We start from the raw sequence: 115,343 nt of genomic DNA on the forward strand, positions 1-115,343 counted from the left end.
ACAGTTTTTAAAAGGATTCGTGCTTATTCGTGAAAACACATTTGTGAAATTCGTGTTTGAACTAAAACACAAATGGCACTGATTTTATCACAAATGCCACAGTTTTTAAAAGGATTCGTGCTTATTCGTGAAAACACATTTGTGAAATTCGTGTTTGAACTAAAACACAAATGGCGCTGATTTTATCACAAATGCCACAATTTTTAAAAAAATTCGCGTTTATTTGTGAAAGAATATTCGTGAAATTCGTGTTTAAAATTATCTGTCAATCGATCCTAAAACCTTCTGAGCAAAAGAATTTAAAGCATCTTTTTCGCTCATTCCGTTTTGTACGTTGGCGTGAACTTCCAGAGCTCCGCAGATATTCGTAATCAATTCTCCTGCAACGTTCATATCTTCTTCGGTAGTTCCTCGGAATTCTGTGAAGCTTTCTAAAACTTCTAACGTTTTTTCAAGATTTTCAGGAGTCTGGTTCTGATAAAACTGTCTGATGATCGGTAACTTCATGATTACAATTCGTTGAATAAATTAATTAAACTTTCTGCCTGATTAGACTGTACCTGATTCACCAACTCACCGTTTCTGAAGATTGCAAAAGTCGGAAGATTATCCACTGTTGCCAATTTTCTGCTTTCCGGTAATTTTTCTGCATCTACGTAAAGGAAAGGAATGCTTTCGTTCTCCGATGCTAGTTTTTTGAATTTCGGCTTCATGATTCTGCAGTTTCCGCACCATGTTGCACCGTATTGTACTACAACCTTTTCATTTTCGCTTACAATATTCTGAAGCTTATCTTCTGTTAATTCTGTATACATAATTTTAATTTGAAAATTTGGAAATTTATTAATTTGAAAATGCTGAAAAATAGAAAATGAGATAATTCTTAAATAATCAATGTGATCAATTTTCAAATTATCTCATTTTCAAATTATCTCATTATCTTAGTTTTTCGCTAAATACTCCGCAGTAGAAGTTCTGTCTGCTTTCATTGCTTCTTTTCCTTCTTCCCAGTTTGCAGGGCAAACTTCACCGTGCTTCTGTACGTGCGTATAAGCGTCGATTAATCTTAAATATTCTTTTACGTTTCTACCAAGAGGCATATCGTTTACAGACTCATGGAAAATTTTTCCGGTCTCGTCGATAAGGTAAGTTGCTCTGTAGGTAACGTTTGAACCTGTGAAAACTTCTTCACCTTCGTCATTGTATTCGAAATCCTGATCTACAATTCCTAAAATGTTAGCCAATTGTCTGTGAGTATCTGCTAAAAGTGGGTAAGTAACGCCTTCAATACCTCCGTTGTCTTTTGAAACATTTAACCATGCGAAGTGTACTTCGTTGGTATCGCAAGAAGCACCGATTACTTTAGTGTTTCTTTTTTCAAATTCTGGTAAAGCTTCCTGAAAAGCGTGAAGCTCAGTCGGGCAAACAAAAGTGAAATCTTTCGGGTACCAGAATAAAAGAACTTTCTGTTGGTTTTCTGTAGCTTCCTGGAAGATGTTGATTCTAAGATCATCACCCATTTCAGACATTGCATCTACTGTTACATTCGGGAATTTTTTTCCTACTAAAGACATAATTTTCCTGTTTTTTTATTTTAAATTTTCAGGTGCAAATATAGAAATATTTCGTCTATCGAACAATTTGATTTCGATAAATAAAATCTATAATTATTTTTGATCTGATAGAAATAAAAAAGCCCTGAATTTCAGGGCTTTTTTATTATTAATAACCAAAAATCTCAGTCAAATTCAATTTCTTCACTTCACCGAGTTTCTGCATATCGGCTTCACTTACTTTATCCTGCGAAGCAACGAGACAGTAGGTGTAGCTTTTACCTTTCATTTCCTTGTCGTGGAAACTGTTGATGTCTGCAAACGTCAGTTTTGGAGCCTGTTCGTAAGTATTCTTTCGGATATCCGTATTATTTCCAAGCTTTTGGGCTCTTAGATACGTAAAGATAATTCCGTCCTGCGTAATTCTTTCGGAGGCAATCGTTTTCTTCAGTCCGCTTTTTGCAGTTTCAAATAACTGATCAGATTTCGGAAGCGTTGTCAGAAGCTCATTCATCGCTGTGGTAGATTCATTGAATTTATCTGCCTGAGTTCCTACATAAGCCATAATCATATCTTTATCCTCTTTTTTGCCCGGAAGCGAGAAGTAAGAATAGGTAGAATAGGCCAAAGCTTTAGATTCCCTGATCGTCTGGAAAACCACAGAACCCATTCCGCCACCGAAATAATTATTGAACAAATTCACGGTCGGAGTAATGCTTACATTATAAGGATCGCTGTTTCTTACCCAGAAAATTTCCGCCTGTACCATATCGTAATGGGCAAACAATACTTTATTCTTATCCGTAGGAATCTGGGTAAATGTTTTAGACTTCGGCATATCTTTCAGCGAAGCCGGAACTTTATGGATCAGCGTTAAAGAAGAAGCAACTTCGTTGGCTGATTTCGGACCGTAATGAAGAATTTTATGCTTGAAGTTGAATAAATCATGCAATACATTCACTAAATCTTCTGCTTTTAAGGCATCCAGTTCGGCATCGCTTAACACATTATTAAATGGATTTTGAGGGCCGTATTGTGCATAGCTTCTCAATCCGCTCATGATGGAACCTTTGTTCTGTTTCGCATTGGCTCTTGATTTCTTCAGCCTCACTTTATAAGAATCCAAAGCTTTCTGATCAGCCACACAGTTTTTAATTAAATCTTCGAACAGAGCTGCAGTTTTATCAAAATTTTCATTTAGACCTTCCAGTGTAACGTAGGTTTCTTCATTTCCTGCGCTTACATTGAAACTTGAAGCCAGTTTGTAAAATTCTTTACTGATGTCTTCCGAAGATTTATTTTTTGTCCCTAAATATTGCAGATATTCTGCTGCTAAAGGAAGAATTTTGTTATTCCATTTTCCGGCATCGAAATAATAATATAATCTGAAAAGATCATTGTCTGTATTTTTTACAGAAAGTACATCCACCGATTTTACTTTGCTTTTGGCAATATCTTTTTCAAAATTCAGCCATACCGGAGAAATCGGAGCTTCCGGCATTTCGTCGATCTTTTTCAGGAACGGCGACTGGTCTTCTCTGTTTACGGAAACCGGAGTAATTGTAGGTTTGTCTACTTTTACGATATTTTTGTCTTCTCCTTTTCTTTTGTAAACCGCGATGTAATTATTATCTTTAAGATATTTAGATGCGAAATCCATGATATCTTTTTTCGTCAGTTTAGAAATTTCTTCAATATACTGAAGCTGGGTTTTATGGTCTACTTCGGAAGTAAATTCATCCATCAGAGATTCTGCTCTTGAGGTATATTTTTCATACTTCTGGATCACATTTTTCTTCTCATTATTCACGATCGACTGGATCAGATCATCAGAAAATTCTCCCTTTCTTAGCTTATCGATTTCCTGAAGCAATAAATTCTTCACATCATCCAAAGACTGTCCTTCCGTAGGATTTCCCTGTAACAAAAGCGCCGAATAATCTTTCAGAACATACGGAAACGCATAAGCACCCAGTAATTTCTGCTTTTTAACCAAATCAAGATCAATTAATCCCGCCTGTCCGTTGGTAAGCATACTTCCGATGAAATTCAGCATTCTTGCATCTTTTGTAGTAGCACCCGGAAAACGGAATCCGATCATAATATTTTCAGGATTCGGTCCGTAAACTTCCCGGGTAATCGGAGCCATAATCGGACTTTCCTGTCCCGGATTGTATGCCGGAACCGGTTTGTTTTTCATGTAAGAAAAAGCTTTGTCGATCTTGCCAATCATTTCATCAGGATTAAAATCTCCCGACATGATGATCCCCATATTATTCGGAACGTAATAATTGTTATAGTATTCTCTGATCGCTTTTAGTGAAGGATTTTTCAGGTGTTCAATCGTTCCGATGGTCGTTTGCTTTCCGTAATTGTTATTCGGGAACATCGCGGCAAACATAGATTCCAGAACCTTTCTTCCGTCATTATCCAGACCTCTGTTTTTTTCTTCATAAACTGCTTCCAATTCTGTATGGAAAAGTCTTAAAATCGGCTGTCTGAAACGTTCTGCCTGTAATGCTAAAAATTTATCCGTTACATTTGCAGGAATATCTTCCGTGTAAACTGTCTGTTCGTACGAAGTAAAAGCGTTGGTTCCGTCTGCGCCCATTCCCGACATCATTTTGTCGTATTCGTTCGCAATAGCATATTTTGCTGCTTCTCCCGAAACTTTATCGATTTCTTTATAAATTTCCTTTCTCTTTGCTTCGTCCGTTGTCGAATTATATTTTTCGTAAAGAGCATCAATCTGGTCAAGAAGCGGCTTTTCTTTTGCCCAGTCTTTAGATCCGAATTGATCCGTCCCTTTAAAAAGCATATGCTCCAGATAATGCGCCAAACCGGTATGATCCGCCGGATCGGTTTTACTTCCTGCTTTCGTTGCAATAAAAGTCTGGATTCTTGGATCTTTTTTCGTTGGGCTCAGAATAACGGTTAATCCGTTTTTCAGCGTGTAATATCTTGCTGAGGTAGGGTCGTTGGTTACATATTTATAGCTGTAGCCGTTCGACTGTGCTTCTTTCCACTGGAAATCCTGTCCGTAAGCGTATCCGCAGTAACTTGCTGCTGCAATACTGGTTACAATGGTGATTCTTTTTAAAAAATTCATGTTAATTGATGTTGGAATATGTTTGATTATTAAAATTGTTTAAACTATTTCAGGATTAACCACAAAGTCGCAAAAGCTAATATTAAAGTGAGTTTCTATAATAATTAAAGCACTCAAAAGAATAAAAATCAAAGATTTTTAAAACTATTGTGAACTTTTTTATGTATAATGATCAACTTTAAATAAAAGTTTAGTTCATCTTTTGTGGCTTTTGCGGTTAAATAAAAGTTTAAACAGACTTATTATTTAAAAAAATGCTTAAATTATTCTTAGTTAAATTTATCCAGTAAATCTTTAATTCTTTTCATGGCTTCTTTTAAATCTTCCTCCGAAGCCGCATAAGAGAATCTGATGCATTCAGGACTTCCGAAAGAAACTCCGCCAACACATCCTACATGAGCATTTTCGAGAAGGAACATCGCGAAATCATCAGAATCTTTAATTTCTGTTCCGTCTAATGTTTTTCCGATGTAATGCGATACGTCCGGGAAGAAATAAAAGGCAGCTTTAGGCAAAACCACTTTAAAACCGGGGATTTCTTTAATTAAATCATAAACCAAATCCCTTCTTTTTTTGAAAGCATCAATCATATATTTATACTCCGAAGGATCGGTCTGTAAAGCTGTGATAGACGCTCTCTGAGCCATTGTATTCGCTCCGCTCGTCATTTGTCCCTGAATTTTTTCACACGCTTTAGCCAGCCATTCCGGACACGCAGAATAACCGATTCTCCATCCTGTCATCGCGAACGCTTTAGACATTCCGTTAATAACGGCAGTCTGTTCGTAAACCTCTGGAAACTGAGCAATCGACGTTGTTTTCGTTTCGTAGTTGATGAATTCGTAGATTTCGTCTGAAATTACCGTTACATGAGGATATTTGGCAATCACTTTTGCCAGAGATTTCAGTTCATCATACGTGTAATATCCGCCAGAAGGGTTGCACGGTGAGCTGAACAGGACCGCCTTTGTTTTATCTGTAATGGCTTCTTCAAGCTGTTCCGCAGTGATTTTAAAATCTGTTACATATGAAGTCGGAAGCATCACAGAAACTCCGCCCATCATTTTTACCATTTCATCATAGCTTACCCAGTAAGGATTCGGAAGAATTACTTCATCTCCATCGTTAAGAAGAGCAGCCAGAACATTTAAAATTGCCTGTTTTGCACCGTTGGAAACGCAGATCTGCGTTGGTTTATATTCTAAATTATTATCTCGTTTTAATTTGTGAGCAATCGCTTCACGAAGTTCTAAAAATCCGGGAACAGGAGAGTAGTGACTGTAATTTTGGTTAATGGCATCAAAAGCAGCCTGTTTGATATTGTCCGGAACATCGAAATCGGGTTCCCCTAAAGTAAGGCTTATAACATCTATTCCGCTGGTTTTCATTTCTCTAGCCTTATTCGACATAACAAAAGTTTGTGAGTAACCAAGTCTTTGTACTCTATCTGAAAGTTTCTCCATGTAATTATTTCTATTTTAACAAATATAATAAAAAGTATTTCTTCAGAAATTAAAATACAGCCGGAGTAAGCTTTTTTGTCTGCGTCAGTGTTTTATCACTATATTTGTAGTTATTCAATGTAAAATTAAAACACCAGTCACCATTATGTACAAATTTCTGTTTCTTTTTATCGTTTCACTGGCTTCGGCTCAGAATTACCGCTTTGTGTACGAATACAGGATGAAGCCGGATCTCAATAAAAAAGATTCCATCATTACAGATTATATGAATCTGGATACGGATGGTAAGAAATCCTATTTTTATAACGCTGTGAAATACGAAAGAGATTCTGCTTATGCGGCTACAAAAAGTTATAAGGATTTGCTTTCGTCTAAAAACTATGACCAGAATCTCAGCTATATCATTGAAAAAGATTATGCTAAAAAAACAGCTAACTTTTATGATAAGTTTAAGACCGTCAGTCTGTTAATTCCGGATAATGAAGCTCCGAAATGGAAAATTGAAAAAGAATTTTTAAAAATTAATAATATAGATTGCCAGAAAGCTACGGCAAATTTTAAAGGAAGAAACTGGGAAGCGTGGTTCAGCAAAGATTATCCGGTTAACGACGGACCGTACAGATTTTCAGGACTTCCCGGACTGGTGGTAAGCCTTAAAGATTCTGAAAATGATCACGTTTTTAATTTAATTCAGATTAAAAAGATCAACGGAATTTTTTCGCTTGTCCCAAAATCTACAAAGCAGATGACTTTTGCAGAATATAAAAAGGCGATGGGAAGTTTTAGTTTCAGCAACGACGATGTGGAAAGTATAAGCATCAATAAACAGATAGGGAAAGTTGATATCCAATTGAAAGACGGTTACATAGCAAAGCTGGGAACCGAAGATATGAAATCCGGAAAACTGGATGAGAAAATTTCCAAATTACTGAAAAGAACGAACAATTATATCGAAAAAGAGGAGTAAAGAAATTTCTGAAAGGTAAATCTTGGTTTTGATAATTTGAATAAAGCTGATAAAAAACTTATTTTTGCCGTTTATAATAATTTATATGTCTACAACGTTACTACTAAAATACTTTCCGGATCTTACAGAGACACAGATCGATCAGTTCAATAAACTGGAGGTTTTATATCATGAATGGAACGAAAAAATCAATGTGATCTCAAGAAAAGATATGGAATCTCTGTACGAAAAGCATATTTTACATTCTTTGGGAATTGCAAAAGTGATGGAATTTGCTCCCGGAACAAAAGTTTTGGACATCGGAACAGGCGGTGGTTTTCCCGGAATTCCTCTGGCAATTTTGTTTCCCGAAACTCAATTTACTTTAATTGATTCTATCGGAAAGAAAATAACGGTGGTAAATGCTGTTGCAGAAGGAGCCGGATTAAAAAACGTAACCGCAATCCACGGAAGAGCGGAAAAATTAAAGGAAAAATTTCATTTTGTAGTAAGCCGTGCTGTAACACAGATGCCTGAATTTTTAAGATGGCTGAAAGGTAAATTCGAGAAAGAACAGTTCAATACAAAGCACAATGGTGTTCTGTATCTGAAAGGAGGGGATCTTGCTGAAGAATTAGCCGGACTGAAATGTGAAATTTTCAGCCTGAAAAGTTATTTTGACGAAGAATTTTATGATACAAAAAAAGTAGTGTATCTTTCTAAAGGTAATTTTAATTCTTAATTTTGTATTTAATGTTTAAACTAATTTTGAAAATTAACAGCAAAAGTCACAAAAGATCAGCACAATGCGACATTAAAATATTTAAAGCTCCCAAAAGAATAAAAATCAAAGATTTTTAAAAACTATTGTGATCTTTTTTATTTATAATTGTTAACTTTAAATAAAACGTTTAATGAATGTCCGTAATTTATTATCATTGAAAAACCTTTGAGTTCTTTGCTGAGTGAATAGTTTATGCTGAGTTTATCGAAGTACCTTTGCGAACTTAAAAGCAGTTGGTATATAAAAGAATCTTAGCGATTCTTTGCGTTAAAAAACAATATGATTAATATAACGGATAATCAAAAAGTTTAAACACATTTTGTTAAATAATAAATTCTGATATTTTTAATAATAATCTAAATTTTATAACTATGAAAAAGTTTCTCCATTTTGGGTTTTCTGCATTAGTTTTAGGATTATTTTTTACATCTTGTAACAATGATGATGACTATAACACCATAGAATCTGTTGATAAAATTAAAATTGACAGTGTGAGAATTGTTAACGATACGATGGATGTATTTTCAGTTCAGAGTATTAAGACTTATTCTACTTATCCTTCTCATTGTCAGGGTTTTTATGGATATGATTATGTGCATAACGATAATTTAACCAGAACCGTTACGGCTTATAAATACATTACGAACGGACCGTGTACGGAAAAAACATACACTTCTGCCAATCAGATCAATTTTAGTCCGCAACAGATTGGTACGTATACTTTTAAATTCTGGAATGGCGGTAACAACTGGATCACCAAAACAATAGTAGTTCAATAAAAATAAATGAAAGGAGTTTTTGTGGCTTGTTTTCTGATTTCCAATATTCTATTCGGTCAGAAAATAAAGTGGGAAGAGGGAAAAAAATTGAATTGGAGCAATTTTAAAAGCAAAGTCAATAACCAGCGTGGAGACAATGTCGTGGCTTATACGAACTGTGGATGGACGTATTCCTACGTAAAATCCTCCAATCCGAAAGCTCCGGTAAAAATTACGATTCAGACAATTTTTAACGAAAACCAATCGTGGAAAGACGTTAAAAGAATCAATGATTATGTGCTGCTTCATGAGCAGAAGCATTTTGATGTTGCAGAAGTTTTTGCCCGCAAACTGAGAAAAGAAGTGGCGGAAAAGATTAAAAACGGAGCTGATTTCGACAGGTATTTTAAAACCATTTACAATACAATCCTGAAAGAATATCAGGATTTCCAGAAAACTTATGACGGCGAAACAAGGAACGGAATGATAGAGGAAAAGCAGGCGGAATACAACCGAATCATTGCTGAACAACTGGAAAATTACAAAAACTATAAAACCTCTTGAAATTCCTCAATAAAATCATCAGTGAATTATTAAGCCAAAATTCCGATTTATCTGAATTTAACATCGTTCTGCCCGGAAAACGTCCTATTGTTTTCATTAGACGAATTCTTGAGGAAAATAATTACTCCGGATTTTTGCCGAACTTTTTTACAATTGAAGAACTGATTGATAAAATTGCCGACAAACAGCAGATTCAGGGAATTGCACTCTGGCTTTTCGCTTTCGATGTTTATAAAAGCTTAAATCTGATTCCGAATGACGATTTTGCAGAATTTCTGAAATGGTTTCCCACGTTGCAGAAAGACTGGGACGACATCCTGAAATTCTCCGAAAGTGATGAAGCCGTTTTACAGTATATGTTTGATGAAGAGCGGATTAAAGAATGGGCGCAGGATTTGGGAGAAGACGATGAAGGACCGCGAAAAAAATTCCTTAATTTCTGGAAAAACATGAATGTCTTTCTTCCCGTTCTCAAGAAAAAACTTAAGGAGAAAAACTGGGCAACTTCCGGAATGATCAACGAAACGGCAAAAGCAAAAATTGATGAGTTTGCCAAAAATACCGAAGAAAAATTTGTGTTCTGCGGCTTCAATGCCTTTACTCCGGCGGAAGAGAAGCTCGTAAGAAGTCTTCTGCAATGGGACAAAGGACAGTGCTTTTTTCAGGCAGATCATTATTATTTTGATGATGAAAGACAGGAAGCAGGAAAGTTTTTAAGAAACCATAAAACGTGGAAAGAATTTGATGATCACCGTCTTTTTCAATGGATTGAAGACGACTTTAATCAGCCTAAGAACATAAAAGTCTACGAAGTTTCGGGAAATATTACCCAGACGAAAATTTTACCGGAAATCTTCAAAGAAATAGAAAATAAAACATACTCCGATACTGCGGTCGTTTTGCTGGATGAAAATCTGCTTCCTGCAAGTCTGGATGTAATGCACGGCGTTCCCAATCTGAATATAACGATGGGTTTTCCTTTGAAAAACCTTTCTTTTTCGAATGCCGTAAAACAGCTTTTTTATCTTCAGAAACAACTCGAGAAAAACAAATCGTCGTACTATTACCGCGATATTTTCCCGATTCTGGAAGAGTTGCCGAAATCTGCTGAAGATGAACTGGTGATCAATAATTTTAAAGCGAAAATCGAAGAACGCAATATCGTTTACATTTCCAAAAAGCTTTTTCACGAATTGTTACATGAACTTTCGTACTATAATTTACTGAAAAAAGCAGACTCTACAACTGTTTATTTAGATTCTTTAATTGAATTCTGCAAGCAGATCAAATGGCTGGAAATTGATGATATTCAGTATGAAAACGTTTCTCATTTCGAAAATGCTTTCAGAATTATCAAAAACCAGTTGTCTCCTTATCAGTTTGAAATTAAAATGGAAACACTGGAAATTCTGATTAATCAGCATATTAATTCAGAAAGTATTGATTTTCAGGGGGAGCCTTTGAGGGGGTTGCAAATCATGGGACTTCTGGAAACCCGTCTCCTGAATTTCGAAAACGTGATTATGCTTTCTGTAAACGAAGGGAAATTACCGCTGGGAAATTCACAGAATACGTATATTCCTTTTGATATCAGAAGATTTTTTGATCTTCATACTTTTTTGGAAAACGACAGTATTTATGCTTATCATTTTTACAGATTGATTCAGGATTCTAAAAATGTACATTTACTTTTTAATGCCTTAAGTTCCGGAGTAAATACGGGAGAAAAAAGCCGTTTCATCACCCAGATCGAAATGGAAAGTTCTCACAATATCGAACATCTGATTATTGAAAATTCTTCCGAGCCGATTATTACGCAGCCTATCGAAATTTCAAAAACCGAAATTGTTCTTCAACGGCTGGAAAAATGGAAGGAAAAAGTTTCGGCTTCTCACCTTACAAGTTATCTGTACAATCCGATTGATTTTTACCTTTCCAAGATTTTAAAGACCTCGGAAAGTGATGAAATTGAAGAAGAACTGTCTGTAAAAAACTACGGAAATCTGGTGCATTATACTCTTCAAGAAATTTATGAAGTATTAAAAGGTAAAATATTAAAAGAAAACGATTTAAAAGAATCAGTTAAAGCAATAGATCAATATATAGAAGTAGCTATTGAAAAGCTGAAACATCAGCCGGAATTTTATGAAAAAGGAATGAATTTCATTCATAAAGCTATTGCTAAAAAAGTAATTGAAAATATTTTAAATCATGATCTTGAGCTGATAAAAAGCGGAAACGTACTGGAAATTTTAGACATCGAAAAACGTTTCGAAAATGTAGATTTTTATCTTGATGAAAAAGACAAAGTTTCCTTTTTCGGTTTCATCGACAGAATCGACCGGCTTAACGGAACGTTGAGAATTATCGATTATAAAACGGCAAAGATCAAAAATCTGATCGTAAAAATTGATGAATCCAATGTAGACGAATATTTCCATAACAGCGACCGAAAACAGGCTTTGCAGTTATGTATTTATCAGTATGTTGTGCAGAATCTTCCTGAGTTTTGGGGACTTCCGATTGAGACGGGAATCTGGAGTTTTGCCGAAGCTAAAAAAGGCGTTGTTTCTCTTCAGTTTGACAAAGGGGATATTGATGATGCCATGAAATCCATTAAAAGCCTGATCGAAGAAATTCTGAATCCGGATCTTGCATTTATCGAAAACATAAAACCTTATTCTGCATAAAAAGAATGCATCCGAAGCGGATGCACTCATGACGATGAAGGATTGTATGAAGAAAATTACTATAATTTCACTTTTTTATTGGAAGTTTTTCCGTCGTTCTGAATTACCTGAACCACATAAATTCCTGTTTTGATGGTATTTGATTTGAATTGAGAGCTGTTTACTTCCTGATTCTGGATTAAATCTCCTGAAATACTGTAAATACTGATATTTTTAATACCGTTTTTAGCTTTTACAATAATTTGATTATTCTGAGCAATAACTGAAACCGGATCTTCCGCTTTCAGTTCACTGATTTGTTTTTTAAACTGTAAATTATAAAAACGGGTGGCGATTTCTAAAGTAAGGTTTTGAGAATCAATAGTATTGAGATTTATTCCTCCGTCTTTAATATACTGTTCCTGAGAAATGGATTTGATAAGATTTTTATTGTCATCAAAAATATTGACCGCTAAAAGTTCTTCCTGATTGATTTTTAAATTCAGAATATTGTTGAGCTCAGATTTTACAATATCCTTTTCTTCTACCGTTTCCGGACTGTTTTTAATGTACGGAATGAGTTTTTCCGAATTATTTTCAGAGACTTTTAATAAATATACTCCATCTTGTAAGGATGCTAAATTATTGTTACTCACAGCTTTTCGTTCAGCTTTTTCTTTGTTAAAATCTGTGATTTCAAGAAGTTCCATATTCTGAAGATCAGGTTTTATCTGGGAAGTATAAAGAGCGCTGATTGCGGGCTGACTGTTTTGTGCTTGTTTAGAAGTCAGCATCGCCCATTCATTGAAAAGTCCGCCGCTTCTTAAAGTATTAAATTTGGCATTGGATGCCAGAACAAAAGGCACAATTCCTCCGATATGTCCTAAAGGTCCCCAATAAAATGCCTCCAGTTTGTATTTATTCAGATCCCACCACGAATAGTAACCTCTCTGAACCTCAATGGTTTTAGAAGTATTGTCCGGATGAATGGCGAGATCAATCGTAGAATGTCCTAAAGTCATGGGTGTTTTATTATACCAGTCGTATACGTCATTTGATTTCAGGCATTGTCTCAATTTGTTATTCTGGTTATTCGTAACATCATTTACGAAATTATTGGTAAAAAGTGTTCTCCACACCAAAGGACCCCAAAGCAGACCTCCGTTATCCTGAACAACATGATAATTGTAGCGATCCAGATATTCTGAAGAGATTACTTCCGAAATATTGCTGTTATACATTTGGTACCCTGTTTTATTGCAGGTATTAACAACATTGGCAATAAATGAAGTAAACGGATAAATCTGTTTTTCCAGAACGCCTTTCTGTAAAGTAACGCCTGAGAAATCATAAGGTCCGTCTCCCATATAAGCATATTTGAAGTTCAGGTTGTTGGGATTCGAAATGCTCAATTTCTTTAAAGTAGACATTGCTGCATGAGCGCCCTGCGAATAACCCGCTAAAAAATATTCGTCGTAGCGTTTTACATTTTGCTGGGCAAGAACTTTATTGGCTGCCGTTACAAAATCAATGGTCGCAGAAGCTTCGGTAGGATAGTGTACATAGGGATGAACTCCGTCTCCGCTTCCCATCCCTACATAATCGGGAGCCATTAAAATATATCCGTTCAGGACATAGGAAAGCTCCACTACAAATCCTGCATACAGAACTCCTTTAAGATTAGAAGGTACATTTTGGCGGCTGTCCGTGGTTCCGTGATCCGAAACTACCGTAGAAAGCTTGTAATTCGCTTTTGGATACATCAGAAGTCCGGTTGCCTTTACGAGATTATTTTTCTCGTTTTTTGTATAATATGTTATTTTATAGGCCTTTAATCCTACATTAAAACTGTTGAGATAATTTATAAAATCAGGAGAATTCTGTTCGCCAAGATTGTTTGAGATAAAACCCGCCACCGCTTGCGGAGTAAGATCAAGTTTTGGTTCAACACTGAAAATGTCTCCGGCTTGTTGTGCAAAATAAAAGGAAGCAGTAAGTCCCAGAAAAAGAGTAATTGATTTTTTCATTATTGTCAATTTTTATTGATGTTTAAGTTAGAATTTTAAAATAAAACAGTGGTAATTTTATCATATCAATAATTATTCAGTGAATATCAATTTTTTTTAAAAAGAAAAAGTCTGACCAAAAACTGGTCAGACTCTGTATATTTTATTACAAATTTTCTCTCTTAGAAGGCGTTAATTCCCGTAATATCAAGACCTGTAATCAATAAATGAACATCGTGCGTTCCTTCATAAGTAATTACAGATTCTAGGTTGGCTGCGTGGCGCATCATCGGGAATTCACCCATAATTCCCATTCCTCCAAGAATCTGACGTGATTCTCTTGCAATATCAATCGCCATTTTCACGTTGTTTCTTTTTGCCATGGAAATCTGGGCAGGAGTTGCTTTATGATCGTTTTTAAGATTTCCTAACTGTAAGCAAAGTAACTGAGCTTTAGTGATTTCCGTTAAAAATTCAGCTAATTTCTTCTGTTGCAACTGGTAAGATCCGATAGGTTTTCCAAACTGCTTTCTTTCTTTAGAATACTGAACAGCAGTGCAGTAGCAATCAATAGCCGCTCCGATTACGCCCCATGAAATACCATATCTCGCTGAATTTAGACAAGATAAAGGTCCTTTCAATCCTGTAACTCCCGGAAGAAGATTTTCTTTCGGAACTTTTACATCATTAAAGACCAATTCTCCTGTTTTTGAAGCTCTTAAGCTCCATTTATTGTGAGTTTCGGGCGTTGTAAAACCTTCCATTCCTCTTTCAACAATCAGTCCCTGAACTTTTCCTTCTTCATTTTTTGCCCACACTACGGCAATATCGCAAAGAGGAGAGTTGGTGATCCACATTTTAGCCCCATTCAGAAGATAATGATCTCCCATGTCTTTAAAATGTGTTTCCATGGAACCCGGATCGGAACCATGATTAGGTTCGGTTAAACCGAAAGAACCGATCATTTCTCCGGCAGCTAATTTGGGTAAATATTTTCTTTTCTGTTCTTCCGAACCGAATTCATTAATAGGAAACATCACCAGAGAACTCTGCACAGAGGCAGCAGAACGTACTGCAGAATCACCTCTTTCAAGCTCCTGCATAATCAGACCGTAAGAAATCTGATCCAGTCCGGAACCGCCATATTCAACAGGAATATAAGGTCCTAAAGCCCCGATTTGCCCCAATTCTTTCATTAAATTCGGGATGTCGGTGTGGTTTTGGGCAGCATGATCAATCTGTGGCATTACAAAACTTTCCACCCAGTCTCTTACAGACTGTCGGATAAGTTTATGTTCTTCAGTAAGTAAAGCATCGATCCCGTAATAATCGGGAATGCTCGTAAGGGAATAATATGACATTATATTTTAATTTTCCTAAAAATAAGACTTTTCACTATTTCAGAGAAATTTTTTTTAAATGACTTTTATCTTTTGATTTTTAGATATTTAAACTGAATTTTAAATACAAAACATCAAAAATTAATTTTCCTCTTCGTTGGAAATAGGGTACTGATTTGTCGGATTGTAGATCCTGGTTTTAAACTTGTACAAATACGGAGCTTTATTGGCAGAACCGTCATACAGTTTTTCCAGTCGGTCTAAAATATTAAGACTTAAAATTTTACGCTGAAAATTATTTCTTCTGAATTTTTCGCCCAAAATCGTTTCATAAAGACATTGCAGATCTTTCATGGTGAATTTTTCCGGAAGAAGATTACTCGCCGCTACTTCGGTATTGATGTTCATTCTGAGATATTCCAGTCCTGTTTCTATGATTCTGTCGTGGTCAAATGCCATTTTGGGCAGTTTGTCTACCTCAAACCATTCGCAGCTTTCATTAAAAGCATCCGGAAAGGTATTTGCCATCGAAAAATCAATCAGGCTGCAGTATCCTACTGTAATAAAACGCTGGAAGATCCAGTGATCTTTAGGCACTTCAACGCCTTTGTTTTTAAGCAGAATCTGGTGAACATTATTTTCTGTCCTGTCGATTCTTCCAAAAGTATGAAACTGTTTCAGGAAAATATTCTGGAGATGCGTTCTTTCATACAGAACACGTTCCGCCGCTTCGCGAAGATCTTCGTCATTAAAAACAAAACCTCCGGGAAGAGACCACAAATCCAGATCGTGGTATTTTAAGAGTAAAACTTTCAGGATGTTGTTATGAAAACCAAATATAGTACAGTCTACAGACACGTGTGCTACAAAGTCTTTTGTATCAATAAGTTCCTGAAGGGTTTCCTTACTCTTTTCGTTCTTGATTTTCATGGGATAAAAATAAAATTATTTTCTAAATTTTTTTATCTGCAAATCTAAAATAAATTAAACTAATTGTAAACAACAGAATAACAGCAGATAAAATATACACAGAATAGTAATTAAGAAGCTGATTTCCGAATAAAACCGACATGATGATGGAGCTAACCGAGCTTCCCAATGATGAAAAAATAACAATTAGTGACGTTAAAACGTTGGCTTTCGATTTGTCGATTGTGGCAATCATCTTAGAGTTGATGACCGGATAAAGCGGAGATAAGAACAATCCGATAACAGGAAAAAGAAACAGCAGAATTTTAGAATCGTCCCATCCGGAAAATTGGATTCCGATGATGATTAAAAGTACTGCAACAATGGATGATAAGCACAGAACATAATATTTCGACAAGGAAAATCTCTGGATCACATTAGCCGTAACAGTTCTTCCAACATAAGAAAACAGAGCTAAAAACGAAGATGCCTGAAGCGCAAAGAAAGAATTGACCTTTAAATGGTTTTTATAAAAAGAAGGCAGCCATGAATTAAAGCTTTGCTCTACAAAAACAATAGAAAAAACAACTGCTAAAAATATGATTAATAATGGATTGGCAATTCCGGCAACTTCTTTAAAAATATTTTCATTCTCCATGTTTTCAGGTTCTGAAACTGGTAGTTTTGAAAATAAAAAGATCGTTATTGCCGATAATACAGAGATGGATAAAAATCCGAATTTCCAGAATTCTGAAAACTGACTGGAAATGACCCATCCAAATCCGATATTCACAACAAATATTCCGATCATAAATGAAGCTTCTACACTATTCATGGTTTTGGCTAAAGATTTCTCATCCGAAATATTGTTTCTGATGATTCCGAAAACGCAGATTTTTCCGATCGCGAAACACGCTCCGATGATGGCAAACCATACTTTATAAAACCAGAATACTTCTACAAAAGGTAAAATAAGGGAACATATCCCAACAATTGTTAAAGCCAGAATCAGGGATTTTTTTGTTCCGGTTTTGCTGATAAAATTAACAGCAAAAAGTGAAATAAAAGCAATGGGAAGATCTTTAAAAGACTCTAAAAAACCAAGCTTATCATAGGTGATTTTGGCTTCCGAAAGCTGAAGAATTACAATGCCCATGCAGTTTAGAACCATGGAGAAAATTAGAAATGTAAGCCTGAGCGGAAGTGAAATTTTGGAGTGCTTGGTCGTCATTTTGGGGATTGATTTTATCTGTTTTTTTGAAATATTTATGGTTTTCGAAGAAAAATTTATGCCTTCAAATGCCCAAAAATACAGGAAATATTAAAATAGTTATTAATAAAATGTTAAATAATTAAAAAAAAATATATTTTTATTGTCTCAATTTGAGAATTAAAAAACTAACTGTATATGAATGTAAGAATATCTAGAAGTTTAGGCATGGTTGCGGTGCTGTATTTCACTGCTAATTTTAATGCCCAAAACACAAAGACCGACACCCTTCCAAAAGAACAGAAAATTGAGGAAGTAGTCATGATTGGTTATGGTACTCAGAAAAAGAGTAATGTGACGGGAGCCATCTCGAGTATCAAAGCAAGTGACATCGAAGCGATCCCTGCAGGAAAACCTGAGCAGGTTCTTCAGGGTAGAGCCGCAGGTGTTAACGTAATTTCCAACTCCGGTCAACCGGGATCCAGTGCAACAATTCGTGTAAGAGGGGTTACCAGTTATTCCTCTAATAATGATCCGCTTTGGGTTGTTGACGGGATTGTGGTAGACGGAATTGGATGGTTAAGCCAAAGCGATATTGAAAGTATTGAAGTATTGAAAGATGGTGCTTCTTCTGCTATTTATGGAGTTTCTGCTGCAAGAGGAGTTATTTTGGTGACTACCAAAAAGGGCAAAAAAGGAAAACTTACCTTATCCTACAACGGTTTCTTCGGGGTGAGCAATGCCGCAAGAAAATTAGATCTTTTAGATGCTACACAATATGCTACTGTTATTAATGAAGGTTTTGCAAATGACGGACAAGCTGTAAGATTTCAAAATCCTGCATCATTCGGAAAAGGAACCGACTGGCAGAATGAAATTTTCGGAACCGGAGCAAGACAGAACCACGAGGTAAGTATACAGGGAGGAAACGAAAAATCGACTTACTTTGCGTCATTTGGATATTACGATCAGACAGGTATCGTAATGAGCGATATTTCTTATTACAAAAGATTAACAGGACGTTTAAATTCAACTCATAAAGTAACAGACTGGCTTACTTTAGGACAAACTTTTGCTTATACTAACCAAAAAAACCAAGGGATTAATGCTAATGGTGAGTTTGGTGGTCCTCTAAGTTCTGCAGTGAATTTGGACCCCATTACTCCTGTTGTGGTAACGGATTGGTCACAGGTAAATCCTGCTTTATACACCAATCAATATATCGTAAGAGATGAAAATGGAAATCCATACGGAATTTCGCCTTATGTAAACCAGGAAATGTCTAATCCTAGAGCTTTCAGGTATACACAATTAGGAAACAATAACTGGTCAGACGATTTTATTGCTAATGTTTTTGCAGAAGTAAAATTTTTAAATCATTTTACATTTAAGTCTTCATTAAACGGTAAAAAAGCATATTGGGGAAGCCAGAATTTCACTCCACTTTTCTATTTAAGTGCAACATACAGTAATTTAGTTCTAAACAGCTTAAGCCGTACGACTCAAAAGAAATTTGAATGGAGTTTTGAAAATACATTGAATTACCAGAATAAATTTGGAGATCATAGCCTGAATGTACTTTTGGGAACAGGATATTATGACTATAATATTGGAAATGGACAAACCGTTACTCATAAGGGGCTTCCGATCAGCAGCTATGAAGAAGCTTCCTTCAACTTTGAAGTTCCTTTGGCAAACCAAACTTCTTCAGCATGGGATAATCAGGAATGGAACAAAGCTTCTTATTTCGGACGTTTAATTTATGATTTTAAAAATAAATACTTATTTACTGGTACATTAAGATATGATGGTTCTTCGTTGTTTGGGGCAAATCATCATTGGGGTGTATTCCCTTCATTCTCTTTAGGATGGAATGTGGATAAAGAAAACTTCTGGCCGGAAAATAATGTGGTAAATAGTTTAAAATTCCGTGGAGGCTACGGAACTTTAGGGAATGATGGTATTGAAGTTTACAAATTTTCAAAACTTTATATTCCTGGAGCAAACTATACCAGTGGATCAGGAGGCGTATTGATTGGGTATTTGCAAAATGGTCTTGAAAATAAAGATTTGAAATGGGAAACGACCACACAAACAAATATTGCAGCAGATTTACGACTTTTCAAAAACTTTACTTTAACAGTTGATGTTTATAACAAGAAAACGTCAGATATTCTTAGACCGGTTCAAATTCCGGGTTATGTAGGAGTTACAGGATCTTACGTTGCCAATATTGGAGACATGAGCAATAAGGGGGTTGAAGTAGAATTAGGCTACAAAAAAAGCTGGAATGATTTCACGGTTTCTGTAAATACTAATTTCGCTTACAATAAAAACGAAGTTTTATCGCTTGAACAGGGAACAAAATTTTTGGATGGAGCAGGTTTCCAATCTATGGGATCGATCCAAAGAATTGTAGTAGGTGATGCCTATAATTCTTTCTACGGCTTTAAAACTTTGGGTGTTTTCCAAAATCAGGCGCAGATTGATGCGTATGTAAATTCTAAAGGACAATTGCTTCAAACAGAGGCAAAACCCGGAGATTTTATTTGGGCAGATTCTAATGGCGATGGGGTAATCAATGATTTGGATAAAGTGAATTTGGGAAGTTCAATTCCTAAATATAATTATGGAGCTACTTTAAATGTAAGCTATAAAAACTGGGATTTTATGGTATTCGGACAGGGTGCGGGAGGAAACAAAATCTTTCAGGGTTTAAGAAGATTGGATATGTTAGATGCTAATTATCAGACAAAAATCTTAGATAGATGGACGGGAGAAGGTTCTACAAATGAAAATCCGAGACTAACACGAGCAGATGCAAATAAAAACTACTCAAGACTATCTGACTGGTATTTGCAAAAAGGAGATTATTTCAGAATTAAATTAATTCAGTTAGGCTACACGCTGCCTCAGAATGTTACCCAAAACTTTGGAGTTAACAAGCTAAGATTTTATGTAACTGCCGAAAACCTAGTTACTTTTACAAAATATACCGGGTACGATCCGGAAATTGCGGCAGGAGATTCTTTTGGAATAGACAGAGCATTTTATCCGCAGGCAAGAACTTTCATATTGGGAGCTAATATAACTTTCTAATTTTTAGTACAATGAAAAATAAATTTTTAAAAATATCAATAGCAGCTTCATTTTTAGTGAGTGTATCTACTCTTAATGTAGCCTGTAACAACGACACTTTAGAAGAAAAAGAATACAAAGGTGCATTCGCCGGAGATAACTTTTTCAGAAATGAGCAGGAATGTTTTTTTGGTCTTGTGGGGACGTACGATGTAATGAGAAAATATGCAGGCGGATTTGAAAATATGGTCACTTTTTTCAATGCAGCTTCAGATGATTTCTATGCAGGAGGTGGTAGTGCTACAGACGGAGCCGGTATTCAGGGTGCATCAAGTTTTCAGATTAACCCAACTACAATGCCTGCAAGTTATTGGAGAGATTATTATCAAGGTATTGCAAGAGCTAATGCCCTTATTTTAAATGCTCCCAATGCATCAATGGATGAAACTTTGAAACAACGTTTCATTTCGGAAGCAAAAACTCTTCGGGCAATGTATTATTTTGATTTGTTGAGGGTTTTCGGAAACATTCCCCTTATTTTAAAACCTTTTGAAGCAACAGACGATTTTTATAATGTTCCGCAAGTTGCACCTGCACAAGTTTATGCTCAAATAGAAAAAGATCTGACCGAAGCTTTGCCAAATCTTCCTATGACAGTAATTGGAGAGGAAAAAGGTAGATTAACGCAAGGCGCGGCAAAAGCTCTTTTAGGTAAAGTATATTTATATCAAAATAAAAAAGCTCAGGCTGCCGCACAATTTGCAGATGTAAACGGAACTCCGGGAGGAACCAGTCAATATGGATATAAACTGTTGGCAAGTTATGATGATCTTTGGAAAGCAGGAGTAGCACTTGGTGGTACTCCAGATCCTTATGAGTTTACGTCAGAATCTATTATTGAAGCATCCCATAGCGACCAGGGAAAATCCGACTGGGGCTTTTGGGGACAAGGCAAGGATGAAGGAAATTCTATCTGCGTTATGAGTGCACCAAGATCTTATAACAGAATTAGTCAGACAAATCCTGCTAATAATGCTCCGGATATCGTCTCAGGTTGGGCATTTAATACAGTTACAACAGATCTGTTTAACTTTATGCAGAGTGATCCGCGTGTAAATGCTACTATTCTAAATATGAATGCGTTAAAAGCGCAAGGTAAGGCAGATTATGCACCGGCTTATAAAGATACAGGATATTTTCTTAATAAATTTATGCCTACATCTGATAAAAAATCAACTTTAGGTGTTACCGAACTGAATTATCGTCAAAATTATATGGTGATAAGATTAGCAGATACCTATCTAATGGAAGCAGAGGCACTTAACGGTACAGGTTCAAGAGCACAAGCTTTGTTGGATGCGGTAAGAGCAAGAGTTGGTTTAGCTTCAGTTCCTGTTTCTATGCAGGCAATTAAAGACGAAAGAAGAAGAGAACTTGCAGGTGAAGGACATCGGTTTTTTGATCTTGTAAGATGGGGAGAAGCTTCTACAAAATTGGCTTCCAAAGGTTTTGTTGCAGGGAAAAATGAAATTATGCCGATACCTCTTGGTGAGCTTACGGGAACCATTTTGAAACAAAACCCTGGATATTAATTTAAACATTAACAACATGATAACTAAATATATTAATAAAAGCCTTTTATTAGCCTCGTCAGTTTTTTTCTTGGCAAGCTGTACACCGGATAGCGTAGATGGTGATGGAAACGGTATTTCTCAGGGAACTTTAGACGCTTCTTTTAAAGTTACAAAAACATCGGAGAATCATTACTTGTTGAAAAGAAATTACAATAATTATATTAATTCAAGTTGGAATATAGATGATGACGGTTATAATAATGGAAAAGGCGAACAGAATCTTTTCCTTCCGGATGCAGGAACTTATGTGGTTCAGCATCAGGCGGTAGGTATGGGTGGAGTTATTGGAGGTACAGCCAGTGAAACAATTGTTGTCCCTACTTCAGATCCTATTTCCGGAAATATGATTCAGGGAGGAAGATTCGATACACCTGATGAAGTTGCAAAATGGTCTGTTCACAAAATCAGCGCTTCAGGGGCTCAATGGGTTTTTGCTAACGGTAAAGCCACAATTGTTGCAAGTGGAAGCAGTCAGCAGGGTATTTATCAGGCTGTGAATGTTGTGGCAGGACAGAAATATTCCATCGATATGGTAGCTTCTTCAGATACACCTTTGGTAAATACATGGTTCGAGGTTTATGTTCTAAATGCGGCTCCGGTAACGGGACAGGATGTAAGCGGAACGGTTTACAGAAATATCAATACCTGGGACGGTTGCGGAACGGGCAAATTCAAAGGAAAAGTTTCGTCTGTTGGATGCAACGGATCGAAAAATGGCGGAATTTACACAGCTACAACAACAGGAACCGTTTATTTGGAAATTAAGTGTGGAGGAGGTACTGTTAATAGCTTAAGCATTGACAAAGTTGAATTCCGTAGAACTCAATAATCTTCACACAATTAAATTGATATGAAATTACAATATTCATATAGTTTCGTACTTAGAAGTGCTGCACTTTGCGGTGTAGCGCTTCTTTCTTTTTTAAACTGCAGCAGTACCTCTTCGGATTTATCCAATAATACAGATAATTCCGGAAACAACGGAAACGGAAGCGGAAACACTTCCGGAGATCCGGTACAGGTGTGGTTAACGAAAGGAGATCAGACAGTGAAACTACAACAGCAGGGAACCTCTTATTTTTCAGGAACTTCAGCAGCAGGAACCACCATTGAAGTAGACGGCTCGCAAATATTCCAGACGATAGATGGATTCGGATATACGCTTACAGGAGGAAGTGTACAGGTAATCAATCAACTGAGTGCGACAAAAAAACAGGAATTGTTAAATGATCTGTTCAGTGCTTCCGGAATTGGAGTAAGTTATTTAAGAATCAGTATTGGTGCTTCGGATCTCAACAGCGAAGTTTTTTCGTATGACGATATGCCGACCGGACAGACTGATCCTACATTGGCTCAATTCAGCTTAACCAAAGATCAGGCTTTGATCCAGATGCTGAAAGATATTCTGATGATTAATCCGAATATCAAAATTTTAGCAACACCTTGGTCGCCACCTGTCTGGATGAAAGACAACGGAAACACAATGGGGGGAAGTCTGAAACCTGAATATTATGCAGCGTATGCACAGTATTTCGTAAAATACATTCAGGCAATGCAGGCTCAGGGAATTAAAATTGATGCCATCACTCCACAAAATGAACCGTTACATCCCGGAAACAATCCGAGTATGTATATGTCAGCAGGAGATCAGGCAACTTTTATCAAAAATAATTTAGGTCCTGCTTTTCAGACGGCAAATATTAATACAAAGATCATAGCTTATGATCACAATTGCGACAATCCGGCGTATCCTTTGGCGGTATTAAATGATACAGCGGCAAATCCTTATGTAGACGGATCGGCTTTCCATTTGTATGCAGGAGATATTTCGGCTTTGGGAACAGTACATAATCTATTCCCGAATAAAAACGTCTATTTTACTGAACAGTGGACAAGTTCTACCGGTGCTTTTTCAGGAGATCTGGACTGGCACATGAAAAATGTTATCATCGGATCCATGAGAAACTGGAGCAGAAATGCTTTAGAGTGGAATGTAGCCAATGATGCTTCATTCGGACCACACACACCGGGAGGATGTACCCAATGCAAAGGGGCAATTACCGTAAACGGAAGTACGGGTTACGACAAAAATGTTGCCTATTATATTATTGCTCACGCTTCAAAATTTGTTCCGGCAAATTCTCAGAGAATTGCTTCTACACAGGCAGATAACCTTTCCACGGTAGCTTTTAAAACTCCGGCAGGAAAAACAGTATTAATTGTTCAGAACAGCAACTCTACAGATAAAGCATTCAACATAAAATATAATCAGAAGACAGCTTCGGTAAGTATGCCGGGAATTTCTACAGCGACTTATATTTTTTAAGACAAATATATCTGTTAAAATTTGTAATGATTGAAAACTTTTTGTTCTTTGTTAAATAAATTCATCCTGAACTTCAGGTTAAGAAGAAGTAGTACAAAAGGACAGATAATTAAAATTAGATTAAAATGAAGAGAGTTTATTTCTTATTGGCAGTTACAGCATTTGGAATCAATACATTCGCACAAAAGACAATTGATCAGAAAGTTTCAGAACTTTTGTCGAAAATGACGTTAGAAGAAAAAGTGGGACAGCTCGTTCAGTATTCAGGATTTGAATACGCAACAGGTCCGCAAAATTCCAATTCTGCAAGTGTTCTAAATGAAATAAAACAGGGAAAAGTAGGCTCAATGCTTAATGTGGCAGGAGCAGAAGAAACCAGAAAATTTCAGGAATTAGCTTTAAAATCGAGATTGAGAATTCCTTTATTATTCGGACAGGATGTCATTCACGGATACCGAACAACCTTTCCTGTAAATTTAGGTCAGGCAGCAAGTTGGGATTTAAAACTAATTGAAAAATCCGAAAGAATCGCAGCAACAGAAGCTTCAGCTTACGGAATTCACTGGACGTTTGCACCGATGGTCGACATCGCAAGAGATCCGAGATGGGGAAGAGTAATGGAAGGTTCTGGGGAAGATACCTATTTGGGAACCCAGATCGGTCTAGCCAGAATCCGTGGTTTTCAGGGAAAAGGTCTTGGAAATCTTGATGCCATCATGGCTTGTGCAAAACATTTTGCAGCCTATGGAGCAGCAGTGGGCGGAAGAGATTACAATTCTGTTGATATGAGTTTAAGACAATTGAACGAAACCTATCTTCCTCCTTTTAAAGCAGCGGCTGAAGCCGGAGTGGCAACATTCATGAACTCTTTTAATGACATCAACGGAATTCCGGCAACAGCAAACAAATACATTTTAAGAGACTTATTAAAAGGGAAATGGAATTATAAAGGTTTTGTGGTTTCAGATTGGGGCAGTATTGGCGAAATGGTTCCTCACGGGTACGCAAAAGACAATAAAGAAGCTGCAGAAAGAGCAATTATTGCAGGAAGCGACATGGATATGGAAAGCCGCGCTTACATGGCAGAACTTCCTAATCTGGTTAAAGAAGGAAAAGTAGATCCGAAGCTGATTGATGATGCCGCAAAAAGAATTTTGGTTAAAAAATTCGAGATGGGGTTGTTTGACGATCCTTACCGGTTCAGCAGTGAAAAAAGACAGCAGGAACAGACCAACAATCAGGAAAACAGAAAATTCGGAAGAGAATTTGGCTCAAAAAGCATTGTTTTGCTTAAAAATGAAAAAAATATTTTACCTCTTTCAAGATCTGTAAAAACGGTTGCTTTAATTGGTCCTTTCGGAAAGGAAACTTCTGCCAACCACGGATTTTGGTCGGTGGCTTTTAAAGATGATAACCAGAGAATTGTAACGCAGTTTGACGGAATTAAAAATCAATTGGATAAAAATTCAACATTACTTTATGCAAAAGGAGCAAATTTAGATGATCAGGACAGATCGATGTTTGCTGAAGCGGTGGAAACAGCAAAAAAAGCAGATGTCGTGATCATGACTTTAGGAGAAGGTCACGCGATGAGTGGTGAAGCAAAGAGCAGAAGCAATATCCATTTTTCCGGAGTTCAGGAAGATCTTTTGAAAGAAATTGCCAAAACAGGAAAGCCTATTGTTTTGATGATTAATGCAGGAAGACCTCTTGTCTTTGATTGGGCAGCAGACAATATTCCGGCAATCATGTATACTTGGTGGCTGGGAACGGAAGCCGGAAACTCCATTGCAGATGTTCTTTTCGGAACGGTAAATCCGGGCGGAAAACTTCCGATGACTTTTCCGAGAACGGAAGGTCAGATTCCGGTGTATTACAATCATTACAACACCGGAAGACCGGCAAAAAACAATATCGACAGAAACTACGTTTCAGCGTATATCGATTTGGATAATGATCCGAAATTTCCTTTTGGTTATGGTTTAAGTTATACCCAGTTTAAATATTCTGATATGAATTTAAGCTCAAATAGTCTTAAAAGAAATCAGACTTTAAATATTAGCGTAAATGTTACCAACAGTGGAAATTATGACGGGGAAGAAGTGGTGCAGTTATACATCAGAGATTTGTTCGGAAAAGTGGTAAGACCAGTAAAGGAACTGAAAGGTTTCCAGAAAGTTTTCATTAAAAAAGGAGAAACAAAAACCATCAGTTTTACGTTAACTCCCGAAAATCTTAAGTTCTATGACGATCAGCTCAATTACGACTGGGAAGGCGGAGAATTCGATATTATGGTCGGAACCGATTCTAAAAATGTTCAGACAAAAAGAATTAATTGGACAAAATAATATTATTTTTTACTTACTAAGAGCGGGATAAAACCCGCTTTTGGCGGTAGAAGGCTGAACAGTTTTTAGAAGTATATTAATTAAACACAATATTTGTCATTCCGAAAGAATCTAAATAATTTTTGCAGAGATGCTTCCAGCATGACAGACTTTGAAAATAATTAAATTAATTTTTAAACATATTGTTGTCATTCAGAACATAGACAGAAAGTCTACGAACGCAGTTCAGAAGCGGAGTGAAGAATCTAAATGACCAACATTTAAAATAGATTCTTCGTTCCTCAGAATAACAAGTATTGAGAATAAATTAAATAATAATTAAATCTTAATCTAGAATTTTTTAACGCAAAGATTAAGAAAACGAATTATTGATTTTAAGGAGGCAAAGAAGAATCAGCAAAGCTGATTTGATGAAGCTAACGTTTATGATAATACTTTATCAGCGACTGGTCGCAATCTTTGCTCATTAGCATTTTGTTTAATTAAATAAATCTTTGCGTTAAAATATAAACCTAAAACATTAAACTTTGAAAATAAAACTTCAACATATTTTTCATTTCATCATCGGAGGAACTTTGGTTTTTTCAACACTACATTGTGCTTCAAACAAACCCGATTCTAACAGAAAGCTAATCTGGAGCGATGAGTTTAATTACAAAGGCTTACCCGATTCTTCAAAATGGAACTATGATGTCGGCGGCGACGGTTATGGCAATAATGAAGCTCAGTTTTACACAAAAAACCGTCCGGAAAATGCAAGAGTGGAAAACGGAAATCTTATCATTGAAGCCAGAAAAGAAAACTGGGAAAAGAATAAATACACTTCCGCAAGATTACTGACAAGGGGTAAATTTTCCTTTCAGTACGGAACTGTTGAGGTTCGTGCCAAACTTCCTAAAGGTCGCGGAACGTGGCCTGCCATCTGGATGATGAGCGAAAATATGAAAAAATGGCCCGATGACGGAGAGCTGGATATCATGGAACATGTAGGATTTAATCAGGGATATATCCATGCTTCAGTTCATACCAAAAAGTATAACCACATCATCGGAACTCAGAAAACAGACACTTTGATTGTAAAAGATGCAAGTGAAAAGTTTCATATTTACAAAGCAGACTGGACGCCGGAGAAAATTGATGTTTATATTGATGATCAGAAATTTTTCACCTATGAAAACAAAGAAAAAACGTATGAAGCATGGCCTTTTGATCAGCCATATTTCATCATACTGAATCTTGCTGTCGGAGGTTTCTGGGGTGGAAAAGAAGGCATTGATGATACCATTTTTCCTCAGAAATATGAGATCGATTATGTAAGGGTTTACGAAAATAAATAGAATCACTTAAAATTCCCCTCCTTTGAAGCGGTGGATAAATTTTCAAAGAAAATTTAGACGGGGTGGTTTAATATAAAAAATAAGAAAAGATAATAATGAAGAGATTAATTGTAAGTTGCTTGGTTGTCGGTTTGGCTTTCAATGCAAATGCACAAAATTACTGGAAGAAAAATACAGGAAAAACGGCAAAAGTTTTTCTTACCAACTCGGCAACCAACGAAAAGATGGTGGACAAAGGCACCGTAAAATTCGAAAAATTTGGTCAGCCAAAAGAAACGGATGCGTGTATTTTTGTAGATCCGGATTTTAAATATCAGAAATTAATAGGAATCGGCGGTGCAATTACAGATGCTTCCGCAGAAACTTTTTATAAACTTCCGAAAGATAAGCAGAAAGAAATTATTGAAGCCTACTACGGAAAAAACGGTTTGGGATACACCGTTGTCCGTACCAATATGAATTCGTGTGATTTCTCAAGCGATTCTTACACTTATGTTCAGGAAAATGATAATTCGTTAAAATCATTTACTGTTGCACATGATGAAAAGTATAAGATTCCGATGATCAAAGAAGCACAAAAATTAATTGGAAAAGATTTTACCTTCTATTTCTCACCGTGGAGTCCGCCGGCTTGGATGAAATCAAACAAAAGTATGCTGAAAGGAGGAAGGCTGGAAAACGCGTTTTACCAGACATGGGCAGATTATTATATTAAATTCATTAAAGAATATGAAAAAAGAGGAATCAATGTTTGGGGACTTACCGTTCAGAACGAACCGATGGCAACGCAAACTTGGGAATCGTGTATTTATTCGGCGGAAGAAGAGGGGGAGTTCCTTAAAAATAATTTAGGTCCGACTCTTTGGAAAAATGGTTTCAAGGATAAAAAAGTGATGATCTGGGATCATAACCGTGATTTGATTTACCAGAGAGCAACCACCACACTCGGCGATCCTGAAACTTCTAAATATGCTTCAGGAATCGGCTATCACTGGTATGAAACATGGAACAACAAAACCCAGCTTTTTGATAATCTGACAGAAACTCAGAGAGCTTTTCCGGATAAGTTTTTAGCTTTTACCGAAGGCTGCAAAGAGCAGTTTGATATGTCTAAAATTTATGAAGTGAGTTTAGGCGAATTATACGGAAGGAATATGATTAACGATTTCAACAAAGGTACGGCTTTATGGACAGACTGGAATGTTCTTCTGGACGAAACAGGCGGGCCAAACCATGTGGGAAATTTCTGTTTTGCGCCAATCATTGCAGATACCAAAACCGGTGAAGTTCATTATACCTATGAATATTATTATGTAGGGCATGTTTCGAAATTCATTAAACCAAAAGCGGTTAGAATCGGAACTTCGTCAAATAGAGCTGCATTAACTTCAACCACTTTTATGAATGAAAATGGACAGTTGGTAACCGTAATCATGAATGATACGGATAACGATATGGATACAAATCTCTGGATCGAAGGTATGGCCGCAAAATTATCTGCTCCAGCACATTCTATACAGACTGTAATTTTATAGACTTCATATTAACATTTTTATTACGTTTCGGCGGAGCCAAAGGCTCCGCCGAAATTGTTTTATTCAAAAATATGTATTAATTGGCAGCAATTATAATCTACAAATTCTTTACATTGAAACATAAAAAAGCCGAATTCAATAATCCGGCTTAATTTATATAAGAATAATGATTTAAATTATTCAGTATCATATTTACTGATCACTCTCTGAGTAACCCCCGAACTGCTGAAACCTCCGTCATGGAAAAGATTCTGCATCGTTACTTTTTTCGTAAGATCAGAGAATAACGTTACACAGTAGTCTGCACATTCAAGAGCTGTAGCATTTCCTAATGGAGACATATCTTCTGCATATCCAAGGAAACCTCCGAAACCTTTCACGCCGCTTCCCGCCGTCGTCATTGTAGGAGACTGAGAAACCGTGTTTACACGTACTTTTCTTTCACCCCAGTAATTTCCGAAAGTTCTTGCAATGCTTTCAAGATAGGCTTTGTTATCAGACATATCATTATAATCCGGGAATGTTCTCTGTGCTGCAATATAGGTAAGTGCCAAAATACTTCCCCATTCGTTCATGCAGTCTTTTTCCCAAGCCACTCTCATTACTTTGTGGAAAGAAACCGCAGAGATATCCCAGCCTTTTTCTAACCAGTCGTAGTTCATTTCTGTATAATGTTTTCCTTTTCTCACGTTGATGGACATTCCGATAGAGTGAAGGATGAAATCGATTTTACCGAATTTGGCAACAGCAGCATCAAAAAGCTTTTCAAGATCCTCGATAGAAGTAGCATCTGCACCAATTACTTCAGATCCTGTTTTCTCTGCTAAACCGTTAAGTTCTCCCATTCTCAAAGCAATAGGAGCATTAGACAAAATAAATTCAGCACCTTCTTCATGACATCTTTCTGCAACTTTCCATGCGATCGATTGTTCATTAAGGGCTCCAAAAATAATTCCCTTTTTGCCTTTAAGTAAACCGTATGACATAATTTTTTAATGTTTATTATTATACAAATGTAGCAATATTTGTGTTTAGTACATAATAAAAAACGGAGCCTTCTGTAAAAAGACTCCGTTTTTCTTGAAAATATTTATATGACTGAAATTTTAATTCGTTTTCTTATTCCATTCTGCTTTTACATCTTCTGCTGCATCCTTCGTTTTTTCCCATGCATCATTGGCTTTATCTTTCACATCATCCCATGCATCGGCAAAATTATTTTTTACTCTGTCTAGCCAGTCTTCATGCTTTGCTTCCTCATCATTATTTCTTTTTTCATTAATATAATCTTTGGCTCTGTCTGCCAATTCCTCTACCTTCCATTTTGCATTATCTGCCGCATCCTTTAAAGAGTTTTTTGTGTTATCTACTGCGTTTTCTGCTTTGTTGTATTCTGAATTGTTCATAATGTGATATTTTGTTTGTGTGATTATGATTAAACAAGAACCATTCCTAAATTTTTTTCTGATTGTTAAAATTTTCATAAACTTTTATTTCGGAAGAGGAAAAGGTTTTAGAATTATTCTATAATATTTACAGTGTATATATTACACCAGATTTATATCTACTGAAATCATCATTTTAATGAGTAAAATGAAACTTTGAAAAACTTCTCTCATATTATCTAATATATTATCATAAATTTTTATTTTTAATAATTCAATGATTTGAGGTCCTTTTTTTTGTTATTAAGTTCATAAATAATTAATATTCATATTTTCTATTTTATTACAATTATTGTATTTTAACACGTTATACACCCCTGAAACCATCAATGTTTATATCTGTTTTTCTTCAATAAGCAGTGATAAATTGTGCTTTATTCATTTTTTCGTGATATTTTTTTTTGATAGGTAAATTTTTTAAAAAAGGATAAAATTATAAAAACACTGTTTTACTGTAATTTAAAGCCGATTTTGTATAGAATAAATTCTATGTTTTTGATCATTAAACAGTGATTAATAGGTGTATTTATTGCAAATTATTCACTTGTTGGTGTTAAATTGTAGAATTATTAAAAAAAATGAGGTTTTATTAAAAATTATTATATTTGCATTATCAAACTGATAGCTATTTAATAAACTAGAAATGCAAAAACAAACGAAACTTCAAATACTTATTACAGCTTTACTTTTTTCAGGCTTTACTTTTACATCAGCTCAGGTTGGGATAGGCACTTCATCGCCTAATCCTTCGGCTATGCTTGAAATTAATTCCGCTAATAAAGGAGTACTTTTTCCAAGTGTCTCTTTAGATTCCGAAACCGATAACATTACCATTCCTTCACCTGCCGAAGGATTAATAGTCTGGAACAACGGACAGGCAGGATTGGTAGAAACTGGATTCTTTTACTGGAACAATGCAAAATGGAATATGCTTTCCGTAGAAGGAAGTCAGGTAACCCCAGTTGTTCCCGGAGGAGGCGGAACTACTTCAGGCTGGAATGATTCCGCAACGAACAGTGGAACCAATGCAGGAGCGAATACTGCTCTCGCTTTAGGAACCAATACCTACGATGACCTTATTTTTAAAGTGAATTCTGTAAAAATGGGAAGACTGGGTGTAGACAATTCCGTAAGTTTAGGACCAATGGCAAACGCCGGACAGAACGGTATTTCAATCGGAACTTCAAGTTCTGCTTTTCAGGGAGTTTCTATCGGAAATGAAGCCTCTGTAGGCGCAAATGACGGTTTGGCAGTAGGAAACAAAGCAACAGCAGCGGCATTCAAATCAAATGCAATCGGCTATAATGCCAAAACCAATAAAAACGAATCCACAGCAATCGGGAATAATTCTTTAGCAGACGGATTTCAGTCTACCGCAATCGGATATAACTCAAAAACAACAGCCAACGAATCTTCCGCATTGGGAAACAATTCATTTGCGGCAGGATTTCAATCAGTAGCATTAGGTTACAATGCGAAAACAAATTCCAACAGTGAAACTGCGGTTGGATTCAATACGGTAACAAACGGACAGAATTCCACAGCGATAGGTTCCGGCGCTTCTGCAACAGGACAAAATTCCACAGCAATCGGTTACAACACGACGACAAGCCAGTATAATGCAATATCAATCGGAAACAGCAGTGCAAACGTAGGAATAGGAACAAGTACACCGAATACGACAGCAAGATTAGACGTTAACGGACAGTACAAATTGGGAAGCAAAGGAACGGTAAATAAAAACCAGATCAGTTTTGAGGTTTGGCCGGGTGTTTCTATTAATAATCTTCCTTCAGGAAAATCCACGACAATGGATATCGCGATTCCGGCAGCTATGGTTCCGACTTCAACGAAAGCGACGATTGTAGTAACTCCGGCTTCGGATTTTGCAGGTAATGCAACTTTCTCAATTTCGAATCCGAGAATGACTTCTACTTCAAATATTACCATCAATCTTACGAATATTTCAGGAAATGCAGAAAGTTTATACTCTGCGCATTTCTATGTAACTATTAATGAATTTTAATAGAATTGATAAAATAGTATAATGCGTCACTTCAGGACAGATTAATCAATCTTCAGGAAGTTTAATTTAATGGTTATAAAGAAAGGATCTCGCTTATGAGATCCTTTTGATTTATTAATGTTGAAAGTATAATTATTTAATGACTCTTTCTAAAACCCACTCGATAAGATTTTTTTCCGAAGCATGATGATCGGCGGAGAATTCTCCACGTCTTCTGTTGGCAATCACATTATTTACGGTAATGGCTTTATGTCCTAAAAGTTTAGACAACGCATAAATTGCGGATGTTTCCATTTCGAAATTGGTTACACCCAGATCGTTCAGAGTTTCTAGAAATTTATCGTCCACTGCTTTTAAACGCAACTGTCTTCCCTGTGGAGCATAAAAACCAGGGAAAGTAGCTGTGTTTCCGTGATATTTTGCATCCTTGTACAATTCTCCCAATTCTTCCGCCCAGTCTGCGAAATAAAGCATCGGCTTAATTTTCGGATAAGGGAATTTTTCCATGAAATTTCTTGAAAATTCATTTTCAAACGCATAATCCTGATAAAAATGCATTAAGCCGTCCAAGCCCACAACATTTTGTGTAACCAGCATATTGTCTACCTGAACCTCTGGATTCACACTTCCGCAGGTTCCCATTCTGAATAATTGTAAAGCAGAATGCTCCGTTTTAAATTCTTTATTTTTAAGATCGATATTTACCAGTGCATCAAGCTCGTTCATCACAATGTCAATATTCTCAGTCCCGATTCCGGTAGACATTACAGTGATTCTTTCGCCTCTTAACGTTCCTGTATGCGTGTAAAATTCTCTTTTATTTTTCTTTACTTCTACCTTGTCAAAATATTTTGAAACCTTCGCAACACGATCCGGATCGCCTACAAGAATAATTTTCTCAGCAATATCTTCCGGTAAAAGGTTCAGGTGATAAACACTTCCGTCTTCGTTCAGAACAAGTTCTGAAGCAGCAAGTTTATTCAGCATAAATTCGTTTTTATAGTTTAATACATTGAAATTGTGATTGGTTTCCGCCAATCTTTAAAAATCCTCTCCCAAGATCCTCATCATTATTTTCAGAATGTCAATATTGGAAATTGACCGCTCGGTAATGAATTTGATTTCGGGGTTTAAAATTAATAAAAAATACCCGAATAGAGATGTAAACATTATTTAATTCAGATTTAAAATTGTGGTAACGTCCGAATTGTGCGCTGTTAATAGATTTGCGCAAAAAATTTCATGAGATTTTATCCCTTTGCTGCGATCCTTTTTCTGCTTGTTTTTTCTGCAATGTCTTTCAATCCGGTTGATAAAGGAGTGAAAAGTGAAGATACATTCGTCAATCAAGGTTTGTCGGATTTCAAAAGTAAGCTTGAAAACTTAAAATCGGATGCCAAAAGTTTTTCGGAAGATAAAATTTCCCTTGAAGAACTTCAGCAGTCATTAAAAAATACCAGAAATTCTTTCAAGGAAATCGAGTTTTACGTCGCGTTTCACTATCCTGAATTTACAAAAACCCACCTCAATGCAGCACCGCTTTTTCATATTGAAGCAGCGGGAACTTCCGCTTATACACTTCCTCCGGAAGGATTACAGGTTTTGGACGGAATGATATTCTCGGATGAAGCACTTGAAAAAAAGGATGATATTAAAACAATTGCAGATTTTTTATACAACAGCTACGCGAGTTTTTATTTAAGTACCGTAAAAAACGGTTTAAGCAAAGGAAACAATAAAACATTACCGTTAAGAATTGAACTGATCAGAATCTACAGTTTAGGCGTTACAGGTTTCGATACTCCGGGTTCGCTGAATGTTTCCGATGAAACCGTTCATGCTTTTTCAGGGATGCAAAAATATCTTCATGATGATCTTTACTTTAAAAATTATAATATTCAGAAAGCCGATGCTATTTTAACAGACGGAATTAATTATCTCACAAAAAATACAGATTTTGAAACGTTCGACAGGATTGAGTTTTATAAAAAATACATTCAGCCTTTATACGAAGAATTCGGAAGCTGGGATGGAAGAACGGATGATCTGAAAGAATTTTCGGGTTGGAATGTGGGGAATAAAAACTTTTTCAGCAGCGATTTTCTGAATCCCTATTTTTATACATTATTAAAAAAAGACGAAGATAACGGAGATTTAAGAAAACTAGGAAAAGAAATTTTTTATGACCGGAATGTGAGTAACAGCGGAAAAATGAGCTGTGCAACCTGTCATTTACCGGAAAACGCATTCACCGATTTAAAAGCAAAATCTCCAAGTAATGTAGAAGGAAAAACTGTGCTGAGAAATTCTCCGTCTTTGTATAATGCGGTTTTTGCCAAAAGATTTTTCTATGATTTAAGGGCTTTTTACCTTGAACAGCAGGCAGAACACGTCATTTACAATAAAGATGAATTCAACACAAGCTATGAAAGCATCATTAAGAAATTAAAAACAAAACCGGAGTACAGAAAAGCTTTTAAAGCTGCCTTTAAAAATGGCGAAATCAATAAAGAAAATTTTTCCAAAGCTTTGAGTTCTTACGTAGCTTCATTATATTCTTATGAAAGCGATTTTGATCAATTTATGAGAAACGAAAAAGAAATTTCATCGGATGCGAAGAAAGGATTTAATCTTTTCATGGGAAAAGCAAACTGCGCGACCTGCCATTTTGCACCGAACTTTTCAGGTTTAGTTCCGCCGTTCTTTAATGAAAACGAATCTGAAGTTTTAGGAATTACCGCAAAACCAATCAGCCAGAATCCTTTGGAATTAGATGCAGATCAGGGAAGAATCAACAGTCCAGTGAAAAAGGAAAATTCATGGATCTATGAAAAGTCTTTTAAAACAGTAACGGTAAGAAATGCAGCTCTGACGAAACCTTATTTTCACAACGGTGCTTTTAATACTCTGGAAGAAGTTATGGATTTTTACAACGAAGGAGGAGGAGAAGGTCTTGGCTTACATGTGAAAAATCAGACGCTGGCTTCGGATAAGCTGAATTTAACCCAAACAGAGATTAAACAGATTATTGCATTTTTGAATTCTTTAACGGATGTAAGCCGGAAATAGTTAATGATCAATGAAATATTCAATAGTTTACGTACCACATTGATAAAATTTATAGATAAAGTTTTATTAAAATGACTATATTGCGCTGAGAATAAAACGTAAAACTTAGCTTTTCCATATCTGTAAAACAGGACAGATTATTTAAGCTAAAACAATACGATTAATAAAACTATTTACCTAAAAACTTAAATTTATATTCATGAAGTACGTTATCATTTTTGCAGCGATTCTTGCTGTGCTTATTATTTACACGGTAATTTCCAGCCGAAAAAGTTTAAAAAACGCTCCCGGAAGATTAATTAATGCCAGAAAATTGTATACTAACGGCGACTACAATGCCGCTTTAAAAGAATTAAGAGAAGCTTTTGTTCTTCCTTTCGGAGATAAAGTAACCTTAGAATACAGAACTCATGTTTTAGCTGTTTTAGATCTTTTAACAGAAATTTTAAACGGAATGAACGTTAAAGCCGATAAATTAACCGCCAAATTATACAAGCGACTGAATGAAGCTACGGGAACGATTCAGATTGAAGAATATTTGCTAAAACCGATCAATGATTTCTTCGAAAATACAGAATCTGATGAAAAACTGGCGGAATTTCTGAAAAAAGCAGCAATGTCGGGTGAGATTGGTGTTGTTTACAGTGATGATAATTCCGGACCGGATATCAGCAACAGAACCAATGAATTTATCAACCGCGGCGGGAAATTTTTAATGAAGGGAGAGTACCAGAACGCGATTGATGTTTATAATGAGGCACTCACCCAAAGTTGGGATCAGCAGGATGAAGCTTTTCTGTACGATCAGTTAGCATCATGTCATTTTATGAATAAAGATATAGTTTCGGCGGAAGCAAATTACCAGAAAAGTATTAGTATTAAACCGTACTACACCAATGTGTGGAACTATTGCGACTTTTTGATTTATAACAAGCGAAAAGCAGATGCGGAAACACAGATGTCTAATCTCGCTACACTGATTAAGACAAAATCAGATCAGAAAGAATACGATAGTCTGTTCAAAAAATGGTACAGCCTGTCTTAAAAACCTAACCCAATTGAATACAATTAAAAGTCATATATTTTATATGGCTTTTTTTGGTTCTTATAAGTTCTGACTTAACATAAAATTCATGTAATTAACATTCGGTTTTCCATTAGTTAATATTTTAGAATATTTATTTAAAATCCTATTAACAGGGACTTTGCTTCAATCCGGTAGTTTTGTACTGTTTAATAAATCGAAATTTTAAAATGAAAAGAAAACTACTAACAGTTGCAGCTCTTGCAATGGTCACGGGTTCGTTACTGAACGCACAGACTTTTATTTTTAACAAAAATTCTGCATGGAAATACAACGATAGCAATACTGCTTTGGCATCCCAATGGAAAACAGCAACTTATGATGTTTCCACATGGTCTCAGGGAAACGGACCTCTTGGTTATGGTGATCCTGTAACGACCACAACGGCTACAGGACTTATTACAGCATATTTTGCTAAAGATTTTACCGTAAACTTAAACGATCTTTCTTCCACTATGGAATTAGGAGTGATGAGAGATGACGGAATCGTAGTTTATCTTAATGGAGAAGAAGTCGTAAGAGACAATATGCCTTCCGGAACAATCGATTTCAATACACTCTCAAGTACAACAATCGATGGAGCGGCAGAAAGTGTTTACAATGTTTTTTCTATTCCAAAATCCAAATTCGTTAACGGAAACAACAGAATCTCCATCGAATTGCACAACCGAGGCGCTTCAAGTTCAGATTTAAGAATTGATGCTTATCTTAAAACAACTTCAACCGTAACTCCGGTTCCTTGTAACGCCAATCACATCAGTTGTTTTACTTCCATCGTTCCTACCGCACAGACAAATAAACTAATCATTCCAACAGAACATAAATATCAGCTTATTCTTAAAGAAGGTGACAATTATACAGAAGGTGGAGGTTTAGTAGGAGGACAGAACGATTTCACAGCTTATGTTCCGAAAAATGCAAGCAGTACCAACGGATATCTTTCTGTAAACCACGAAACAAATCCGGGAGGAGTTACCATGGCGGAAATCAATTATAATGCAACCACGAAACTTTGGCAGTTGTCCCGATCAAGAGCAGTGAGCTTTTCGGCTCCGAGTCTGGTTCAGACCATCAGAAACTGTTCGGGAGGCGTTACTCCGTGGGGAACGGTGGTAACTGCGGAAGAGCAGACTACTTCAAGCGACGTTAATGCAGACGGAATGAAAGATTACGGATGGCTGGTAGAAATAGATCCGGCAACCGCTCAGGTCATTTCCCAGAATACAGACGGATCTAAAGGAAAACTTTGGCAGATGGGAATCATGAATCACGAAAATGTAGTGATTAATAATACAGGAACAATTGCTTATTACGGTGAAGACGGCGGAACACACATGGTGTATAAATATGTGATGGATACTCCGAACAATCTTTCATCAGGAAATCTTTATGTGCTGAAACTGGATCAGGGATTAAGCGGAGGAGATCCTGTTGCAACAACCGGAACCTGGATTCAGGTTCCTAATAAAACAAAAGCAGACCAGAATAACACTACCGCTTTGGCACAGTCTCTTGGCGGAACGTCTTTCAACGGAATCGAAGATGTGGATATCAGTCCGCTTGACGGAAAAATCTATTTTACGGCAAAAGGTCTTAATAAAGTGTACCGATTAAAAGATGACGGAGCCACAGCTTCTCAGGTGGAAACTTTCGTAGGAGGTCTTACCACAAACTATTCTTTCGACACAGCGCAGGGAACAAAAACCGAAGCTTGGGGAGACGGAAACGACAACCTTACGTTCGATGAACTTGGAAATCTTTGGGTGCTTCAGGATGGTGGTAAAAACTACATCTGGGTAATCGCTCCGGATCATACTCAGGCAAATCCTAAAGTGAAACTATTCGCTTCCATGCCTGCAGGATCGGAACCGACCGGACTTACCTTTACGCCGGATCACAAATTCGGGTTCTTCTCCGTACAGCATCCGGATTCTACAATTTCAACTGATATTGATGCGACAGGAAATACGGTTGATTACAGAGGAAAATCGGCAACCGTTGTTATCGCTCTTAAAAACAATTTAGGAACTACAGGTTCATTAGGAACAATTGATGCTCAGACAGAAAATACAGTAACTGTTGCTCCGAACCCGACTTCAGGATTGGTGAAGATCAATTCTCCTAAAGGCTTGAAAAACATTATGGTAACAGCGTACAGTATCGATGGGAAGATTGTTTTCACCCAGAAATATTCAGGATTGAATAAAGTTTTAGACTTAGACTTTACAAAACAGCTTGAAGCTTCAAGAGTACTGGTTCTGAATATCGAAGCAGAAGGAGGATTTCAGCAGACGGTAAAATTGTTAAAAAAATAAATTATTAATATTTACATAACTGCCGGTGATTTTATATTGCCGGTAGTTTTTTATTTGTATGAAAAAGCTCTTTTTTTCTATTTCATTTTTAATACTTTCACAGGCAAAAGCACAGATTGATCCTGTAAAATATCCGACGTATACAAATGTGGATGACGCAATAAAAAGCGGACAAACCATTTACAGCATAAGTTTCAGAGGAAAAATCATGTACAATCTTCCGGTTGAAATCCAAAAGTTAACATCCATCTTTTTCCTGAATTTAATGGAAAACAGGTTTGAGAAAATGGATGAGTCGATTTTCAGGTTGAAAGAACTTACCATTTTAAACTTAAACGAAAACAGCATCAAATACATTCCGGACGAAATCGCAGAACTTCAGAAACTGGAAAGCTTTTCCATTAATTTAAATAGTTTAACGAAGATAAATCCGAATTTGGCAAAACTTCAGAAATTAAAGGTGATTCATCTTGATGCCAATAGTCTGAACGTTTTTCCGGAAGCTTTACTAAAAATTCCGAGTCTGGAGGAAATTAATTTACAGGGAAATCAAATCAGTTTTATTGCTAAAGATTTAGATCAGATTAAAAACCTGAAATCATTAAATCTGGCTTCCAATCAGATTAACGATTTGGGAGATTTAAAATTCCCTAAAGACATAAAATACATAGAATTACAGCAGAATTCAATTTCAAAACTTCCCGATGGATTATTTCAATCCGGAAATCTGGAGTTTTTAAATGTAAGCCAAAACCATATCAAAGAAATTTCGCCCAAAGTAAAAGGACTGAAAAATATAGTAAGCATGAATTTAGCAAACAATCAGCTAAAAGATCTTCCTTCCGAGTTTTCTCAACTGAAGAATCTTAAAACACTGATCTTAACAGGTAATCCGATGGAAAAATCAACCATCGAAAAGTTAAAAACCATGATGCCGCAAACACAGATTTATTTTTAAAAATCTTAAAATTATAACGTAACATTTGCAAGGCTTCCACTATCATTTGCTGAACGAAGTGCCGTTGCGAACGAGAATATTTTCAGGTAAGATTAGAAAACTTTCGCGGTCATAGCGTTTGAAGAATTTAAAATTAAAAACTATCCGCCAACTCTCTTGGTTTTATAGCCCATTTCTTTAAGGATATTCATAATCTTATCACGGTTATCTCCCTGAATGATAATTGTTCCATCCTTTTCAGAACCACCGATTCCCAGTGTGGTTTTTATCTTTTTTGAAATGTTTTTCAGGTCTTCTTCACTTCCTTCCCAACCTTCAACAATTGTCACGGGCTTTCCGTTTCTGCCTTTTTTCTCAAATTTACACACCAAAGGTTCCTTTTGTCTGAACTGTTCTTCAGGCATCTCAAAATCCTGCTCTTCATGATCAGGAAAAAGGTTTTTCAGTTGATCTCTTAAATCCATACAGCAAAATTAATAAAATATTTACTTTTTTGCTATTAACTAAAAAGTAAAATACGTTTATACTAAAAACAAATTTTAAACGAAATTTAAGTCCGTCAATTGTTGATTTCATTTCAAAATAAATAAATTTGTAGGACAAAAGTTTATAAAAATGTCGAAAAAAGCAATATTAGCGATCCTTGACGGATGGGGATTGGGAATGAATCCGGACGTTTCAGCCATTGATAAAGCAAACACTCCTTTTATAGATAACTGCCTTAAAAATTTTCCACATACAACACTCGAAGCGAGCGGTTTAGCCGTTGGACTTCCTGCAGGACAGATGGGAAATTCCGAAGTTGGGCATATGAACTTAGGAGCAGGTAGAGTAGTGTACCAAAATCTGGTTAAACTGAATATGGCGGTTGAAAACGGATCTTTAGGTCAGCAGAAAGTCATTCAGGATGCTTTTGATTATGCTAAAAAAGAAAACAAAAAAGTACATTTCATCGGTTTGGTTTCCAATGGAGGAGTACATTCACATATCAACCATTTAAAAGGACTTTTAACGGCAGCCCACGAATTCGGACTGAATGAAAATGTTTTCGTTCATGCCTTTACAGACGGGCGCGACTGCGATCCGCTTTCAGGAAAAGGGTTTATCGAAGAACTTCAGAATCACATGGAAAAAACGGTAGGAAAACTGGCAACCGTAGTCGGAAGATATTACGCAATGGATCGTGATAAAAGATGGGAGCGTGTAAAACTCGCTTATGATGCGATGGTAGAAGGAGTGGGAGAACAGTCTACGGATGCATTGGCTTCAATTCAGAAATCTTATGATAATCATGTGACGGATGAATTTATAAAGCCGATTATCATGATTGATTCCACGCAGACAGGAAATGTGGTTCCGATTGCTAAAATAACAGATCAGGATGTGGTGATCTGCTTCAATTTCCGTACAGACAGAGGTCGAGAGATCACTGAAGTACTTTCTCAGAAAGATTTCCCGGAGTTTTTTATGAGAAAACTGTCGCTTTACTATGTTACATTAACAAACTATGATAAAACGTTCCAGAACGTTCATGTAGTTTTCGATGAAGAAGTTTTGCACGAAACGATGGGCGAGATTTTAGAAAAAAATCATAAGACGCAGATCAGGATTGCGGAAACAGAAAAATATCCTCACGTTACCTTTTTCTTTTCAGGAGGGAGAGAAGCTGAATTTGTGGGCGAAAAAAGATTGCTTTGCCCAAGTCCGAAAGATGTTCCGACCTACGATTTAAAACCCGAAATGTCAGCATACGATATTACCAACGCGATTGTTCCCGAGCTGGAAAACGAAACCGCGGATTTTATCTGTCTGAATTTTGCAAACACAGACATGGTAGGTCATACCGGAGTTTTTGAAGCAGCCGTTAAAGCGGCTGAAACGGTGGATAAATGTATTGAAAGAGTAGCAACTACTGCTTACGAACATGGTTATGCCGTTTTCATTTTGGCAGACCACGGAAATTCTGATGTGATGATTAATCCGGACGGAACCCCAAATACACAGCATTCCATCAATCTGGTTCCTTTCATCGTAATGGACAAAGATCAGACATGGAATCTTAAGCCCGGAAAATTAGGCGATGTGGCACCTACGATCTTAAAAGTGATGGGAGTGGAAATTCCTGAGATTATGACAGGCGATATTTTAGTCAGCTAAAAGATAAAAGTTTTAAATCATTGTTAAATGCGACAGACTTTTCAAACTTAAAAAAGGACAGTAGAAAAAATCCTAACGAACTTTAATCTAAAATATTATTTAAAATTCAGAAATAATAAAGATAAAATGCCGTTATTATTTACATAGCGGTATTTTTTTATGACTAATATCAGAAATAATTAACAAAATATTATGTCCTAAATAATAAATAAAACTATAAATTTGCAGTTTAATCTAAATTCTAAAAATGTATCAAAAGCTTGTAAGGAAAGAAGTAATGGGAATTTTGGAAAAGGAGGTAGGTTCTTTTCTGAATAAATTTTTAACGCCAATCGAGAAAATCTGGCAGCCTTCCGATTATCTTCCGGATCCGTCGAGTGAAGATTTTAAACATGATTTAGAAGAAATACAGACTTTCGCACGCGAAATGCCTTACGATCTTTTCGTAACGCTTATCGGCGACTGTATCACAGAAGAAGCTCTGCCTTCTTACGAATCCTGGTTAATGGGAGTAGACGGAGTAGACCAGGAGCAGAAAGAAATTGGCTGGGCAAACTGGGTAAGAGCTTGGACTGCTGAAGAAAACAGACACGGAGATCTTTTAAGCAAATATCTTTACCTGTGCGGAAGAGTGAACATGAGAGAAGTTGAGGTTACCACTCAATATCTTATTAATGACGGTTTCGATCTGGGAACAAGCATGGATCCTTACAGAAACTTCATCTATACAAGTTTTCAGGAAACTGCGACCAACATTTCTCACCGAAGAGTAGGAACTCTCGCAAAACAGTCCGGAAACGGAAAATTAGCTAAAATGTGCGGAGTAATTGCGGCGGATGAAGCAAGACACGCGAAAGCTTACAAACATTTTGTAGAAAAAATCCTTGAGATCGATCCTTCGGAAATGATCCTTGCTTTTGAAGATATGATGCGTAAAAAAATCGTAATGCCGGCTCACATGATGAGACAGTCCGGACAAAAAGCAGGAGAGCTTTGGGGACATTTCTCAGACGCTGCGCAAAGATGCATGGTGTATACAGGACAGGATTACATCAATATCCTTAAAGACCTTCTGGACGAATGGAAAATCGAACACGTAAAAGGTCTTAATGAAAAAGCTGAAAAAGCACAGGAATATTTAATGAAACTTCCTGCAAGACTTCAGAAAATCACGGACAGAATTTCAACGCCGGATCTTCAGTTTCAGTTCAGTTGGGTGAAAAGTTAGTTCTATAATTGGATAAATTATAAAGTAGGAGTGCTAAGTGTTTTTAGCACTCTTTTTATTTTGTATCTTTGCATTTCTAAATCTTAAATATAATGATGAATAATAAGAAAATTGCTGTTGATTTCGACGGAACCATTGTAGACGATGCGTACCCAGGAATCGGCAAGGCAAAGGTTTTTGCTTTCGAGACACTTAGAAGACTTCAGGCAGAGGGGTTCAGATTGATTCTGTGGACATACAGACACGGAAAAACATTAGATGAAGCAGTAGAATTCTGCAGAAAAAACGGGATTGAATTTTATGCAGTCAATTCAAGTTTTGAAGGAGAAGTTTTCGATCCGGAAACACAATCCAGAAAGCTGGATGCAGATTGGTTTATTGATGACCGAAATCTGGGAGGTTTTCCGGGATGGGGCGAAATTTACAATATTATTCAGGAAAGGATAGAATTCCGTGTGGAAGGAAAAGAGGTTTTAGCCTATTCAAAACTAAAAAAAGAAAAGAAAAAAGGATTATTCTGGTAGAATTTAGAAATTAGAAGGCAGGTGTTAGAAATTAGTCTGAGATCACTTTTAATTATTTATCAGAAAAGTAAGATGTTTAGAATGAGAAAATTTATTCATTAAGTTGTAAATCTAATTTCTGGCATCTAATATCTAACATCTATATAAACAATGATTCAATTAAAAACAATAGACGAACTACGTCTTATGAAAGAAAGTGCCCGTTTGGTTTCCAGAACATTAGGAATGTTGGCGAAAGAAATCAAACCTGGGATTACCACTTTATATCTGGATAAATTAGCACACGATTTCATTAAGGATCACGGTGCTGAACCTGCATTTTTAGGATATGGAGGATTTCCGTACTCTTTGTGTATTTCTCCGAATGAGCAGGTGGTTCACGGTTTTCCGAGTAAAGAAGAAATTAAAGAAGGAGATGTGCTTTCGGTAGACTGTGGTGCAGTTCTGAACGGTTTTGTGGGAGATCATGCCTATACTTTTGAGATCGGGGAAGTAAAACCTGAAACCAAAAAACTTTTAAAAGTAGCTAAAGAATCTCTTTATAAAGGAATTGAGCAATGCGTAAGAGGAAAGAGAATCGGGGATATTTCCCACGCTATTCAGGCGCACTGTGAAAAAGAAGGATATGGTGTTGTAAGAGAATTGGTAGGTCATGGTGTCGGAAGACAGATGCACGAAGATCCGCAGGTTCCGAATTACGGAAGACAGGGCAGTGGAAAAGTAATTAAAGACGGATTAACGATTGCAATCGAACCCATGATTAATCTGGGAACTGAAAAAGTGAAGTTTCATAATGATGGATGGACGGTGACAACATTAGACAATCAGCCTTCTGCGCACTTCGAGCACGATGTTGCGGTAGTCAACGGTAAACCGGTGCTGCTTTCAACATTCCAGTACATTTATGAAGCTTTGGGAATTGTAAGCGATGAAGAAAAAGCCTTCCAATTGGATTTTTAATGAAAAAAGTAACTAAACTTTTACTGAATAAAATTCCGCGTCCGATGCTTATTAAAATGAGCATTTGGGCACGACCGCTTATCTATCAGTTTTTTAAAGGCGATACGTTTTTTGATCCTATTGACGGAAAATCTTACCGTAAATTTCTTCCTTACGGATACGGAAGTCAGCGTGAAAACGCCTTGTCTCCCGGAACGTTGAGTCTGGAAAGACATCGCCAGATGTGGCTTTACCTGCAAAATGAGACCGATTTTTTCATTAAAAATTACAAAGTTCTGCATATTGCTCCGGAGCAGGAATTCCTTCGAAAGTTTAAAAGAATGAAAAACTTAAACTACATTTCTGCCGATCTTTTTTCGCCGATTGTAGATGTAAAAGCAGACATTCTTGATCTTCCTTTTGAAAATGAAAGCTTTGATATTATTTTTTGCAACCACGTTCTGGAACATATTGAAGATGATGCAAAAGCGATGAGCGAACTATACCGTGTTTTAAGACCGGGAGGTTGGGGAATTCTTCAGGTTCCGATGAAAAATTCTCTGGAAAAAACGTACGAAGATTTTACGATTAAAGATCCGAAAGAACGTCAGAAGCATTTCGGGCAGTACGATCACGTTCGCTGGTACGGAATGGATTATTTCGACCGACTGAAAAAAGCTGGATTTGAAACGGATATTAATTTTTATTCTAAACAGTTTACCCAGGAGGAAATAAAAAAATACGGGCTCAGAGAAAATGAAATTCTGCCTTTGGTATATAAAAAATAACAAAAACGTCTTCATTGCGAAGACGTTTTTGCTGTATTAATGATAACAAACAATTTATTCTTTAATAAACTTCAAAGGTTTTTGTCCTTCAATCATTAAAATATATTGTCCTTTTTCAAAATTTTGAGTGTCAATTTTTACTTTTTTGTCGGATGTCTTACCTTCATACATCATTTGTCCAAGCATATTGAAAACCTTTACAGGAAGATCATTTTCCAGATTTATCACAATTAAATTATCCTTTACAGGATTTTGAAAAGAAAAGGTTGCTTTGAGGGTATTCTCTTTTGTAGATAAAATGGAACTGTTGTAATAGATTTTATTACCATTAGAAGGATTTGTTATGATTAAAGTCTTTCCTGAACCATTGGGAATCACCTGATAATTATAAACCTGACCAATTGCCGGATTAACGTAAAAATCACAGTTTTTTTGATCATATCCTTGTACAGCCGTCAAATTATTTCCCCAGTAATCTGCCAACGTACATCCTGCAGAATTGTTTTTAATAAAGGAATCATCTATCGTAGAAAAGGTAAGCGGTATTCCGGAAACATTAAAATACTTTGAAGTAAAAACGTTACTTCCGGATGAATTTGAAAATGTAGAAGGCTGAAGAGACTGATCCATAGTCGGCGTAACAATGGTCTGTCCGCTAATGGTCATTTGTGAAATATACCAGTTTGTATTAAACAGTTGGGAACTATTCTGTGCAAAGATAAGACTGCTTGTAAATAACAATAGTAAAGTTTTTTTCATGGTTGAAATTTTTTCAAAGATAATTAAAATTATAAACTTTCTGTAATAAAAAAACCGCTTTCAAATTCTGAAAACGGCTCTGCTATAAAGCATTTAACAAGATTATAAATTTTTCTTTAATTTTTTAATGTGCAGAAACAGCTTTCAGTCCAACCACAGATCCTATTAAAGTTACAATAAAGAAAATTCTCCAGAAGCTTACCGGATCTTTAAAAAAGAAAATTCCCATTAAAACAGTTCCTACCGCTCCAATTCCTGTCCAGACGGCATAAGCGGTTCCAATAGGTAAGGTTTGGGTGGCTTTAATCAGTAAAAGCATACTTACCGTTAAAGAGATCAGAAAACCTGCAAACCAAAAGTACATTGTTGTTCCGCTTGTTTCTTTTACTTTTCCCAAACATGAAGCAAAGGCAACTTCAAATAGTCCTGCAATAATCAAGATGATCCAATTCATTTTTCTGTAATTTTCAAATGCAAAGTTCCGTAATTTGGAAAGAATAAAATTTTACAATTGTTAAAAAATCTACTGTAAAGATTAAATTTCATCTATCCAAACCCTACAACCCTCACACTCTCTAACTCCTAAAATCTCAAACGCTCCAACCGTCCAACCCTAAAAACACTACAACTTAATCTCCGCCCTTATTCTACTTAAGCTTACTTGCGAAATCCCTAAATAAGAAGCAATATGCCCAAGCTGAACCCTTCTGATGAGATCTGGCTTATTTTTAATTAAATCTTTATATCTTTCCAGAGCCGTTTTATACTGCCTTGAAATAATCAGTTCTTCGGTTTTTACCAGTTCTCTTTCTGCAAACTTTCTTCCCCAATTCGCTATATGAATATCCTCGTTGAATAATTTTTTAAGATGCTCTGTTTCCAGTTTGTAGAATTCGCAGTTTTCCAGCAATTCAATATTTTCGTATCCGGGATTATTTTCCACATAACTTTTCATGGAAACCACAGGTTCGCCCTCACTTCCGAACCAGAAGGTGATGTCTCTGTCTTCTGTAGATGCATACGCACGAACAATTCCTTTTTTCAACAGATAGATATGAGAAATTACTTTTTCAGCTTCCATCAGACAAAAATTCTTGGGATAAGAAACTTCTGTAATGTATTGTTTCAGTTTTATTTTTGAGATTTCGGGAAGTAAATAAATGCGGTCGAGAATTTCGTCAATTTCCATAATTAAGTCGTGGATAATTTGTCTAAAATATTGGTTTTAACAACAGAAAACAAGAAAATTATTCTCCTGTGTTTTGAATTAAATTAAAAATTAAGTAAATTTAGAAGGTAAAACGTTTAACCAAAATAACAGTCAGGAAGTAAACGATGATTGATATTGAATTGATATACCAATAATTTAAATTTGAAATTAATTTTAATTAATTGATTTTTAATGTTTTGGATTTTATTTTATTTCGGTTTCGAAAAACTGCCAATCTACAATTATTTTCAAAACGACCAAAAAAATCGTCTATTGTTTTTTATATTTTTTATGAAATATTTTTGCACCAAAGTCAGAAAATTATGAAAAGAGCTTCTATTAAAGACATAGCAAGAATTGCAGAAGTTTCTGTGGCTACTGTTTCCTATGTTCTCAATAAAAAAGAAGGAAGCAGAATTAGTGAAGCGACCAAAACCAGAATTCTTGACGTTGCAAAAAGCATCAATTATACCCCGAATAAAATTGCCAAAAGTCTGAAAATGAATAAGACCAAGCTGATCGGGTTGATTGTTGCAGATATTTCAAACGACTTTTACTCCAACATCGCAAGAAATATTGAAGATGAAGCCATGAAATTGGGATATACACTTCTGATCGGAAGCTGCGATGAAAATCCTGAAAAATTTAAAAAATTAACAGAGCTTTTCTCAGAACAGCAGGTTGACGGAATGATTATCGCTCCGGTTGTGGATTCGGATGAAGCCATCAATAAGCTCATTCAGGAAGAATATCCGATTGTAACCATCGACCGTTATCTTAAAAATGTAAGTTTACCGGGAGTAATGATCAATAATTCAGAAATTTCAGAACAGATCTGCGATCATCTGGTGAAAAAAGACTTTGATGAAATTATTTATGTAGGTTACAATACGGAACTTCCTCATTTGCTGGACAGACAGGATGGTTTTGACCAGAGAATTGCAAAATCTGATATTTCGGCGAAAAGAATTTTAATCGGAATTCATAATATTACGGAAGAAGTGCATCAGAAAATGCAGGAAAATCTGGATCTTTCCAAAAAAACGGCCATTTATTTTTCAAGTAATAAACTGGGAATTGCAGGACTCAGATATTTAATCGATCATAGTATCAGTGTTCCGGAACAGGTTTCATTGGTGGCGTTCGACGAAACAGAAGCCTATTATCTTTTCCCGACGGAAGTTTCATTTGTACAGCAGCCATTGTATGATATGGCAAGAGAATCGGTGAAACTTCTAGACAATCAGATTAATGATTACACAACAAACGGAAAAAGAGTAACCTTCCATGCTAAATTTATGGAAAGAAGCTCCGTAAAATAATAAAAAATGATAATGACAGAAGATGTAATGACGACAGAAAAAAAGCCTTATATTGTATGTTTCGGTGAAGTTTTGTGGGATATTTTCCCGGAAGGTTCAAGAGCAGGAGGTGCACCTTTTAATGTTGCCTATAATGTTCATAAAATGGGCATTGATGTAAAAATGCTGAGCAAAACAGGAAAGGATGAACTGGGAGAAAAATTAACCGATAAAATTAAAAGTTGGGGAATTACCACAGATTTTATTCAGGTAGATGAAGTTTTTCCTACGAGTACAGTAATCGCTAAAATTGATGAACACAATGAAGCGAGCTACGAAATCGTAGAAAATGTAGCATGGGATTTTATAGATTTCCTTCCTGAACACAAAGATTTGGTTGCCAATGCGGAAGCTTTTGTATTCGGAAGCCTTTCTGCCAGAAATGAAAAGACCAGAGAAACATTACTTCAACTGCTTGAATTAGCAAAATTGAAAATTTTTGATGTTAATTTCAGACCGCCTTTCATCGATTTTGAATTCATTAAAATATTGTTGAATAAAGCCGATATTGTAAAGATGAACAAAGCGGAAATGAAGCAGATTCTTGAATTTATTGGGGAAGAATATAGAAGTGAAGAAGAAAGTGTTTCGTTTATTCAGAAAAAATTTAAGGTTAATGAAATTATTTTAACCAAAGGAAGCAAAGGCGCGGGTTATTTTGTGGGAGATCAAAATTACAGTTTTCCTGCCGTTCCCATCACCATTGCAGATACAGTGGGAAGCGGCGATTCTTTTCTTGCCGGTTTTATTTCCAAAAGGATTCAGAATCAGGAGCCTGAAGAAATCATTAAGGAAGGAATTGCTTTAGGAGCATTCATTACTTCAAAATCAGGCGCGTGTCCGGATTACAGGTACTCCGAATTTAAAAATTTTAAAGACTCAAAATTTTAATTTTACGATAAAACCAAAGACTTTTTCAGACCGGAAAAGTCTTTTTTTGTCGGTAAAAGTTTCCAATTAATTCCAAAGACCGATTAAGTTTAGTAACTTTGCAAATCCTAATATAATTTTTATGCACAAAGCAGGATTTGTAAATATAGTTGGAAAGCCCAATGCCGGAAAATCTACCTTGTTGAACCAACTGATGGGGGAGAAACTGGCAATTGTAACCCAGAAGGCTCAGACAACACGCCACAGAATTTTCGGAATTTATAATGAAGAAGACTTACAGATCGTATTTTCAGACACTCCCGGAGTTCTGGATCCGAAATACGGTTTACAGGAAAAAATGATGGATTTTGTAAAGGATTCTTTGCAGGATGCCGATGTTTTCCTTTTCATTGTAGATGTTACCGACAAAGCTGAACCTTCGGAATTTCTGATTGATAAGCTGAACAAAATTCCTGTGCCTGTTTTGCTTTTGCTGAATAAAGTAGACCAGACCAATCAGGAAGGTCTTGAAAAACTGGTTGAAACATGGCATGAGAGAATTCCGAAAGCGGAAATTCTGCCTATTTCTGCATTAAATGCTTTTAATACAGACATTATTTTACCGAAACTTAAATCTTTACTGCCGGAAAATCCGCCTTATTACGATAAAGATCAGTATACGGATAAGCCCGAAAGATTCTTTGTAAATGAAGCAATCCGTGAGAAAATCCTCTTGAATTACGAAAAAGAAATTCCATATTCTGTGGAAGTGGTTACGGAGCAGTTCAAGGAAAAGGAAGGAATTATCTTCATCGATTCTATTATTTACGTGGAAAGAGATACCCAGAAAGGAATTATCATCGGACATAAAGGAGAAGCGATCAAAAAAGTAGGGACAGAATCCAGACTGGATCTTGAAAAATTCTTCAATAAAAAAATTCACCTGAACCTTTTTGTTAAAGTAAAAAAAGACTGGAGAAAAAACGACAGAGATTTGAAAAATTTCGGGTACAGATAGACTAAAAACCATCTAAAAACCGTTCTATTAGAAGAATTTTCACTATCTTTAAATGTAAATTGCTTTTAATGAACTATTCGAACACAACAAATTCAGATTCTGTTTTAAAAGATGTTGCATTGCTTATCGTGCGGGTTTTCATTGGTTTTGCCATGCTCTCTCACGGTTTTCCCAAGCTTCAGATGCTTTTAGAAGGTAAGTCAGACTTTTTCGATTTTTTAGGATTAGGATCGCAAATCACTTTAGGCTTAACGGTTTTCGCAGAATTTGTCTGTTCAATTCTCCTTATTTTAGGACTGTTTTCAAGAATTTCATTAGGATTTCTGATGTTTACCATGATTATTGCAGGTTTCGTAGTTCATGGAGCAGATCCTTTTGAAAAACGGGAAATGAGCCTTATTTATCTTTCCATCTATCTTTTACTGATGGTTTTCGGAGCTGGAAAATTTTCTGTCGATTATATGATTGAGAAAAGGAAAAGAGCCAATGATTGGTAATGATTTTTACAATATAAATTAAAAAAGAGCAGTTGTTTTCAACCGCTCTTTTTTGTTTTTCTAAGGGTTGCAGGGAAGGTTGGACGGAATGCAGCTCCATTTCGGAAGTTCACTCGTTTCATCGATTTTCATGCAGGGTTTGTATCCTGAAGGACATTGCGGCGCATTTCCGCCATTCATGACGCGAAGTTCTTTTCGCTCTAATTTTCTTAGATTTTTCATAATGATTCTGAATTTGATGAATACTAAAGATAATATTATTTTGTTGAATCACGTAGAGGTGTTTTAATATATTCTTGCATATTCTCTAATTTTCATTAATTTCGTGGAAATTGAAATTATTATGAAGATAAAACTGACGATATGCCTTCTTGCGTTCCTCAATTTCTATGAAGCGCAGGAAAATATTACGTACCAAAAGCCGTCACCTGAAATCCTGAAACTTGCTGATTATGAAAGACCACCAAGTGTTTTGATGAACAGTAAAAAAGACTGGATTGTTTTTACCTACCGTCCGACTTATAAAACACTGGAAGATTTAAGTCAGCAGGAAATGAAACTGGGAGGATTAAGAATAAATCCGGTAACCAATATTTCAAGTTCAGCAACGTATGCGAATAACCTGAAAGTGAGAAAAATGAACGATAAAACGGAAGTTCAGGTTAAAAATTTACCTTCCAATCCAAAAATCACCAATACTTCATTCTCTCCGGACGAAAAAAAACTGGCGTTTACCAATACCACCAATAAAGGTGTGGAGCTTTGGATTGTAGACCTTGAAACCGCTACCGCAAAGAAAATAACTTCAGATAATTTAAATGCAAATTTGGGAAGTCCTTACATCTGGTACAAAGATTCTCAGAATTTATTGATCAAAACCCTTCCGCAAAACAGACCTGCTTTAATAGATTCGAGCAAAGATCTTCCGACAGGTCCCATTGTTTCTACGGCAGACGGAAAAGTTTCGCAGAACAGAACGTATCAGGATCTTCTGAAAAATCCGCAGGATGAAAAGAATTTTGAGGTTTTAACCGCTTCAGAAATTTATAATGTTGATCTGAACGGAACTTTAAAGAAAGTAAAAGATCAGGATATGTATTCCGGATTAAGCTTTTCGCCGGACGGAAATTATCTGATGGCAACAACCATTAAAAAACCGTTTTCTTACATTGTTCCACTAAGCAGATTTCCGATGACCACTACGGTGTATGACATGAACGGAAATGTAGTAAAAGTTGTAAACGAAACGCCTCTGAACGAAATTATGCCTAAAGGATTCTCTTCCGTAAGAACCGGGAAAAGAGATATGGGATGGAGAAGCGATATGCCTGCAACTTTGGTATATGCAGAAGCTCTGGACGGAGGAGATCAATATAAAAATGCCGAATTCAGAGATGAAATTTTTACATGGGAAGCTCCTTTCAGCAATGCTCCGAAATCTTTCTTTAAAACAAAGCAGAGATATTCTGATGTAAGCTGGACAAATGATCATTATGCCATTGTTTCCGAAGGTTGGTACGATACAAGAAATACAAAATCTTTCTTAGTTGATTTAAATAACGGAGAATCCAAAGTCATTGATGACAGAAATTATCAGGATGTGTACAGCGATCCCGGAAATTTCAACACCACAAAAAACCAGTACGGAAGATACGTTGTCGACATGAAAGGAGGAAAGTCTTACCTCATCGGAGCCGGATTTACAAAAGACGGACAGCATCCTTTCATTGATGAGATGGATGTGAAAACCATGAAAAAGAAAAGGCTGTATACTTCCAATCTTAAAAATGCAAAGGAAGAAATTATTGATATTTTAAATCCTGCCAAAGGAGAAGTTCTTACGATTCAGCAATCTTCCAGCCAATATCCGAACTATTTTAAAAAGAGCATTAAATCCAATAAAACAGAAGCGGTAACCAATTTTGCGAATCCTTTTGAAAGCATTAAAGATGTCTACAAAGAAGTAATTACGTATAAAAGAAACGACGGCGTTACACTTACCGGAACACTTTATCTTCCTGCCAATTACGACAGAAAGGCAAAAACAGAAAAATTACCGTTGCTGATCTGGGCTTATCCTACAGAATATAAAGATAAAAATACGGCAGGACAGAATACGCAGAATCCAAACGATTTCACTTTCCCTTACTACGGTTCTTTCGTGTATTGGACAACGAAAGGATATGCTGTTTTGGATGATGCTGCATTCCCGATCATCGGAGAAGGAAAAACAGAACCGAATGATACATTTATTCCTCAATTGGTAGCGAACGGAAGAGCTGCGATCGATGCGGTAGATCAATTAGGCTATATCGACAGAACGAAAGTAGCAGTTGGAGGACATTCTTACGGCGCTTTTATGACGGCAAACCTTTTGACCCATTCTAAAGATTATGCTTGCGGAATTGCTAGAAGCGGGGCTTACAACAGAACTCTGACGCCTTTTGGTTTTCAGAGCGAACAGAGAAATTACTGGGATGTTCCGGAAATCTATAACACCATGTCACCTTTCATGAATGCAGATAAGATGAAAACACCGCTTTTACTGGTTCATGGAGATGCAGACAACAATCCCGGAACGTTCACTTTACAGACAGAAAGATATTTTCAGGCGCTTAAAAATCTTGGCGCACCAGTAAAAATGGTTCTTCTGCCAAAAGAAGCTCATGGATATGCAGCGAAAGAGAATATTCTTCATTTGCTTTGGGAACAGGATCAGTTTCTGGAGAAATGTTTGAAAAAATAATAGTTTACATAAAAACTCGTTCAATTTTGGACGGGTTTTTATTTTCTTTGTCAAAAAATTCAAATGCCAATCTTAAGACGTTCAGAACAAAATCAACAGTCGCTTCAGGATTTTTACAGAGAATTTCTACCCAAACCAAGTGATACATTTGGAAATGCAGGAATTCCGATGCTTAAAATTTTGGATTTTATGAATGATACTTTTAAAGATACCTTCATTTATGGTTTGACTTCACATGCACATTTGCTTTTATTCAGTAATGATGAAGAGGATCGACATTATGTTGAAATTATAGGATTTAAATCAGAATCTCACGAGGTATTTTCGGTACAGTATTTCATTCCGGAACATAAAAGTCCGTGGAAAAATGCTGTTGTAAAAGGTGAAACGACACAATTTGAAGAGTTTAAAAAGATGATTATCATTTCTATGATGGAATCTGGTGGTTGGAAAGATAATTTAGAACTGATGAATTTTCAGAAAATCATCTAAAATTTGTTTTAAAAAACTGTTCCCATTTTGTATTAGATTTATTTCTCGCTGATTTTGCTGATAATGCAGATTTAATTCAATCGGAGAATATGTTAAGAAAAATAATGCTAAAAATTACAGACAATTAGATTAAGGAAGACTTTACCGGAACATCAAAAAACAATTTGATTAGTTACATTATTCATATTCTGTTTACTTTAGTTTTTGTAATTTTCAGCCCGCAAAATTCAGTAAAAAATAAAAAAAGGGGACATTGATTCCGAAAAGATATGTTACGAACCAATCAGACATTTTTAGACTACCTTGAAGGACTGTACAGCAGTGAAGAACATAAAGGAAATATTGTTTTAGAATCTTTTGAAAAAGGTGATAAAATATTAATTCAAAATCAGATCTCCACAAAGATCATGCTCGTTAAAAGCGGCATCACCAAATGCTATTTCGTGGAAGAAAACGGAAAAGAATATATTGTGGAATTTATGGGAAAAGGAGAGATCATCGGTGAAATCGAAGTCATTAAAAATGTTCCCTGCATCTGCAGTATTGAAGCGATTACGGAAGTTACCGTTTATTCGATGTCGATGCCCTATTTTCAGGCATTGATCAAAAAAGATCTTACCCTCAATAATTTATTGTTGGATGTTTTTGCAGAGCGTATTTTCAATACTTCAAGCCGCGCTTCTTATCAGCAGCTTCACAAGACAGAACATACACTTTCTCAATTGTTGGAAGTTAAGTCCAGAGAAATGGAAATTTCAAAAGAAGATATGGCAACCTATCTCGGAACTACCGTGGAAAGTCTGAACCGTGCTTTAGAAGAGCTTCAGGAGAATAATTCTGAAGAATAAACTCAACGAATTTAAACACTTCTTTTATCTTTGCAGAAATATACTGAAATCAATGGAAGAACTGAAATTCAGGAATGCTGAACTGAAAGATTTACCCAAAATTGTAGAAATTTACAACTCAACCATTCCTTCAAGAATGGTAACTGCCGATACAGAAAATATCTCTGTAGAAAGCAGAATCGAATGGTTTCATGACCACAATCCTGAAAAAAGACCACTCTGGATCATTGAAAATGAACAGAACGAAGTCTTAGGCTGGGTTAGTTTTTCATCATTTTACGGAAGACCGGCATACAACGGAACCGTGGAACTCAGCATTTACATGGACGAAAGTTCGCGCGGAAAAGGCTACGGAAAAAAAGTACTGCAATACTGCATTGATAACGCACCAAAATTTGAAGTAAAAACACTATTGGGATTCATCTTTTTACATAATGAACCCAGCCTGAAATTATTCCGACACTTTGGTTTTGAAGACTGGGGTGTTTTTCCGAATGTTGCTGTTTTGGACGGCGTTGAAAGAACTTTGGTGATTTTGGGAAAAAGAGTAGGGTAGCTTGTCATTCGAACCAAAATGTTTAATTTTTAGGAGCTGGTTCCCGCTTTCACTACTCGCTTTTTTAGTTTTCGGCGGCAGCGAAGCTGCCGCCGAAAACTAAAAAGAGCTCAAACACGCCGTTCAATCGGGGCTAGGATATTGAATATATACAATTTGATTTCTCCACGATTTCAAAATTTTACCAATCTGAAGTAAATCTCTTTCGTTATTTAAAATCTTGATTCCATTGTAAAGAGGATAATTATTAATTTCTAAAGAATATTTCTCAAAAATGGTATCATAATTTTTTGTTGTAGAAGTAAGATAATTTGCGAGAGCTGAAATTAAAATAATTTCTGATGAGAGGTCGTAAAACTGCTGAGGATTTTCATTCTCCTTACACAAGGAAATAGCGCTTGAAGTAATATAAGTTTCAAAAGCCAGAATAGCCAATCTGTAAATAGTTTCACATTCATGTTTTTCATCCATTGTACCGTACCAATCAATACATAATTCAGAATTATAAAGATGTTTAATGCCAGTATCTAAGCCTTCAAGAATATTTTCCAGTCTTGAAAAAGCAGGATCAAAAAATAATAAATGTCTTCTCAGGTCGCGGTTTGTCAATTCCATTTAAAATAATATTCTTAAAAACAAATTTAAATAAAAAAGCGATCCCAAAAGACCGCTTTCCTATTACAAATTCTGCTTAATTCTCTTTGCAGACATATTCATAAATCGTTTGACGAGCATTACAGCGGAAACCGTTAATCCCAAACCTAAAGCGATCCACATTCCGAAAGCTCCCATTTTCATGGTTACGCAAAGGAAATATCCTAAAGGAATTGTGATTACCCAATATGCAATGAAAGTATAAATAGAAGGAATTTTCACATCCTGCAATCCTCTCAGCATTCCTAAAGCTGTCACCTGAATTCCATCTGATAACTGGAACAACGCAGCGATAATCATTAATTTGGAAGCTAAAGCAATAACTTCAATCTCTTCTTTTTTGGTAAAGAATGTCGGAAGAATATTTCGTCCCAAAATGAAGACAATTCCGCAGATGCACATAAAAATAAACGCAATTTTCAGATTGTTGATTCCTACCTTTCTTAATTCAATAAAATTCTGTTCTCCCAGTTTTCTCCCGATCATCACCGTTGAAGCCACACTGAAACCGATGCATAAATTAAAGGTAAAAGATGCCATACTTAAGGCAATCTGGTGAGAAGCAATGTCGTGCGCCGAAATCAGTCCGCAGATAAAAGCGGCTCCCGCAAAAGCAGTCACTTCAAAGAACATCTGTAAAGCCGTCGGAAAACCGAGTCTGATCATCTTTTCAAACATTTTCTTTGAAAAAACTTCAACTTTTAATGAAAAATCTTTGATGTACTGTTTCGTTTTATTCTCATTCGAAAGCACAAAATACAGAAAAACCACCATAAAAATTCTGGCGATTAAACTTGCAAGGGCAGAACCTTTTACCCCCATTTCAGGAAAAATCCAAAGCCCTTTAATGAAAACATAATTTAAAACAATATTAATGACATTGGCAATAATGGTCGCTTTAGTAACTCCAATGGTGTAAGAAAGCCCTTCCGAAACTTCTCTCAGTGTCTGAAAAGCCATAAACGGAACAATGCTGATTGCCATAATCGTTAAAAAATCAACCGTATCCGGAATGATCTTCTCCGGCTGTCCGGATTTGTAAAGCAGCGGCATTCCCAGAAGTAAAATGGCCATCAGCAAAATCCCCACCGTCATATTAATCACAAAACCATGACTGAAAACGGAATTGATCGTTTTGTGGTCATGCTTCGAATGCGCCTCCGAAACCAAAGGCGGAATCGCAAAAGAAAATCCCAAAGCCAATACAAACATCGAGAAAAACACAGCATTTCCCAATGAAACTGAAGCCAGTGCATCGGCTCCCAGAAGATTTCCTACAATAATATTATCAAAAAGATTCACCGAAACCTGCCCAACCTGCGTCAACATCACAGGAAGAGCCAGAGTCAGGCATTCTTTCGTATAGTTTTTATTTAAAAAGTTCATAATTGTTTACAATTCATATAGTTTTATTCAAAAAAAATTGCAGTAACAAATGATACTGCAATTTTCATAATTTATTTTAAAGTAACCATTACATTATATTACTTCCTTACAAAACTTGCAACGTCTTCGGCAGAAACCGTGTTTCCTCCTAAAATAATCAATCTTTCCACAACGTTTCTTAATTCTCTGATATTTCCAGTCCATGAAAGCGCTTTTAAAGCATCAATCGCCTTATCATCGAATTTTTTTACAGCCGTACCGTGTTCATCAGCAATCATTCCGGAGAAATGCTCAACCAGTAATCTTATGTCTTCTTTTCTTTCATCCAATGGCGGAACATAGATTTCAATAACAGAAAGTCTGTGGTAAAGATCTTCCCTAAATCTTCCCGCCTCGATTTCCTTCTGCATATTTTTGTTGGTTGCTGCAAGAACTCTTACATCCACCTTAATCTCCTTATCGCTTCCTACAGGCGAAACTTTGCTTTCCTGTAATGCTCTCAACACTTTTGCCTGAGCAATTAAGCTCATATCTCCAATCTCGTCAAGGAAGATTGTTCCACCGTTTGCCTGCTCAAATTTTCCCTGCTTATCCTTAATAGCCCCTGTAAAAGATCCCTTTACGTGACCGAATAATTCAGATTCAATCAGTTCAGAAGGAATCGCCGCACAGTTAACTTCTACCATCGGACCTCTTGCTCTGTCACTTTGATTATGAATCGCATGTGCAACCAGCTCTTTTCCGGCTCCGTTTGGTCCTGTAATTAAAACCCTTGCATCAGAAACAGCCACCTTTTCGATCATATCCTGAATTTTCTTCAAGCCTGCCGATTCGCCGATCATCTGGTATTTTTTATTTACCTTTTTCTTCAGCGTTTTATTTTCTGTCTGAAGATTTTTATTTTCTTTTTTCAGCGTTTCTTTAGCTAAAGCATTTTTAACGCTGGTAATCAGTCTGTTGATGTCGATTGGCTTGGAAATAAAATCATAAGCACCGTCTCTAAGGCATGAAACCGCAGAATCGATGTCTGCGTGTCCTGAAATCATGATGAAGGTAGATTCCGGCTTCAGCGATAAACTTTGCTTTAAAAGTTCAGTTCCTGAAAGTTTAGGCATTTTGATATCGGAAATCACCAGTGCGAAATCTTCTTTTTCTACCTGTTTATAGCCTTCAAGTCCGTCTTCGGCGATTACAAATTCATAGTCGGTTAGTTCGTCAGAAAGAATACTGTGGAGTACTCCTGAGATTGCTTTTTCGTCTTCTACAATAAGGATTTTTTGCATAGTTGCAAATTTAGATTTTTTTGATTGAATTATTAGCAAAAACTATACCTAATCGTTTAGTTGGAATAATCTCTTCTCCCGAAAATGGCAGATCCCACTCTTACGGAATTGGCACCACATTCAATGGCAATCGGAAAATCATCACTCATTCCCATTGATAATGTTTCGAGCTTTTTTAATTGATTTAATTCATCAAAAAGATTTTTCAGGTTTAAAAATTCCTTTTTTACCTGATCTTTATCGTCCGTGAAAGTTGCCATTCCCATCAATCCGGTAATTTCGATATTCTGAAATTCTCCGCTGAGATACTGTTCAAATATATCTTTAGCTTCATTAATATCCAATCCGAATTTGCTTTCTTCTTCGGCAATTTTCACCTGAAGCAACACTTTGATGGTTCGGTTGTGCTTTGCTGCTTCTTTGTTGATCTCACGGATCAGCTTTTCAGAATCAACACTTTGGATCGTATCCACAAATTCAGCGATATATTTTACTTTATTCGTCTGAAGATGCCCGATCAGATGCCACTGAATATCTTTGGGAAGGAAAGGGTACTTTTCTGTGACTTCCTGCACTTTATTTTCACCAAAAACTCTCTGTCCAAGATCATAAACTTCCTGAATCGCCGAAACAGGATGTGTTTTTGAAACAGCAACCAACTGCACATCAGAAGGAAGCTGACTTTTAATATGATTATAATTTTCCTGAATACTCATAATGGCAAATTTCCGAATTTTAAAGACGAAAAGCTAATGAATATTGAAATTTTTAGACGTGAGATTTTTGTTTTGAGTTAAAAAAATGTGTTTGTCATTCTGATCGAAACGAAGTGGAGTGAAGAATCTCCAATACTATAACTTAGATTCTTCCTTCGTCAGAATGACAAACACAATGGTTAAAAATGTATATTAAATTTAATTCAAAACCTCATTAATTTTAGGATATTCTGAGATTTTTCTGAAAACAAAACGGTTGCTTTTCTGAAGTTTTTCAATAAAAAGATCGAGCTCATTTATGGAATCTGCATCGGTTAAATACTGGTCATGCGTAAGAAAAACCAGATGTCTTGAAGTTTTTTCAAGGTCGTTAAAGAAAATGCTGTCTACTTTTTTCAGCATTTCTTCATGTTTTCCTTTTAATGCCATTTTATTGGTCGGTTTCCACTCAAGATCCCAACCGATTACTTTGTAACCTGCCTGTTTTAGCTTATCTGCGGCTTCCGTTGAACTTTTAAGGTCGGTCACGGTAATGTTATTCAGTCTCCAGATGTTTCTTCCGGGAGTTCTCGCGATTTTATCATACAGTTTCAGACTGTCTTTTGCCGCATTGAAATCTTCAACAACACCCGCCGGATTTTTGTAAAAATCGGTGTATTTGTTGTGCGCGTGCGTGAAACTGTGATTCGCAAGTTCTATTAAATGATCTTTTCTTAACAGTTCCAGATCTTCCTGCTGCTTTTTGCTTCCATAAGCGTGTTTGCCCACAAGAAATGCGGTGGCGCAGATATTTCTTTTATGTAAAATTTTAAGGAGATTTTCTGTTCCCCGATTGGGACCGTCATCAAAGGTCAGATAAATTACTCTTTTATCTGTGGGAACATTTTCATCATCAAGTTTGGGGACAATTTTTGCGACGGGATGGTCTTTCGGAATCAGTTTTTCAGATTCTTTCTTGTCTTTTTTTTGATTACAGTTGTTGAATAAGATTGAAGTTGCACTCACCAATGCAAGCATCCCAAGAAAAGTCTTGTTTCTAGACTTTTCCGCAAAAGTTTTTGTCATAAAATTTAATGGAATTTTTTTGTTAAAAATTGTTAATTTTCCCAAATTATTCTTAACAAAAATTACGCCAAATTTTACTTAATTTTGACTTTTTAAGCTTATTTTAATAAAATATTTTTACTCGAGAATTCTCTTTAAATACAGCGAATTTTTAATGGCAGCATTTCCCCACGTATTATTGAAAAAGATAAATGATTTATGTTGTAAATTTTTAATCTTTTTGGCTAAATTTTCAAGGAATTCATTGCTGTATTCAGATTTGTAAAGCACAGGTTTTCCGTGAAGCCGATAATATAAAACTTCAGAATCGTTGATAATGACATCTTCCGGTAGATTTCCGGGAAAACTGACACCGGAAAAAATGACCTTATTTTCTTCCAAAATTTTAAATACCTCTTCATTCCACCACGATTCGTGACGGAATTCAATGAAATTCAGATAACTAAAATCAAGATTATTAAGGATTAAATCAATATTTTCCTGAGTATTTTTAAAAGATGGAGGAAACTGATACAGAAATCCGGAAAGTTTTTCCTTCAAATGAGATTCAATATGATGACAGAATTCCGCAATTTCTTCTATACAGTCTTTCAGTCGCTTTTCATGGGAAATGGTTTTCGGAATTTTAATAAAAAACTTAAAATCACTGGGCGTTTCGTCATACCATTTCAATAACGTTTTTGCAGTAGGTCTTCTGTAAAAAGTAGAATTAATTTCCACACAGTTAAACTCCTTTGAATAAAGGATTAGAAAATCTTTACTTTTCGCGTCTTCAGGATACAATGATCCTTTCCAGTCATTATTGTAGAATCCCGAACAGCCAATGTATAGATCTTCTTTTTTCATATTGTTACTTTTTTTACTCTCGCAGATTTAGTAGATGATTGTGCTGTAATCATTTACGTTTATTAATGAAACCTGTTTAAGCAAATTCAGATTTAACCGCAAAAGTTGCAAAAGACATTCATACAGCGATTATCAGAATTTTTAAAGTTCTCAAAACAATAAAAATCAAAGATTTTTAAAAGCTATTGTGAACTTTTTTGTTGATAATCAGTGATTTTAGTCTCCAAATCTGCGAGAAAAATTTACTCAATGTCCAGATCCACCGAATTCAGTCGCAGAGAGTTCAGAATAACGGAAAGAGAACTAAAACTCATCGCCGCTGCTGCAATCATCGGAGATAACAGGATTCCAAAAAACGGATACAATAATCCTGCCGCAACGGGAACTCCCAAAATATTGTATATAAAAGCAAAAAACAGATTTTCCTTAATATTTTTCAGTAATTTTTCACTTAACAATCTGGCTTTTGCAACGCCTAAAATATCACCTTTCAGCAAAGTAATTTCTGCACTTTCGATGGCAACATCGGTTCCTGTTCCCATCGCAATTCCTATATTTGCCTGAGCTAAAGCGGGAGAGTCGTTGATTCCGTCGCCGGTCATTGCAACAATTTTCCCTTGTTTCTGAAGTTTTTTTACTTCATTTAATTTATCTTCAGGAAGACAGTTTGCTTTAAAATGTCGGATTCCCAATTCGTCTGCAACGGCTTTTGCCGTGTTTTCATTGTCTCCGGTCATCATAATGACGTCAATTCCTTCATTTAATAACTGCTGAACCGCTTTTTTAGAACTTTTTTTAATTTTATCGGTAAAACTGATAAATCCTAAAACTTCGTTTTCCTGAGCGACATAAGAAATGGTATGTGCTTTCGCCTGGATTTCTTCTGCCTTTTGTTTTATATTTTGAGGAATAAAAATCTGATGTGAGGTTAAAAGACCTTCGTTTCCAAGGAAAATTGTTTTTCCGTTGATGTTTCCTTTGATTCCTTTTCCGGAAATATTTTCAAATTTTTCTACTTTTTCAGGAGTTATACTTTCAGCTTTTGCCTTTTTAATCACTGCATTTGAAAGCGGATGTTCCGAATTCTGATTTAATGAATAGGCTAATTTTAAAATGAATTTTTCGTCTTTATCAGCCGTTTCAATATGTTCTAAGGACGGTTTCCCTTCGGTTAAAGTTCCTGTTTTATCGGTAATCAGCACATTTACCTTATTCATCTGTTCAAGAGCTTCTGCATTTTTAATCAGAATTCCGTTTTTTGCACCTTTTCCGATTCCCACCATTAGAGACATTGGTGTTGCTAAACCTAATGCGCAAGGACAGGCAACAATTAAAACTGCCACCGCATTAACGAAGGCAAACAGCGTTTTCTGACCTTCCGGACCGAAAATTTGCCACAGAATAAAAGTTAAAACGGCTATTAAAATGACAGTCGGAACAAATATTTTAGAAACTTTATCTGTAAGTTTCTGAATCGGGGCTTTGCTTCGGCTTGCTTCATTTACCATCCTGATAACTTGGGAAAGCAGGGTTTCGTCGCCGACTTTTTCCGCTTTCATGATGAAAACCTGATTTCCGTTGATGGTTCCGGAAGAAACTTTATCATTAACGTTTTTCTCAACGGGAATTGGCTCTCCAGTAATCATACTTTCGTCAACTACAGAAATTCCTTCCGTTATTTTCCCGTCTACCGGAATTTTCTCCCCCGGTTTTACTTTTAATAAATCGCCGATTTTAATCTGTGAAAGCAGTACTTTTTTCTCTTCTCCGTTAACGATAAGATTGGCTTCATCGGGAGACAAGTTCATCAGTTCACGGATGGCGTTTCCTGTTTTTTTGTGCGCCGCAGCTTCCATTAACTGTCCCAAAATAACCAGCGTTAAAATAACACAGACTGCTTCGAAATATAATGGAGTTTCATGATGGCTGCCACGAATTTCATGCGGAATTATATCAGGAAAAATTAAGGCGACAATACTGAAAATAAATGCGGCTGCAACTCCCAGAACAATCAGGCTGAACATATTTAAGTTCCCTGTTTTGAAAGAAACAAATCCTCTTTTCATTAAAAACCACCCTGAATACAAGACAACAGGAAGCGTTAAAATCAATTCAAAAATTCCCTGAATTTGACGAGAAAAAGGAAAATCAAAAAACATCCCGCCCATCGAAAGAATGAAAACAGGAATGGTAAAAGCCAGTGAAATGATGAACTTATTTTTTAAGATGTTGTAGGTTTCATCTTCTTCTTCGTTTTTGTCGGGCATTCTTACGAGGTCCATTCCGCAGATGGGGCAGTCTCCTGGCTCATCACGAATGATTTCAGGATGCATCGGACAGGTGTATTTTGCCACTTTTTTCTCAGGATATTTTACGAGATCCATTCCGCAAACGGGGCATCCGACATTGCTGTCGTAGACTTTATCGCCTTCGCAATACATCGGACAATAGTATTTTCCAGCCATTGCATCGGTTACTTTCGGTGCTTCTTGATGATGGGTGTGATCTTGAGAATGTTGATGTGAATTTGAAGTGGAATTTTTAACTAAATCTTCTGTAATTTCTTCCAGATGCATATTACAGACAGGGCAGTCTCCCTTTTCAGGATAAATTTTATCGCTTTCGCAGAACATCGGACAGTAGTATTTTCCGATTTTGTCTTTGAAATTTTCAGGTAGACTTGTTTGGGAATAAGCAGGTTTAAAATTCGGATCTTTAGCGTGTTTTTCCTCAATTGGAACCAGATACATATTGCAAGTCGGACATCTTTTTCCTTGCTGAAAATAAACTTTTTCTCCTTCACATTCCATTGGGCAATAGTAAACCGAAGACGGAGAAACTCTGTCCTGTGGTTTAATGAAGGTTTTTTCAGGATTGTCCGGATCTTCCAGTTTGTAGTTGCCGATTTCTTCGAGTGCTTTATTTAAAGTATGCAGCTCAAATTCATTGTCGGAGATAATGATTGCTGTATTGTTTTCGAGATTTATATCAGCTTTTATGTTTTCTAAACTGTTCAGTTTCTCAGAAATTTTTTTCTGACATCCGGAACAGGTCATTCCGAGAATTTTATATTGCTTTTCCATGCTCCTTCTGATTTATGGTACAAATTTCTAAAAAGCAATCGGAAGCCTGTTATAAATTTAAGGATAATTTTTACAGAATTCTGTCTTATGAGTGGGAGGTTTTTTGTGTTTGAGGGTATTAGAGTTTTAGTGTAGAAGTGAGAATCCAAACGATTTTAAACTCAAAAAAACTCTCCAATTCTCAAACCCTCCAACTTAAATCTGGTCCAGCGGTTTTCTGTTGTGAATTTTCAGTTTTTTAAATTCAGTAGGAGTGAAGCCGGTGCTGTTTCGGAACTGGGAAGATAAATGCTGAACACTTTTATAGCCGAGTTTTCCCGCGATTTCTGTTAAAGTAAATTCATTATATAAAAGAAGTTCTTTTACTTTTTCAATTTTTTGAAGAATGAAAAACTGTTCAAGCGTGATGTTTTCGTTCTGAGAGAAGGTTTTTGAAAGAGAGCTATACTCTTTATGGAGTCTGGAGGTTAAAAATTCAGACAAAAGAAAATTTTCAGCGATATCCAGTTCGCTGATTTTTACAATAATTAAATTTTTAATTTTCTCAATTAACTGATGGGCAGAGTCTTTAATTCTTTCAAAGCCTGTTTTTAGGAGAAGATTTTCCAGTTTTTCCATATCATTAACTGAAATATCTTGCTGGGTTTCCACTTCTCCGAGAGTGATTGATGTTAAGGGAATACCTGCTTCAGCAAATATAGCTTCCACAGCAGAAATACATCTGCCGCAGACCATATTTTTTATGAAAATTTTCATAAGGAGCTTTGGTTGTTCAATCTGTCTTTCACAAATTCCACTTTCGTTTTTCCGTGAGGAGCAGGATTTCCGTTTTCGTCGAGATTTACCATCACGATTCTGTCGACGGTGATGATGGTTTGATGGGTCATTTTGTTTCGCACTTCACATCTTAAAGTAAGAGAAGTTGAGCCGAACGCCGAAACTTCGATCCCGATTTCAATGATATCGCCCTGTTTTGCAGAGCTTACGAAATTGATTTCTGAGATAAATTTGGTGACTACTTTTTTGTTTTCAAGCTGAATAACGGCATACAACGCAGCTTCTTCATCGATCCACTGCAACAGTCTTCCTCCGAAAAGAGACTGATTGGGATTAAGGTCTTCCGGTTTTACCCATTTTCTTGTGTGATAGTTCATATCTGAAATTTTACTGCACAAATTTAGCTTTTATAACCGGCTTTGTCAAAAGATTTAGATTCAGTAATCCGAAAAGAAATATTTATATTCTCAATTATTTCTTTGGGAGCGTATGGTTTTTACTTTTGAAATTCATGTTTTGGGTTTAAATTTATCCAAAGTAGAATGTCACGGTGTTCCGTTATTTTATAGATGTCACTCTTTTTAATGATTATTCATAAATATTTCATGATAAATTAATACTTTTTAACGAAATAATATTTTGATTGAAAAATTTATTGAAATAATTTCAAAAAAAGCTTTGATATGAAATTAATAATCGTATCTTGCACCTGTATTATATCTGGAATCAATATTTGTTCATTCTTTATGTTGTTTTTCTTTTATAAACCAAATCATTTTTAACTTATTTTAATTTTATTAATCAAGATGAACATTTTTGTTTCAAACATCAACTACGCAACTAAAGATTATGAGTTGCAGGATTTATTTTCAGAATTTGGAGAAGTTTCTTCTGTAAAAATCATTACAGATAAAGAAACTGGTCGTTCTAGAGGTTTCGGATTTGTCGAAATGGAGGACGCAGAAGGACAACAGGCTATTGAAGCTCTTAACCAGAAAGAATTCAACGGAAAAGAACTTAACGTTTCGGAAGCTAAACCAAGAGAAGAAAAGCCAAGAAGAACTTTCAGCAACAATGGTGGAGGTAACAGAGGTGGCGGTTACGGAGGTAACAACAGAGGTGGCGGTGGCTACGGTGGCGGTAACAGAAGCGGTGGCGGTGGCTACGGTGGAGGAGATCGCGGCGGAAACGGCGGTGGAAAACGTTGGTAAAAAATATAAGCGGTTCTTTTGGAACCGCTTTTTTTATGATCTTTTTTAAAGGAATTATTCTTTTTCCTTCTTTTTTTTCTTTTTCCTGTCTTTGTCTTTTTCCTTATCCTTATCCTTGTTTTTCTTTTTCTCCTTTTTAGGATTCAGAATTTCATTGGCATACTCAAATTCTTCTTTTACTTTCAGAGGTTTTATCTCTATTGCAGGATTAAGTTCCTTCAGATCTTCCTGAGAAATTAATTTTTCCTGAAGCAGAAGATTTAAAATTTCCTTACCCGAATTATCAAAAAAATTATGCGAAAGTTCTTTTAATAAAAATTTACGGTAATCTTCCAAAGGTACGATCACGGAGTATTTAAAGATCCTTCCTTCCTTTTCTGTAGAAAGGTATCCTTTTTCAACTAATATTTTAAGGTAAGTGGAAACGGTATTCTGATGGGGTTTGGGTTCAGAATGCTGTTCCATAATATCCTTTAAATAAAATGATTCCAGCTTCCAGAACAGCTTCATTAAATTTTCTTCCGCAGATGTAAGATGATTGATTTTCATATAAATTCTTAATGTTGAAACTGAATATTGCAATAAAGGTAAAGAAAAGATACTATAAAAGCAATTCCGGCTCCCATGAACACTTCTTTTGGAGTATGTCGCTTCAGAATTATTCTTGTAATTCCTACGATTGCCGCAATGCCTAACCAAATGATTCCCATTGTAGTATTCAATGCAAAAAATAAAGCAGCAACAAATATATTGAATGCAGTATGCATCGAACTTTTGATGAAATAATTGCTGATCTGTAATGCAAAAAGCAATATCAGAATAAAGAGCATTACCCAATCGATCTGCCCGTTTCTGAAATAATTAAAGCCGATATACGATATCACAGAAGCTGCAATAAAAATATATAAAGTTTTTCGCTGTACCCTGTTGGATACATCCATATTGGTATATCTTCCCGTTTTTACATTCCAGACCAGCCAGATGATGACAGGAGCAATGACTATTATTAATATAGGGAGAAATGAGGTAATGGCTTCTTTCAGAGAGTATTTTAGAAAACTCATGTAAACGAAAAATATAAACAGAGAGAGCAGAGGATTGAAAAAATCTGATATAATTCTTGATATTTTATGTAATAATGAAGGCTGTTTTTCTTCCATATAAAGGTTTAATGATGTAAATATAATACTATAACCAAAAAAACAATAGGTAGGTATACAATAAAAATGAAGTTTTTTTTATAATTTTGCTCAACTATTTCATAATAAATTAGCAAGAGCTCAACACATGAAAGAATTTTCTAAAGAGGTATACCTGAAGTGGTATGAAGATATGACAATGTGGAGAAGGTTTGAAGACAAATGCCGTTCTCTTTATCTAAAACAAAAAATCAGAGGTTTTTTACATTTGTATAACGGTCAGGAAGCGATCCCTGCAGGTTTTACGCATGCAATGGATTTAACTAAAGATAGTATGATCACTGCTTACAGATGCCACATCCATCCGATGGCGATGGGAGTAGATCCTAAAAGAATCATGGCAGAACTTTGTGGTAAAGCTACAGGTACTTCCGGAGGTATGGGTGGATCTATGCACATTTTCAGCAAAGAGCACAGATTTTACGGAGGTCACGGTATCGTAGGAGGACAGATTCCTTTGGGAGCAGGTATTGCTTTTGCAGATCAGTATTTCGACAGAAAAGCGGTAAATATCTGTTTCTTCGGAGACGGAGCGGCTAGACAGGGTTCATTACATGAAACGTTTAACATGGCGATGAACTGGAAGCTTCCTGTAATTTTTGTTGTAGAGAACAACCAATATGCAATGGGAACTTCTGTTAAAAGAACAGCCAACCACGAAGATATCTATAAATTAGGTTTAGGATATGAAATGCCTTGTCTTGCAGTAGATGCAATGGATCCTGAAAAAGTGGCTGAAGCAGCTTATGAAGCGATTGAAAGAGCAAGAAGAGGAGACGGACCTACTTTTATTGAAGCAAGAACTTACCGTTACAGAGGACACTCTATGTCTGATGCAGAACCATACAGATCTAAAGACGAAGTGGCTCTTCATAAAAATGATGACCCTATCGAGCTGATCAAACAAAGAATTTTGGCTAACAATTGGGCAACAGAAGAAGAACTGGAAGCGATGGATAACAAATCGAGAGATTTTGTGGAAGAGTGTATCGAATTCATGGAAAACTCTCCTTATCCGGATGCAGAGAAGATCTACGAGTATGTATATGCTCAGGAAGACTATCCGTTCTTAGACAAATTAGAAAACTAAAAGATAATAAATCGGTTTGAAAGTTTGAAAATTTGAAAATGATTTATTATCATATCTTTTTTAATTTTCAAATTCATAAAATCCCAAATTTTCAAATTATAAAAAATTATGGCAGAAGTAATTACAATGCCGCGTCTTTCCGATACAATGACGGAAGGAAAAGTGGCAAAATGGCATAAAAAAGTAGGTGATAAAGTAAAGGAAGGCGATATCTTAGCTGAAATCGAAACAGATAAGGCGGTTCAGGATTTTGAATCTGAAATGGAAGGAACTCTTTTATATGTTGGTGTGGAAGAAGGTAATGCAGCAGCGGTAGATTCTGTTCTGGCAATTATCGGTAATGAAGGAGAAGATATTTCAGGACTTACTGGTGGTGCAGCAGCTCCGGCTCAAGGTGGTTCTGAAGAGAAAAAAACAGAAGAAGAATCTAAAACTGAAAACAGTTCTACCACTGTGGAACAGACTTCTGCGGAAGTTCCTGCAGGGGTGGAAGTAATTACCATGCCAAGACTTTCGGATACAATGACGGAAGGTAAGGTTGCGAAATGGCACAAAAACGTTGGAGATACCGTAAAAGAAGGAGATCTTCTTGCTGAAATCGAAACAGATAAAGCCGTTCAGGATTTCGAATCTGAATTCAACGGAGTGTTGTTGAAACAAGGCGTTGAAGAAGGAGGAGCAGCTCCGGTAGATTCGGTTTTGGCAATTATAGGACCAGAAGGGACAGATGTTTCAGGAGTTGGCGCTCCGAAAGCGGCTGCTTCATCATCAGAAAAACCTGCTGAACAAAAAACAGAAGCTAAAGCAGAAGAAAAAGCGGCACCGGCTGCAGATCATTCATCTACAGACAGGGTTGCCATTTCTCCGTTAGCGAAAAAAATGGCTCAGGATAAAGGCGTAGACATCAACAGTATTCAGGGTTCAGGAGAAAACGGAAGAATCGTTAAAAAAGATATTGAAAATTATCAGCCTTCTGCTGCTAAACCAGCGGCTTCAGCTCCATCTGCAAGTCCTGCGGCGGCTCAGGTTGCATTAAGCTTCGTACAGGGTGAAGATACGGAAACTCCGAACTCACAGGTAAGAAACGTAATTGCAAAACGTCTTTCTGAAAGTAAGTTCTCTGCGCCTCACTATTATCTGATGGTGGAAATCAACATGGATAAAGCGATCGAGGCAAGAAAAGAGATCAATTCTTTACCGGATACCAAAATTTCTTTCAACGATATGATTATTAAGGCGACTGCTGTTGCTTTAAGAAAACATCCACAGGTAAATTCAAGCTGGGCAGGAGATAAGATCATTCACAGAGGAAACATCAACATTGGGGTAGCAGTTGCAATTCCTGACGGATTGGTAGTTCCTGTTCTTAAGAATACAGACCAGATGAATTACACGCAGATTTCTGCTGCGGTAAAAGATATGGCCTCAAGAGCGAAAAACAAAGGTCTTAAAGCGAACGAAATGGAAGGTTCTACCTTCTCTATCTCAAACTTAGGGATGTTCGGAATCGAAACATTTACAAGTATCATCAATCAGCCAAACGCTGCGATCCTTTCAGTAGGAGCCATCATCGAGAAACCTGTTGTGAAAAACGGACAAATCGTGGTTGGAAATATCATGAAGCTTTCATTGGCTTGTGATCACAGAGTAGTAGACGGTGCTACAGGAGCACAGTTCTTACAGACTTTAAAAACATATCTGGAAAGTCCTTTAACATTGTTACTGTAATTTTCTGTTTAGATATACAATTTAAGGTTTACCGGAAGAAATTCGGTAGACCTTTTTTGCTTTTAAGATAATTTTAAGGTGATTTTAATATGGTCACAAAGATTTTAGAATGATCCTTGCTACTTTTAAAAAATGAAATTGAGCAGAATAAAATTAGACAAACAAAATATTTTTCTTTTATTGCTGATCGTAATGGTTGCAGCAGGCAAACTGATTCCTTTCAGAAGCGAATACAATCAGTATTTTAATCTATCAGCATTTATAGACTGGGGAATTGCTGCAATCTTTCTTCTGTATGGATTAAAGCTGAATATCAAAGAAATCATCAAAGATATTTCCAACTGGAAACTGCATCTTCTGGTTCAGGCAGGAACATTTATTATTTTTCCGCTGCTCGTCTTTTTGTTTTATGGTTTTGTAAAAGATACCGAATTTTTTGTGACGTGGCTTTCCATATTTTTTCTGGCAAGTCTGCCTTCAACAGTCTCTTCTTCAGTCGTTATGGTTTCTATCGCGAAAGGAAACGTAACTTCGGCTATTTTCAATGCCTCCATTTCAGGAAGTATCGGAATTGTAATGACTCCTTTACTGATGAGTTTTTTTATACAGCCCGATCAGGAAAACATTAATAATGCAGAAATTATCCAGCAGCTTTTACTTAAAGTTTTACTGCCGATTATTCTAGGATTAATTTTAAACCCGTTATTGAAAAACTGGGTGACAAAGTATGCGAAAATTATTGCGGAATTTGATAAAATGATTATTTTACTCATCGTCTACGAAAGTTTTTCCGAAGCTTTTTCACAAAATGTGTTTGCCTCAGTTCCTTCTTCGGTATTCCTGATTATTGCAATCAGCGTCACTACTTTATTTTTCTCGGTATACGGAATTTTAAAATTAATTTCCGGAAAGCTTCATTTTAAAAGAGAAGATATGATTACAGCCACTTTCTGCGGATCTAAAAAATCTCTGGTTCACGGAAGTCTTTTTATTATGGTTTTGGGGATTCCCGAAGATCAGAAAGTGCTTTTTCTGCTTCCTGTAATGATTTATCACAGTTTTCAGTTGTTTTATGTGAGCTGGCTTGCCAATAAAATTGAGAAAAAATATCGACTGGAAAATGGATAGTCGCTGTAAATTATATTTTTATTGCTTTTCAGATTTAAATCAATTCACTATTTTTGAATCATGATTAAAGCAAGGAATATCCATAAATTTTATGGGAATTTAGAAGTACTGAAAGGTGTTGATATTCACATCAAAACAGGAGAGGTGGTTTCAATTGTGGGAGAATCCGGAGCAGGAAAGTCTACACTTTTGCAGATTTTAGGAACACTGGATCAGCCAACGACTTCCAATAAGTTTGATACGGAAATTGAAATTGCCGGAAAATCTTTCATCAATATGAATGATAAGCAGCTTTCTAAATTCAGAAATCAGAATATCGGTTTTGTATTTCAGTTCCATCAATTATTGCCGGAATTTACAGCTTTAGAAAATGTTCTGTTGCCGACAAAAATCGCAGGTGCCAACGAAAAAGAAGCTATAGAAAAGGCATATGCTCTGTTTGAAGACTTAAAAATTGAACAACGATTGCATCATAAGCCCAACCAGCTTTCAGGTGGTGAAGCGCAAAGAGTAGCGGTGGCAAGAGCTTTAATCAACTCACCGAAAATCATTTTTGCTGATGAACCAACGGGAAATTTAGATTCGAAAAATGCGGATGATCTTCACAGATTGTTTTTTGATCTGAGAGATAAATACAATCAGACTTTTGTGATCGTTACGCATAACCCGAATTTAGCGGAAATTACAGACCGAAAGCTCGTGATGAAAGACGGAATGATTATCGAATAAAACTTCCGCAAATGATGAAACCCTTTATTTTTTTATTTCTTTTCCTTATTTCGTACACCAAATTTGATTCTCAGGCTTCAAATACTGTTGAAGATTTGCCTAAATCTAAAATTTTGGAAGTAAAGAATTTTATTAAAGGAAAAAATTATAATCAGAACCTTGCTGTTTTTATTAATTTTAAAATTCATTCAGGGAAGTACCGTTATTTTGTTTACGATCTGAAGAATAATAAAATTTTGCAGAAAGCAATTGTTTCTCATGGTGACGGATCTGTTGTGAAAAATTCCTCTGCTTTGAAATTCAGCAATATTGATGGTTCTCACCAGTCTTCTTTAGGAAAATACGAAATCCGGGAAAGTTATTCCGGAAAATTCGGAAAAGCCTATCGACTGGATGGTCTGGACGAAACGAACAGCAATGCAAGAGCCAGAGCAATTGTACTGCATTCTTATTATTGTATTCCCGACAAAGAATCTGCAAATCCTGCCTGTTTAAGTTTTGGATGTCCTATGCTTTCTAAAAGTGCATTCAACGAAACTTCAAAATTTATTGACGGTTCAAATAAAACCATTATTTTGTATGCTTTTTACTAATTTTATTTTCAAAACTTAACAAATGCCTATTAAATTTCTTGCCGAAGACGACAGACCGAGAGAAAAATTTTTACGGAAAGGTAAAAGTTCGCTTTCTGATTCTGAACTGCTTGCCATTATTATGGGAAGCGGAAGCAGGGACGAAACGGCAATTGAACTGGCAAGAAAAATTTTAGCATCTGTTAATAACAACTGGCATCAGTTAAGCCTGTTGTCTTTAAAAGATTTAATGAAGTTTAAAGGAGTGGGAGTGGTAAAAGCTATTTCCATTATTACGGCTTTGGAGATCGGGAGAAGAAGAGCAAGTCAGGAAATTCCTGAGAAACCTGTGATTTCAGGAAGCGATGGAGCGTATCAGATTTTCAGAAATCATTTGTCGGATCTTCGGACTGAAGCATTTTGGGCAATTTTTCTGAATCAGAGCAATAGAGTCATTCATCTTGCTCAGCTTACACAGGGAGGAATTAATCAATCAATTGTGGATGTAAGAGTCTTGTTTAAAACAGCATTAGATCATTTTTCAACAGGAATTATCGTGGCACACAATCATCCTTCGGGAAATCTGAAGCCAAGCAGAGAAGATATAGAAATCACTCAAAAAATAAAGGAAGCAGGAAAAATGTTAGGAATTCAGCTCCTGGATCATCTTATTGTGACACAGAATTCATACTTTAGTTTCTCAGACGACGGATTATTATGATTAGAAGATTGAAATACAATGAAATAGATTTTGAGAAATATTCTAAGTGTCTCGAGAATTCTGCACAACGGAAATATTCGGCTACCAAAGATTTTTTAGATATTACTTCTGGAAAACAGTGGGAATTGCTTGTTTATAATGACTATGAAGCAGTAATGCCTGTTCCTTTTGTAAAAAAAATAGGATTTAAAATTGTAATTAATCCTAAACTTTGTCAGCAATTAGGTATTTTTTCGCATATCGATGATGTTAAAATTAACGATCTTTTTTTAAGTTTTTTAGAAAAAAAATATAATATCTGGTATTATGGTTTTAATGATAAAAATACCTTTAGTAAATTATTAAAAAGGAGAAAAAATTTTCTTATTTATCCGGATAATTATGAAATTGTAAGACAGAAATACTCTCCTAAGAGAAAGAGAAAATTAAGGCTTGATGATGATATTTTACAAAAATCTGAAGTAAGAGAGGTTTCTATATTTAATGCTTGGGAATTTATTTCAAAAAATCTGATTGGTGCAAAAAATGGAAAGGATAAAAATAGCTTTCTGCAAATTTTTACAGATCTGGAAAAAGCAGGCTACTTAAAGTTAAAAGCATTTTTTTATGATACTGAGATTATTAATCTTATAGCTGTCTTTACTGATCATAAGACTGTTGTCTTATTAGGTACATTTAATGATAAAGATTATATTAAATTATCAGGTTCCTCATTTATTATAGACAAAGTAATTTGTGAAAATATACAGACTAAAATCTTTGATTTTGAAGGAAGTGATATTCCCGCTATTGAAGAGTTTTTCAGCGGTTTTCGTCCGGAATTGAAGAGCTATCCTGTTATCTTTAACTCAAAAAAGCAAGTTATAAAGAGTTTTTTCAGGCAGTAAAAAAATCGCTTCAAATTCAAGAAGCGATCTTTCTGTTTATAAAATTATATTTTTATTCCTTAACGAATTTTTTGAAATACTTTAACTTAGAATTATCATTAGTAATATCAATAAAATAAGTGCCTTTTAATAATTTTGAGATATCTATTGAAGCAGTATTTATAATAGAAATATTGCTTTCAAACACTAATCTGTTACTCATATCAAATATTTTAATCGTGCTATTTTTCAATTCTTTATTAGCTTTAATGAATAGATTATCCTTAGCCGGGATTGGATAAAGTGTAATATCTTCATTCTTAATTTCGATTATGCTAGAAGAATTATTTTTTGATACATTTGCTCCCGAATTAACAGATTTATTTTGATTAGGATTAAAATTAAAACAAGTGTTTGTATCTTCTATATAGAAATAATGACTTTTTCCATTTCCTGGCTCCAAAAGTGTATTTGTATCTAAAATTATACTTTTTTTAGCTTTAAATTTAACATTTGCATTCTCTGTAAAACTTTCGTTTTGAATTCTTATAGATTCGGGTGAATTTGTAAGCTCAAAGTCCCATTTTTCAAAGTTTCTATTCTTTATTAATACTTCACCTCCGTTTGCAGGATTCATTTGCCATGCAATTTTTGTAGCTTCACCCGCATCAATTCTTCCTGCACCAAGTTTTCCTAGGTATGGTTGATTCTCCTGAATGTTATCTAGTCGGGCTGAGGTAAGTTTTAAGATTGTTTCAACCTCTTCAGTATTTAAACAACTATTTGCAGTTAACATCAAACTAACGACTCCTGAAACTTGTGGTGCTGCAATTGATGTTCCGTAAATATGGGTATATTTTGTTCCTTGATTATTGTAATTGGGATCAAACAGTGAAACCACATCATAACCTGGAGCTCTCAAATCTACCATATCGTTTGTTTGATGTCTGTCATTGTTCACACCTGGGCCAATTCCTACACGATCTTCCCAATTGAAAGGGAGTCCTGCACCAGGTCCACAACAGGCAACATTTCCGACTTTTGCAAAACCTACCGATGAAACACTTATCACATGATTGTAACTTGCAGGATAAACGTAATTATCAGGACCTCCACAGGTTCCTCCATTTCCGGCCGCGACAACGATAACTGTTCCATTCTGATGAACTTCATCAATAACAAGTTGGTCTATTGAGCTGTAAGAACATGAGTTATACCAACTTGCATTTACTACTCTTGCTCCATTTTGTGATAAAACAAGTAATGTATTCATCATAGCACCATCGTACATATATTTGAATAACACTTTTGAATTAAAGCCAATTCCAGCCATACCAACATTGTTATCAGTTGCAGCAGCTGCAATTCCTGCAACCGAAGTTCCATGCCAATCGCTTACATTTGTAAGCATCGTTACTTTACTTTGTAAGTCTTCATGTGCAGTATTAATTCCGCTATCAGAAATCCCAATATTAAAATTTGGATCCCCGGTACTATAATCCCATGCTGTTCTGAGATTAATCAAATCAAAATTTCTATGATGATAAACAGGATCTATCAAATCATAGTCATTGGGTGTATAAAGTAAGGTTTCTCCTTTATAAGTTTCTTCAGTGTAAGGAAAATATTGTTTATACTTATTTAAGTCACTAATTAAATCTGTACTTTTAGTTTCTAATAAATAGATAGTTCTTAGATAAGGCATTTTTGATGTAGGGAAAGCCTTCTCTAAATTGATGACTCCATGTTTGGAAAGCATATCTCTTACTTGTATATCATTATGTGATATAAACGTTTTTCCATCAATTGTTGTTATTTTTGGAACATTGTTTTCATCAGGTATTTCAACATAATAAAGTTTATTCTGTCCAAATAAAAACGATGTTGCAAATAATAATATTGGAAGTACTTTATTTTTCATCATTTTTAACAGTATTTTTAAGTTTTTGAATCTCCTTTTGTTGCTGTATTACATAAAGAGTTAATTCTTCTACTTTTTTTAACAAAAGAATGTTCATTTCTTTTAATTCAATACCATTTTTTATTGCTTCATCAGTTGATGGAACTTCTGGAAGATGTTTATTGGTTTTAATATAATCTTCTAAACTGTTTAAATCCATTAATTTATAAGTGTCATCAAAAACATAATCTGCCCATCCATTTGATGATGCTATATCTACTTTTACTTTTTCGGTTCTAATTCCATCTTTTACAAAAAGACGATAATCATTACAATCTGTACAAGAACTATTTGGATTAGTACCCAAGAAAAGTTTTCCGTTTGCTCTTAATGACATGATCCATCCATATGCTGCAGAAGTTCCCCATCCTGCTACGTCAATAATTCCTGGATTATTTGGCTGATATTGTGTGTATCGAAGAAAAACAAGAGAATTTCCATTATCATGATTCGCACCTTCATTTCCCACATAAAAGGTATCGCTTAAAATATTAGTTAAAACTTGGGTTCGCCCCGATACTTTTAGGGCAATATCGTTTGCAGGAGCTCCGGCTAATCCAATATTTCCGCTAGAGTTTATTCTTAATCTTTCTTGATTGTTGGTTTTTAATACGAAATCCTGATTGTCAGAAGTTCCAATGTAGTTTGTTCCAGGTGTAGTTCCAGAGTTACCATTTAAATTCCAAGATTGAGCTGTGAAGATTCCATTAACTGCAAGAGCAATTAAAATAATTGTTTTTTTCATGATTAAAAGATTATTTTTTTATTTTGTTATAGTTTTGTAAATCTATAAAAATTAAATTACTAAACAAAAGTAAAATGTTAATTAAAAATAATAAAATCATTAAATTTCTACTATCACTTTATTTATGTTTAATGACATATTATCTCTATACTCATCAATATTACAATTCAGATATTGAAGCTTACATGGGATTAGTATATAAAACTAATTTCCCTGATATGAAAATTGAAGAGATCCATAAAAAAGTTTATAGTGAACTTAGAGAAAAAGATCCAGATGTAGGTAAGGTAAATATGGAAAGGAAAGAGGAAGCCATCGGAGATAACAGTTATTATAAGAATTTATCTGAAAATCCTAAAATGTATGAGGAAGAACTTCAGTTATTTACAGTAAAACCGTTTTACAATTTAATAAACTCAGTCTTTTTTAAATTTGGATTTTCTGCTTCAACATCTACTTTTCTTATTACTATTATTTCCTATGTCTTAATCGTCATTCTGATTTTTAGTTTTTTAATAAAAATACTTAGAAATAATTATCTGGCTTTTATTTTAACCATTTTAATCTCAATATTCAAACCTCTCTTAGATACCTCAAGACATGCTACTCCGGATGGCTTTTCTACATTACTTTTATTACTTAGTTTTTATTTTGCAATAATGAAAAGAAATCTTTTTGTTTCTACAATATTTGGAATTTTATGTATTCTTACAAGACCTGAATATTTTATTTTTTATGCATTTTTATCTTTACTAGTATACTTTTTCAGAAAGGATTTTAAATTTCAAACTAAAGAAATTTTATTTTCATTTGGCTATTTTACATTAACTTTCGCAATCATACAGTATTTTAACCAGATCCCGTGGTCTGTTTTGTTTATGAACCAATTTACAAAAGTGCAGTTGTTCCCGATTTCAAATCCCGATGAATTTAATTTTCGCGAATATGTAAACTGTGTGAAAGGAAAAATATTGTTTGAATGGAATACATCTTACTTTCCATTACTATTAATTTTTATCATTATTATTTTAGATTATAGATTAATCATCAGTAAGAACAGAAAAAGCTTAATTTTTTTAGGTCTGTATGTTGTTGTTTATCTTACTGTATCATTACGTTTTATAATGTTTCCTACATTAGTAAACAGAATGATGGTTGGGTTTTACTTAATTATAATTTTGTCGTTAATTGCGTATCAGAATTCGAAAAAGCAAATATTAGCTCATACTATAGAAAAATAGCCAAATAATTACTAATTTTGCTACCTCAAATTATGACAAGTTTTTCAGGATATTTACCCTATGCTTTTGCATTGATTATTGCAATACCTTTTTTGGTTTTGCTGAGACAGTTTGTATTTACTTACATTAAACTTAAAGAACAGGAAATCAGATTACTTTCTGTAAAGTCCAATTCCGAAAATAAAACCCAGTCTTACGAAAGAATGACGCTTTTTATGGAAAGATTAAAACCTTCCAATCTTATCCAGAGATTTGATAAAGGTCTTGCAGCCCATGAATTTATTTTTCTGACTGAAAAAGCGATCAATGAAGAATTTGACTATAATGCTTCCCAGCAATTGTACATCACCAAAAATTCATGGAAAAACATTGTCGATTCCAAAAACGCAGTTATAGAACTTCTTCACAGAACCTACGAAGGAATCAACGGAAACGCAAACCTTGATGAATTCAAAACTATTTTTCTGATGAACTATATGGAAGGAGAAGATTATATTTCTATGACCATTGAAGATTTAAGAAAAGAAATTTTAATAATAGCTTAACTAAAAAAATAAATTTTAAATAATGATTCCAAATTTTAAAGCACATCCATGGCACGGAATTTCTGCAGGAGAAGATGCGCCAAATGTTGTAAATGTTTTCGTGGAGATCGTTCCTTCAGACACTATTAAATACGAAGTAGATAAAGAAACAGGATTTTTAAAGGTAGACAGGCCTCAGAAATTCTCAAATATTATTCCGGCATTATACGGTTTTGTTCCAAGAACCTATTGCGACAGCGCAGTAATGAATTTAGCAGTTGAAAGAGGAGCTACAGACGTTACGATGGGAGATCATGATCCATTAGACATCTGCGTTTTAAGTTCTCACAACATTCACGCAGGAGGTTTGTTAATGGAAGCTATTCCAATCGGAGGTTTCAAAATGATCGACGGAGGAGAAGCAGACGATAAAATTGTTGCCGTAATGATCGGAGATCACGCATTCGGACATTTCAGAGATATTTCAGAACTGCCGGAAGCAGAAGTGAAACGATTAATGCACTACTTCCTTACTTACAAGAACTTACCGGATGAGCCTGCAAAATGCAGAATTCAGGAAGTTTACGGAGCAGAACATGCTAAGAAAGTAATCAAAGCTTCTCAGGAAGATTATTCAAACAAATACGGAGGATAGATAAATTCTCTTTATTTCGGATAAATTAAAGGATAGACGGTTTTCGTTTATCCTTTTTCTTTTTGATCGTTTTTTATTTTTACTGAAAATTCCGCAATCACTACTTTCGATAATAATAAAGAGAGTGATATTGTCAATTTTTAATTTTTTTAGGAGCTGTTTCCTGCTTTCCACTGTATCTTTTTTGTTACGGGCTCCTGAACTACGTTCGTAAACCTCCAGTTTATGCTTCGCCCGCAACAAAAAAGGATGTCGTTCCAATCAGGGCTAGTAATTGCCACTCTTAATAGATTGCTAACCAAAACCTCAGAGATTTTCATTCCATCAAAAATTTTTGTAACATTGTTCTTTTGATTTCTCTAATCAGCCATATATTTTACATCAGTTGCTTCAAGCATATTAAATTCAATCCGTTTAATCGTTTAACTGCTAATTTTGAAACACTTATAAAGATTTTAACATAATCCATAGAAATTATTCGTTATATTTAATAATCTATTACCAAAAAAATATTAAACTATGGATCTATTTGTGTTAGTACCAATTTTTGGTGTCATTGCTTTACTGTATACTTTTTTTCAAAGTAACTGGGTAAGTAAGCAGGATGCCGGAAATGAAAAAATGAAAATTATCAGCGGACATATTGCTGACGGTGCAATGGCTTTCCTGAAAGCTGAGTACAAGATTTTAACCTATTTCGTAGTCGTGGTAGCGATTCTTTTAGCAGTGATGGGGATGAGCAATGCCAACTCCCACTGGAGTATCGGGATTGCCTTTGTAGTCGGAGCAATATTTTCCGCATCTGCGGGTTTCATTGGGATGAAAATCGCTACAAAAGCCAACGTAAGAACCGCACAGGCTGCCAAAACATCACTTTCAAAAGCTTTAAAAGTTTCTTTTACCGGAGGTTCCGTTATGGGAATGGGCGTTGCCGGTTTGGCTGTTTTAGGATTGGGAGCTTTATTTTTAATCATCAAACAGATTTTTGCACCCGACGCAACCGTGGATTCCCACGAAATGGAAAGGACGATTGAGATTCTTACAGGATTTTCTCTGGGAGCTGAATCCATTGCCCTTTTTGCAAGAGTGGGTGGCGGAATTTATACCAAAGCAGCAGATGTAGGTGCCGATCTGGTAGGAAAAGTAGAAGCCGGAATTCCCGAGGACGATCCTCGAAATCCTGCAACTATCGCAGATAACGTAGGAGACAACGTAGGAGATGTTGCCGGAATGGGAGCCGATTTATTCGGTTCTTACGTAGCAACAGTTTTAGCAACCATGGTTTTGGGAAGAGAAACCATTTCTGAAGATTCTTTCGGTGGTTTTGCCCCGATTCTTCTCCCAATGCTGATTGCCGGAACAGGAATTATTTTTTCAATAATAGGAACCCTGTTTGTAAGAATTAATGATAATGAAGACTCTTCCACTTCAAGCGTACAGAATGCTTTAAACCTTGGAAACTGGGGAAGCATTGTAATTACGGCAATAGCTTCTTATTTTTTGGTAAATTATATTCTACCGGACAAGATGGTTCTCCGAGGACATGAATTCTCTAAAATGGGTGTTTTTGGGGCGATTATGGTAGGACTGGTTGTCGGTACTTTAATGAGCATCATCACAGAATATTATACCGCAATGGGTAAAAGACCGGTTTCGAGCATCGTTAGACAATCTTCAACAGGTCATGCCACCAATATTATCGGAGGTCTTTCTGTAGGAATGGAATCTACATTGCTTCCGATTATTGTTTTGGCAGGAGGAATTTATGGTTCATATCTTTGCGCCGGATTGTACGGCGTTGCCATCGCAGCGGCCGGAATGATGGCGACAACAGCAATGCAACTCGCTATTGACGCCTTCGGGCCGATTGCAGACAACGCAGGAGGAATTGCCGAAATGAGCGAACTTCCAAAAGAAGTACGTGAAAAAACAGATATTTTGGATGCAGTAGGCAATACAACGGCAGCCACAGGAAAAGGTTTTGCGATTGCTTCTGCTGCTTTAACGGCTTTAGCTTTATTCGCGGCTTTTGTTGGGATTGCAGGAATCGACGGAATTGATATTTACAGAGCCGATGTTCTTGCCGGATTATTTGTCGGCGGAATGATACCTTTTATCTTTTCATCTCTGGCAATCACTGCGGTTGGACAGGCTGCAATGGCAATGGTAGAAGAAGTTAGAAGACAATTTCGCGAAATTCCGGGAATTCTGGAAGGAAAAGCGCAACCGGAATACGAAAAATGTGTAGCTATTTCAACCGATGCTTCCATCAGAAAAATGATGCTTCCCGGAGCTATTGCCATCGTTTCCCCTTTGCTCATCGGGTTTATTTTCGGACCTGAAGTTTTGGGAGGTTTTCTTGCCGGAGCTACAGTAAGCGGTGTTTTAATGGGAATGTTCCAGAATAATGCAGGCGGAGCTTGGGACAATGCTAAAAAATCTTTCGAAAAAGGAGTAGATATCAACGGAAAGACTTATTACAAAGGTTCTGAACCCCATAAAGCTTCCGTAACGGGAGATACGGTGGGAGATCCGTTCAAAGATACTTCAGGACCTTCAATGAATATTCTGATCAAACTGATGTCTATTGTTTCTCTCGTAATTGCTCCTACATTGGCAGTAATGCATAAAGACAAAATTGAGGCTAACAGAAAAGCTAAAATTGAAGCTTTAACAGGAGTTTCAGCAGTTTCATTAACTAATCAGACAGGATCAACAGCCGTTGTTCCGCAGGAAATAAAAGGCTATGTTAATGAAAGCGGAGATTTTGTTTATGACACAGGAAATATTCAGGAGATAGAACTAAAAGGCGGAAAAAAAATAAAAATAGGAGAACGAAGCCAGTTGTATCAGATGTACAATTCGGTTAAAAATAAAGATCAGGGAATTTTGGATCCGAATAAATGGTTTACGATAGAAAATCTTTACTTTGAGACAGGTTCCAGTGATTTAAAAGCGGGTTCTGAAGTCCAGCTATTAAATTTAGTTGAAATTATGAATGCCTATCCAACTTTAAAAATTAAATTGGGAGGCTATACCGATAATTCAGGAAATGAAGAGAGCAACCAGAAGCTTTCCAATCTGAGAGCTCAGACTGCAAAACTGAAACTGCTTGAATTGGGAATTTCCGGAGACAGGGTAGAAGCAGAAGGATACGGTTCTCAGCATCCTGTTTGCGCAGCCAACGATACGGACGAATGTATGGCAAAAAACAGAAGAATTGATGTGAGAGTATTATCTCTTTAAAAAATCAACCTTAAATATAGAAAGCACTGCGTAATGCGGTGCTTTTGTTTTAAATATCATTTAAATTTTCCTGCCAAGAAATCTGTTCAATCAACAAAATAAAATATTTCCTGATGTCATTTTGACAAAGGAGAAATCTAAAAATAAAGAAATGAAGATCTTTACACTGACAGTAATTTTAAAGATTCTTTTTCAAATACTCAAGCGCATTAGTAATCAGATCATCATTTTTAGCAAAACTGAAACGGATATAATCTGAATTCTGTCTGGAATTGTAAAATGCGGATAAAGGCAGACATGCGACTTTCTTTTCGATGGTCAGCCATTTTGAGAATTCTACATCCGTCATTGTTTTCGAAACGGTTCTGAAATTCACGATTTGAAAAACGGCACCTTCTGCTTTTTGTTCCACAGTGAAAGGTGTTTCTTTAATCAGTTCATTAAAAAGATCACGCTTTTTTTGCATTACAGTATGATTTTCCGAAGCATCAAAAACTTCCAGATATTTGGCTATTGCGTACTGACAGGGCGCATTTGCGCTATAAGAAATGTATTGCTGATGACAGCGGAATTTTGCCGTTAATTCTTCAGGTGCTAAAAGATAGCCGACTTTCCATCCGGTAGAATGAAACATTTTTCCAAAAGAAAAAATACAGAAAGTTCTTTTTTTCAGTTCAGGATGAAGAAACGAACTGTAATGTTCCTTTCCGTCAAAACAATACGTATCGTAAATTTCTTCTGAAATCAGATAAATTTCCTGATGTTTAATAATGCTGTATAATTGATTCCAATCCTGTTCAGACCATATTTTTCCGGTTGGATTTTGTGGAGAATTTACAATAATGGCTTTTGTTTTTTCAGAAATACAATTTTTCAGTTTTTCCCAATTTACCGAAAAATTATTATCAAGATCATAATAAACAGGAATGCCTCCATTCAGGAAAATGGATGGACCATACGTATAATAAGAAGGCTGAATGACAATAACTTCATCTCCCTGATTCAGAATAGATTTAAGGGAAGTATATAAAGCAAAGGTTGCACAGGGGACAACGGTTACTTCATTTTCCTGTAATCGGATGCTGTTTTTTCTGTTAAGATTAAAAGAGATTATATTTTTTATCAACAGCGGATTTCCTGCAAGTGGTTCATAATGATGAATATTGAGATCAGCAGCTTCTTTAAGGTATTCTCTCAGACGGTAATCAATATCAAAATCCGGCAAGCCCAAAGACAGGTCAAAGCTATTGTTTTTCACAGCAAGTTCAGACATTTCGGTAAAAAAAGAGTAATGATTGAATCCGTAGATATTCTCCATGCTTTTTGCATTTATTTCAAATATAAGAAAAATAGCAATCCGTAAAAGATTAAATATTTTTTGTTATTTTTAGGCAAATTATTCCATAATGAGAAAATTATTCATTCCACTATTTTCACTTGCTGTACTGGTAAGCTGCGGAACGGCAAAAAATGCAGCCGATGCAGGAGCAGTCCAGACTTCATCTTCATCCAAAGGTGATAAAGCTTTTCTATCTGCCTATAAGGAAATTAAAGCAGAAGATCTAAAGAAAAACTTATACGTTATTGCTTCCGATGAAATGGAGGGAAGAGATACGGGAAGTCCGGGACAGAAAAGAGCAGGAGAATACATGGTGAATTACTATAAAGGCTTGGGAATTTCTTATCCTAAAGCTTTGGGATCTTACTATCAAAAGGTTCCGGCAGATTTTATGAAGAAAAGAGGTGGCGGAAATCTTCCTGACTCCGAAAATATTTTAGCCTTTATCGAAGGATCTGAAAAACCAGAAGAAATTGTGGTGATCTCCGGTCATTATGATCACGTGGGAACGAGAAACGGAGTGGTTTACAACGGAGCAGATGATGACGGAAGCGGAACGGTAGCTGTAATGGAGATTGCAAAGGCTTTTCAGGCAGCTAAAAAAGCAGGAAACGGTCCTAAAAGATCCATTTTATTCCTTCATGTAACAGGAGAGGAGCATGGTTTATTTGGTTCTGAATTTTATACTGACAATCCGGTTTTTCCTCTGGCAAATACGGTTGTAGATTTGAATATTGATATGATCGGTCGTGATGATCCGGAAAACAGAGGAAAACAGTATGTTTACGTTATTGGTTCTGAAATGCTGAGTTCTCAGTTAAAAGTAATTAATGAAGCGGCAAACAAAAAGACCAACAATCTTGAGCTGAATTATAAGTATGACGATCCGAATGATACGGAAAGACTGTATTACAGATCAGATCACTATAATTTTGCTAAAAATAATGTTCCGGTAGCATTTTTCTTTGATGGCATCCACGAAGATTACCACAAACCAACGGATGATGTAGAGAAAATAGATTATAATCTGCTGGCAAAAAGAACTCAGTTAGTTTTCACAACCGCTTGGGAAATTGCCAACAGACCAGAAAGAATCGTTGTTGATAAGAAATAATTGAATCAAAAAATACAGAACAAAAGGCAAATTAGCAGATCAGCGGTTTGCCTTTTTAGTTAAATTAAAATTTACATGAAAATCCGTGAAGCTGAGTGGAAAGATATTCCGCAGATCCAGATCGTAAGAAATTCGGTTAAAGAAAACATTTTATCTGATCCCAACCTTGTGACAGATCAGGATTGTGAGGATTTTCTCTTTAACAGAGGAAAAGGCTGGGTTTGTGAAGATAACGACAGAATTGTGGGATTCGGAATTGTAGATATGAAAGAGAAAAGCATCTGGGCGCTTTTTGTTCATCCGGAATTTGAAAACAGAGGAATCGGAAGAAAACTTCATGATACGATGCTGAACTGGTATTTTGACCAGACGAATGATAAAATCTGGCTGGGAACTTCTCCAGATACAAGAGCTGAAACATTTTACAGAAAATCCGGATGGACAGCAAACGGAGTTCACGGAAAGAATGAAATAAAATTTGAAATGACTTATAATTACTGGAAAAACAGATAATATGAAACAGAATATAAAATCAATGCGTCCTTTTATAGGCTCTGAAAACTTTGAAACCAGCAGGCGTTTTTACCGTGATCTGGGTTTTGAAGAAGTGATTCTGAATGCTAAAATGTCTCTGTTTAAATGGAATGAGACTGCTTTTTATCTTCAGGATGCCTATGTAAAAGACTGGATTGATAATACCATGCTTTTTGTGGAAGTTGAAAATACAGACGAATTTTATCAGGAACTTATCAGTTTAAATCTTCAGGAGAAATACGAAAAAGTAAAAATAGTTCCTGTGAGAACGATGGATTGGGGCAAAGAATGTTTTGTTTATGATCCTTGCGGAGTTTTGTGGCATTTCGGAGAATTTTTTTAATCAATTGTAACTAAGAGAAAAATACATTACCATCATTTAAAAACAATTAATCAACGACAAAACGAAAAATGATTTACGCTTTCGATACCTATTATTACGACGATTATGCCCATACAGTCTGTTTAGTCTTTCAGGATTGGAATTCTGAACAGGAAGCAGAAATTTTTACAGAAAAAACATCAATTACTTCCGATTACGAAAGCGGAGCCTTTTACAAGAGAGAATTGCCGTGTATTCTCAGTCTTTTAAATAAAATTCAACTTCAGCAAGGCGATGTTATCATTATTGATGGCTACGTAACTTTGGATGAAGAAGGAAAAATAGGACTTGGAGGGCATCTTTACGAAGCTTTAGACCAAAAATTTACGGTGGTCGGAATTGCAAAGAACGGTTTTAATACACCAGATTCACGGAGAAGAACAGTTTATCGCGGAGAAAGTAAAACACCTTTATTCGTCACTGCAAAAGGAGCAGATGTAGATGAAATAAAACAAAAAGTTGAACAAATGCACGGAAATTTCAGAATTCCGACCTTGCTTAAAAAATTAGATCAGCTTTCCCGAAGTTAAAATCATTTAATTTCCAACGCCTAAGTTTCTTTTAGACTTTTTTGATTGCAAATTTCTTTAAAGTGACAAATGTCATTCAAATATTATTTTTATTAAGTCTAAATAAATATAAATTTGTTTCAATTAAAAAGTTAAGTACTAAAACACATATCAATCATATCCATATCAATTTTTGTTTTTTCAACCGGCAAAATCTATTTGTCGGTTTTTTGATATAGAGACTTTCGGTACTCAATTCCCCATTTGGCAATCTCATCAATAATCGGCTCAATGGTTTTTCCGTATTCTGTGATTTCATATTCCACAGTTACAGGTTTTGTGTCTAAAACAGTACGTTTGATGAGATGATTGATTTCCATATCCTGAAGTTCTTTTGAAAGCATTTTGGCAGCAATTCCGTCAATTTCTCTTAAAAGATCCATAAAACGCATTTTTTCGCTTTGCATTAAAGTTCCCAGAATATGAAACTTCCATTTTCCCGATAAAATTTCCATTGAATCTTTGATGGCATTCATACGGTTTTTGCAGATAGGAGTGATGTTCAGGTTAGCTTCTTTTTTCATGATTTTAAAATAAATTATATTCCTGTAAAGATAATAAAAAAACAGTAAGGTAGTTTCCTCGAGGAAACCAGTTTCTAAAAGGAAATCAATTACAAAAGTATGATGATTAAATATTAGATTTGTGGTAACATTAAAAAGTGTGAAACCTTTATCATCACAAAAAATGATAAATAATAAAATACTAACATTTGTGTTCCTCACGGCGGCTTTAAGCAGTTGTAACGGACAAAGTGATAAAAGTAAAAAAATGGAAAACAGATCTGCAAATCCGCTATTATGCGATCCGGCAACAGGAGTTTGTGAAGTTCCCGGAGAGAAATTTGATATTGGGAATATTGATGTAAAAACTGACGAAAAATCTGTAAAAGTTATTTATTTTACAGACCCTATCTGTTCTTCTTGCTGGGGAATTGAACCTCAACTCAGAAAACTAAAACTGGAATACGGAGATAATGTAGATATAGAATACAGAATGGGAGGTCTTCTTCCGGACTGGAGCTATAACAGCGGAGGAATAAGCAAACCTTCGGACGTAGCACATCATTGGGATGAAGTAAGCTTGTACTACGATATGCCGATTGACGGAGATATATGGTTACAGGATCCGCTGGATTCTTCTTATCCGCCTTCCATTGCCTTTAAAGCAGCACAGATGCAGGACATAGAAAAAGCACTGGATTTCATGAGAGAACTTCGTGAAATGGTGTTTTTAAAGAAGAAAAATATTGCAAAATGGGAACATATTGCAACAGCTGCCCAAAAAGTAGGATTAAATACAGATCAGTTGAAAAAAGACTTTGAAGGAAGAGGAAAAGAGCTTTTTCAGGAAGATCTGAAACTGGCAAGAGAAATGGGGGTTCGTGGATTTCCTACGATGTTTTTTACCAATAATGCCGGAAAGAGAGAGATTGTTTACGGCTCAAAACCGTATGCATTCTACGAAACTGCTGTTCTGAGAGTAAATTCTGACACCAAGAAATCTGAATATTACAAAAACTGGGAAAGTCTTTTTGCAAAGTATAATTCGCTTACCGCAAAAGAATTTTCAGAATTATCGGGAACGCCGAGAAAAGAAAGCGAAAGATTATTAAATGAGCTTTCCGACAAAGGAACGCTTGAAAAGCTTACCACCAAAAATGGTTCAATCTGGACCCTGAAATCGTAATTAATTTCATTAATATTTAGCAAGTTTTTTTAACAACCGGAAATTCATTGAATTTCCGGTTTTTTATTTTTATGGTGCTTTTGAAAACCAGATTAAAAATAAAAGAATCTGCTCTTTAGGAGCAGATCCAGTAGATAAATACATCTCATTTTTTTAATTAGACAACAATAAAAAAGCACAGCCGACAATGCTGTGCTTAAATTTTTATAAATTTAATTGCGATTTCAGAGTTGAAAAAAGCAAAATATGTTTCCACTTCAGTTGTATTTCATAGTAAATGTAGGAATAAATTTTATGCCAAACAATACACTTAATGTTAAAATTTACAACTGTGTGTTATCTTTGTGTTAATAAATCTCAAGGTTATTTTTCACGCAAAAATTGTTCGATAAAAAGATTTAAAGTTGCTTTTTCATTGTCATTTGCCTTATCATCCATTTTTCCATGATTAATCGTGGTTGCCTGAACCGTAATATGAAATTTTTTTTGCTCTTCCATTGTGGGTAAAACGCCTTCATCGGCAGGATAGTAGTTTGAGCGTAAAGTATAAATTTTCGGAATCAAAGTTTTTGGCAGATACATTCTGCGATTATCCATTGTGATGATTTTATATACAAAATTAGGATACTTATTGGCGAAAAGAGCCGTTATATCTCCGCCGTTCGAATGTCCTATTAAAGTAAGATGTTTATAATCAAGCTCCGGTTGTATCTTTTTAAGCTCATTCAAAACAAACAGAATATTTTCTGCACCACGTTTCCAGAAAGGCATTCTTACGATTTGAGGTTTTCCTTCTGAAGGAATGAGCTGATCTGTTGGAAGCTCATGCTGAATGCTTACCACAAAATATCCTTTTGAAGCCATATTCTTTGTTAAGTAGGAATACTTTAAATAATCTCCCCCAGTATTGGCACCATAACCGTGACTGAAAATGACAATCTGTTGTTTTGAAATTTTTTCTGATGTTTTGGGACTGAAATAAGCGACCGGAATTTTCCTGTTTCTTGATTTATCAAACATAGTCAGAGTATCTAATTTTATAGGATAAATGCTGTTCGGATTTGTATTTTTTTTCGTTGAACAGCTCAGCATTATCTAACCAGTTAAAAATAAAAAAAAGGAATTATATTTCATGGTAAAGTTAAATGTGTGAAGTTGTTTTTAAAGTAAGAATTTTTGCTCCTTCAAAAGCAGAAGAAACAAGAAATGATATCTATATTACGATAAATAAGCTAAAGATAGCGTTCCTACGGAACGCCAAACGTCATCATTATATGTTGTTTACACAGATAAAACTCCATAGAGCTTTCTGATATTTTATTTTAAACAATTAAAGTTGTTTAAAATAATTTCAGAATTAACCACAAAAGGCACAAAAGACAATGTTAAAGCGAATTTCATTAATAATCAAAGCGCTCAAAAGAATAAAAATCAAAGATTTTTAAAAACTATTGTGAACTTTTTCATTGATAATGATCAAATTTAAATAAAAGTTTAGTCATCTTTTGTGACTTTTGTGGTTAAATAAAAAGTTTAAACAGACTCAATTTTAATATATAAAACAGAGAGCAATTGTACTCGCTGTTTTTATTTAGTTTTCCAGCTTTTCTTTAATATACTTCGCTGTATGAGATTTCTTATTTTTTGCCAGTTCTTCGGGAGTTCCGGTGAAGACAACCTCACCGCCGTGTTTTCCGGCTTCAGGACCGATGTCGATGATGTAATCTGCGGATTTAATGATATCGGGTTGATGTTCAATCACGATTACAGAATGTCCCAGATCAATCAAAGCCTGTAAAGACTTCAGCAATTTCTGAATATCATGGAAATGAAGTCCCGTTGAAGGTTCGTCAAAAATAAATAACGTCTTATCTGTTGTAACCCCTTTTACAAGGAAGGATGCCAGTTTTACACGCTGTGCTTCACCACCGGAAAGGGTAGAAGAGCTCTGTCCCAACTGCAAATATCCTAAACCTACATCCTGTAAAGGTTTTAATTTGGTTGCGATCTTTTCTTCCTTATTATCTTTGAAAAATTCCAAAGCTTCATCCACGGTCATGTGAAGAATATCTGAAATGTTTTTTTCATCGTACTTTACTTCCAGAATTTCGCTTTTGAAGCGGGTTCCTTTACAAACTTCACATTCAAGCTCAATATCTGCCATAAACTGCATGGAAACGTTGATGACACCTTCTCCTTTACATTCATCACATCTTCCGCCATCTACGTTGAAGGAAAAATGTTTCGGTTTGTAGCCCATCATTTTTGCCACTTTCTGCTTGGCGAAAAGATCTCGGATGTCGTCGTATGCTTTCAGATACGTTACAGGATTGGATCTTGAAGACTTTCCGATAGGATTCTGGTCGATGAGTTCAATATGCTGGATCAGTTTTTTGGGAAATTCAACAGAATCATAATCTCCTTTTTTACCGCCCATTCCAAGCTGAATCTGGATATCATTGGTAAGAATTTCCTTCATTAAAGTTGATTTTCCGCTTCCTGAAACCCCCGAAATTACAACAAGATTTTCCAGAGGAACATCAACATCAATATTCTTAAGATTATTTTGTCTTGCTCCTTTTATGTGAATCCATTCTTTACCTTTTCTCCGCTTTTTGGGAACTTCAATTTCCAGTCTTCCGGTAAGATATTTTGAAGTTAACGTATCTGCATCTTTCAGCTCTTTGTAATCTCCTGCGAAAACCAATTCTCCGCCAAGATAACCTGCTTCAGGACCAATATCAATAATGTAATCCGCTGCTTTCATCACGTCTTCGTCATGTTCCACAACGATTACCGTATTGCCAAGGTCACGCAGATTCTGTAAAACTTCAATTAAATTTTCCGTATCTCTTGAGTGAAGTCCGATTGAAGGCTCATCCAGAATATAAATGGAACCCACCAAAGAACTTCCTAAACTTGTTGCAAGATTAATTCTCTGACTTTCACCACCGGAAAGTGTATTGGATGTTCTGTTTAAGGTTAAATAGCCTAAACCAACTTTTAACAAGAACTCCAGTCGGGTTGTAATTTCGTACAATAATCTTTTGGCAACTTCCTGATCGTGTTCGGATAATTTTAAACTTTTAATTAAAGGGAAAAGCTCATCCAGAGGAAGCTCGATCATCGATTGGATATTGTGTCCGTCGATTTTCACCCAGCTCGTTTCTTCACGAAGTCTCAAACCTTCGCAAGTCGGGCAGAGTGTTTTTCCGCGATAACGGGAAAGCATTACACGATACTGAATTTTATAGAGGTTTTCCTCAAGCATTTTAAAGAAATTGTCAATCGATGGGAACGTGCTTTTTCCGTCTCCTTTCCAAAGATATTTTTTCTGTTCTTTGGTTAACTGATGATAAGGCTTATGAATCGGGAAATCTTTTGCTTTTTTAATGAAATCTTTTTTCCATTCGCTCATGCTTTCGCCTTTCCATGAAGCAACCGCATCTTCGAAAACGGACAATGTTTTGTTGGGAATTACAAGATCTTCATCAATTCCGATGACTTTTCCGTATCCTTCACAAGTCGGACAGGCTCCGTAAGGATTGTTAAAACTGAAAAAATGGACATTCGGCTCTAAAAATTCGATTCCATCCAATTCAAATTTATTTGAAAATTCTTTGATCTTTCCGGTATCTACGTTTTTCAATGAACAATATCCGCGACCTTCATAGAAAGCCATCTGAATAGAATCTGCCAAACGCTGAAGAAAACTTTCATCTTCCTCGTAAGTAAAACGGTCGATAACCAGATTGATTTCCATTCCTTTTTCGGGAGTAAAACCAAAACTTTCGAGATCTTCAATTCCTGCAACATTGCCATTGATTTCGAGTCTTGTAAAACCAGCTAATTTCAGAACGTTTAAATTTTCACCAAAATTTGCAGCATCGTAATCATAAGGAGCCGTTAATAAAAACGAAGTTTCTTTTTTTGAAGATTTGATAAAATCCACGACATCGGAAACTGAATCTTTTTTCACCTCTTCACCTGAAACCGGAGAAAATGTTTTCCCGATTCTTGCGAAAAGAAGCTTCATGTAATCGTAGATCTCCGTAGAAGTTCCTACCGTAGATCTGGGATTCGAAGAAATTACTTTCTGCTGAATGGCAATAGAAGGTGCCAAACCTTTGATATCGTCAACTTTAGGTTTTTCTAATTTTCCTAAAAACTGACGTGCGTAAGAGCTTAAACTCTCTACATATCTTCGCTGTCCTTCCGCGTAAATGGTATCAAACGCTAATGAAGATTTTCCGCTTCCGGAAACTCCTGTAATAACAATGAGTTTGTTTTTCGGGATAAGAACATCTATGTGTTTCAGATTATTAAGATGTGCATTCTTAACGAAAATCTGTTTTTTAATATCTATATCTGTTGTATAAGCCATAGTAAAATTAAGACTAACAAAATTACGAATTTTTGGCGGATTACAGGCTGATATAATTTTTGGTAATTACTTACGTTTTTACACTATAAAGGGAAAAATATAAAAAAATGTTAATTTTTCTCTTATGAGTGAACCATTACTAAATAGATTGCATCTTTCATAATGTAAACTTAATATTTACTATACCATGATAAACACTAATATAAAGTCTGTACTTGAATTGCTGCAGACTTTTTCAACGGAGGAAAAATGTATCGATTATCTTGAACAGATGAGATGGGGAGGAATAATAGAGAGTCCTTTCGATTCTGAATCTCAAGTATATAAATGTAGTAAAAATCGATATAAATGTAAAAATACAGGAAAATATTTCAATGCCAAAACCGGCTCTATGTTTGAAAATTCCAAAATTAGCCTACAGAAGTGGTTTCTGGCGATCTGGCTGATAACTTCCCACAAAAAAGGAATAAGTTCTCTACAGCTTGCAAAAGATATTGATGTAACACAAAAAACAGCCTGGTTTATGCTGCAAAGAATACGCGCCTGCTTTGGAATTGAAAATCATAATGAATTGGAAGGAACTGTAGAGTGTGATGAAACTTTTATCGGTGGAAAAAATAAAAACAGACATAAAAATAAAAAAGTAAAAAATTCGCAGGGAAGAAATTATAAAGACAAAGTGCCGGTAATGGGAATGTTGCAGAGAGGAGGCAAAATGAATGCTTTTGTAGTAGATGATACCAAGAAACTGAGTATTCAGCCCCTGATTTATAAATTTATAATTCCTGAAAATACCAGACTAATCAGTGATGAATGGTGGGGTTATAGCAGATTATGTAAGACGTACGATCATAAAATAGTGGATCACTCTAAAAAAGAATATGTAAATTCTGCAGACAGTAGTATTCATACCAATACTATTGAAGGTTCGTGGAAAATTTTAAAAAATTCTCTGAACGGAACTTATAACCATGTTTCTAAAAAGCATCTTCAGAAGTATGTAGACGAATTCGTATATAAATTTAATTTAAGGGAAATATCAGATGGTGATAAATTCAGGTATTTTCTTACAAACAGTGAAGTGAGGACGAAATATAAAGATTTAGTTCAGGATAAAAACTAATTTATTTACTACGTTATATTGTTTTTTAGTTTAAATATTTAATTATTTGAGTAATAAATAATAATATATATTTGAATCATAAATTAATAATATAATTTTTTTCATTTTTGTAGTTAATGGCTAAAGCTATGTGATAAAAAAGTTTTAATTTAATATAGCCGATAATATCTAATAACTAAAAAAATGACACCAAAACAATTAAAACACAAAAATGTTAAAAATATAACCGATAAAGGAAGTATCTATTTTGATATAGCAGATATAAAAGAAAATCATCCGGACTTAAAGGTTGATACAGAGAAAATAATATCAATACATGATGTAAAAGTTATCAAAGCGAAGTATATTTCAGAATGTACAGACTTTGATAAGAGTATAAAAGGAATCTTTAAAAAGGAATAATAAAGTCACTTAGTGTAGAATTGTATATACTTACCTAAGCTAATAACCACCGTAATAAGTATTTAACAGTCTGGTGAATTTTTTAAGTATTTTTAAGTTCAAAGTATTGTTTTTTATTTTAAAATTTGTTAAAATTGTACCCATAAATATGTAATATAGAAATGAGAAAGCTGTTCAGAGATCTTATTACACATTTAATGAGAAAAAGATAACGAAATTACTTCCCAAGATGCGATTTTTCAGTCGCATCTTTTTTTATGACAACTATCATTTGTCTTTCTTCATGATCTCCAGTACTTTTGCGCTCACGAAACTAACTGAGAATAAAAACTGATTATGATTAAAAGAATACTTCCTGTTTTTCTTGTAGGAACTTTCTGCTTTACGCACGCACAGGAAAAATCTACCGATATTGAAACAATTGAGGTTCAGGGAAAACTTATTTCAACCCCTTACAAAACGGCAAACCAGAATATTACCATCATTACAAGAGAAGAAATCATCAATTCTCCTGCAAAAAGCATCGATGAAATTCTTCAGCAGGTTCCGGGAATGGATATCAGAAGGAGAGGAGCCAATGGAGTACAGAGTGATATCGGTTTTCGGGGAAGTTCTTTTGAGCAGGTTCTGCTTCTTCTTAACGGAATCAGAGTGAATGATTCTCAAACCGGGCATAACTCCATGAATCTTCCGGTAGATCTTGATGATGTGGAGAGAATTGAAGTAATCAAAGGTCCTGCAGCAAGACGATTCGGGCAGAACGCCTATGCCGGAGTAATTAATGTGATCACCAAAACGAATCCCGGAAAAAGAGTAAAAATAAGTGCAGAAGGCGGAGATTATGAAACGTATGGCTTTGGTGTAAACGCTCAGCTTGGAAATGAAAAATTCTCCAATTCTTTACAGGCAAATTCTGCCGGTTCACAGGGATATATGTACAATACAGATTATGAGATCAGGAATGTATTTTATCAGAGTAAACTGAATATAAAAGACGGTGACATCAGACTTCAGGCCGGTTTTTCTGAGAAAAAATTCGGGGCAAACGGTTTTTATGCATCGAAAGCAGCTACGGAACAGTATGAAGAAACGCAGGCTTCAATTGTAAGTTTAGCACATCAGCAAAGATTTGGCAAGATGAAGCTCAGTTCAAATGTATATTGGAGAAGAGGGCAGGATATGTATCTTTTCAACAGACAGAAGCCAGAAATTTACCGAAATATGCACATCGGGAACAATGTAGGAGGAGAAGTTAATTCTACTTACGAATGGGGATTGGGAACAACAGGAATAGGGGTAGAGCTTCGAAAAGAATTTCTGGTAAGCAACAATTTAGGAGAAAGAAACCGTTTTGTTTCACAGGTTTTCTTTGAACATCATTTTTCTTTACTGGATAAAAAGTTAAATATCACTCCCGGAATTTCCTGGGCAAATTATTCCAAAGAAGGAAACTTTTTCTATCCCGGTTTAGATGTAGGATTTACCTTTAATCAAAACAATAAAATCTACGGAAATATTGCAAAAGTTCACAGGGTTCCTACCTTCACAGATCTGTATTATGTAAGCAAAACCGAGGTTGGAAACCCTAATCTTAAACCTGAAAGTGCGGTTTATGCAGAAGTAGGATACCAATATCAGACAAAAAATATTCTGGCGAAAGTGAGCGGATTCCTTCGTGATTCGGGGGATGCGATCGACTGGACAAAAATTAAACCGAATGATGCAGTCTGGTATGCGCAGAACATTGGAGATACCACTATAAAAGGAATTGAAGCTGAGGTGAATCATAGGCTGAACGAATGGCTGAAATATACAGTAGGCTATACTTATCTGGATAATAAACTGAATCAGCCGGGTAATTTCGTAGCGAGATATGTACTGGATAATTTAAAACATCAGTTCATTGCAAAACTGGAAACAAAGTTCCTGAAAAACTTTACCAATGAAGTCGTTTACCGTTACAACGAAAGACTGAATAACGGAAGCTATAATCTTCTGGATGAAAAATTAAGTTTTACCAAAAAAGATTTTTCAGTGTACATTTTGATCAATAATTTAACAAATACTTCATATACAGAAACTTTTGGAGTTCCAATGCCGCAAAGATGGTTCCATATTGGTTTATCGTATACTATTAATATTAAGTAAATGTTAATTAATGATGAATTAAAGTTAATATTACGAAATTGTTAATTCATTTACATTTGCAAAAATTTTTTTAGATGAAACTATTTGTGAGTTTGGGTTTACTTTTAGGGGTTACATTTTTTAAAGCACAGGAACATATTTCCAGCTTCAACGCACTCACCATCACTTATAAATTTCATCCTAAATTTTTCCTTTATCTGGAAGGACAGTCAAGAGGAATTGAAGAATATACATACCCCGATTACTACGAAATTAAAGGAGGATTGGGGTATAATCTTACCAAAAATCATAAACCTTTTATCGGTTTGGGAAGATATGCGACTTATAAAGATCGCTCTATCAACAAAGAAGAGTTCCGGGTATGGTTACAGGACGTAATCGATTTTAAAAAAGGAATTGTAAAGTTCGAAAACAGAATCCGTGCAGAAAAATCATGGTTTTACGAACCTCAGTCTGACAAAAATTCCGAAAGAATGCGTTACCGTTACCGTCTGAATGTAAGTGTTCCCCTTAATGCAAAAGAAGTAAAGAAAGGAACTGTGTTTGCCAATGCATACGATGAGGTTTTCTTTGTAAGTCCTATGAAACCGACTTTTGCAAGAAACAGAGTGTACGTTGGCGGTGGTTATCAGATCGATAATAGTGTGGGAGTTGTTGCAGGATATCTTTGGCAGAGAGAATTCAATGCTTCCTCAAACCAGAATTTTCATTTCCTGTATGTTGCTTTAAACATTAATATCGACGGAACGAAACATCCTGTTAAAACATTTGAATATCCCGGAGCGGATTAATAAGCTTTCTCTAACCTTTTCTGATATTCAATAAGCTCTTCTTTAAAATCGGTATAGATTTTATTGATTGTGATCTGATATTCATTAATCAAAGAAAATAAAACATCCACTTCCTTCTGAATATATTTGTCATGATTGAAATAAATATATTCAGAACTGATGAAATCTTTCATAAGCTGTTTATTTTCAATCGTTAAAAAGTCTTTGTATGCAGATTCTTCCGTAAAATGTGTCAGGATATCTTTAAACGGTTTTTCATTCTTTAGTAAAACAGCTCTGTGCTTACGAATTTCTTCCAATGGCAAAGTTACCATCATAAATTCCAGATGAGGAGTGAAATTATTGATAGAATTTTGAAAGACATCAAATTCTGTATCCAGTAAAGCAAATTTTCTGTATTTATCGGCTAAAATTTCTTTTTCGTGATCATCGGCGAGACTGTAAAAGTATCTGAAGACAAGAATGTCATTTTCGAGTAGCTGCTTTTTAAGGATTTCAAGTTCTTCTTTAATTTTCGGAATTAAAAATCCGGCTTCTTTTGATTTGTATAATCTTCCTTTGTAGGTAAAGGTTTTAATAGCTTTCGGATTGGCAACCAGATAATCCAATGTATACAGATCGCTTTCTGCTCCTGCTTTTTCATAAACCAAAGTAACTTTTTTATCACTGAAAAAATCCCGCTTTTCTGTACCTTCAGTATCATTTATAAGCTCATCAATATTTTCCAGAACGGGATTATGACTTTCGTAATATCCGTTGAACCCAGAACTTATCAGCCTGTAAGGGTATTTTTCATTGTAAAGCTGAAGAAATAGATCATTATCATCAATTATCTTACCCGTATTTTTGATATTGTATAAAGTCAGATATTTACTCGTTAAAATTTTGCATATTTCTGAATATCCGCGAATGATATTTTTTGCCAGATTATTGTTTTCCGCAATATTTTTTGTTTCATTTTTCCGGATCATTTCAATTCGTTTATCCGTTTCAGGATGATATGACCACTGATCTTCAATTTTTACGGGTTATATCTTCAAGATCAACTTTCGGAAGACCGTGTTCAAAAAGATGATTATTTCTTTCGCTGAAAACCTTCATCAGCAAAGTCTGGTTTTCAAATAAATTTTCAGGCAAATATTGGTTGTTACTGTCTGCATAAAACATAAATGCATTGTTGAACGCAGCATTGCTTAGTTCCAGTCTTAATAATGAAGAAGCCTGTTCTTTGGGATTGGTAACGTACGTCGCCACTGCATCGGCATGAAATTCCATTTCTCTTCGTAAAGAAGCATTGTTTTTAAACAGAAAATCTGAAAACATCTTTAATATATACTGAAAGACGTTTATAAATCCTACCGAAATAACTCCTGTGATCTGAAATGCCCAATGTCCTGAACCGTGCTTAATAGAATTTTCAAAATCTTTATTGTTATAAACCGTATCAAAAATAATTTTTTCAGCCTGATTCACGTATCCTCCAATTTTCATGCTTCGCTGCGAGAAATGTCCGAACTCATGCGCAAGAACGGTTTTAAGCTCACCAACCGTTAAAGAATTTACCAGTCCGATGCCGATGGTAAGATTTTTTTTAACGGGTAAAAACATACTCCAGAACGGAGAGCTGTAACTTACACTTGCGTTAACTTCCGGCGACAAAAAAACTTTTCCGGGTGTGCTTACTTTTGTCTCACGGATAATTTCATCAATGATGCCAAACAGTTCCGGCTGACTCTTTCTGTCGATTTCTATTAAATGTCTTGTGGTATACGTATTTTTTTTGAAAATAAATTTAATGAGGAAATAAAAAACAATAAATCCTATACTTATAAGTCCCAAAGCAATAATGACTGTAAAATAATTTGCATATAATGCGACAAGCCTTATCGCTCCATAGCCCAGCAGAAAAATCATCAGCAGAGAGATAAGAATCAGGATAAGGTATATAACAAAGAATAAAGATACCGAAATAACAGCAGAAATCAACTTAGAACGGTAAGTTGATGAAATAGGAGGAAGGTTATTAGTCATTGTGTGTTTTTTATGTTTTTCTAATATTTTTCAATCAGATAATGATAGGCTTTCAGGTATTTGTTAAATCTCTTGATGTCTTTTGGAGTAAGTTCCCGGTTTACCCTTCTCAGATCCATATTATCGCGCAGATCGTTTAATTTTACGGCAACCGCAAGAGGAGAACGTTCGGTTCTTCTTACGAAATCATCATAATCTTCATCAGGATCAAATTTTGTGAGGCAGCTTATCGCAAAAATAATATACTCCGGAAATCCCTGATCTCTTAAATAATCAAGGCTGAATTCCTGAGGATGATCTTCAACAACATCGTGTAAAACGCCTACAATTTTTTCGTCCATTGTTTTTCCGTATTCCATTACCCGCATAACGTGTGCAATGTATGGAGCGTGATATTTGTCGGTTTGTCCTTTATGTGCCTTATCGGCTATTTTTATTGCCCGGTGGAGCATTTCTTCTTTTGTCATTTTTTGTAAAGTAGATTACAAAAATAAAAAATGCCTCAAAACTATGAGACATTTTACAAAAATTATTTTAGGATATCTTTTTAATCGAGTTCTTCTTCCACGGAGGCGTTTGGCGCATTGTTTTTTACAGATTCAATGCCTTTTTCCATGCCGTTGTCAGATTCATACATCTGGCTGCTTCCGATAACCTGCCCGTTGGTAGCTTTCAGATTAAAATAAAAACGATCGTCTTTTGCGGTAAGTCTTTCAAATTTAGAGTCGTCCTGAGAGTTTTTTCTTACCGACTCAACACCATTCTGGCATCCTGCTTTAGAACTGTAACCTTCGCTGGAAAGAATTACCTGTCCGTTTGCCGCCTTTAAATTAAATTGAAACTCACCGTTTTTTCTTGTAGAAATAATAAATTTTCCCATGTGTATAATAATTTTTTAAAATTTGTTTATTTGGATGTTGAAGGAAGCTCTTTCTCCTCTTTTTTTGGTGCTTCCGGAGCAATAGAATTCAGCATTTTATAATCGTGATGATCTGTTTTGTTGTTTTTAAGACCAGAATACGCTGTTCCTTCTTTCGGTTTTGCAGAAGGCATTTTATACAAGTTTCTTTGATCCGATTTCTGCGGCGGTTGAATTTTCTTGAAATCCATTTTATAAATCCCGACAGAATCTGTTCTCGGAATTAAAGGTTTTCTGATTTTTTGCTGTGCTGAAAGTGAAGCTGAAAACAGCAGAATGGCTAATAATGTTATTCTCATTTTTTGTATTTACGTTAAAAGTATAAAAAATAATTGAATTTAAAAAAAGGTTAAATGTAATATTTCAAAGACAATTGAATTTTCTTTTTTATTACATCTGAAAAATTTTAATTGAAAAATCATTACTTTTGAAAACAACAAAAAAATTATAACTATGAAATGGTACTTAAAAGTATTAAAACAGTACGCTGATTTTAACGGAAGAGCAAGAAGAACTGAATATTGGATGTATCTTTTATTTAATCTGATTTTTGCAGTTATTGCTGCGGTATTAGATAATATTCTTGGTTTGAAATTTACACCTGAAATTCCTTATGGATACCTTTATTTATTGTATGCACTGGTAACTTTTCTTCCGGGGTTGGCTGTTTCTGTAAGGAGATTGCATGATGTGGATAAAAGCGGGTGGTTCCTGTTTATTTCCTTAATTCCAATTATCGGGGGAATATGGCTTTTAGTGTTGTATGCGACTGAAGGAACACAAGGTAGAAATCAATATGGAGATGATCCTAAAGGAAACTATAACGAAATAAACGAAATTGGACAAAAACAATTTTAATAAAAAAAATCCCGAAAGTAATTTCGGGATTTTCTATTATATTCAAACTATTTTAATAGTGTCCTTTCTCAATAAAATGAGCTGCCACTTTTTCTGTTAGTGCAACCACATTAGGATGATTGGTATACTTCGTGAATCTTCTTAATCCGGAAAGCATCATTCTCTGCTCGTCACCTTCTGCAAAAGAAACAATTCCTTCTTTTGCTGCAACGATGATTTTTTCAACTGCTTTGTATAGGTTTAACTGAGCCATTGCTGCTTCCACAGAATCAGGAGAGAAATGTTTTTCAACTCTTAAAACTGCAGATTCTGCCATATAAATCTGGTTAAGAATTTCTGAAGCGTTTAACAGTAAATGCTGCTGTTTTTCAATATCCATCATGTATTTCTGAAGCGCTGCTCCGGAAACCATTAAGAATACTTTTTTAAGATTCGCAATAATGGCTTTTTCTTCGCTCATGAAAGCTGAATAATCCGGAACTTCGAATGAAGGAATTCCCATCAGTTCTTTGCTGATTGCCATTGCCGGAGATAATAAATCCAATTCTCCTTTCATCGCTTTCTTGATAAGCATTCCAACTGCTAATAATCTGTTGATTTCATTGGTTCCTTCATAAATTCTTGAGATTCTTGAATCTCTCCACGCCGCTTCCATCGGAGTATCTTCAGAGAATCCCATTCCTCCGTACACCTGAATTCCTTCATCTGCTGAATGCTGAGATAAATCTGAAACGAAAACTTTAAGAATTGAACATTCTACAGCGAATTCTTCAACTCCTTTCAATTCAGCAGCCTGATGATCCAGTCCTCCTGCAACAAGTTCTTCGATTTTGTCTTCAATATTTTTTGCTGCTCTGTAAGATCCTGCTTCACTTACGAAAACTCCGGTTGCCATTTCAGCCAGTTTCTTTCTTATTGCTCCGAAAGTCGAAATAGAAACTCCGAATTGTTTTCTCTCGTTAGAATATTGAATAGAGTGGTTTAAAATTCTTCTCTGCGCATCCAGACAAGCCGCCGCTAATTTGATACGGCCAACATTCAGCGCGTTTAAAGCGATTTTAAATCCGTTGTTTCTTTCTCCTAATAGGTTTTCAACAGGAATTTTCATGTCATTAAAGAAAACCTGACGCGTAGAAGAGGCACGAATACCCAATTTGTGTTCTTCTTCACCAAAAGTAAGGCTTTCAGGATTTTCCAGTTCTGAACGGTTGATCACGAAACCTGTGATGTTTTTATCATCATCAATTTTGGCAAACAAAGTAAAAGTATCGGCAAATCCTGCATTGGAAATCCACATTTTCTGTCCGTTGATGATGTAATGTTTTCCGTCTTCAGACAATTTTGCTCTTGTTTTCCCTGAATTGGCATCAGAACCTGCATCCGGTTCAGTCAAGCAATAAGCACCGAATTTTGTTCCGGCTGCTAAATCCGGAAGATATTTTTGTTTCTGAGCTTCTGTTCCGTAAAGAACGATCGGAAGGGTACCGATTCCGGTATGCGCTCCGTAAGCTGTTGCCAATGAACCTGTAACTCCGGAAATGTAATCGCAGGCAAGCATGGTTGTTACGAATCCCATTCCAAGACCTCCGTAATTCTCAGGAACAGCAATTCCCAATAGTCCCATTTCTCCAAGTTTACGCATTACTTCTTCGGTAAATGCATAATCTTTTTTTTCGAAACGTTCTTTTTGCGGAACTACTTCTCTGTCTATAAATTCTTTCGCAGAATCGCGAAGCATTTTTTGTTCTTCATTCAGTTCTTCAAGACTGAAAATTTCGTTTGCAGGAATTTCTTTAATTAAGAATTCTCCTCCTTTTACTATATTGCTCATTGTTGTTTATTTTAAATTTTAGATTATAAATTTTAAATTAGATTTCAGTTATAAATTTTCAGATGAAGTTTTAATGATCTTCGTTAAAATATTAATGATACTTTCAATTTCTTTTAAATAGGAATCAATTTCGATTTGAACTAAATTTGAAGACTGATAAAGTCTCAGCCAATATCTGGTTTCCCGTGCTTCTTTGTTTGCAATTGAAAGTTTGGAAATAAAGTCTTTTTTAGATTGAGCAGCAATTCCTTCTTCAACATTGGCTCCAATTGACGTTCCGCAACGAAGAATTTGTTTTGATAAAATAAATTCATTCTGAGCTTTGCATTCGATATAAAACTTGATAATTTTCAATGCAAATTCAAATGTTTTAATCTGAATCAAATTGTCTTCCTTAAAACTCATTTCATCTAAAATTTATAATTTAAAATCTATAATTAATTAAAGAAGTTCAAAGATTGAAGCTGCTCCCTGTCCTGTTCCAATGCACATTGAAACCAAACCATATTTATTTCCGCGTTTTCTCATTTCGTCAAGAAGCTGAACCGTTAATTTTGTTCCGGTACATCCAAGAGGGTGACCTAAAGCAATCGCACCTCCGTTTACATTTAAAATATCCGGATTTAAGCCTAATTCCTTTTTGATCGCTACCGATTGAGAGGCAAATGCTTCGTTCAGTTCGATAAGCTCAATATCTTTTAATTCCAGACCTGCCTGTTTTAAAGCTTTCGGGATTGCATAAATTGGTCCCATTCCCATAATTCTTGGTTCCAATCCTGCTGCGGCATAAGCAACAAGTCTTGCTTCAGGTTCAAGTCCCAATTCTTTTACCATTTCTTCGCTCATGACCATTACGAAAGCTGCTCCGTCGCTCATCTGGGATGAGTTTCCGGCAGTTACACTTCCTCCGTTGGCAAATACAGGTCTTAATTTCGCAAGACCTTCAAGTGATGTATCCGCTCTTGGACCTTCGTCTATTGAAAAATCAAACTTTTTAGTCTGCATTTTCTGGTTTTCATCCAAAAAATTATATTCAACAGGGATTGGAACAATCTGATTTTTAAATTTTCCTTCCTGATTTGCTTTTAAAGCTTTCAAGTGAGATTCAAATGCAAACTGATCCTGTTCTTCTCTTGTAATTTTATATTGTTTGGCAACTTCTTCCGCCGTGTAACCCATTCCCCAGTAATAATCAGGGTTTGTTTTGGCAATCTGAGTTTCAGGAACCGGTTTGTAACCCCCCATCGGAATGTAAGACATCGATTCCGTACCTCCTGCAATAATGCAGTCTGCCATTCCTGCCTGAATTTTTGCAGAAGCAATTGCAATAGCCTCACTTCCGGAAGCGCAATATCTGTTTACCGTAACTCCGGGAACTTTGTCAGTGTTAAGCCCCATTAAAGAAATCAGACGTGCCACATTTAAGCCCTGTTCAGCTTCCGGCATTGCATTTCCAACGATAAGGTCATCGATTCTGTTTTTGTCTAATTGCGGAAGTTCAGCCATTAATTTTTCAATTACGGTTGCCGCCATGACATCGGGTCTTGTGAATCTTAAACTTCCTTTTGGAGCTTTTCCAACGGCAGTTCTGAACCCTTTTACTATATATGCTGTTTTCATATGTTTTATTTAATTAAATTTTTTTGAGAATTTTTTGCCTCATAGAGGTAAACTGTTAATAGTTGTTGTTTTTGCTTTGCGGAGCTCCGTAGGAGCGACCTGTTAAATTTCAATCCATTCAAATAAATATTCAGGATCATATTTAATTTCAAATTTTTCCATAAAATCCAGATATTCTTCTTTGAATGTTTTCTTTTTATGATGTTCTTCTTGGTTTAAAATATATTTCACAACTGAATCTATACTGCTTTTAGAGTAGGAAAAAGCTCCGTATCCTTCCTGCCAGTTAAATTTTCCATTCATCCATCCTTTCTCATTAATCAATTTTGATGAACCTGCTTTAATATCTCTTACCAAATCTGAAATTGTAATCGTAGGACTTATACTTACAAGAATGTGTATATGATCCGGCATTGCAAAAACTGCGAATAATTTTTGATTTCTGTTGGAAACAATACCTGTAATAAATTTATGTAATTCTTCTCTGTTTTCTTTTGGAATCAGATTTTGTCTTCCTTTAACCGCAAAAACAATTTGAATATAAATTTGGGTATACGTGTTTGCCATAAAACTAACAGGCCGCCTCTACGAGGCTCAATGTCTTTCTAAAATTATTCTGCTATTATCAGTTCGCTCCTACGGAGCTCCCTATTAATTTCTCAACGGTTTACCATTCTGTAACATATACTGAATTCTCTCCAGTGTTTTTCTTTCCCCGCAAAGCTGTAAAAACGTTTCTCTTTCAAGATTCAATAGATACTGCTCCGTTACAACCGTTGGTTCAGAAAGATTTCCGCCCACCATTACGTTGGCTAACTTATCTGCAATTTTCTTATCGTGCTCAGAAATATAATTTCCGGTTAACATCTGGTCTGTTCCTACGTAGAACATTCCTAAAGCGTCTTTACCTAAAACTTTTACTTTTTGCTCGATAGGCTGTGTGTAACCGTGTTCTGCTAAGCTTTTTGCCAGCATTTTAGCGGTTTTAATCTGGGTTCTCTTATCTACGGAAACAATATCTTTACCATGTTCCAAAATTCCCATATCGTAGGCTTCGTAAGCCGAAGTTGCCACTTTACCCATCGCAATATTCATGAAAGCCTCACGAAGTCTGTTGTTTTTAACGTCGTCGCTGTGGAATTCTCTTGAAGTTCTTAAAGTTAATTCCTTGGTTCCTCCACCGCCTGGAATTACTCCCACTCCGGTTTCTACCAATCCGATATACGTTTCTGCTGCGGCAACCACTCTGTCGGCGTGCATTGTCATTTCGCAACCTCCACCAAGTGTCATTCCGTGAGGAGCAACCACCACAGGAATAGAGGAGTAACGAACTCTCATCATTGATTTCTGGAAATACGCAATTGCCATATTCAGATCATCCCAGTCCTGTTCGATAGCCATCATTAAAATCATCGCTAAATTCGCTCCGACAGAGAAATTCGTACCCTGATTTCCGACAACCAGTCCGTCATATTCTTTTTCAGCTAAATCAATCGCTCTGTTTAAGCCATCCAGAACTTCCCCTCCTAAAGAATTCATTTTGGAACGGATTTCAAAGTTGATAATTCCGTCGCCTAAATCTTCGATGGCAGAACCGGAGTTGCTCCAAAGCGTTTTATTTTTTCTGATATTATCCAGAATAATGAAAGAGTCCTGTCCCGGAATGGTATTGTATGATCCTGAGTTTTTGTCCACATAAATACTTTGTCCTTCTTCATTCACTTTATAGAAAGTCTCAACATTTTTCACCCAGTCCGAAACTTCATAACCTGCTTCTTTTGCCAGTTCGATACCTTTTTGAACGCCTACAGCATCCCAGATTTCAAACGGACCGTTTTCCCAGCCGAAACCGGCTCTCATCGCATCGTCGATTTTGTAAACCTCATCGGAAATCTCAGGAACTTTGTGAGAAACGTAAGCGAATAATGCACCCAAAGATTTTCTGTACAATTCTCCCGCTTTATCTTTTCCACCAATTAACACTTTAAATCTGTCAATCGGCTTGTCGATATTTTTAGTTAATTCTAAAGTTGCAAAAGAAGATTTTCCCTGAAGTTCGTATTCTAAAGTATCAAGGTTTAATCCGTGAATTTCAGATTTTCCTTCTGCATTTTTCACTTTTTTATAGAAACCTCCATCTGTTTTGGATCCTAACCATTTGTTATCAACCATTTTCTGGATGTAATCCGGAAGGGCAAAAACATCATTGAAATTATTGGCTTCAGCTCCGCTTTGGCGAACACCGTTTGCCACCATTACCAATGTATCAAGACCTACAACATCCGCTGTTCTGAAGGTCGCAGATTTCGGACGCCCAATTACCGGACCTGTTAATTTATCAACTTCAGAAACGGTTAATCCTAATTTCTGAACATTGTGAAGCAGATCCATCATAGAGAAAACGCCGATTCTGTTGGCGATAAATGCTGGAGTATCTTTTGCTAAAACGGTTGTTTTTCCTAAGAATTTTGCTCCGTAATTCATGTAGAAGTCTATAACTTCAGGAGCCGTATCGTTTGTCGGAATGATCTCTAAAAGAGGAAGATATCTTACAGGATTAAAGAAGTGTGTTCCTGCAAAATAATGTTTGAAATCCTCGCTTCTTCCTTCTGTTAAAAGATGAATCGGAATTCCGGAAGTATTGGAAGAAATCAATGTTCCCGGTTTTCTGAACTGCTCGATTTTTTCGTAAACGGATTTTTTGATGTCCAGTCTTTCAACCACAACCTCAATAATCCAGTCTGTATTTTTTATTTTTGGTAAATCATCATCAAAGTTTCCAACCTTTATTCTGTCTGCAAATTTTGGAGAATAGAGCAGTGCCGGACTTGCTTTTTTGAGTTTTTCAAAGTTTTCCGAAGCGATTCTGTTTCTTACCGCTTTGTCTTCTTTGGTCAAACCTTTTTTCTGTTCTGCTTCAGAAAGTTCAAAAGGAACAATATCCAGCAACGAAACTTCTACACCAATATTGGCAAAGTGTGCTGCAATACCGCTTCCCATAATTCCTGAACCAAGAACTGTAACGTGTTTGATTCTTCTTTTCATTTGATTTATTATTTGTAATTGTATTAATTATTTTGTTTGGTCATTCTAAATGATATGAATAGATTCTTTCTTCGTCAGAATGACATCTTGCAGATTTTATTTTTTGTTGTTTAAGTCGGTTGCAATTTTCATGATTTCGCTCATCACTTCCTTGAAGGTATCAAGCTTTTCAGGAGAGATTTTTTCCATCACTCTCTTGTTGAAATTTACCACAACTTCCTTGGAAAGATTTCTGGAGTTCAGACCTTTATCTGTAAGCTTTATAATGACTTCTCTTTTATCAGTTGTTGTTTTTTCCTTATAGATATATCCGTTATCTTCCAGAAGTTTAATAATTCTTGTAAGGGAAGTAGGTTCAATTGCCATTTTCGGACCCAGATTTGTACTTCTTGTACCTTCTTTAGGATCAATTTTTAGAAGAGTAAGCGCCTGAACCGCCGTCGAATCGTGCTCCTGAGCTAATTCGGTGTACATTTTAGAAACAGCTAACCATGTCTGTTTTAAAATAAGATCTACGTTTTCTATTTTTTCTTTATTGTTATCCATCATTTTATCCGAATGGTTATAATCCAAATTTAGTAAATATTATGCATGCATAATATTTATTTACGTTAAATTTTGTTAAATAAATGGAAATCAGAAAGTTAAATTATATGATAAGCATAATACTATGCATGCATAGTATATTGTTTATATAAGGAAAACGCGGTATTAATGAATGGTTTTCACTAAATTAACGATTTCTTCAAAAGATTCGCATTTGAAGTTTTGTAAACCGTCATTGATGTGCCAAAAATTGTCCTGAAACTCAAATTTCAGAGAAGAAAGATCTTTTTGAAAGTTTTTTTGCAGCAAAGAATACAGCATTTCTTTGCAAGCGTCCGAAGCGATGATTTTAGGTGCCACAAATTTTTCATTGATCTGAAACAATGAAGGATTGATCAGTTCATCATGCTGAAGCAGGACATCCTCTACGATTCCCGAGAATAGATTACCATCTTTTACATACCAGATTTTGTCTGCAAATTCCTTGGCAAGACGCCAGTCGTGAGATGAAAAAAGAATTAATTTGTTCTGTTCTTTTGCTAATTTCCGGAGTGTTTTGAGAATGATAATTTTATTTTTTTCATCCAGATGAGTCGTGGGTTCATCCAGAATAATGATGGGAGCATTCTGTGTAATGGCCCTTCCGATAAATGCTTTCTGAAGATTTCCGTCCGACAGATTTTTAAGCAGCGTGTTTTTGTACTGCCCAAGATCAAGTTCTTGAATAATATGTGCAACTTCTTCTCTGTCTTCTTTTTTCAGCTCAAAATAAAAAGGATAATAAATGTATTTCCCCAACGAAATTAGATCTTCCACCGTATAATTCTGCGGAATTACCGAACTGGAGAAAACAATCGCAATCTGTTCTGCAATTTCCTTTACGGAAAGATTTTTCACATTCCTGTTATTGATGAAAATTTCACCTCTTAAAACAGGGATCTGATGCAAAATAGATTTAATAAGAGTAGTTTTCCCGACACCATTATTTCCAATCAAAAGGCAGACTTCGCCTAATTTCAGATGAGCTGTTGCATTTGAAATTAAGGTTTTATGATAGCCAATGTTTGCTTGTTTGATCTGTAGGTGCATTTTTTTAAAGAGAAATAAATATTATTAATAAGATAAGAGGAATTAAACTGGAAATAAAATATAAAAATTTATGCTCTTTAGTTATCCACAAGCTATAAAATCCTAAGATTAACGATCCAAAAAATGTTAATGGTACTGCGATTGTTATCCACCAGCTGTGTCCGGATGAATATATCCAATGCTTTTCCCTACTCATTCTAAACATTTTCGAATACTCTAAGAATAAATAACTTAATGCAAACATGACTATGTTCGCAATTATTAATTGTTTTTGTGTTATTCTTATATTCATATTTTATTTATAGATCTGTTATGCTGAAACTTTTAGATTCGATGGAATCAAAGCATCTCTACAAAGTTAGTTAGATTCGTTATTGATAAAAATTATAATGCATTGTTATTTGCTCCTTAAAAATTGACAATTTTCTTATTGACTTTATTCACTATTTACACTTTATTCTGCTTCAAAAGCATCAGTAAAATTACGGGAATTCCGAAAACGGAGCTTATTACATTTATAGGAATCTGTGTTTTTTCTGCGATGATGGAGAAAAAAAGCATCATCAACATTCCCAGCATCATGTTTAAAATCCATTGCTGCCAAAGCTTTGCCGGATTATAAATCAGTCTGCTGAAATGCGGAACAATGATTCCGATAAATAAGATAGGACCTAAAAAAGCGGTGACAGAAGCAGAAAGAAGGGAAGAAGCAGCAATAATAAAGAGTTTAAGCTGATTGAGATTAACTCCCAAACTTTGTGCGTATGAAGTTCCCAAAGAATTTCCAATCAATGGTTTTATGGTTTTAAAGCAAACAAATAGTCCGATTATTATTAAAACAGATAAAACATAAATCTGATTTCTTGAAACCATATTATTCGCTCCGAAAGACCATAAAATATAGTTTTTAAGACTCTGATCTTCTCCATAAAACTGCAACAGAGAAACAATAGCTCCTGCAAAAGCCGAAACCAGAAACCCAAAAATAATGAGGTACGATTTATCCTGAAATTTTTTGGAAATGGAAAGAAGAATCAGCATCAGTAAAAGACTTCCGCCGATGGCTGCAAAGCTTAAAAAACTGTTCTGAAGAAATTCCGGGATGAGAAGATCGTGCGAAAAAAAGATGTAAAATGCGACAGATAAACTGGCAATGGAAGTAATTCCTAAGATATCCGGTCCGGCAAGAGGATTCTGAAAATATTCCTGCATGAGAAAACCGGAAGTGGGGATCGAAATTCCTGCCAAAAGCATTACCAAAACACGGTTCACGCGTATTTCCGCAATCTGACTGTTGGAAGATTCTCCCCAAAAGTCCTGAAAATGTAAACTTAAAAATCCTGTATTCAGATTAATAACCGCTGCCAATACAATGGCTATCAATAGCACCAAACACAGGATTTTAAACTTGTCTGACATAAAGTCTGAAGTTTATTTTAATAAAGAATTGATTTTTTGGTTAAGTTGCTCTTCACTGATCATCCCTAAAGTTTCATCAGTTTTATCCCCTTTTCTCATGAATGTAAATGGAATTGCATTTCCTGTCCACTCTTTAAAATTAGAAGTAAAAAAATTACCGTCAAGCGAAGCACCGTCCAAAAGAATTGTGTTTTTTTCAATTCCCTGTTCTTGTACAAACTGCGGAACTTTTGTATTCCACTCTTCTTTACTATCCAGACTAATAAAAGTAATTTTTACCGGTTTGCCTTTAAGCTCTTCAATCTTACTTTTAAAGTGAGGAATTTCCTTTACACATGGACCGCACCATGTTGCAAAAAAATTCGTGACATACAGCGTGTCATTTTTTTTGCCTAAAAATTCAGTTGCCTGCTCATTTGTAAATGTCTTTAAAGCAGATTGAGAGACTTTTGGTTCAGAAACTGCAACAGAATCCGTAACCGTGGAAGTTTCTTCACTTTGTTGATTTTCCTTTTTACAGCTTGCCAATGAAAAAACTACAAGCGTGGATAAAATTATCTTCTTCATAAATTATTTTTTATCTATTTTTGAGTTGAAGTTATGGAACAACAAATCTATAAAGGGAAACTTACACAGTTTCATTGGTTAAAAATAGCGAAAAAGGAAGAACTGACCAAAAATACTTTTTCTCTGGAATTCGAGATTCCGGAGAATCTGAAAGAAAATTTCAGGTTTGATGCCGGTCATTTTGTCAGCATACAATTTCATGCTCACGGTAAGGAAATCATCAATGATTATTCGATGACTTCTGCTCCGTATGAACAAAAAATTACTTTAGGTATAAAGGTAAATTCTCCCGACGGAGCCTCTTCACAGTTATTTAAAAATTATCATGAAGGTGATGAGTTATTGGTAAGCGAACCGAGCGGAAGATTTACTTTAATTTCAAAACCCAGCGAATTCAGAACCATTGTAGGATTTGCGGCAGGAATAGGAATTACCCCGATTTTAAGTCATTTTAAAAATATTCTCCACAACGAACCGAGAACAAGATTATTTTTATTTTTTGGAAATAAAAGTTCTGAAGATCTGATTTACAGAGATGAACTGGATCGGCTCGCTACAATGCACGGAGAAAGATTGCAAATTTTTTATTTTTTCTCCAGAGAGAAAACCGCCAATAGTTTTTTCCATGGAAGACTGGATGATAAAAAATTAAGTCTCATCATCAACCAGATCCTTCATCTGGATGATACGGATGAAGAATCTACCATTTGGGATACGGTAGATGAAGTGCTGATCTGTGGAAAAGGAGAGATGATTAAAACTCTTGCCAATGCTTGCTATCATCACGGAATTCCGAAAAAAAATATTCATTTTGAGCTTTTTGAAGAATTTAATGACGATATTTATCCTATAGAAAAAGAATTTCCGTTATTAGAAAATGTGGAACTTTCTTTTAAAATGCTTGGAAAGGAATATAATACTATGCTTCCAACCAACGAGGAAAGGATTTTGCAGCAGCTTCTTATACAGAAATTTCAGGTTCCGTATTCCTGTAAATCGGGAATTTGCGGAAGCTGTGAATGTATTCTGGAAGAAGGAGAAGTGGAATTGCTTGAAAATGAATATTTAACGGTAAATGAAGAGGAGAGAGGACATATTTTAGCTTGTATGTCGATTGCTAAAAGCAAAAAAATAAAGCTTAACTTTGACCTTAGTTGAGAATAATAAAAAACATATTTAACCTGGTATTCATATCAATAGAAATGGGAATTCTGTTGATATGTCTTGCCAATGCGTGGGTTTTTGCGCTTACAGACGGAAGAACCTATACCAAAATTTCAAAAATTCCTCCAAGAGAAGTAGCTCTGGTTTTGGGAACTTCACCCAAAATGAGATCAGGTGTATCCAATCCTTATTTTACGAAAAGAATGGATGCGGCAGCCTTGCTTTATCATCACGGTAAAATCCGGAAAATTCTTGTAAGCGGTGAAAAAAGCAAAGGATATGATGAGCCTGCTGCCATGAAAAACTATCTTATTTATCAGGAAGGAGTTCCTGAGGAAATTATTATGGAAGATCCGAAAGGCTTTAATACCTATCAAAGTATTCTCCGCTGTAAAGATGTGTATAGAAAAGATAATGTAATTATTGTTTCTCAGGGATTTCATAATCTTCGGGCTTTATTATTTGCCAGAAACAACAGTATGAATGCGCTTGGTTTTGATGCGCAGGATGTTACAAAACCTGAAAGTTATTACAGAAATCAGTTTAGAGAGATCCTTGCAAGAACGGTCGCGGTGGTGTATTTCGCTTTGGGAATTTCGCCGGATTAAAAGAAAAGGTGGCATTTATGAGAAATACCACCTGTAAATTTTTAGAAAGGATATCCGAATGCAATATTCAGAGTAGGTTTAAACGGCTGAATGTATTTCAGTCTCCATCTTTCACCTTCCGGTCTGTTGGGCTCGTACATTTTATACGCTAAATCCAGTCTCAGTTTGATGTAGGCAATATTTACCCTTAATCCGAAACCGCTTCCTACACCAACCTGTCTGATGAATTTGTTGAATTTAAACTCATCGCCGTATCCGTTGTTATAATTTTTAAGACTCCAGATGTTACCAATGTCCGTAAAAAGAGCGCCTTCATACATATCATTAAAAGGCATCCTGAATTCGATATTCGTAGTCAGTTTTAAATTATCAGTCATATACGTTCGAACTCTTTCATCCACCTGCGAATCTGCAGGACCCAATCCTCCGAAAGGAACCCATGCTCTGATGTCATTCGGTCCACCGTTGAAATAAGAACGGATGACGGGCATATTGGAGGAGTTTCCGTACGGAATTCCGACTCCGATAAACTGACGAAGCGCTAAAGTATTGTTTCCGAATTTAAAATATTTTCTAAAATCAAGATCAAATTTCACAAACTGCGCATAAGGAATATTGAAAATGGTTCTTTCCGGACTGGTAACAACTCCTCCGTCATTTCTTTTCTGATTAAAAATACTGAAGATATTTCCCGCCAATTCTATTTTTCCGTTAAAATAAAAAGCATTTGGATAATCTTTTTTCCCTATCTCATTGTAAATAAAATTATAAATGAAAGAAGAAATCAATACATCCTGAGTCTGTCGGTCTTTATTTACCAAAGTTCCCACAAAAGCTACAAACCGGTCAACTCCCTGTTGATCTAATCCCTGAAGATAGGTTGTATCTTCAATAATACGTTGTGAAACCTGATCAATTGTCAATAATCCGGCTTTAAAATCCTGATAAACTGATGAGTTGTAAGCAAAATAATCTGCGAAAAACTCTTCACGGATAGCATTATCGTTAACGAAATAATCATAATACGCATCTTTGTTCTTCGTTAAACTCAGTTGCGTATTAAATAAGGTAAGTCTGTGCGTTACTTTATCATTTACCGTTGCCAGATAATTCAGTCCGGTATTAAAGTTAAGTCTTCCCAAACCGATATTGCTTTGGTCTGAAACTCCCAGAGTAATAGAGGAGGTTGGGCTGTATCTTTTCGGAATTAATTTGTAGTAATCGAAAGGCAAAAGCAATCTGGGAAAATTCAATGAAGCCTGCGCCGAGATTTCGTAAGCCCAGATC

General features: G+C 35.7%; 104 protein-coding genes (1 of these 104 running past the window's edge). 55 read left to right on the forward strand and 49 right to left on the reverse strand.

Features of this window, described 5'->3' with window-relative positions:
• Positions 1–258 precede the first annotated feature (258 nt).
• The 5 genes from H6W53_RS00270 to H6W53_RS00290 all read right to left on the reverse strand — a co-directional run bounded on the left by H6W53_RS00270 (position 259) and on the right by H6W53_RS00290 (position 6,125).
• A complete protein-coding gene (locus H6W53_RS00270; protein ID WP_087709871.1) occupies positions 259–507 on the reverse strand; it encodes a DUF6952 family protein in 249 nt (82 codons plus the stop codon).
• Positions 508–509: 2 nt separating this feature from the next.
• Positions 510–815 carry a thioredoxin family protein gene (locus tag H6W53_RS00275; RefSeq protein WP_185204405.1) on the reverse strand — a complete coding sequence of 102 codons (306 nt, stop codon included), beginning with the start codon at positions 813–815 and terminating at the stop codon, positions 510–512.
• Between the two features lie 126 nt (positions 816–941).
• On the reverse strand, positions 942–1,574 hold the full coding sequence (locus H6W53_RS00280) for a peroxiredoxin (RefSeq protein WP_076390398.1): 633 nt from the start codon (positions 1,572–1,574) through the stop codon (positions 942–944).
• A 148-nt stretch (positions 1,575–1,722) separates the two neighbouring features.
• The gene (locus H6W53_RS00285; protein ID WP_185204406.1) at positions 1,723–4,662 is read right to left on the reverse strand and encodes a M16 family metallopeptidase; all 2,940 of its coding nucleotides are present in this window, start codon (positions 4,660–4,662) and stop codon (positions 1,723–1,725) included.
• Between the two features lie 269 nt (positions 4,663–4,931).
• Positions 4,932–6,125 carry a pyridoxal phosphate-dependent aminotransferase gene (locus tag H6W53_RS00290; protein ID WP_116099555.1) on the reverse strand — a complete coding sequence of 398 codons (1,194 nt, stop codon included), beginning with the start codon at positions 6,123–6,125 and terminating at the stop codon, positions 4,932–4,934.
• A gap of 145 nt (positions 6,126–6,270) precedes the next feature.
• Between H6W53_RS00290 and H6W53_RS00295 the strand changes: the two genes are divergently transcribed.
• From H6W53_RS00295 to H6W53_RS00315, 5 genes are all read left to right on the forward strand, one after another.
• A complete protein-coding gene (locus H6W53_RS00295; RefSeq protein ID WP_185204407.1) occupies positions 6,271–7,092 on the forward strand; it encodes a GLPGLI family protein in 822 nt (273 codons plus the stop codon).
• 85 nt (positions 7,093–7,177) lie between these two features.
• A complete protein-coding gene (gene rsmG, locus H6W53_RS00300) occupies positions 7,178–7,813 on the forward strand; it encodes a 16S rRNA (guanine(527)-N(7))-methyltransferase RsmG (protein WP_076390390.1) in 636 nt (211 codons plus the stop codon).
• A gap of 413 nt (positions 7,814–8,226) precedes the next feature.
• A complete protein-coding gene (locus H6W53_RS00305) occupies positions 8,227–8,634 on the forward strand; it encodes a hypothetical protein (RefSeq protein WP_076390389.1) in 408 nt (135 codons plus the stop codon).
• A gap of 6 nt (positions 8,635–8,640) precedes the next feature.
• Complete coding sequence (locus tag H6W53_RS00310; RefSeq protein WP_185204408.1) at positions 8,641–9,177, forward strand: DUF922 domain-containing protein; 537 nt, start codon at positions 8,641–8,643, stop codon at positions 9,175–9,177.
• Positions 9,174–11,867, forward strand: a complete 2,694-nt coding sequence (locus tag H6W53_RS00315) for a PD-(D/E)XK nuclease family protein (RefSeq protein ID WP_185204409.1) — start codon at positions 9,174–9,176, stop codon at positions 11,865–11,867. The genes H6W53_RS00310 and H6W53_RS00315 overlap by 4 nt, the downstream gene beginning before the upstream one ends.
• A gap of 59 nt (positions 11,868–11,926) precedes the next feature.
• Here H6W53_RS00315 and H6W53_RS00320 read toward each other — a convergent pair whose 3' ends face one another.
• The 4 genes from H6W53_RS00320 to H6W53_RS00335 all read right to left on the reverse strand — a co-directional run bounded on the left by H6W53_RS00320 (position 11,927) and on the right by H6W53_RS00335 (position 17,257).
• Entirely contained in the window at positions 11,927–13,873 is a 1,947-nt protein-coding gene (locus H6W53_RS00320; protein WP_185204410.1) for a T9SS type A sorting domain-containing protein, read from the reverse strand.
• A 161-nt stretch (positions 13,874–14,034) separates the two neighbouring features.
• Positions 14,035–15,213, reverse strand: coding sequence for an acyl-CoA dehydrogenase family protein (locus H6W53_RS00325; protein WP_087709898.1), 1,179 nt, complete (start codon positions 15,211–15,213; stop codon positions 14,035–14,037).
• Positions 15,214–15,333: 120 nt separating this feature from the next.
• Complete coding sequence (locus H6W53_RS00330; RefSeq protein WP_185204411.1) at positions 15,334–16,122, reverse strand: NUDIX hydrolase; 789 nt, start codon at positions 16,120–16,122, stop codon at positions 15,334–15,336.
• Between the two features lie 22 nt (positions 16,123–16,144).
• Complete coding sequence (locus H6W53_RS00335; RefSeq protein ID WP_185204412.1) at positions 16,145–17,257, reverse strand: MFS transporter; 1,113 nt, start codon at positions 17,255–17,257, stop codon at positions 16,145–16,147.
• A 13-nt stretch (positions 17,258–17,270) separates the two neighbouring features.
• Between H6W53_RS00335 and H6W53_RS00340 the strand changes: the two genes are divergently transcribed.
• The 8 genes from H6W53_RS00340 to H6W53_RS00375 all read left to right on the forward strand — a co-directional run bounded on the left by H6W53_RS00340 (position 17,271) and on the right by H6W53_RS00375 (position 29,569).
• The gene (locus tag H6W53_RS00340) at positions 17,271–17,426 is read left to right on the forward strand and encodes a hypothetical protein (RefSeq protein WP_185204413.1); all 156 of its coding nucleotides are present in this window, start codon (positions 17,271–17,273) and stop codon (positions 17,424–17,426) included.
• Between the two features lie 83 nt (positions 17,427–17,509).
• Positions 17,510–20,410 (forward strand): SusC/RagA family TonB-linked outer membrane protein, encoded by a 2,901-nt coding sequence (locus H6W53_RS00345; protein WP_185204414.1) that lies wholly within the window; start codon positions 17,510–17,512, stop codon positions 20,408–20,410.
• 11 nt (positions 20,411–20,421) lie between these two features.
• On the forward strand, positions 20,422–21,981 hold the full coding sequence (locus H6W53_RS00350) for a RagB/SusD family nutrient uptake outer membrane protein (RefSeq protein ID WP_185204415.1): 1,560 nt from the start codon (positions 20,422–20,424) through the stop codon (positions 21,979–21,981).
• Positions 21,982–21,997: 16 nt separating this feature from the next.
• On the forward strand, positions 21,998–22,852 hold the full coding sequence (locus H6W53_RS00355) for a hypothetical protein (protein ID WP_185204416.1): 855 nt from the start codon (positions 21,998–22,000) through the stop codon (positions 22,850–22,852).
• Positions 22,853–22,873: 21 nt separating this feature from the next.
• Positions 22,874–24,349, forward strand: a complete 1,476-nt coding sequence (locus H6W53_RS00360) for a glycoside hydrolase family 30 protein (RefSeq protein ID WP_185204417.1) — start codon at positions 22,874–22,876, stop codon at positions 24,347–24,349.
• A gap of 125 nt (positions 24,350–24,474) precedes the next feature.
• Positions 24,475–26,697, forward strand: coding sequence for a beta-glucosidase BglX (gene bglX / locus H6W53_RS00365; protein ID WP_185204418.1), 2,223 nt, complete (start codon positions 24,475–24,477; stop codon positions 26,695–26,697).
• A gap of 527 nt (positions 26,698–27,224) precedes the next feature.
• The gene (locus H6W53_RS00370; RefSeq protein WP_185204419.1) at positions 27,225–28,034 is read left to right on the forward strand and encodes a family 16 glycosylhydrolase; all 810 of its coding nucleotides are present in this window, start codon (positions 27,225–27,227) and stop codon (positions 28,032–28,034) included.
• Between the two features lie 95 nt (positions 28,035–28,129).
• A complete protein-coding gene (locus H6W53_RS00375) occupies positions 28,130–29,569 on the forward strand; it encodes a glycoside hydrolase family 30 protein (RefSeq protein WP_185204420.1) in 1,440 nt (479 codons plus the stop codon).
• A 176-nt stretch (positions 29,570–29,745) separates the two neighbouring features.
• On the opposite strand, the gene H6W53_RS00380 is transcribed toward H6W53_RS00375, so the two are convergent.
• Positions 29,746–30,555: an enoyl-ACP reductase gene (locus H6W53_RS00380; protein ID WP_047375319.1), complete on the reverse strand. Its 810-nt coding sequence runs from the start codon at positions 30,553–30,555 to the stop codon at positions 29,746–29,748.
• A 120-nt stretch (positions 30,556–30,675) separates the two neighbouring features.
• Complete coding sequence (locus H6W53_RS00385; protein WP_087709915.1) at positions 30,676–30,975, reverse strand: hypothetical protein; 300 nt, start codon at positions 30,973–30,975, stop codon at positions 30,676–30,678.
• A 682-nt stretch (positions 30,976–31,657) separates the two neighbouring features.
• Here H6W53_RS00385 and H6W53_RS00390 point away from each other — a divergent pair.
• On the forward strand, positions 31,658–33,040 hold the full coding sequence (locus tag H6W53_RS00390) for a hypothetical protein (RefSeq protein WP_185204421.1): 1,383 nt from the start codon (positions 31,658–31,660) through the stop codon (positions 33,038–33,040).
• A 132-nt stretch (positions 33,041–33,172) separates the two neighbouring features.
• On the opposite strand, the gene H6W53_RS00395 is transcribed toward H6W53_RS00390, so the two are convergent.
• Positions 33,173–34,027 (reverse strand): nucleoside phosphorylase, encoded by an 855-nt coding sequence (locus H6W53_RS00395; RefSeq protein ID WP_185204422.1) that lies wholly within the window; start codon positions 34,025–34,027, stop codon positions 33,173–33,175.
• Positions 34,028–34,282: 255 nt separating this feature from the next.
• Between H6W53_RS00395 and H6W53_RS00400 the strand changes: the two genes are divergently transcribed.
• From H6W53_RS00400 to H6W53_RS00415, 4 genes are all read left to right on the forward strand, one after another.
• A complete protein-coding gene (locus H6W53_RS00400; protein WP_185204423.1) occupies positions 34,283–36,109 on the forward strand; it encodes a cytochrome-c peroxidase in 1,827 nt (608 codons plus the stop codon).
• 199 nt (positions 36,110–36,308) lie between these two features.
• A complete protein-coding gene (locus H6W53_RS00405; RefSeq protein WP_185204424.1) occupies positions 36,309–37,154 on the forward strand; it encodes a hypothetical protein in 846 nt (281 codons plus the stop codon).
• Between the two features lie 209 nt (positions 37,155–37,363).
• Entirely contained in the window at positions 37,364–39,508 is a 2,145-nt protein-coding gene (locus H6W53_RS00410) for a PhoX family protein (protein WP_185204425.1), read from the forward strand.
• A gap of 58 nt (positions 39,509–39,566) precedes the next feature.
• Positions 39,567–40,466 carry a leucine-rich repeat domain-containing protein gene (locus H6W53_RS00415; protein ID WP_185204426.1) on the forward strand — a complete coding sequence of 300 codons (900 nt, stop codon included), beginning with the start codon at positions 39,567–39,569 and terminating at the stop codon, positions 40,464–40,466.
• 140 nt (positions 40,467–40,606) lie between these two features.
• On the opposite strand, the gene H6W53_RS00420 is transcribed toward H6W53_RS00415, so the two are convergent.
• On the reverse strand, positions 40,607–40,930 hold the full coding sequence (locus H6W53_RS00420) for a translation initiation factor (protein ID WP_185204427.1): 324 nt from the start codon (positions 40,928–40,930) through the stop codon (positions 40,607–40,609).
• Positions 40,931–41,081: 151 nt separating this feature from the next.
• On the opposite strand from H6W53_RS00420, the gene gpmI reads away from it, so the two are divergent.
• The 5 genes from gpmI to H6W53_RS00445 all read left to right on the forward strand — a co-directional run bounded on the left by gpmI (position 41,082) and on the right by H6W53_RS00445 (position 46,102).
• Positions 41,082–42,623 (forward strand): 2,3-bisphosphoglycerate-independent phosphoglycerate mutase, encoded by a 1,542-nt coding sequence (gene gpmI / locus H6W53_RS00425; RefSeq protein WP_185204428.1) that lies wholly within the window; start codon positions 41,082–41,084, stop codon positions 42,621–42,623.
• 247 nt (positions 42,624–42,870) lie between these two features.
• Entirely contained in the window at positions 42,871–43,851 is a 981-nt protein-coding gene (locus H6W53_RS00430) for an acyl-ACP desaturase (RefSeq protein ID WP_076390367.1), read from the forward strand.
• A 92-nt stretch (positions 43,852–43,943) separates the two neighbouring features.
• Entirely contained in the window at positions 43,944–44,375 is a 432-nt protein-coding gene (locus tag H6W53_RS00435; protein ID WP_076390366.1) for a BT0820 family HAD-type phosphatase, read from the forward strand.
• A 150-nt stretch (positions 44,376–44,525) separates the two neighbouring features.
• Entirely contained in the window at positions 44,526–45,335 is an 810-nt protein-coding gene (gene map, locus H6W53_RS00440; RefSeq protein ID WP_116099646.1) for a type I methionyl aminopeptidase, read from the forward strand.
• Positions 45,335–46,102 carry a class I SAM-dependent methyltransferase gene (locus H6W53_RS00445; protein ID WP_116099647.1) on the forward strand — a complete coding sequence of 256 codons (768 nt, stop codon included), beginning with the start codon at positions 45,335–45,337 and terminating at the stop codon, positions 46,100–46,102. The genes map and H6W53_RS00445 overlap by 1 nt, the downstream gene beginning before the upstream one ends.
• A 54-nt stretch (positions 46,103–46,156) precedes the next feature.
• Here H6W53_RS00445 and H6W53_RS00450 read toward each other — a convergent pair whose 3' ends face one another.
• From H6W53_RS00450 to H6W53_RS00460, 3 genes are all read right to left on the reverse strand, one after another.
• The gene (locus H6W53_RS00450) at positions 46,157–46,861 is read right to left on the reverse strand and encodes a T9SS type A sorting domain-containing protein (RefSeq protein ID WP_116099648.1); all 705 of its coding nucleotides are present in this window, start codon (positions 46,859–46,861) and stop codon (positions 46,157–46,159) included.
• A 124-nt stretch (positions 46,862–46,985) separates the two neighbouring features.
• Positions 46,986–47,315, reverse strand: a complete 330-nt coding sequence (locus H6W53_RS00455; protein ID WP_116099649.1) for a DMT family transporter — start codon at positions 47,313–47,315, stop codon at positions 46,986–46,988.
• Between the two features lie 168 nt (positions 47,316–47,483).
• Complete coding sequence (locus tag H6W53_RS00460; RefSeq protein ID WP_116099650.1) at positions 47,484–48,050, reverse strand: Crp/Fnr family transcriptional regulator; 567 nt, start codon at positions 48,048–48,050, stop codon at positions 47,484–47,486.
• Positions 48,051–48,394: 344 nt separating this feature from the next.
• Between H6W53_RS00460 and H6W53_RS00465 the strand changes: the two genes are divergently transcribed.
• The 4 genes from H6W53_RS00465 to H6W53_RS00480 all read left to right on the forward strand — a co-directional run bounded on the left by H6W53_RS00465 (position 48,395) and on the right by H6W53_RS00480 (position 51,817).
• The gene (locus H6W53_RS00465; RefSeq protein ID WP_116099651.1) at positions 48,395–49,393 is read left to right on the forward strand and encodes a LacI family DNA-binding transcriptional regulator; all 999 of its coding nucleotides are present in this window, start codon (positions 48,395–48,397) and stop codon (positions 49,391–49,393) included.
• Between the two features lie 6 nt (positions 49,394–49,399).
• Positions 49,400–50,323, forward strand: a complete 924-nt coding sequence (locus tag H6W53_RS00470; protein WP_228457722.1) for a carbohydrate kinase family protein — start codon at positions 49,400–49,402, stop codon at positions 50,321–50,323.
• Between the two features lie 121 nt (positions 50,324–50,444).
• Positions 50,445–51,320 carry a GTPase Era gene (gene era / locus H6W53_RS00475; RefSeq protein WP_076390359.1) on the forward strand — a complete coding sequence of 292 codons (876 nt, stop codon included), beginning with the start codon at positions 50,445–50,447 and terminating at the stop codon, positions 51,318–51,320.
• Positions 51,321–51,388: 68 nt separating this feature from the next.
• The gene (locus H6W53_RS00480) at positions 51,389–51,817 is read left to right on the forward strand and encodes a DoxX family protein (RefSeq protein WP_185204429.1); all 429 of its coding nucleotides are present in this window, start codon (positions 51,389–51,391) and stop codon (positions 51,815–51,817) included.
• A gap of 60 nt (positions 51,818–51,877) precedes the next feature.
• On the opposite strand, the gene H6W53_RS00485 is transcribed toward H6W53_RS00480, so the two are convergent.
• Positions 51,878–52,039: a hypothetical protein gene (locus tag H6W53_RS00485; protein ID WP_185204430.1), complete on the reverse strand. Its 162-nt coding sequence runs from the start codon at positions 52,037–52,039 to the stop codon at positions 51,878–51,880.
• A gap of 121 nt (positions 52,040–52,160) precedes the next feature.
• Here H6W53_RS00485 and H6W53_RS00490 point away from each other — a divergent pair, with 121 nt between their 5' ends.
• From H6W53_RS00490 to H6W53_RS00505, 4 genes are all read left to right on the forward strand, one after another.
• On the forward strand, positions 52,161–54,563 hold the full coding sequence (locus H6W53_RS00490; protein WP_185204431.1) for an alpha/beta hydrolase family protein: 2,403 nt from the start codon (positions 52,161–52,163) through the stop codon (positions 54,561–54,563).
• Positions 54,564–54,626: 63 nt separating this feature from the next.
• On the forward strand, positions 54,627–55,055 hold the full coding sequence (locus H6W53_RS00495; RefSeq protein ID WP_185204432.1) for a hypothetical protein: 429 nt from the start codon (positions 54,627–54,629) through the stop codon (positions 55,053–55,055).
• A 269-nt stretch (positions 55,056–55,324) separates the two neighbouring features.
• Complete coding sequence (locus H6W53_RS00500; protein WP_185204433.1) at positions 55,325–55,903, forward strand: Crp/Fnr family transcriptional regulator; 579 nt, start codon at positions 55,325–55,327, stop codon at positions 55,901–55,903.
• 52 nt (positions 55,904–55,955) lie between these two features.
• Positions 55,956–56,459, forward strand: coding sequence for a GNAT family N-acetyltransferase (locus H6W53_RS00505; protein ID WP_084196352.1), 504 nt, complete (start codon positions 55,956–55,958; stop codon positions 56,457–56,459).
• A 123-nt stretch (positions 56,460–56,582) separates the two neighbouring features.
• On the opposite strand, the gene H6W53_RS00510 is transcribed toward H6W53_RS00505, so the two are convergent.
• The 9 genes from H6W53_RS00510 to H6W53_RS00550 all read right to left on the reverse strand — a co-directional run bounded on the left by H6W53_RS00510 (position 56,583) and on the right by H6W53_RS00550 (position 66,646).
• The gene (locus H6W53_RS00510; RefSeq protein ID WP_185204434.1) at positions 56,583–57,074 is read right to left on the reverse strand and encodes a hypothetical protein; all 492 of its coding nucleotides are present in this window, start codon (positions 57,072–57,074) and stop codon (positions 56,583–56,585) included.
• Between the two features lie 63 nt (positions 57,075–57,137).
• A complete protein-coding gene (locus H6W53_RS00515; protein WP_185204435.1) occupies positions 57,138–58,499 on the reverse strand; it encodes an MATE family efflux transporter in 1,362 nt (453 codons plus the stop codon).
• Positions 58,500–58,597: 98 nt separating this feature from the next.
• Complete coding sequence (locus tag H6W53_RS00520) at positions 58,598–59,782, reverse strand: sigma-54-dependent transcriptional regulator (RefSeq protein ID WP_185204436.1); 1,185 nt, start codon at positions 59,780–59,782, stop codon at positions 58,598–58,600.
• Between the two features lie 56 nt (positions 59,783–59,838).
• On the reverse strand, positions 59,839–60,498 hold the full coding sequence (locus tag H6W53_RS00525; RefSeq protein WP_185204437.1) for a YggS family pyridoxal phosphate-dependent enzyme: 660 nt from the start codon (positions 60,496–60,498) through the stop codon (positions 59,839–59,841).
• A gap of 198 nt (positions 60,499–60,696) precedes the next feature.
• Positions 60,697–61,563: a polysaccharide deacetylase family protein gene (locus H6W53_RS00530; RefSeq protein ID WP_185204438.1), complete on the reverse strand. Its 867-nt coding sequence runs from the start codon at positions 61,561–61,563 to the stop codon at positions 60,697–60,699.
• Between the two features lie 117 nt (positions 61,564–61,680).
• A complete protein-coding gene (locus H6W53_RS00535) occupies positions 61,681–62,409 on the reverse strand; it encodes a DUF72 domain-containing protein (protein WP_185204439.1) in 729 nt (242 codons plus the stop codon).
• 242 nt (positions 62,410–62,651) lie between these two features.
• Entirely contained in the window at positions 62,652–65,492 is a 2,841-nt protein-coding gene (locus H6W53_RS00540) for a heavy metal translocating P-type ATPase (RefSeq protein ID WP_185204440.1), read from the reverse strand.
• Positions 65,493–65,687: 195 nt separating this feature from the next.
• Positions 65,688–66,248 carry a helix-turn-helix domain-containing protein gene (locus H6W53_RS00545; RefSeq protein WP_185204441.1) on the reverse strand — a complete coding sequence of 187 codons (561 nt, stop codon included), beginning with the start codon at positions 66,246–66,248 and terminating at the stop codon, positions 65,688–65,690.
• A complete protein-coding gene (locus H6W53_RS00550) occupies positions 66,245–66,646 on the reverse strand; it encodes an acyl-CoA thioesterase (RefSeq protein ID WP_076390346.1) in 402 nt (133 codons plus the stop codon). The genes H6W53_RS00545 and H6W53_RS00550 overlap by 4 nt, the downstream gene beginning before the upstream one ends.
• A 429-nt stretch (positions 66,647–67,075) precedes the next feature.
• Between H6W53_RS00550 and H6W53_RS00555 the strand changes: the two genes are divergently transcribed.
• A complete protein-coding gene (locus H6W53_RS00555; protein WP_076390345.1) occupies positions 67,076–67,480 on the forward strand; it encodes an RNA recognition motif domain-containing protein in 405 nt (134 codons plus the stop codon).
• 54 nt (positions 67,481–67,534) lie between these two features.
• Here the strand turns inward: H6W53_RS00555 and H6W53_RS00560 are convergent, their stop codons facing one another.
• Together H6W53_RS00560 and H6W53_RS00565 are read right to left on the reverse strand one after the other, a co-directional pair.
• Positions 67,535–68,029 (reverse strand): BlaI/MecI/CopY family transcriptional regulator, encoded by a 495-nt coding sequence (locus H6W53_RS00560; RefSeq protein ID WP_185204442.1) that lies wholly within the window; start codon positions 68,027–68,029, stop codon positions 67,535–67,537.
• Between the two features lie 8 nt (positions 68,030–68,037).
• Complete coding sequence (locus tag H6W53_RS00565; protein ID WP_185204443.1) at positions 68,038–68,640, reverse strand: phosphatase PAP2 family protein; 603 nt, start codon at positions 68,638–68,640, stop codon at positions 68,038–68,040.
• 127 nt (positions 68,641–68,767) lie between these two features.
• Here H6W53_RS00565 and pdhA point away from each other — a divergent pair, with 127 nt between their 5' ends.
• The 7 genes from pdhA to H6W53_RS00600 all read left to right on the forward strand — a co-directional run bounded on the left by pdhA (position 68,768) and on the right by H6W53_RS00600 (position 75,534).
• Entirely contained in the window at positions 68,768–69,769 is a 1,002-nt protein-coding gene (pdhA, locus tag H6W53_RS00570; protein WP_185204444.1) for a pyruvate dehydrogenase (acetyl-transferring) E1 component subunit alpha, read from the forward strand.
• Between the two features lie 108 nt (positions 69,770–69,877).
• Entirely contained in the window at positions 69,878–71,497 is a 1,620-nt protein-coding gene (locus tag H6W53_RS00575) for a pyruvate dehydrogenase complex dihydrolipoamide acetyltransferase (RefSeq protein ID WP_076390341.1), read from the forward strand.
• Positions 71,498–71,635: 138 nt separating this feature from the next.
• Positions 71,636–72,625: a bile acid:sodium symporter gene (locus H6W53_RS00580; protein WP_228457723.1), complete on the forward strand. Its 990-nt coding sequence runs from the start codon at positions 71,636–71,638 to the stop codon at positions 72,623–72,625.
• A gap of 60 nt (positions 72,626–72,685) precedes the next feature.
• Complete coding sequence (locus H6W53_RS00585; RefSeq protein ID WP_185204446.1) at positions 72,686–73,354, forward strand: ABC transporter ATP-binding protein; 669 nt, start codon at positions 72,686–72,688, stop codon at positions 73,352–73,354.
• Positions 73,355–73,365: 11 nt separating this feature from the next.
• Positions 73,366–73,947 carry a murein L,D-transpeptidase catalytic domain-containing protein gene (locus H6W53_RS00590; RefSeq protein ID WP_185204447.1) on the forward strand — a complete coding sequence of 194 codons (582 nt, stop codon included), beginning with the start codon at positions 73,366–73,368 and terminating at the stop codon, positions 73,945–73,947.
• 22 nt (positions 73,948–73,969) lie between these two features.
• Positions 73,970–74,647 (forward strand): RadC family protein, encoded by a 678-nt coding sequence (gene radC / locus H6W53_RS00595; protein WP_116099731.1) that lies wholly within the window; start codon positions 73,970–73,972, stop codon positions 74,645–74,647.
• A gap of 8 nt (positions 74,648–74,655) precedes the next feature.
• Positions 74,656–75,534 carry a hypothetical protein gene (locus H6W53_RS00600; RefSeq protein WP_228457724.1) on the forward strand — a complete coding sequence of 293 codons (879 nt, stop codon included), beginning with the start codon at positions 74,656–74,658 and terminating at the stop codon, positions 75,532–75,534.
• A 52-nt stretch (positions 75,535–75,586) separates the two neighbouring features.
• Here the strand turns inward: H6W53_RS00600 and H6W53_RS00605 are convergent, their stop codons facing one another.
• Together H6W53_RS00605 and H6W53_RS00610 are read right to left on the reverse strand one after the other, a co-directional pair.
• The gene (locus tag H6W53_RS00605) at positions 75,587–77,437 is read right to left on the reverse strand and encodes a S8 family peptidase (protein WP_185204449.1); all 1,851 of its coding nucleotides are present in this window, start codon (positions 77,435–77,437) and stop codon (positions 75,587–75,589) included.
• Entirely contained in the window at positions 77,424–78,218 is a 795-nt protein-coding gene (locus H6W53_RS00610) for a hypothetical protein (RefSeq protein WP_185204450.1), read from the reverse strand. Before H6W53_RS00610 ends, H6W53_RS00605 begins: the two co-directional genes overlap by 14 nt.
• A gap of 74 nt (positions 78,219–78,292) precedes the next feature.
• Here H6W53_RS00610 and H6W53_RS00615 point away from each other — a divergent pair, with 74 nt between their 5' ends.
• The 4 genes from H6W53_RS00615 (at position 78,293) to H6W53_RS00630 (ending at position 83,884) form a co-directional block, all read left to right on the forward strand.
• Positions 78,293–79,459: a hypothetical protein gene (locus H6W53_RS00615; protein ID WP_185204451.1), complete on the forward strand. Its 1,167-nt coding sequence runs from the start codon at positions 78,293–78,295 to the stop codon at positions 79,457–79,459.
• 32 nt (positions 79,460–79,491) lie between these two features.
• Positions 79,492–80,004 (forward strand): hypothetical protein, encoded by a 513-nt coding sequence (locus H6W53_RS00620; protein WP_076390335.1) that lies wholly within the window; start codon positions 79,492–79,494, stop codon positions 80,002–80,004.
• Positions 80,005–80,026: 22 nt separating this feature from the next.
• On the forward strand, positions 80,027–80,638 hold the full coding sequence (locus H6W53_RS00625; RefSeq protein ID WP_076390334.1) for an inorganic pyrophosphatase: 612 nt from the start codon (positions 80,027–80,029) through the stop codon (positions 80,636–80,638).
• A gap of 519 nt (positions 80,639–81,157) precedes the next feature.
• Positions 81,158–83,884 (forward strand): sodium-translocating pyrophosphatase, encoded by a 2,727-nt coding sequence (locus tag H6W53_RS00630; RefSeq protein WP_185204452.1) that lies wholly within the window; start codon positions 81,158–81,160, stop codon positions 83,882–83,884.
• A 178-nt stretch (positions 83,885–84,062) separates the two neighbouring features.
• Here the strand turns inward: H6W53_RS00630 and H6W53_RS00635 are convergent, their stop codons facing one another.
• Entirely contained in the window at positions 84,063–85,202 is a 1,140-nt protein-coding gene (locus H6W53_RS00635; protein WP_185204453.1) for an aminotransferase class I/II-fold pyridoxal phosphate-dependent enzyme, read from the reverse strand.
• Positions 85,203–85,290: 88 nt separating this feature from the next.
• Between H6W53_RS00635 and H6W53_RS00640 the strand changes: the two genes are divergently transcribed.
• From H6W53_RS00640 to H6W53_RS00655, 4 genes are all read left to right on the forward strand, one after another.
• Positions 85,291–86,337 (forward strand): M28 family metallopeptidase, encoded by a 1,047-nt coding sequence (locus H6W53_RS00640; protein ID WP_185204454.1) that lies wholly within the window; start codon positions 85,291–85,293, stop codon positions 86,335–86,337.
• A 75-nt stretch (positions 86,338–86,412) separates the two neighbouring features.
• On the forward strand, positions 86,413–86,850 hold the full coding sequence (locus H6W53_RS00645; protein ID WP_185204455.1) for a GNAT family N-acetyltransferase: 438 nt from the start codon (positions 86,413–86,415) through the stop codon (positions 86,848–86,850).
• Position 86,851: 1 nt separating this feature from the next.
• Positions 86,852–87,214: a glyoxalase gene (locus tag H6W53_RS00650; protein WP_185204456.1), complete on the forward strand. Its 363-nt coding sequence runs from the start codon at positions 86,852–86,854 to the stop codon at positions 87,212–87,214.
• 68 nt (positions 87,215–87,282) lie between these two features.
• The gene (locus H6W53_RS00655) at positions 87,283–87,783 is read left to right on the forward strand and encodes an endonuclease V (protein WP_185204457.1); all 501 of its coding nucleotides are present in this window, start codon (positions 87,283–87,285) and stop codon (positions 87,781–87,783) included.
• A 194-nt stretch (positions 87,784–87,977) separates the two neighbouring features.
• Here the strand turns inward: H6W53_RS00655 and H6W53_RS00660 are convergent, their stop codons facing one another.
• Positions 87,978–88,346, reverse strand: a complete 369-nt coding sequence (locus H6W53_RS00660) for a winged helix-turn-helix transcriptional regulator (protein ID WP_076390327.1) — start codon at positions 88,344–88,346, stop codon at positions 87,978–87,980.
• 247 nt (positions 88,347–88,593) lie between these two features.
• Here H6W53_RS00660 and H6W53_RS00665 point away from each other — a divergent pair, with 247 nt between their 5' ends.
• On the forward strand, positions 88,594–89,511 hold the full coding sequence (locus H6W53_RS00665) for a ClpXP adapter SpxH family protein (protein WP_185204458.1): 918 nt from the start codon (positions 88,594–88,596) through the stop codon (positions 89,509–89,511).
• A gap of 363 nt (positions 89,512–89,874) precedes the next feature.
• Here H6W53_RS00665 and H6W53_RS00670 read toward each other — a convergent pair whose 3' ends face one another.
• Together H6W53_RS00670 and uvrA are read right to left on the reverse strand one after the other, a co-directional pair.
• Positions 89,875–90,531, reverse strand: coding sequence for an alpha/beta fold hydrolase (locus tag H6W53_RS00670; protein WP_228457725.1), 657 nt, complete (start codon positions 90,529–90,531; stop codon positions 89,875–89,877).
• 571 nt (positions 90,532–91,102) lie between these two features.
• Entirely contained in the window at positions 91,103–93,895 is a 2,793-nt protein-coding gene (gene uvrA / locus H6W53_RS00675) for an excinuclease ABC subunit UvrA (RefSeq protein ID WP_185204460.1), read from the reverse strand.
• Positions 93,896–94,082: 187 nt separating this feature from the next.
• On the opposite strand from uvrA, the gene H6W53_RS00680 reads away from it, so the two are divergent.
• The 4 genes from H6W53_RS00680 (at position 94,083) to H6W53_RS00695 (ending at position 98,359) form a co-directional block, all read left to right on the forward strand.
• A complete protein-coding gene (locus H6W53_RS00680; protein WP_185204461.1) occupies positions 94,083–95,018 on the forward strand; it encodes an IS1595 family transposase in 936 nt (311 codons plus the stop codon).
• Between the two features lie 183 nt (positions 95,019–95,201).
• Positions 95,202–95,420 carry a hypothetical protein gene (locus tag H6W53_RS00685; RefSeq protein ID WP_185204462.1) on the forward strand — a complete coding sequence of 73 codons (219 nt, stop codon included), beginning with the start codon at positions 95,202–95,204 and terminating at the stop codon, positions 95,418–95,420.
• Between the two features lie 336 nt (positions 95,421–95,756).
• Positions 95,757–97,568, forward strand: a complete 1,812-nt coding sequence (locus H6W53_RS00690) for a TonB-dependent receptor plug domain-containing protein (protein WP_185204463.1) — start codon at positions 95,757–95,759, stop codon at positions 97,566–97,568.
• 74 nt (positions 97,569–97,642) lie between these two features.
• Positions 97,643–98,359: a DUF2490 domain-containing protein gene (locus H6W53_RS00695; RefSeq protein ID WP_076390320.1), complete on the forward strand. Its 717-nt coding sequence runs from the start codon at positions 97,643–97,645 to the stop codon at positions 98,357–98,359.
• Here the strand turns inward: H6W53_RS00695 and H6W53_RS21430 are convergent.
• The 5 genes from H6W53_RS21430 to H6W53_RS00715 all read right to left on the reverse strand — a co-directional run bounded on the left by H6W53_RS21430 (position 98,356) and on the right by H6W53_RS00715 (position 101,608).
• Entirely contained in the window at positions 98,356–99,330 is a 975-nt protein-coding gene (locus H6W53_RS21430) for a hypothetical protein (RefSeq protein ID WP_228457726.1), read from the reverse strand. The two genes, H6W53_RS00695 and H6W53_RS21430, sit on opposite strands and share 4 nt — an antisense overlap.
• A 43-nt stretch (positions 99,331–99,373) precedes the next feature.
• Entirely contained in the window at positions 99,374–100,390 is a 1,017-nt protein-coding gene (locus H6W53_RS21435) for a M48 family metallopeptidase (RefSeq protein ID WP_228457727.1), read from the reverse strand.
• Positions 100,391–100,410: 20 nt separating this feature from the next.
• A complete protein-coding gene (locus H6W53_RS00705) occupies positions 100,411–100,857 on the reverse strand; it encodes a phosphohydrolase (protein WP_084196341.1) in 447 nt (148 codons plus the stop codon).
• An 80-nt stretch (positions 100,858–100,937) separates the two neighbouring features.
• Positions 100,938–101,270 (reverse strand): YegP family protein, encoded by a 333-nt coding sequence (locus H6W53_RS00710; protein WP_185204464.1) that lies wholly within the window; start codon positions 101,268–101,270, stop codon positions 100,938–100,940.
• A 26-nt stretch (positions 101,271–101,296) separates the two neighbouring features.
• Positions 101,297–101,608, reverse strand: coding sequence for a hypothetical protein (locus tag H6W53_RS00715; protein WP_185204465.1), 312 nt, complete (start codon positions 101,606–101,608; stop codon positions 101,297–101,299).
• Positions 101,609–101,762: 154 nt separating this feature from the next.
• Between H6W53_RS00715 and H6W53_RS00720 the strand changes: the two genes are divergently transcribed.
• A complete protein-coding gene (locus H6W53_RS00720; protein WP_087710015.1) occupies positions 101,763–102,167 on the forward strand; it encodes a DUF805 domain-containing protein in 405 nt (134 codons plus the stop codon).
• A gap of 52 nt (positions 102,168–102,219) precedes the next feature.
• Here H6W53_RS00720 and H6W53_RS00725 read toward each other — a convergent pair whose 3' ends face one another.
• The 9 genes from H6W53_RS00725 to H6W53_RS00765 form a co-directional block, all read right to left on the reverse strand.
• Entirely contained in the window at positions 102,220–103,998 is a 1,779-nt protein-coding gene (locus H6W53_RS00725) for an acyl-CoA dehydrogenase family protein (protein WP_185204466.1), read from the reverse strand.
• Positions 103,999–104,046: 48 nt separating this feature from the next.
• Positions 104,047–104,403, reverse strand: a complete 357-nt coding sequence (locus tag H6W53_RS00730; protein ID WP_185204467.1) for a four helix bundle protein — start codon at positions 104,401–104,403, stop codon at positions 104,047–104,049.
• Between the two features lie 36 nt (positions 104,404–104,439).
• On the reverse strand, positions 104,440–105,618 hold the full coding sequence (locus H6W53_RS00735) for a thiolase family protein (RefSeq protein ID WP_185204468.1): 1,179 nt from the start codon (positions 105,616–105,618) through the stop codon (positions 104,440–104,442).
• Positions 105,619–105,720: 102 nt separating this feature from the next.
• A complete protein-coding gene (gene tnpA / locus H6W53_RS00740; protein WP_076390313.1) occupies positions 105,721–106,185 on the reverse strand; it encodes an IS200/IS605 family transposase in 465 nt (154 codons plus the stop codon).
• An 84-nt stretch (positions 106,186–106,269) separates the two neighbouring features.
• The gene (locus H6W53_RS00745) at positions 106,270–108,663 is read right to left on the reverse strand and encodes a 3-hydroxyacyl-CoA dehydrogenase/enoyl-CoA hydratase family protein (RefSeq protein WP_185204469.1); all 2,394 of its coding nucleotides are present in this window, start codon (positions 108,661–108,663) and stop codon (positions 106,270–106,272) included.
• A 96-nt stretch (positions 108,664–108,759) separates the two neighbouring features.
• Positions 108,760–109,209, reverse strand: a complete 450-nt coding sequence (locus tag H6W53_RS00750; RefSeq protein ID WP_076390553.1) for a MarR family winged helix-turn-helix transcriptional regulator — start codon at positions 109,207–109,209, stop codon at positions 108,760–108,762.
• Between the two features lie 165 nt (positions 109,210–109,374).
• On the reverse strand, positions 109,375–110,298 hold the full coding sequence (locus tag H6W53_RS00755; protein WP_185204470.1) for an ABC transporter ATP-binding protein: 924 nt from the start codon (positions 110,296–110,298) through the stop codon (positions 109,375–109,377).
• Between the two features lie 447 nt (positions 110,299–110,745).
• The gene (locus H6W53_RS00760; RefSeq protein ID WP_185204471.1) at positions 110,746–111,717 is read right to left on the reverse strand and encodes an iron ABC transporter permease; all 972 of its coding nucleotides are present in this window, start codon (positions 111,715–111,717) and stop codon (positions 110,746–110,748) included.
• A gap of 12 nt (positions 111,718–111,729) precedes the next feature.
• Complete coding sequence (locus H6W53_RS00765; protein ID WP_087710029.1) at positions 111,730–112,284, reverse strand: TlpA family protein disulfide reductase; 555 nt, start codon at positions 112,282–112,284, stop codon at positions 111,730–111,732.
• Positions 112,285–112,317: 33 nt separating this feature from the next.
• On the opposite strand from H6W53_RS00765, the gene H6W53_RS00770 reads away from it, so the two are divergent.
• Entirely contained in the window at positions 112,318–113,442 is a 1,125-nt protein-coding gene (locus H6W53_RS00770; RefSeq protein WP_185204472.1) for a ferredoxin--NADP reductase, read from the forward strand.
• On the forward strand, positions 113,439–114,056 hold the full coding sequence (locus H6W53_RS00775) for a vancomycin high temperature exclusion protein (protein WP_185204473.1): 618 nt from the start codon (positions 113,439–113,441) through the stop codon (positions 114,054–114,056). The genes H6W53_RS00770 and H6W53_RS00775 overlap by 4 nt, the downstream gene beginning before the upstream one ends.
• A 41-nt stretch (positions 114,057–114,097) precedes the next feature.
• Here H6W53_RS00775 and H6W53_RS00780 read toward each other — a convergent pair whose 3' ends face one another.
• On the reverse strand, positions 114,098–115,343 hold the 3' portion of the coding sequence (locus tag H6W53_RS00780) for a BamA/TamA family outer membrane protein (protein WP_185204474.1). Its footprint extends 1,352 nt past the window's final position; only the last 1,246 of its 2,598 coding nucleotides appear in the window; its start codon lies beyond the right edge, outside the window — the gene reads right to left on this strand; it ends in the stop codon at positions 114,098–114,100.

The organism is Chryseobacterium sp. C3, from assembly GCF_014218905.1.
Taxonomy (GTDB): domain Bacteria; phylum Bacteroidota; class Bacteroidia; order Flavobacteriales; family Weeksellaceae; genus Chryseobacterium; species Chryseobacterium mucoviscidosis.

Excerpts from the sequence above, each read along its gene's own strand:
- H6W53_RS00270 (WP_087709871.1), bottom strand. The coding sequence starts at position 507 with ATGAAGTTACCGATCATCAGACAGTTTTATCAGAACCAGACTCCTGAA.
- H6W53_RS00275 (WP_185204405.1), bottom strand. The coding sequence starts at position 815 with ATGTATACAGAATTAACAGAAGATAAGCTTCAGAATATTGTAAGCGAA.
- H6W53_RS00280 (WP_076390398.1), bottom strand. The coding sequence starts at position 1,574 with ATGTCTTTAGTAGGAAAAAAATTCCCGAATGTAACAGTAGATGCAATG.
- H6W53_RS00285 (WP_185204406.1), bottom strand. The coding sequence starts at position 4,662 with ATGAATTTTTTAAAAAGAATCACCATTGTAACCAGTATTGCAGCAGCA.
- H6W53_RS00290 (WP_116099555.1), bottom strand. The coding sequence starts at position 6,125 with ATGGAGAAACTTTCAGATAGAGTACAAAGACTTGGTTACTCACAAACT.
- H6W53_RS00295 (WP_185204407.1), top strand. The coding sequence starts at position 6,271 with ATGTACAAATTTCTGTTTCTTTTTATCGTTTCACTGGCTTCGGCTCAG.
- rsmG (WP_076390390.1), top strand. The coding sequence starts at position 7,178 with ATGTCTACAACGTTACTACTAAAATACTTTCCGGATCTTACAGAGACA.
- H6W53_RS00305 (WP_076390389.1), top strand. The coding sequence starts at position 8,227 with ATGAAAAAGTTTCTCCATTTTGGGTTTTCTGCATTAGTTTTAGGATTA.
- H6W53_RS00310 (WP_185204408.1), top strand. The coding sequence starts at position 8,641 with ATGAAAGGAGTTTTTGTGGCTTGTTTTCTGATTTCCAATATTCTATTC.
- H6W53_RS00320 (WP_185204410.1), bottom strand. The coding sequence starts at position 13,873 with ATGAAAAAATCAATTACTCTTTTTCTGGGACTTACTGCTTCCTTTTAT.
- H6W53_RS00325 (WP_087709898.1), bottom strand. The coding sequence starts at position 15,213 with ATGTCATATTATTCCCTTACGAGCATTCCCGATTATTACGGGATCGAT.
- H6W53_RS00330 (WP_185204411.1), bottom strand. The coding sequence starts at position 16,122 with ATGAAAATCAAGAACGAAAAGAGTAAGGAAACCCTTCAGGAACTTATT.
- H6W53_RS00335 (WP_185204412.1), bottom strand. The coding sequence starts at position 17,257 with ATGGGCATTGTAATTCTTCAGCTTTCGGAAGCCAAAATCACCTATGAT.
- H6W53_RS00340 (WP_185204413.1), top strand. The coding sequence starts at position 17,271 with ATGGAGAAAATTAGAAATGTAAGCCTGAGCGGAAGTGAAATTTTGGAG.
- H6W53_RS00345 (WP_185204414.1), top strand. The coding sequence starts at position 17,510 with ATGAATGTAAGAATATCTAGAAGTTTAGGCATGGTTGCGGTGCTGTAT.
- H6W53_RS00350 (WP_185204415.1), top strand. The coding sequence starts at position 20,422 with ATGAAAAATAAATTTTTAAAAATATCAATAGCAGCTTCATTTTTAGTG.
- H6W53_RS00355 (WP_185204416.1), top strand. The coding sequence starts at position 21,998 with ATGATAACTAAATATATTAATAAAAGCCTTTTATTAGCCTCGTCAGTT.
- H6W53_RS00360 (WP_185204417.1), top strand. The coding sequence starts at position 22,874 with ATGAAATTACAATATTCATATAGTTTCGTACTTAGAAGTGCTGCACTT.
- bglX (WP_185204418.1), top strand. The coding sequence starts at position 24,475 with ATGAAGAGAGTTTATTTCTTATTGGCAGTTACAGCATTTGGAATCAAT.
- H6W53_RS00375 (WP_185204420.1), top strand. The coding sequence starts at position 28,130 with ATGAAGAGATTAATTGTAAGTTGCTTGGTTGTCGGTTTGGCTTTCAAT.
- H6W53_RS00380 (WP_047375319.1), bottom strand. The coding sequence starts at position 30,555 with ATGTCATACGGTTTACTTAAAGGCAAAAAGGGAATTATTTTTGGAGCC.
- H6W53_RS00385 (WP_087709915.1), bottom strand. The coding sequence starts at position 30,975 with ATGAACAATTCAGAATACAACAAAGCAGAAAACGCAGTAGATAACACA.
- H6W53_RS00390 (WP_185204421.1), top strand. The coding sequence starts at position 31,658 with ATGCAAAAACAAACGAAACTTCAAATACTTATTACAGCTTTACTTTTT.
- H6W53_RS00395 (WP_185204422.1), bottom strand. The coding sequence starts at position 34,027 with ATGCTGAATAAACTTGCTGCTTCAGAACTTGTTCTGAACGAAGACGGA.
- H6W53_RS00400 (WP_185204423.1), top strand. The coding sequence starts at position 34,283 with ATGAGATTTTATCCCTTTGCTGCGATCCTTTTTCTGCTTGTTTTTTCT.
- H6W53_RS00405 (WP_185204424.1), top strand. The coding sequence starts at position 36,309 with ATGAAGTACGTTATCATTTTTGCAGCGATTCTTGCTGTGCTTATTATT.
- H6W53_RS00410 (WP_185204425.1), top strand. The coding sequence starts at position 37,364 with ATGAAAAGAAAACTACTAACAGTTGCAGCTCTTGCAATGGTCACGGGT.
- H6W53_RS00415 (WP_185204426.1), top strand. The coding sequence starts at position 39,567 with ATGAAAAAGCTCTTTTTTTCTATTTCATTTTTAATACTTTCACAGGCA.
- H6W53_RS00420 (WP_185204427.1), bottom strand. The coding sequence starts at position 40,930 with ATGGATTTAAGAGATCAACTGAAAAACCTTTTTCCTGATCATGAAGAG.
- gpmI (WP_185204428.1), top strand. The coding sequence starts at position 41,082 with ATGTCGAAAAAAGCAATATTAGCGATCCTTGACGGATGGGGATTGGGA.
- H6W53_RS00430 (WP_076390367.1), top strand. The coding sequence starts at position 42,871 with ATGTATCAAAAGCTTGTAAGGAAAGAAGTAATGGGAATTTTGGAAAAG.
- H6W53_RS00435 (WP_076390366.1), top strand. The coding sequence starts at position 43,944 with ATGATGAATAATAAGAAAATTGCTGTTGATTTCGACGGAACCATTGTA.
- map (WP_116099646.1), top strand. The coding sequence starts at position 44,526 with ATGATTCAATTAAAAACAATAGACGAACTACGTCTTATGAAAGAAAGT.
- H6W53_RS00445 (WP_116099647.1), top strand. The coding sequence starts at position 45,335 with ATGAAAAAAGTAACTAAACTTTTACTGAATAAAATTCCGCGTCCGATG.
- H6W53_RS00450 (WP_116099648.1), bottom strand. The coding sequence starts at position 46,861 with ATGAAAAAAACTTTACTATTGTTATTTACAAGCAGTCTTATCTTTGCA.
- H6W53_RS00455 (WP_116099649.1), bottom strand. The coding sequence starts at position 47,315 with ATGAATTGGATCATCTTGATTATTGCAGGACTATTTGAAGTTGCCTTT.
- H6W53_RS00460 (WP_116099650.1), bottom strand. The coding sequence starts at position 48,050 with ATGGAAATTGACGAAATTCTCGACCGCATTTATTTACTTCCCGAAATC.
- H6W53_RS00465 (WP_116099651.1), top strand. The coding sequence starts at position 48,395 with ATGAAAAGAGCTTCTATTAAAGACATAGCAAGAATTGCAGAAGTTTCT.
- H6W53_RS00470 (WP_228457722.1), top strand. The coding sequence starts at position 49,400 with ATGATAATGACAGAAGATGTAATGACGACAGAAAAAAAGCCTTATATT.
- era (WP_076390359.1), top strand. The coding sequence starts at position 50,445 with ATGCACAAAGCAGGATTTGTAAATATAGTTGGAAAGCCCAATGCCGGA.
- H6W53_RS00480 (WP_185204429.1), top strand. The coding sequence starts at position 51,389 with ATGAACTATTCGAACACAACAAATTCAGATTCTGTTTTAAAAGATGTT.
- H6W53_RS00485 (WP_185204430.1), bottom strand. The coding sequence starts at position 52,039 with ATGAAAAATCTAAGAAAATTAGAGCGAAAAGAACTTCGCGTCATGAAT.
- H6W53_RS00490 (WP_185204431.1), top strand. The coding sequence starts at position 52,161 with ATGAAGATAAAACTGACGATATGCCTTCTTGCGTTCCTCAATTTCTAT.
- H6W53_RS00495 (WP_185204432.1), top strand. The coding sequence starts at position 54,627 with ATGCCAATCTTAAGACGTTCAGAACAAAATCAACAGTCGCTTCAGGAT.
- H6W53_RS00500 (WP_185204433.1), top strand. The coding sequence starts at position 55,325 with ATGTTACGAACCAATCAGACATTTTTAGACTACCTTGAAGGACTGTAC.
- H6W53_RS00505 (WP_084196352.1), top strand. The coding sequence starts at position 55,956 with ATGGAAGAACTGAAATTCAGGAATGCTGAACTGAAAGATTTACCCAAA.
- H6W53_RS00510 (WP_185204434.1), bottom strand. The coding sequence starts at position 57,074 with ATGGAATTGACAAACCGCGACCTGAGAAGACATTTATTATTTTTTGAT.
- H6W53_RS00515 (WP_185204435.1), bottom strand. The coding sequence starts at position 58,499 with ATGAACTTTTTAAATAAAAACTATACGAAAGAATGCCTGACTCTGGCT.
- H6W53_RS00520 (WP_185204436.1), bottom strand. The coding sequence starts at position 59,782 with ATGCAAAAAATCCTTATTGTAGAAGACGAAAAAGCAATCTCAGGAGTA.
- H6W53_RS00525 (WP_185204437.1), bottom strand. The coding sequence starts at position 60,498 with ATGAGTATTCAGGAAAATTATAATCATATTAAAAGTCAGCTTCCTTCT.
- H6W53_RS00530 (WP_185204438.1), bottom strand. The coding sequence starts at position 61,563 with ATGACAAAAACTTTTGCGGAAAAGTCTAGAAACAAGACTTTTCTTGGG.
- H6W53_RS00535 (WP_185204439.1), bottom strand. The coding sequence starts at position 62,409 with ATGAAAAAAGAAGATCTATACATTGGCTGTTCGGGATTCTACAATAAT.
- H6W53_RS00540 (WP_185204440.1), bottom strand. The coding sequence starts at position 65,492 with ATGGAAAAGCAATATAAAATTCTCGGAATGACCTGTTCCGGATGTCAG.
- H6W53_RS00545 (WP_185204441.1), bottom strand. The coding sequence starts at position 66,248 with ATGAAAATTTTCATAAAAAATATGGTCTGCGGCAGATGTATTTCTGCT.
- H6W53_RS00550 (WP_076390346.1), bottom strand. The coding sequence starts at position 66,646 with ATGAACTATCACACAAGAAAATGGGTAAAACCGGAAGACCTTAATCCC.
- H6W53_RS00555 (WP_076390345.1), top strand. The coding sequence starts at position 67,076 with ATGAACATTTTTGTTTCAAACATCAACTACGCAACTAAAGATTATGAG.
- H6W53_RS00560 (WP_185204442.1), bottom strand. The coding sequence starts at position 68,029 with ATGAAAATCAATCATCTTACATCTGCGGAAGAAAATTTAATGAAGCTG.
- H6W53_RS00565 (WP_185204443.1), bottom strand. The coding sequence starts at position 68,640 with ATGGAAGAAAAACAGCCTTCATTATTACATAAAATATCAAGAATTATA.
- pdhA (WP_185204444.1), top strand. The coding sequence starts at position 68,768 with ATGAAAGAATTTTCTAAAGAGGTATACCTGAAGTGGTATGAAGATATG.
- H6W53_RS00575 (WP_076390341.1), top strand. The coding sequence starts at position 69,878 with ATGGCAGAAGTAATTACAATGCCGCGTCTTTCCGATACAATGACGGAA.
- H6W53_RS00585 (WP_185204446.1), top strand. The coding sequence starts at position 72,686 with ATGATTAAAGCAAGGAATATCCATAAATTTTATGGGAATTTAGAAGTA.
- H6W53_RS00590 (WP_185204447.1), top strand. The coding sequence starts at position 73,366 with ATGATGAAACCCTTTATTTTTTTATTTCTTTTCCTTATTTCGTACACC.
- radC (WP_116099731.1), top strand. The coding sequence starts at position 73,970 with ATGCCTATTAAATTTCTTGCCGAAGACGACAGACCGAGAGAAAAATTT.
- H6W53_RS00605 (WP_185204449.1), bottom strand. The coding sequence starts at position 77,437 with ATGATGAAAAATAAAGTACTTCCAATATTATTATTTGCAACATCGTTT.
- H6W53_RS00610 (WP_185204450.1), bottom strand. The coding sequence starts at position 78,218 with ATGAAAAAAACAATTATTTTAATTGCTCTTGCAGTTAATGGAATCTTC.
- H6W53_RS00615 (WP_185204451.1), top strand. The coding sequence starts at position 78,293 with ATGTTAATTAAAAATAATAAAATCATTAAATTTCTACTATCACTTTAT.
- H6W53_RS00620 (WP_076390335.1), top strand. The coding sequence starts at position 79,492 with ATGACAAGTTTTTCAGGATATTTACCCTATGCTTTTGCATTGATTATT.
- H6W53_RS00625 (WP_076390334.1), top strand. The coding sequence starts at position 80,027 with ATGATTCCAAATTTTAAAGCACATCCATGGCACGGAATTTCTGCAGGA.
- H6W53_RS00630 (WP_185204452.1), top strand. The coding sequence starts at position 81,158 with ATGGATCTATTTGTGTTAGTACCAATTTTTGGTGTCATTGCTTTACTG.
- H6W53_RS00635 (WP_185204453.1), bottom strand. The coding sequence starts at position 85,202 with ATGGAGAATATCTACGGATTCAATCATTACTCTTTTTTTACCGAAATG.
- H6W53_RS00640 (WP_185204454.1), top strand. The coding sequence starts at position 85,291 with ATGAGAAAATTATTCATTCCACTATTTTCACTTGCTGTACTGGTAAGC.
- H6W53_RS00645 (WP_185204455.1), top strand. The coding sequence starts at position 86,413 with ATGAAAATCCGTGAAGCTGAGTGGAAAGATATTCCGCAGATCCAGATC.
- H6W53_RS00650 (WP_185204456.1), top strand. The coding sequence starts at position 86,852 with ATGAAACAGAATATAAAATCAATGCGTCCTTTTATAGGCTCTGAAAAC.
- H6W53_RS00655 (WP_185204457.1), top strand. The coding sequence starts at position 87,283 with ATGATTTACGCTTTCGATACCTATTATTACGACGATTATGCCCATACA.
- H6W53_RS00660 (WP_076390327.1), bottom strand. The coding sequence starts at position 88,346 with ATGAAAAAAGAAGCTAACCTGAACATCACTCCTATCTGCAAAAACCGT.
- H6W53_RS00665 (WP_185204458.1), top strand. The coding sequence starts at position 88,594 with ATGGAAAACAGATCTGCAAATCCGCTATTATGCGATCCGGCAACAGGA.
- H6W53_RS00670 (WP_228457725.1), bottom strand. The coding sequence starts at position 90,531 with ATGTTTGATAAATCAAGAAACAGGAAAATTCCGGTCGCTTATTTCAGT.
- uvrA (WP_185204460.1), bottom strand. The coding sequence starts at position 93,895 with ATGGCTTATACAACAGATATAGATATTAAAAAACAGATTTTCGTTAAG.
- H6W53_RS00680 (WP_185204461.1), top strand. The coding sequence starts at position 94,083 with ATGATAAACACTAATATAAAGTCTGTACTTGAATTGCTGCAGACTTTT.
- H6W53_RS00685 (WP_185204462.1), top strand. The coding sequence starts at position 95,202 with ATGACACCAAAACAATTAAAACACAAAAATGTTAAAAATATAACCGAT.
- H6W53_RS00690 (WP_185204463.1), top strand. The coding sequence starts at position 95,757 with ATGATTAAAAGAATACTTCCTGTTTTTCTTGTAGGAACTTTCTGCTTT.
- H6W53_RS00695 (WP_076390320.1), top strand. The coding sequence starts at position 97,643 with ATGAAACTATTTGTGAGTTTGGGTTTACTTTTAGGGGTTACATTTTTT.
- H6W53_RS21430 (WP_228457726.1), bottom strand. The coding sequence starts at position 99,330 with ATGATCCGGAAAAATGAAACAAAAAATATTGCGGAAAACAATAATCTG.
- H6W53_RS21435 (WP_228457727.1), bottom strand. The coding sequence starts at position 100,390 with ATGACTAATAACCTTCCTCCTATTTCATCAACTTACCGTTCTAAGTTG.
- H6W53_RS00705 (WP_084196341.1), bottom strand. The coding sequence starts at position 100,857 with ATGACAAAAGAAGAAATGCTCCACCGGGCAATAAAAATAGCCGATAAG.
- H6W53_RS00710 (WP_185204464.1), bottom strand. The coding sequence starts at position 101,270 with ATGGGAAAATTTATTATTTCTACAAGAAAAAACGGTGAGTTTCAATTT.
- H6W53_RS00715 (WP_185204465.1), bottom strand. The coding sequence starts at position 101,608 with ATGAGAATAACATTATTAGCCATTCTGCTGTTTTCAGCTTCACTTTCA.
- H6W53_RS00720 (WP_087710015.1), top strand. The coding sequence starts at position 101,763 with ATGAAATGGTACTTAAAAGTATTAAAACAGTACGCTGATTTTAACGGA.
- H6W53_RS00725 (WP_185204466.1), bottom strand. The coding sequence starts at position 103,998 with ATGAGCAATATAGTAAAAGGAGGAGAATTCTTAATTAAAGAAATTCCT.
- H6W53_RS00730 (WP_185204467.1), bottom strand. The coding sequence starts at position 104,403 with ATGAGTTTTAAGGAAGACAATTTGATTCAGATTAAAACATTTGAATTT.
- H6W53_RS00735 (WP_185204468.1), bottom strand. The coding sequence starts at position 105,618 with ATGAAAACAGCATATATAGTAAAAGGGTTCAGAACTGCCGTTGGAAAA.
- tnpA (WP_076390313.1), bottom strand. The coding sequence starts at position 106,185 with ATGGCAAACACGTATACCCAAATTTATATTCAAATTGTTTTTGCGGTT.
- H6W53_RS00745 (WP_185204469.1), bottom strand. The coding sequence starts at position 108,663 with ATGAAAAGAAGAATCAAACACGTTACAGTTCTTGGTTCAGGAATTATG.
- H6W53_RS00750 (WP_076390553.1), bottom strand. The coding sequence starts at position 109,209 with ATGGATAACAATAAAGAAAAAATAGAAAACGTAGATCTTATTTTAAAA.
- H6W53_RS00755 (WP_185204470.1), bottom strand. The coding sequence starts at position 110,298 with ATGCACCTACAGATCAAACAAGCAAACATTGGCTATCATAAAACCTTA.
- H6W53_RS00760 (WP_185204471.1), bottom strand. The coding sequence starts at position 111,717 with ATGTCAGACAAGTTTAAAATCCTGTGTTTGGTGCTATTGATAGCCATT.
- H6W53_RS00765 (WP_087710029.1), bottom strand. The coding sequence starts at position 112,284 with ATGAAGAAGATAATTTTATCCACGCTTGTAGTTTTTTCATTGGCAAGC.
- H6W53_RS00770 (WP_185204472.1), top strand. The coding sequence starts at position 112,318 with ATGGAACAACAAATCTATAAAGGGAAACTTACACAGTTTCATTGGTTA.